Source organism: Xanthomonas sp. 3498 (assembly GCF_014199795.1).
GTDB lineage: Bacteria > Pseudomonadota > Gammaproteobacteria > Xanthomonadales > Xanthomonadaceae > Xanthomonas_A > Xanthomonas_A rydalmerensis.
The window spans coordinates 918,983-1,034,325 of record NZ_JACHOH010000001.1; the positions used below are offsets into that span (position 1 = coordinate 918,983).

Consider the following 115,343-nt stretch of genomic DNA (forward strand, 5'->3'; position numbering starts at 1 on the left):
GCGCTCCACTGCAGGTACTATCGCAAGCACGCCGCGATGCGCAAGCATCGCGGCGTTCGTGTGTCCGGGCGATTGGCTGTGCGCTCGGCGCCGTCCACCGTGGCATCGCGATCAATCGCCGGTCTGCCGGTGCGGCGCGTGCACCGGCTTGGATTGCGGGGAATCCTTCTGCCGCAGCCAGATGGTCAACACCACCAACGCGAACACGGCAAGGAACTCGCTTTGCCAGTTCTGCATCGATTCGAACCAGAACTGCGCGCCACTGACGTGTTCCCAGAACGACGGCGGCGGCTGGTGCTGCATCGCCTGCTCGGCCACTTCGTGACGCCAGCTGCCCAACGCATGCAGCACGAAGCTGAGCAAGAACAGGGTGCCGAAAGCCAGGGCCAGCGAACGCTCGTACAGCGCCAACCAGAGGCCGCCGGCGCGCACCGGCCAAGGCACCGGACCGGACGCGACGTTATCGTCTTCCTGCGCCGGCGACAGCGGTCGCGATTCGGCCGATCCCCACTGGCGCAGCTTCACCGTCAGTACCACGTACATGCCCATCTGCAGGAACTCGCTCTCCCAGTTCTCGAACAGTGCGCCGATGAAATGCCCGCTGTGCAGGTACTGCCACATCGGCAGCGCCGCCAGCCCCTGCTGCCGCAGTTCCTCGTTGTAGGCCTGGTGACCACTGAGTGCCTGGCCGACCATGAACAGCAGGCTCAGCGCCAACAACACGATCGACAGGCTATTGCGTTTCCAGAACATGGAATCGGTTCTCCTCCACGCGCCGCGATGCCGACGCGCCGTCGCTGCGACCATAGGCAGCGATGGGCAAAGAGCGGATGAAGAAGGTGTCGCACACGCCTCTGCTGCCAAGCGGCGCCGTTACTCGTAGGAGCGGCTTCAGCCGCGACGGGCGTTCCCGACCATGTGGGGTCGCGGCTGAAGCCGCTCCTACGAACATGCGTCCGCATCCGCCTGCGGTGGCATCTGCGGCATCGATCCATTCAACACCGTGCACTGCATCGGCGCGCCCCTTTTCAAGAGCTTGCCAGCCTCAGCGAAATGCGGGATGTCCTCGCGCCTTCGCCCGCACACTTGAATGCAAGGTGGGAGGGACGTCAGGGCAAATGTAACGACGGACGCCCACTGCAGGAGCGGCTTCAGCCGCGATGGGCGTTACCTGAAATGCCAGTCGCGGCTGAAGCCGCTCCTACAAGAACGAGGCGGCCACGGCATGGCGGCGGAGGCCAACCACGCCGCATTGGCTCAGAACTCTTCCCACTCCGCGCTGTCCGCCGGCACGCCCTGGATCGGGCGCGGCTTGGCCGCCGGTTGTCGCACGGGGGCCACGGGCTTGGGCCTGGTGGCGGCAACGACCGCACGCACCGCCGGCCTGGCCGGCTGCGGCCTTGCCGCGGGGGCCGGTGCCGCGCTGATGGCGGCGCCGCCGGCGAGGCGGAACACCGCGACCGCGCGTGCCAGTTCCGCCGCCTGGTCTTCCATGCTCTTGGCCGCTGCGCTGGCTTCTTCCACCAGTGCCGCGTTCTGCTGGGTGCCCTCGTCCAGCTGCATCACCGTCTTGCTGACCTGGTCGATGCCGGCGCTCTGTTCGGCGCTGGCCGCGGAGATCTCGGCCATGATGTCGGTGACCCGCTTCACCGAGGCGACCACCTCGGCCATGGTGGTGCCGGCGCGGTTGACCAGGGTCGAGCCCTGCTCCACTTCCTGCACGGAGTCGGAGATCAGGGTCTTGATCTCCTTGGCTGCGGCCGCCGAGCGCTGCGCCAGCGAGCGCACTTCCGAGGCCACCACGGCGAAGCCGCGGCCCTGTTCACCGGCGCGCGCCGCTTCCACTGCCGCGTTCAAGGCCAGAATGTTGGTCTGGAAGGCGATGCCGTCGATCACGCCGATGATGTCGGCGATGCGTGCCGACGCGGCGCTGATCGAGGCCATCGTCGTCACCACTTCCTCGACCGCGCGGCCGCCATTCTCGGCCACCTCGCCGGTGCTCATCACCAGTTGGTTGGCCTGGCGCGCACTGTCGGCGTTCTGCTTGACCGTGGAGGTCAGCTCCTCCATCGAGGCGGCGGTCTCTTCCAGGCTGGCCGCCTGCTGCTCGGTGCGCACCGACAGGTCGCTGTTGCCGCTCGCGATCTCGCTGGCGGCGGTGTTGATCGAGCCGACCGCGCGCTGGATGCCCTGCACGATGCCGGTCAGTTGCTCGGCGGTGCGATTGGCCGCGTCGGCAAGCTTGCCGAACGCGCCTTCGTAGCGCACGTCCACGCGCTGCGACAGGTCGCCATCGGCGATCGCGCCCATGATCCGGCCGACGTCGGCCAGACCGCTGTCGGCCTGGCGCATCAGCCGGTTCAGCGCCTCGACCATTTCCTTGAACGCGAACTCATAGCGCGCCTCGTCGCCGCGCGCGGTGAAGTCGCCGCGGGCCGCCGCATCGGCCAGGCGCGCGATGTCGCCGTTGACCGCCGACAGGTTGGTCTTGACCACGTCCAGCGCCTCGTGCAGCGCGGCGCGCTGTCCCGGCAACCGGCGCATGTCGCGGCGCAGGTCGCCGCGGCCGTACTCGTCCATGATCGCCATCGCCTCGACGATCGCGTCGAGGTGCTCGAACAGCGCCGTGTTCATGCCGTGCGCCAGCGTGCCGTAATCGCCAGGGAAGTCCTCCGGCATGCGGTGGCTGATGTTCTCGCCCTGCTGCAGCCTCACCAGGGTCTGCATCTCGCCATTGAAGCGCTGCAACTGGGTCTGCATCTGCTGCATGCTGGCCATCAACTGCCCGGTCTCGTCGCGCGACTCCACCTTGATCGAATTGTCGAAGCGGCCGGAAGCGATCGCTTCGGCGGTCCGCGTGGCCCCGCGCAGCGGCGTGACGATGGCACCGGCGATCAGCCAGCACAGGCCGACGACCAGCACCACCAGGCCGCCGCCAATCACGGTGAGCACCTTGGTGAAGCCCATCGCCTCGGCCTGGATGTCTTCGGCATAGACGCCCATCGCCAGTACCCAGTCCCACTGCGGGTACAGCGCGGCATAGCTGATCTTCGGCAACTGCACCGACTTGCCGGGCTTGGGCGCGGTGTAGTAGCTGAAGCCGTCGCCACTGCGCACCGTGCTCACGATGTCGCGGTAGACGTATTCCCCGGCATCGCTCTTGTAGCCGCTCATGTCGGCGCCGACCGGGCGCTTGGGATGCATGATGACGTGCATCTGCGGGTCGATGACGAAGAAGTAATCGACGCCGCCATTGGTTCTCATGTCGGCGAGCGCGCCCTTGGCCGCCGCCTGTGCCTGCGCCTCGGTCATCTCGCCGCGCTTGGCCAGGTTGGCGTAGTGCTGAATGACGCTCAGGCCCATGTCGACCTGGGTCTTGACGGTCTGCTTGCGCGCATCGACCAGGTTCAGATACTGCAGGCGTGCGGCAGCGACCGCGAGCAGGATCACGCCGAGCGCGATCAACGTGCACAGCAGGACGAACTTGCGTGCCATGGGCAGATTGGCGATACGGCGGCGCAGGAATTGGATCGGATTCATGGCGTCAAGAAAGCAGAAACGGGATTTTGTATCGGCCAGCCTGCGGTCGAACTTGAACCGCGCGGCGTTCGTATAGATGAACGCGCACCACAGTTCCGGGCTGGAGACGGTTTCAGTCAGGCCAACGCGGCGTCCAGCGGCGCACTGGCAGGCAACGCGCTTGCGGCCGGCGGCTCCCACACCAGGCGATGGAAGTCGAAGCCGTGCTGCAGCCGCGGCTTGACCACGTTGAAGTACGGCGACACGTCGAAATCGCGCGGCAGTGTCAGGCTGTGATGGCGCGGATACAGGATTTCCGCGTCCTCCCCGGCATCGGCGCCCACCGGCGGCGTCTGGTCGATCTCCGGCAGGATCGGGTAGCGGATCGCGCCGAAGGCCTGCGCCAGCAGGGTCGAACAGATCGCCCGGGTCGGCTCGCCGCTGCCCAGCTCGAGGAAGCGCCGCTTCACCGACGACGGCAACGGCGGCGTACGCACCAGGTAGCGCGCCAGATCGAAGATGTTCTTCAGGTCGTAGCTATTGCCGACCCGCGAGACCATGTACTCCACCACGGTCTCGATCTCCTGCGCGCTCAACCCGACCGGGCGGCAGATGCGCGTGTGCAGGCCGGCGAACTCGCTCATCCCGACCAGGCGCACGCCGACATTGATGTCGACATCGCAGAACAGCGGCGCTTCCTCGCCGGGAAGCGCGGCCACGTGGTCGCCGATGTACAGCGCCGCGTGCGACCAGGTGGACTGGCTCAGGTACTTGATGGCGGTGGAGAAGCGGCTGTTGCCCTCGACCAGCAGCACATCGCCCTTGCGCAGCGTGGCGCGCAGCAGGTGCGGCGGGCTGGTCGGCAGCTGCGAACCGTGGCGGCGCGGCTTGGACAAAAACTTGGCCAGGTGACGGCCCAGCAAACGTGGCAAGGACAGCATGCGCGTTCCCCCGAGGGACGGCCGCTTCGGCGAAACGGCTCCGCTGACAGGGATGGCGGCCTTGCGCCGGATTTCTTGAATGGCGCGCAAGCACCAGCGCACTGCTCACGGTTGCCGCAGGACCGACAGCTCCACGAACTGCGCGCTGCTGGAACGCAGGTAGATCGCATAGCGGCCACGGCCCGGCGCCTGCACCAGGAAGCGGTCTCCCGGTACCGGCTGGAGCTTGTCGACCGCGGCCGCGCCCAGCGGCGCGATACGCAGCCGTACCTTGGCATCGTCCTGCGCTGGCGTGAGATTGGCGACGGTCAGCGCGCCATCGAAGAGCGTGCGGCTCTCGCCCGGCAGCAGCGTCATGATCGCCGATGACGCGGCCGCTTCCGGCTTGCATGCCGCGGCCTGCGCCTCGGCCAGTTGCCGCTGCAGCGGCTTGACCTCCACGTACTGCACGAAACCGTAGGTCGCGCCGATCACCACCAACACCGCCGATACCTCGGCGGCCGTGCGCTTGAACGAAAGTCCTTGCCACCATTTCTGCGCCGGCGGTGGCGGCGTCTGTCGGGTCGTTTGGGCCATGCATCACGGTATCGGCGCCGCCCCTGCGGTGTCTGCCAGCACGGCTGACAGCGTCGCGCGCGGCGGCGTTCGTCTACCGGGCGATACAGACGCGACGTCGCCTCGTTCCCAGAGACGCCCTCGAGGCCCGGGCATGGCGCGACATTGCGCCGCACCTACGCAACTCCAGCAGGCAGTGCCTCGATTTTCGCGGGTGTTTGAACCATGGCCAGACGCCGGGCAGCACACACCGCCCACGCAGCATGTTGCGCCGCAACTTGACGCACCCGGCGTCCAGGCAGACTCTGGGCATGAAATTACGAAATAATTTTCGCAATCCGAAAATCACTTGTCAAGCGACAGGATCAGGTGGGTCGAGCAAGCTGGCGATTCCCCCGGGTCCTCCAGGAACTGCAGATGATCAAGACGATTTCCCAGCGCGCGGCCAGCGCCACGCCCGACGACGGCGACGAGACCGGGGACAAGAAGCTGCGCAGTACCGTGCAGTCGCTGGCCAAGGGCTTCCGGGTGCTCGAGGCGTTCTCGTCCGAACACGAGGAACTGTCGCTGAGCCAGATCGCGGCCCTGGCCAGGCTCGATCCCGGCACCACCTTCCGCATGCTCAACACCCTGGTCGAGCTGGGCTACGTGCATCGCGTGCCGGAGAGCCGCCGCTTCCGCCTGACCCTGAAGGTGCTCGACCTCGGCTTCCACGCGATCGCCCGCCGCGATCTGCGCAGCGTGGTGCGGCCGTTGCTGCGCACGCTGGTCAGCGACGTCAACGAAGCGGCCAGCTTCGCGGTCCTGCAAGGCCCCGACGTGCTCTACATCGAACGCGTCCGCGCCGGCATCACCCGCCTGGGCGTGGACATCCGCATCGGCACCACGGTACCCAGCACCCGCACCGCGATCGGCCTGGCGATGCTGGCGCACCTGGCACCGGCGGAGGTGACGCGCGTGACCGGCGTGGACGTGCAGGTGCAGACGCCTGAAATCGAGGCGATGCAGCGCACCTTCGACTGCGTCCGCCGCGACCGCTACGTGATCCTGGAGTCGATGCTGACCGAAGGCTTGCGCGTGCTGGCGGTACCGGTGCTGGATGCGGACGACTATCCGCTCGGCGCGATCAGCGTCGCCGCGCCGTCGGTCCGCACCAGCCATGCCGAACTGCTCGACACCGCCCTCCAACCCACGCTGCTGGCCGCCAAGGACATCGCCTTCGCGATCCAGGCCAGCGGGAGTGTTGCCGTGACCGCCCCCAGCACCTGATCCACCCGGGCCGCCGCCCGGCCCTCCCTGTCCGTCTCGCTGCGTGGACGCTTCGGCGCCCGCGCCGGGGTTCCCTTGTCCTGCGAAAGGCAGCCACGATGCTCATGCCCACCACAGCCCCTGCCACCACCGCCAACGCCACCGCCCGCGCGCCGTCCATCGCCGAGGCGCAGGCGGAGATCGGCGCACGCCTCGAACGCCTGCCGATCACCCGCAACGTGTGGTGGGCGCGCAACATCGTCGGCGCCGCCACGTTCTTCGACGGCTACACGGTGATCGCCATCGCCTACGCGATGCCGGTGCTGACCAAGGAATGGCAGCTGTCGCCGGCCCAGATCGGCATGATCCTGTCGGCCGGCTACCTGGGCCAACTGCTGGGCTCGGTGTTCTTCGGCTGGCTGGCCGAGCGCATCGGCCGCCTGCACGTGCTGCTGTTCACCATCCTGCTGTTCGTGTCGATGGACGTGGCCTGCCTGTTCGCCGGCAGCGCCGCGGCGATGATCGCGTTCCGCTTCATCCAGGGCATCGGCACCGGCGGCGAGGTGCCGGTGGCCAGCGCCTATATCAACGAACTGATCGGCTCGAAGAAGCGCGGGCGCTTCTTCCTGCTGTACGAAGTGATGTTCCTGCTCGGCCTGGTCGCGGCCGGCGGCATCGGCTACTTCCTGGTGCCGGCCTATGGCTGGAAGGCGATGTTCATGGTCGGGTTGATCCCGGCGGCGATCATGATTCCGCTGCGCTTCTTCATGTTCGAATCGCCGCGTTGGCTCGCCTCCAAGGGCCGCTACGACAAGGCCGACGCCATCGTGGCCGAGCTCGAGCGCAGCGCCGAGCGCCGCCATGGCCCGTTGCCGGCGCCGGTCTTCGACCGCACTGCGCTGCCCAAGGCGCAGCGCTCGGATTGGCGCGAACTGTTCGGCAGCGTCTATCGCAAGCGCACCTTGGTGATCTGGAGCCTGTGGTTCTGCTCGTATCTGGTGGCCAACGGCATCATCACCTGGCTGCCGACGCTGTACCGCACGCACTTCGGGTTGTCGTTGCAGCAGAGCATCGCCTATGGCTTCTTCACCTCGCTGGCGGGTGTCGCCGCCGCGGTGGTGTGCGCGCTGTCGATCGACAAGGTCGGACGCAAGCGCTGGTACGGCCTGGCCTTCGTTGCCGGCGGGGTGCCGCTGCTGGCGCTGGCGGCGCTCGGCGGCACCTCGGCGCCGCAGGTGCTGGTGTTCGCGGCGCTGGGCTATGCCGCGGTGCAGACCATCACCTTCTCGCTGTACCTGTACTCGGCCGAGCTCTACCCCACTCGCATCCGCGCCATCGGCACCGGACTGGGCAGCGCCTGGCTGCGCCTGGGCTCGGCCTGCGGGCCGTTGCTGGTCGGCGCGGTGATCGCCGGACTCGGCATCCGCTACGTGTTCGCGGCCTTCGCCGCCGTGCTGCTGGCCGGTGCCGCGGTGACCTGGCGTTTCGCCCTGGAAACCAAGGGCCAATCGCTGGAACAGCTGTCTCCCTGAGCGCATCGCCCGCGCCGCAGCCGGCGCATCGCGCGTCGCTTCCGTACCACCCCCGTCGGACCCCGCGTTCGATTCCATCCCCCGTTGATCCGAAGAAGAGGAAATGAGCATGAGCCACATCGACCTGAAAGGCCTGGTTCCCGCGCCGGTCACCCCGTTCACCCGCGACGGCGCCGTCGACTATCCCGCGATCAAGCGCATCGGCGCCTGGCTCTGCGGCATCGACGGCGTCAAGGGCCTGACCGTGCTCGGCCACGCCGGCGAAGGCACCTTCCTGGAGCGCGACGAACAGGCCAAGGTGATCACCGCGTTCCGCGACGCCGTCGACGGCCGCATCCCGATCATCGCCGGCATCACCCTGGAAGGCACCCGCGTGGCGGCCGACGAGGCCAAGCGCGCGGTCGCTGCCGGCGCGTCCGCGGGACTGATCTATCCGTCGCACGGATGGCTGCGCTTCGGCTACCAGAAGGGCGCGCCGCAGGATCGCTACAAGGCCATCCATGAGGCCAGCGGACTGCCGATGATCCTGTTCCAGTACCCGGACGTGACCAAGGCCACCTACGACCTGGAGACGTTGCTGGAGATCGCCGCGCTGCCGGGCGTGGTCGCGATGAAGAACGGCGTGCGCAACATGAAGCGCTGGGACACCGAGATCCCGGTGTTCCGCAAGGAGCGTCCGAACGTGCCGGTGCTGACCTGCCACGACGAGTATCTGCTGCACACCATGTTCGACGTGGATGGCGCACTGGTGGGCTACGGCTGCATTGCCCCGGAACCGCTGCTGGAGATGATCGCCGCCGGCAAGGCCAAGGATTACGCCAAGGCGCGCGAAGTGCACGACCGCCTGCTGCCGGTGACCAAGAGCGTCTATCACCGCGGCTCGCACATGGAAGGCTCGGTGGCGCTGAAGTGGGCGCTGGTCGCGCGCGGCCTGCTCGACCACGCCACGGTGCGTTCGCCGCTGCTGCCGCTGGCCGAGGGCGCCGACAAGGAGATCGCCGCGGCGATGGCCGCCGCCGGTCTCGGCAAGGTGGCCTGACCCGCTCGGGTCGAACAGAGGGCCGCGGACAAGCGCGGCCCTCGTCGCAGCGGCAGCCGGCGTGTCTGCACCGTGCCTGCCGCCTGCGTCGCATCGCGCTTGTCGTTGTTGCTCTCGCCGGCTCGCCCACAGGCGTTTCTGTCGACGGCACGGCGCACGCACCGAGCGGTCTTCGCGTCGCTGCGTGACTGCAAGCTCCCGCCCTCTCACGCCTTACCAGGTCCGGACCCGCGCCCCACCTGCGCGGGTCAGGTGCCTCCCTTCGTCCGTGGAATCCGCTCCCATGTCGCGCACCCTGTCGCTGCTCGCGTCGGCCGCACTGACGGCCGCCCTCCCCGTATCCGCCGTCGCCGCCGACACCGGGCAGTGGCTGGACGAGCACGGCATCGCGCCGCGCTTCGTCTGGTCCAACGATTATGCGCGCAACGTCGACGGTGGCCTGTCGCGCGGCGATCGCAATGCCGGCGGCGTGGTCGCCGGTGCGGATCTGGATCTGCAACGCCTGTTCGGCATTCCCGGCGCCACGCTGCACGCCACCGGCGCCTGGTACTACGGCGACAGCCTGTCGCAGCGGCAGATCGGCAATGGCGTCAAGGTGCAGGGCTACTGGTATCCGCAGCAGCAGGCGCAACTGGCGCAGCTGACCTGGGAACAGGTGTTCGCCGACGGCCGCTGGCAACTGGTCGCCGGACGCATGAACACCACCTGGCAGTTCGCGCGCAGCCGCTACGGCTGCCGCTTCGTCGGCGCCTCGGACTGCCCGTTTCAACTGAGCCAGGCAGATGGCGGTTTCGTCGGCTTTCCCTACGTGAACTGGGGCGCGAAGCTGCGCTACAAGCCCGATGCCAGCTATGTCTCGGTGGGCGCGTTCGAACTGAATCCGCAGCGCAAGAACACCCATGGCCTGGACTGGAGCACCGCCGACAGCAACGGCGTGCTGGGCACGCTCGAGGTCGGCTACGAACCCGATCCCGCGCGCGGCCAGGGCGCGCCGCGCTACCTCGCCGGCCTCTGGTACAACTCGGCCGACTACAGCGATCTGCGCTACAACCAGGCCGGCGGCTTGCGCGGGCTGGTCGGCGGCCCGGCGCGCCTGTACGACGGCGGTCGCTGGGGCGCGTATGCGATGGGCGAACGCGCGCTGTACCGGCCGCAGGGCATGGCGAGCAAGCGCATGCTGGTCGCCTTCGGCAACATCGCCGCACCGTTCGATGCGCACCAGGTCTACGACCTGCAGGTCACCGCCGGCTTGTACTACAGCGGCCCGTTCGCATCGCGGCCGGGCGACGGACTCGGCGTCATCGCGAATTACTACCGTTTCAGCGCCGACCAGCAAGGCTACATGAACGATCTGCTGCGCAAGCGCGGCGCGGCGCCGGACATCGCGCGCAACGAGGTCATGGTCGAACTCAACTACAGTTATCGCATCGCCCAGTCGCCGCTGTTCCTGGTGCCGAACGTGCAGTACATCGTCCACCCCGACATCCTTGGCAATCCCGCCGCGCGCCGCGCGCCGGACGATGCACTGGTGATCGGTTTGCGGGTCATGCTCAACATCGGCGGCCTGGGCACGCCGAAGTGACGCCGCACGTGCGGCCCACCGACGCTGGCGCCCGCGACACCCGATCGCCGCGCGACCGAGGCACCGGCACGGCGCCTCGCATTCACCGCATCCGCATCTCCGCGTGATCCAGCCCCGCGCGCCAGGCGCAACTACGCGCTGAACGAGGGCACGAAGCTCGCGCGCAAGTTCATAAATGTACAGCTGGACATTTTTATCGTCGTCACCATGACGACGCCCAAGCCCCACCGCCCTCGTCCTCGTCCTCGCGGCCGCCCGACCAAGGACCAGCCCGATGGCCGCCAGGCCTTGCTGTCAGCCGCATCCGGCGCCTTTGCCCGGTATGGGTTCGACGGCGCCAACATCCGCAGCATCGCGGCCGCCGCGGGGGTGAGTCCGAACCTGGTGCGCGTGCATTTCGGCAGCAAGGCCGCGCTGTGGGACGCGTGCGTGGACCAGTTCGCGCAGGCCCTGCAGCCGCGGCTGGCGGCGATGGCGCAGCTGACCGCGGACGACACGCGCGCGCTGCCGGAGCGGCTGGCGGATGCGATCCTGCTCATGGCCACCTTCTACGACACCCATCCGGCGGTGCGCGACTTCGTGGCGCGGGTGGTCTCCGAACGCCCCGAGCGCGCTGCCGTGGTCACCGAGCGGTTGCTGCGCCCGGCCTATGCCGCCGGCCAGGCGTTGATCCTTGCCGGAATCCAGGCCGGCATCGTCAAGGCGACGCACCCGGCGCTGTTCTTCGTGCTGCTCAACAGCATGCTGAGCCAGCCGCCGGAGTTCCCGCAGCTGCTGGCACGGCTGGCGCCGGAAATCGGGCCCGGCGAGGCGCGGACGCGGCTGGTCGAGACCGTGCTCGCCACCCTGCTGCATGCCCCGCATCCCGGCGTCGATCCCGCACCGATCGCCCCATCGCACTCTCCCCAGGAAGGCGCCCCATGACGCAGGCCATCCCACAACCGCGTTCGCTGCCGCTGCTCGGCAATTTCCACCATCTCGATGCGGATGCACCGGTGCAGAGCCTGATGCGGCTGGCCCAGGTGCATGGCCCGATCTTTCGCCTGCACAGCGGCCCGCTGTCGCTGACCGTGCTGAGCGGACAGGACCTGGTGGACGAGGTGTGCGACGAAACCCGCTTCGCGAAGAAGCTGCACCGTCCGCTGCAGGCCTTGCGCGACCTCGGCGGCGACGGGCTGTTCACCGCCTACAACGACGAGCCCAATTGGGCCAAGGCGCACCGGCTGCTGATGCCCGCGTTCGGTCCGATCGGCGTGCGCTCAATGTTCGGGCGCATGGAGGACATCGCCGAACAGATGCTGCAACGCTGGGAACGGTTCGGCCCGGACGCGGTGATCGACGTGGCCGACAACATGACCCGGCTGACCCTCGACACGATCGCGTTGTGCGCGTTCGACTACCGCTTCAACAGCTTCTACCAGAACGAGATGCATCCCTTCGTCGCAGCGATGGTGGGTGCCCTGGCCGAAGCCGGTGTGCGTGCGCGTCGGCCGGACCTGGCCAATCGCCTGCTGGCGCCGGGCCGGCGCCGCTACGAGGCCGACCTGGCGATGATCCGCGGCGTCGCCGACACCTTGATCGCCGAGCGCAGGGCCGACCCCGCCGCGGCCTCGCGCGACGACCTGCTGAACCTGATGCTGTACGGACGCGACCAGGCGACCGGGGACGGACTGTCGGACGAGAACATCCGCTATCAGTTGGTGACCTTCCTGATCGCCGGCCACGAAACGACCAGCGGCCTGCTGTCGTTCGCGCTGTACCTGCTGCTGCGCCATCCGACGGCGCTGGCGCAGGCGCGCCAGGCGGTGGACGCCGCGCTGGGCACGCAGCCGCCGCAGGTCGAGGACCTGGCCAGGCTGCGCTACATCGAACAGATCCTGCAGGAAACCCTGCGGCTGTGGCCGACCGCACCGGCGTTCGCGGTCGCCGCGCGCGAAGCGACAACCTTGGCCGGCCGCTATGCGGTGACGCCGCAGGACACGCTGCTGGTGCTGATTCCCACCCTGCATCGGGATCCGAAGGTATGGGAGGAACCGGAAGCCTTCCGCCCGGAGCGCTTCGCGCCCGAGGCGGCCGAACGGCTCCCGCCCAATGCCTGGAAACCGTTCGGCAACGGCGTGCGCGCCTGCATCGGGCGCGGCTTCGCGATGCAGGAAGCGCAGCTGGTGCTGACGATGATCCTGCAACGTTTCGACCTGGACATGGTCGATCCGAACTACCAACTCAAGGTCGCCGAAACCCTGACCCTGAAGCCGGACGGCTTCCGCATCCGCGCGCGCCGCCGCGCCGATGTCGCGGTGCGCGCGCGCAGCGCGCTGCCGACGGCGCCGCAGAAACCGCTGGCGCCTGCTGCGACGTCGGTCCCCGCCGGCACCGCATCGGGCACGCCGCTGCTGGTGCTGTACGGCGGCAATTCCGGTTCGTGCGAAGCCTTCGCGCAGCGCATCGGCGGCGATGCGGCCGCGCAAGGGTACGCACCGGTGGTCGCGCCGCTGGACGAGCATGTCGGGCGCCTGCCGCGCGACGGCGCGGTGGTGGTGGTCACCTCTTCCTACGAAGGCCAGCCGCCAGACAACGCGCGCCGCTTCGTGGACTGGATCGACACCCTGGCGGCCGGCGATCTGGCCGGCGTGCGCTACGCCGTGTTCGGATCGGGCAACCGGCAATGGGCGCGCACCTACCAGGCGATTCCGAAACGCGTCGATGCCGCACTGGAGGCGGCGGGCGCCACGCGCTTCAGGCCGCGCGGCGAAACCGACGCCGGCGGCGATTTCTTCGGCGGCTTCGATGCCTGGTACGCCGAGCTGTGGACGGATCTGGGGCAGGCACTGGGAAAGGCGGCGCTGGAGCAGACCGCGCACGCGCTGGAAGTGGACATCGTCCCCTCCGCCCGACTCGACGCGTTGCGCCTGACCGAGCTCGACCAGGGACGCATCGTCGACAATCGCGAACTGGTCGACATGTCCGCACCGTTCGCCCGCTCCAAGCGTCACATCGAGATCGCGCTGCCCGATGGCATGCGCTATCGCACCGGCGACTATCTGGCGGTGCTGCCGCGCAACCCCGCCGCGCAGGTCGAGCGCGTGCTGCGCCGCTTCGGCCTTGCCAGCGATACGCAGGTCGTCATCGGCCAGCGTCCTGGCGCCGCCTCCAGCCTGCCCAGCGGCTATCCGGTCGCGCTGGCGCAGGTCCTCACCGACTACGTGGAACTGGCGCAACCGGCCACGCGCGCGCAGGTCGTGCAGTTGGCGGCCGCCACGCGCTGCCCGCCCGATCGCGACGCGCTGGAAACGCTGGCCGTCGAGCCGGCCTACACCGACGAGGTGCTCGCCAAGAAAACCAGCCTGCTCGATCTGCTGGAGCGCTTCCCCGCCTGTGAGCTGGCGCTGGGTGCATTCCTCGGCGCGCTGCCGGCCATGCGCGCGCGGCAATACTCCATTTCCTCCTCGCCGCTGCGCGACCCGGCACAGTGCTCGCTGACCGTGGCCGTGCTCGACGCACCGGCGTTGTCGGGCATGGGGCGACGCCGCGGCGTGGCCTCCACCTACCTGGCCGGCCTGGATGCGGGCGCGCTGGTGTCGGTTGCGGTGCGGCCGTCGCAGGCGAGCTTCCACCCGCCGGAAGATCCGGCCACGCCGATCATCCTGGTCTGTGCCGGCAGCGGCATCGCGCCGTTCCATGGCTTCCTGCAGGAGCGCGCGATCCAGAAGGCCGGCGGCCGCGCCGTCGGCGAGGCGTTGCTGTTCTTCGGCATCGACCATCCCGACGTCGACTGGCTGTACAAGGACGAATTGCGACGCTGGCAGGACATGGGCGTGGTCGATGTGCGCCTGGCCTGCTCGCAAGCGCCGCAGGACGGCATCGCCTATGTCCAGCACCGCATGTGGCAGGACCGCGAGCGCGTGTCGGCACTGTTCCAGCAAGGCGCCACCGTGTTCGTCTGCGGCGACGGCGAGCACATGGCGCCGGCGGTGCGCGACACCTTCGTACGCATCTATCGCGACAGCATGGGCGTCAGCGCCGACGCGGCCAATGCCTGGGCCGACCGGATGGAACGCGAACACGGCCGCTACGTGGCGGATATCTTCTCGTGACGGTGCGGCGGTCTGAGGGACAGCAATGGCGGCGGCCGCCCGCGGCTGTGGTCGTCCCGGGCGGTCTGGCGTGCAGCCAGGCACTGGCGGCGTTCGTCCGTGCCATGCGCGCCCACGCAGGAGCGTCCAGATGATCAGCAAGACCATCGCGTGCCTCTGGTTCGACAGCACTGTGCTGGAGACCGCCACGTTGCACCTCGAGACCTGCGGCGGCAACTGAGGCAGGCGCACACGCACGCCTGCGCCGCGGACGCGTAACCTTCCCCTTCCCCATGCATCGCCTGGATCGCGCCTCAATGGCCAACCCCTACTACCGCGGCCCCGTCAGCGACCATTTCGACGGTGTGCGCTTCTTCAACCCGGGCCAGCCCACCATCGACAACGCACTGAGCAAGGTCCTGCGCTGGAAAGCCGCCATGGGCGCCGCGCGCTGGCCCGCGCAGGTCCCGGTGACACCCGCGGTGCCGGCGCAGCGGCACGACGGCCTGCGCATCACCATGGTCGGCCACGCCACGCTGCTGATCCAGGCCGCCGGCCTCAATCTGCTCACCGACCCGGTGTGGTCGCAGCGTGCGAGCCCCTCGCAGATCGCCGGGCCCAAGCGGGTGACGGCACCAGGCATCCGCTTCGCAGACCTGCCCCCCATCGATGCGGTCCTGCTGAGCCACAACCACTACGACCACTTCGACCTGACGACCTTGCGCAAGCTGCACGACGCGCACCATCCCCTGTTCGTGATGCCGCTGGGCAACGATGTGCTGTTGCGCAAGCGCGTTCCCGATGCGCGCATCGCCACCGGCGACTGGCATGAGCGGCTGCCGATCGGCGATACCGCGACGGCGACGCTGACCCGCGCCAACCATTGGTCCAGCCGTGGCATCGCCGACCGCAGGATGGCGCTGTGGTCCGGCTTCTTCATCGAGACGGCGCGGGGATCGGTGTGGTTCGCGGGGGACACCGGCTATGGCGATGGCGCCATCTTCCGCGAGATCCGCGACCGGCACGGCGCGCCCGACGTGGCGTTGATCCCGATCGGTGCCTACGCGCCGCGCTGGTTCATGGCGCCGCAGCACATCGACCCCACCGAAGCGGTGCGGATCTTCCAGGACACCGGCGCGCGGCACGCGCTCGGCATTCATTGGGGCACCTTCCAGCTCACCGACGAAGGCCGTGAGGCGCCGCGCGAGGCGCTGTCCGCGGCACTGCACCTGGCGGGCATCGCCGCCGCCGGCTTCGTCGCCGCCGAGCCCGGGCAGGCGTTCGACTTCGCCGATTCCGCGCCATAGGGTTCGCGCACCGCCATCGCCCGGCGAGCGGCGCGACGCGACGCGACGTTCGCCCGCCGCGCTACGCCAGTAGTCGCGCGTGGAGCCCGGCTACACTCCACGCCCCACTCTTCCGGAGACCCGCATGCGCGACCTCAGCCCCCTGCCTTCCATCGCCCTGGGCCGCTACCGCCACTTCAAGGGCGGCGAGTACGAGGTGCTGGGCGTGGTCCGCAGCAGCGAGACGCTGGAGCCGCTGGTGCTGTACCGGCCGCTCTACGGTGAAGGCGCGATGTGGGTGCGGCCGTACCCGATGTTCGTCGAGCAGGTGGAGGTCGACGGCGTGCGCCGCCCGCGCTTCGCGCCGATCGACGCGGAGGCCTGAGCGCGCGGCCGCCACGTCTGACGCGACGCGCTAGCGCTTGGACGCGCTGTCCACGTCGCTCTTGGTCGCGGCGTGATCCTGCGCCGGGCGGTTGCGGTTCTTCTTGGCGCGCGTCACCAGATACAGCATCGCGGCGATGAGCAGGACGAACAGTCCGGCGACCCAGGGCATCAGCGTGGTGTCCATTCGACACTCCAATTCGGTTGCACAGCGGTCACCAGACCACACACGCAGTGAAGGCCTTGGCTAGCGCGCGAGCGGAGTCGGCACCACGCGCGCATCGCGAGCGCACGACGACCGGATTCATCGGTCGGTCCTGACCGGTTCGATCAGCGCCCCTGCGACGGCCTTCGCGCCAAGCGGCATTACTCCGGTCGCAGCCCATCGCACTCCACACGCCGCGATCGCCGCGCTGTCGAGGCCCGGAACCTGAAAGAGGCACTCGCGGCACACGACGCACCATCCGAGCGGCACACGCCTTCGGGGCGCAATGGCGTGCCGGCTGGCGCGTCGCCATCCCTGTCGTGCGCGCATCGAACCCAATCGAGGCGCATTGACATACGTCCTGTACGCAAATAACGTACACCAAGTATGTGAATGAGATATCCCCGTGCACCAGCGCCGCAGCCGCCGCGAGATGATCGAAACCACCCGCGCCAGCCTGCTGGCCGCGGCGCGGCAGGCGTTCGCCACGCACGGCTTCGCGCATACCTCGATGGACGTGTTGACCGCCGAGGCCAGCCTCACCCGCGGCGCGCTGTACCACCACTTCGGCAGCAAGGACGGCCTGCTCATCGCGGTCATCGAGCAGATCGAGGCCGAGGTGGGCCTGCGCCTGCAGGCGGTGTCCGACGCGGCGCCCACGCCGTGGGACGGCTTCCGCCGCCGTTGCCGCACCTACCTGGAACTGGCGCTGGAGCCGGAGATCCGCCGGATCATCCTGCAGGACGCGCGCGCCGCCTTCGGCGACGTGCCGCCAGCCGCGCAGTCGGTGGGGATCGCCGCGCTGCAGGCGGCGCTGGAAGCCTTGATCGCCACCGGCACGGTGGCGCCGCTGCATGCCGGGGTGATGGCACGCATGCTCTACGGTGCGATCACCGAGGCGGCGTTCTGGATCGCCGAGCCCGACGCCGACCTGCATGTGCGGCTGGCCGATGCGCTGGACGCGCTGGACCGGCTGCTCGACAGCCTGCGCGCGCGCTGAGCGCGCCGCGTCTCTTCTTCGCCTCCCACCCAGGACCACGCACATGCACTGGCGCAACACGGCACAGCGCTTCGGCGCCCTCGCCAAGCTGTTCCACTGGACCACCGCCGCCGCCTTCATCGGTGCGTATGCGGTGGTGTACTACGTCATCTGGTTCATGGACGACACCTCGGACACGTCGCTGCCGGTACTCAACCTGCACTGGGTGCTGGGCCTGCTGGTCGGGTTCCTGGTGCTGCCGCGGCTGCTGTGGCGCTGGCTGGACGTGCAGCCGGACGATCCGCCGGGTACGGCGCTGGAACACCGGCTCGCGCACCTGGCGCACGTGGGTCTGTACGCGCTGCTGATCGTGATGCCGCTGACCGGCTACATCGGCACCGGCGCGCCGACCGACCTCGGCCTGTTCCGCATCCCCGGCTTCAACGAGACCGCGCTGTTCGCCTGGATCAGCCGCACCTGGCACCTCAGCTGGGAGGCGTTCGAAGCGCCGATCGACGTGGTGCACCACTTCATCGGCAAGTGGATCGCCTGGGTGGTGGTGCTGCTGCACGTCGCTGCGGCGCTGTTTCATCACTGGATGCGGCGCGACGATGTACTGACCCGCATGCTGCCGTGGCGCGTGGCGCGTGTGCGCGGCAACGTGTCGCCGCCTGAGGCAAAGCGCGCCTAGCGTCGCTCCGGCACCTGCGCCGCGCGGGCCACGGCCTCCCCCGACGCCAACGGCCAACGCACCTCGAACCGCGTCCCGCTGCCGGCGGGCAGGCACAGCGCATCGCCGCCGTGCGCTACCGCAATCGCCTTGACCACGGCCAGGCCCAGGCCGCTGCCGCCGCTCTTGCGCGAGCGCGACGGATCGCCGCGGCGGAACGCGTCGAACACGCGCGCGGCGATCTCCGGGGCGATGCCGGGGCCGGTGTCTTCCACGAACAGCACGCACTGGTCGGCCTGCGCCTGCACGCCGATCCGCAGCGGACCCGGCTCGGCGTAGTGCTGCGCGTTCTCCAGCAGCGCCATCAGCGCCTGGCGGATGCGCACCGCATCGCACAGCACCGGCGTGCGCAGCGCCAGCGTGGATTCCAACACTAGCCCGCGCGCGTCCAGGCTGGCGGCGAACGCATGCAGCACCGCCTCCACTTCCTGGACAAGATCGGCCGGTGCCGACTGCAATTCCAGATGCCCGCTGTCGGTGAGGCTGAGCACGCGCAGGTCCTCGATCAGCCGGTTCAGGCCTTCGACCTGCCGCAGCAGGCTCTCGAACGCCGCCACGTCCGGCGCGAACACGCCCTCGGCCAGGCCTTGCAGGCGCCCGCGCAAAATCGTCACCGGCGTGCGCAGTTCGTGGGCGACGGCGGCATTCCAGAATGCACGCTCGCGGGTCATCGCCTGCAGGCGATCGGCCATGGCGTTGAAGTCGCGCACCAGTTGCGCGGTCTCGCCCAGTGCATGCGCGTCCATGCTCGCGCGCGCATGCAGATTGCCCTGCGCGACTTCGCGCAGGCTGTGCGCCACCGAGTTCAACGGGGTGAGGATGCGCCGCGACAGCCGCACCGCCACCGCCACCGCGATCGCCACGGCCAGCGCCGCGGTGGCGCCCATCCACATCATCTCCACGCGCGACGGCACCCAGGTGTCGGAGATACTGTCCGGCTGGTAAGCCACCGCCACCGCGTAGAACACGTAGGAGCCGACCACCGACAGCAGGATGATCCACAGCGCCAGCGCGCCCAGCGACAGGATGACCTGGCGGCGCAGCCCGGTGGCGCGACTCATGCGCCGGTTCCGAACCGATAGCCGACGCCGCGCACGCTGGCCGGCGTGCCCTGCACGCCCAGCGCCTCCAGCTTCTTGCGCAGCTTGCTGATATGGCTGTCGATGGTGCGCTCCTGGGTGTCGCCTTCCGGCAGGCAGGCGTCGAGCAGTTCGGCGCGGCTGAACACCCGCTTCGGTGCACGCATCAGCCGCACCAGCAACTTGAACTCGGTGAGCGTGAGGTCCAGCGTGTGCCGGTCTTCGCCCACGCGCACGCTGGCCTCGTGCTGGTCCAGGTCAACATGGAAAGCGCCCACGCGCAGGCTGCGCGCCTCCTCGGCGCCGTTGCCGCGGATGCGTCGCAGCACTGCCTGCACCCGCGCCACCACCTCGGCCGGGTTGAACGGCTTGACCACGTAGTCGTCGGCGCCCAGGCGCAGGCCCATCAGCTTGTCGATGTCCTGGTCCAGCGCGGTGAGCATGATCACCGGCGTTTCGCCGCGGTGGCGCAGTTCGGCCAGCACCTTCCAGCCATCCACCGCCGGCAGTTGCACGTCCAGCAGGATCAGGTCCGGATCCAGTGCCAGGTGCAGTTCCAGCGCGGCGCGGCCGTCGGCGGCGTGGGCGGTGCGCAGCCCGCTGCGCGCCAGGTAGGCGATCAGGATCTCGGCGATCTCGCTCTCGTCTTCGGCGATCAGGACCAGCGGCGCGGACGCGGGCGCGGTGGCGCCCGGAGAGGAAACGGACATGGCGTGGCGGCGAAAAGCGCATCGGCCCGGACGGGCGCGGATCTCCATCATATCTCCACACAGCATCGAACGCCGCGCAACCCGCGGCCGCGACCATGCGCGGCTTTGGCGTCGCCGTATCCGCGGCGGCAGGGACGAGGCACGAGGCATGGGCATGCGGCAACAGGTACGGACTCTGGGAATCGGTGGCGCGCTGGCGTTGGCCCTGGCCGGCTGCGGCGGTGGCGCGCCGCCGCAGGCGGTGGCCGCGCCGGTGCAGGTCACTGCGATGACCCTGCGCCCGGCGCCGATGACGGTGAGCGTGGACCTGCCCGGCCGGGTGGCCGCGGTGCGCAGCGCGCAGATCCGTCCGCAGGTCGGCGGCATCGTGCAGCGCCGCTTCTTCGAGCAGGGCGCCGATGTGCGGCGCGGCGATGCGCTGTTCCAGATCAACCCGGCACCGTTCAAGGCCGAGATGGACACCGCCGCGGCCGCACTGCATCGCGCCCAGGCCGCGCAGGTGCTGGCCGACGTGCAGCATGCCCGGCTACAGCGACTGGTCGAATCCAGCATGGTCAGCCGGCAGATGTACGACGATGCTGTCTCGCAGCGTACCCAGGCCGCCGCCGCGGTCGCCGAGGCCAAGGCGACGCTGTCACGGCGGCGCCTGGACCTGGCCTTCGCCACCGTCGATGCGCCCATCGACGGCCGCATCGACCAGGCGCTGCTCACCGAGGGCGCGCTGGTCTCGCCCAGCGACAGCGCACCGATGGCGGTGATCCAGCAGATCGACCAGGTCTACGTCGACGTGCGCCAGTCCGCCGCCGACCTGGACCCGCTGGACCCGGCCGCCGCCGGCGACGGCCTGCCGGCGCAGATCCTCGACCGTAGCGGCGTGCCCTCGGGGCTGAGCGGGCGCGTGCTGTTCTCCGGCATCAACGTCGATGCCGGCACCGGCGACGTGCTGCTGCGCATCCTCGTCGACAATCCGCAGCGGCGCCTGCTGCCGGGCATGTACGTGCGGGCGCGGGTGCCGCGTGCCCACTACGCGCAAGCGCTGCGCGTGCCGCAGCAGGCGGTCACCCATGTCGGCAAGCATGCGCAGGTGTGGGTGCTGGACGCCGACGCGCGCGTGCGCAACGCGACGGTGCAGCTGGGCGAACTGGTGCAGGGGCATTACCGTGTCGTCGCCGGCCTGCAGGCCGGGCAGCAGGTGGTGGTCGAAGGCATCGACCGGCTCAGCACCGGTACCAAGGTGAAGGCACGCGCGTGGCAGCCGCCGGCCGTCGCCACCGCGGCCGTGGACTGAGCAGGGGACGCCGCCATGCCGCAGTTCTTCATCGAGCGCCCGGTCTTCGCCTGGGTGATCGCGCTGTTCATCGTGCTGTTCGGCACCCTGGCCATCGGCCAGTTGCCGGTGGCGCGCTATCCCTCGGTGGCGCCGCCGTCGGTGTCGCTGATCGCGTCCTACCCCGGCGCCACGCCGCAGACCCTCAACGACTCGGTGGTGAGCCTGGTCGAGCGCGAGCTGTCGGGGGTCAAGAACCTGCTGTATTTCGAGTCCACGGTGGACACCTCCGGCAGCGCGCAGATCACCGCCACCTTCAAGCCCGGTACCAATGCGGAGCTGGCGCAGGTGGACGTGCAGAACCGCATCAAGGCGGTGGAGCCGCGCCTGCCGCAGGCGGTGCGGCAGAACGGCCTGCAGGTGGAATCGGCCGCGTCCGGCTTCCTGATGCTGGTCGGCCTGACCTCGCCCGACGGCCGCTACGACGAAGTGGCGCTCAACGACTACCTGGCGCGCAACATCGTGCAGGAACTGCGGCGTATCGACGGCGTCGGTCGCGTGCAGCTGTTCGGCGCCGAGCAGGCCATGCGCGTGTGGGTGGACCCGGACAAGCTCGTCGCCTACGGCCTGACCATGACCGAGCTGGCGCAGGCGATCGAGCAGCAGAACGCGCAGATCGCGCCCGGCCGCCTCGGCGACGAGCCGGCCGTGCGCGGGCAACGCCTGACCGTGCCGCTGACCGTGGCCGGGCAACTGACCACGCCCGCGCAGTTCGCTGCCATCGTGCTGCGTGCCGACAGCGGCGGCGCGCGGGTGACCCTGGGCGACGTGGCGCGGGTGGAACTGGGCGCGCAGTCCTATGGCTTCTCCAACCGCGAGAACGGCGCCGCCGCCACCAGCGCGGCGATCCAGCTCTCGCCCGGCGCCAATGCGGTGCGCACCGCGCAGGCGGTGAAGGAACGCCTGGCGGAACTGGCCGCGAGCATGCCGACGGGCATGACCTATTCGATCCCGTTCGACACTGCGCCGTTCGTGAAGCTCTCGATCAAGCAGGTGCTCAAGACCCTGCTCGAGGCGATGGTGCTGGTGTTCCTGGTGATGTACCTGTTCCTGCAGAACGTGCGCTACACACTGATCCCGGCCATCGTCGCGCCGATCGCGCTGCTGGGCACCTTCGCGGTGATGCTGCTGGCCGGCTTCTCCATCAACGTGCTGACCATGTTCGGCATGGTGCTGGCGATCGGCATCATCGTCGACGATGCCATCGTGGTGGTGGAGAACGTAGAACGGATCATGGCCAGCGAAGGCTTGCCGCCGCGGGAGGCGACGACCAAGGCGATGCGCGAGATCACCGGCGCGGTGGTCGGCATCACCCTGGTGCTGACCGCGGTGTTCATCCCCATGGCCTTCGCCAGCGGTTCGGTGGGCGTGATCTACCAGCAGTTCACCCTGGCGATGGCGGTGTCGATCCTGTTCTCGGCGTTCCTGGCGCTGACCCTGACCCCGGCGCTGTGCGCCACCCTGCTGCGTCCGGTCGCACCCGGCCATCACGCCAAGCGCGGCTTCTTCGGCGCGTTCAATCGTGGCTTCGAGCGCCTGGCTGGCGGTTACGCCACGCGCGTGACCTGGTTGCTGCGACGCGGCGGGCGGGTGATGGCGGTGTTCGCGGCGCTGTGCGTGGCGCTGGTCCTGGCGATGCGCGTGCTGCCCTCGGCGTTCCTGCCCGAAGAGGACCAGGGCTATTTCATGACCTCGATCCAGTTGCCCACCGGCGCCACCAGCGAGCGCACCCTGGACGTGGTCAAGGCGTTCGAGCGGCACGTCGCCACGCGCCCGGCGCTGGCCTCCAACCTGGTGATCCTCGGCTTCAGCTTCTCCGGCTCGGGCACCAACGCGGCCATGGCCTTCACCATGCTCAAGGATTGGGACCAGCGCCACGGCGCCAGCGCGCGCGACGAAGCCGAGCGCGCGCAGCAGGCGATGGCGACCCTGCCCGAAGGCACGGTGATGAGCCTGCTGCCGCCGGCCATCGACGAGCTCGGCACCTCCTCCGGCTTCACCGTGTACCTGCAGGACCGCGGCAACCGCGGCGAGGCGGCGTTGATGGCCGCGCAAGCACAACTGCTGGACCTGGCCGCGCGCAGCGACGTCGTCAGCGATGTCTATGCCGACGGCCTGCCGCCGGGCAAGAGCATTCACCTGGAGATCGACCGCCAGCAGGCCGAGACCATGGGCCTGTCGTTCGCTACGGTGAGCACTACGTTGTCGGCGGCGATGGGCTCGCTGTACGTCAACGACTTCCCCAACGCCGGGCGCATGCAGCAGGTGATCCTGCAGGCCGACGCCGCGTCGCGCATGCAACTGGACGACGTGCTGGGCCTGCGCGTGCGCAGCGACAGCGGCGGCATGGTGCCACTGCGCGAAGTGGTGCGCGCCAGCTGGACCGACGCCCCACAGCAGTTGATGCGCTTCCAGGGCTTCCCGGCCGTGCGCATCGCCGGCGGCGCCGCGCCCGGCGTGTCCAGCGGCGCGGCCATGGCCGAGATGGAACGGCTGGCTGCGCAACTGCCGCCCGGCTTCGCCGTGGCCTGGACCGGGCAATCGCTGCAGGAACGGCAGTCAGCCGCGCAGGCGCCGCTGCTGATGCTGCTGTCGGCGTTGGTGGTGTTCCTGGTGCTGGCGGCGCTGTACGAGAGCTGGTCGATCCCGCTGTCGGTGCTGCTGGTGGTGCCGCTGGGCCTGCTCGGCGCGGTGGCCGCGGTGATGCTGCGCGGCCTGCCCAACGACGTGTTCTTCAAGGTCGGGCTGATCACCATCATCGGCCTGTCGGCGAAGAACGCCATCCTCATCGTCGAGTTCGCCCGGCAACTGCACCGCGACGGCCAGGGGCTGGTCGAGGCGGCGACCAATGCCGCACGGTTGCGCCTGCGCCCGATCCTGATGACCTCGCTCGCCTTCGCCCTGGGTGTGGTGCCGTTGATGCTGGCCAGTGGCGCCAGCGCCGAGACCCAGCATGCGATCGGCACCGGCGTGTTCGGCGGCATGGTCAGCGGCACCGTGCTGGCGATCTTCTTCGTGCCGGCGTTCTTCGTCTGCGTGGTGGGGCTGCAGGAGCGCGTGGCGCACTGGCGTGCGCGGCGCGGCGGCGACGCGTCAGCCGAGAATTAGACCGGCGCTGCCGCTGCCATTGCGGCAGTCAATTGTCGTGCAGCCGCGACAAGCGAAGCCGAAAGCCGACTGACACCCTCCGTCGTCGGGACTGAAGTCCCTCCCACAGTGCAGTCCTCCGACAAGGCTGGTGCCGCGCCTGTGGGAGCGGCTTCGGCCGCGACGCGACCAGGCATGACGAGAAGGTCGTCTCCCACCGTTGCGCAGCATCGTTCGCATCCACACCGCACCGTCGATCGCCGTCCTCACTCCACCCTGCACAACGGCACTTCGCCCGGCCGCAAGGTCAGCACCCGCACGCCGCTGGCGGTCACCGCCACGGTGTGCTCGAACTGCGCCGAGAGCTTGCCGTCGCGCGTATGCACCGGCCATTGCTCGGGCAATGCGCGGATCGCCGCGCGCCCCTGGTTGAGCATCGGCTCGATGGTGAACACCATGCCCTCGCGCAACTCCAGGCCGGTGCCGGCGTGCCCGTAGTGCAGGATCTGCGGTTCCTCGTGCATGGCGCGGCCGATGCCGTGGCCGCAGTATTCCTTGACCACGGTGTAGCCATGCGCACGCGCATGCCGCGCGATGGCGTGACCGATGTCGCCCAGCCGCGCGCCCGGACGCACCGCGGCAATGCCCTTCCACATCGCCTGGTACGCGGCCTGCACCAGCCGCCGCGCCGGATAGGCCACCTCGCCCACCAGGTAGGTGGTGCTGGAGTCGGCGATGTAGCCGTGCTTCTCCAGGGTGATGTCCAGATTGACGATCTGCCCGTGGCGCAGCACATCGTCGGCCGATGGCACGCCATGGCAGACCACGTCGTCGATGGAGGCATTGAGCACGAACGGGAAACCGTACTGGCCCTTGCTCGCGGGCCGTGCGCCCAGTTCGTCCACGATCATCCGTTCGACGAGGTCGTTGAGCTCCAGCGTGCTGCGACTCAGCAAGGACATCCCGTCCAGCCGTGCGAACACCTGCGCCAGCAGCCGCCCGGACTCGGCCAGCAGCGCCAGCTCGTCCGGCCGCTTGATCACGTGCGCCCCGGTGTCACCGCCTGCGGCCGCACCCCCGCCGCGCGCAGCTCGCGCGCCACGATGTCCTGGAACGACAACTCCGGGTTCATCTCGCACAGCATGCCGACCTTGATCCAGAAATTGGCCTGCGCGTTGATCGAGCGGCTGGTCACGGTGCAGGCGCGACGCAGTTGGTCGTGCAGGTCGTCGTCGATATTGACGATGCCCATGGTGGCTCCCGATGCGATTGATATATGTATCGTATACGTTTCATATATGACCGACAAGCCAGCACTCCGCTAACGGCGCAATGCACCGCGTCACGATCGAGCAGCGTTTGCCACCCGTAGGCCGCCTGCCAGATACCAGGGAACCTTCAAGCGAGAGAGGAAGCGCATCAATGGGCGCGGCTTCGGCCGCGACGAGGCATCCCCTGTAACGCCCGTCGCCGAAGCCGCTCCCAGGCAGCGGATCGTTGCCGTTGATCGGCGCCGTCGCATGTTTCCTGGCGTCGCCCGATCTCAGGAAGTGAGACGCCGCAGCCGCATGCTTGCGCGCTCCCCGCTGCTGCCCTGGCCGCCCTGGCCGCCCGGGCTGCAGGACAGCCAGAAGCGCACATGCGCTGACGTCAGCATCCGCCTCCTCGCCCCGCCTGCCCATGCGCTGACGTCAGCATCCGCCTCCTCGCCCCGCCTGCCTGGGCCAGGCCGTGAATGGCGCCATCCGCACACGCGGCGCGCCCTGCCCAGTGCGGACATGCGGTCGTCGTTGCCCACGGGATTTCTCCATCGATGGATCGCACCATGCTCAAGGCACGTATCGGCGACCTGTTCGCCAGCCACGCCCACGTCTACGCGAATGCGGTCAATTGCGCCGGCATCATGGGCAAGGGCATCGCGCAGGCGTTCAAGCGGCGCTACCCGGCCATGTTCGAGGACTATGCCGTGCGCTGCCGCGAGGGCCGCGTGCGCATCGGCGAACCTTATCTCTATGCGGAAGCCAGCGGCATCCGCATTCTCAACTTCCCGACCAAGCGCCATTGGCGCTCGCCATCGCGGCTCGAGGACATCGCCGCAGGGCTGGACTATCTCGCCGCGCATCTGCGTGCATGGGACGTGCGCAGTCTTGCCCTGCCGCCGCTCGGCTGCGGCAATGGTGGGCTGGCCTGGGACGATGTCGGTCCGCTGATCTACCGCACGCTGGCGCACCTGCCGGTCGACATCGAGGTCTACGCACCGTACGGCACGCCGCTGGCGCAGCTCGAGCCCGCCTTCCTGTCGCAGCCGGCAAACGCCTCGGCCGAGGGCACCGGCAAACGCACGGCGACCCAGCCGGGCTGGGTCGCGATCATGGAAGTGCTGCGACGGCTGCAAACCCGGCCGGAGGCGCGGCCGATCGGGCGCACGCTGTTCCAGAAGCTCTGCTGGGCCATGACCGAGCTGGGCGTGCCGACCGGGCTGACATTCGGCGATGCCGGTCGTGGACCGCGGCAGGGCGACGTCCGGCCGATCCTGACCGACCTGGCCAACCGCAACTGGCTGCACGATGGCGCTGCGCGCGTCGCCGCAATATGACACCGAGCATGCCCGGTTCGCTGCAGCGTATGCGCCCTACGAGGCCGAGATCGCCAAGGCCGTGGACCTGTTCGCGCGCATCAGGAACACCGACCAGGCCGAGGACATCATGACGGTGTTCCAGGCCGCGCGCCGCCTGCAGGCGGCGCATCCCGGGCAGGTGCTCCACGCGCAGCAACTGCTTGCACATCTGCTCGCCTCCAGAAATACGGCCGATTCCGAACAGACGTCACAGGCGCTGTCCGAAGCGATCCACATGCTGGTGGCGCTGGACTGGATACGCTCGAACTGAAGGCGTGCCAGGCGGGTGGGATCAGCGCGGTTCCGAGCCGAAAGTCAGGCAGATCGCTTTTTCGTTCCACATGGCCTCTGCATTCCGGCCGCCCAGGGTGCCGCGCCTGCCGCCCCACTTCGGCAGCGGCCGGCGCCAGCGCTGGGTACCGCATCACGCAGAATCACTCCACCCACCTGCCGATGGTCGGCACAGCATGCGATCGGTCAGAAGCTGACGCGCCAAACACTGTTACCGACATCGTCGGCGATCAGCAGCGCGCCATCCTTGTCCTGCGCCAGGCCGACCGGGGCACCGAACAACTGCGACTCGTCTTCCGAATGGAAGCCGCTGACCACGGTCTGCGGCGGACCGGCGGGACGGCCATGCTGGAACGGCACGTAGACCACCTGGTAGCCGCTGAGCGGCGAGCGGTTCCAACTGCCGTGCTCGGCGACGAACGCGCCTTCGCGGTACTTGGGTGGCAGCGTCTCGCCGCGGGTGAACCACAGGCCTAGCGCCGCCACATGCGAACCCAACGCATAGTCCGGCTTGATCGCCTTGGCGACCAGGTCGGGCCGCTGCTCTTTGACTCGCGTATCCACGTTCTGCCCGTAATAGCTGTATGGCCAGCCGTAGAAGCCACCTTCCTGGACCGAGGTCAGGTAATCGGGCACCAGGTCGGCGCCGATCTCGTCGCGCTCGTTGGCGATCGCCCACAACCTCCCGGTCCGCGGCTCCCACTGCAGCCCGGTGGGATTGCGGATGCCCGAGGCGAAGATGCGGCTGCTGGCCGAGGCGACATCCACCTCCAGCACGGCCGCGCGGCGGTACTCCACGTCCAGCCCGTTCTCGCCGATGTTGCTGTTGGATCCGACGCCCACGTACAGCTTGCGTCCGTCCTGGCTCGCCAACAGCGCCTTGGTCCAGTGGTGCTCGATGGTGCCGGGAAGATCGGTGAACAACGTGCCGGCCGCACTGATCTGCGTCTGGCCGGCCACATAGGGGAACTTCATGATGGCGTCGGTGTTGGCGACGTACAGGCTATCGCCGATCAACTGGACACCGAACGGCGAGTGCAGGCCCTGCAGGAACACGTGCCGCTCCCATGTGCCGTCAGCGGCTCTGCGCAGCAGCGTGATGCGGTTGCCGCCCTTGGCGCTCTTGCCGGAGCGGCCCTGGATCAGGCCGGCGATCAGTTGCTTGGGCGTGGTAACCGGCTCCATGCCCGGCGAGTTGGATTCCACCACCAGCACATCCTCGTTGGGCAGCACGTACAGCTGGCGCGGATGCATCAGGCCGCCCGCGATCTTCTCGATCTTCAGCCCGGCCGCCACCTTGGGCGTTTGTCCCTCTTTCCAGCCCACGCCCTCGGGAACCTGCATCGGCGGCAACAGGAAATTCCTGGCTTCCGGCAGCGGTGGCGCGTTGCCCGACTGCTGCGTCGGTTCGAGCGCGGCCTTGCCACCGCAAGCGGCCAGGGCGATCGCGCAGGCCAGGGCCACGGCGGACATACATAGGCGCTTAGCCATGGACATACTCCTCATGCAAGGGACGGCGAATGGCGATGAGGACATGCCCGATGGCAAGCAGCACCACCGTGACGACCGAGAGCCAGAGCCCCGCAGGCACCACGGCATATGCATCGCGGCTATGCACGAAGGAATTGAAGATGGCGACGACGATCGCCAGCAGGTTCAACCAGAAGTCGAGCCGCTCCACCGGCAGTGCAGAGCGTCGCGCGGTGATCCAGACCTGCACCAGATTGATCAGCCGCGGCACGATGGCGATGACCAGGCCGATCGCGATCAGCCAGGCGGCCGCCTTGGTCCACAGGATCACGCCCGTGCGGGCGTAGACGACGTCGAAGATCAGCGCGGCGACGAAGCAGCCGAATGGAATGGGATTGAGTAGGCCATAAAGGGCATTGGCCACGACGGAACGGCGTGGTGCGGGTGCGGTCTGCGGATGCATGAGACAGCTCTCGACGAAAGGAGGGAGGAGGCGAATCGCCCAGTCACCGTGGGACCGCGGAACACTCCGCTCCGGTGACGCGACCCACTATCTGCCCCTCCACGTCTAGAGGGTGTCGCGATCGGCTAGCGCCTCTTCGGCGCGATCCGCACGCCGCTGCTCTCGCGTACGCACAACGTCACTGGCGCGATGGTGCTGCGTGGTGCGGCGCCTGCCTCCCGTTGTGCGAGCACCAGCTGCGCCGCCTGGCGGCCGCGGGCGCGTGGTTGCGCAGCGAGTGTGGTCAGCGCGGGCGTGCTCACCGCGGCCTCGGGGATGTCGTCGAAACCGGTGATCGCGAAGTCCAGGCCCGGACGGATGCCGCGCGCGAGCAGGCCCAGCATCAGGCCCAGCCCGACCGTGTCGTTGTAGCAGACCGCCGCGGTGGGCGGCGCGTCGTGAGCGAACAGTTCACCGTGGCGTGCGGCCGCTTCAAGGCGATTGGGTGCCGACTCGATCAGCCACGCCGGGTCGACCGGCAGCTTGGCCTGCCGCATCGCCTGCGCGTGGCCGGCGCGGCGCTGCCGGCAGGAACTGGAATCGGCATGGCCGCCGTAGAACGCGATACGACGGTGGCCGAGCGCGATCAGATGCTCGGTGGCCAGTTGCGCACCGCGCTGGTTGTCCAGGCCGAGGAAGCCCCAGTCGTCGGCACCGGCCAGTTCGCGATTGAACAGCAGCACGTTCGCGCGCGCATCGAGCACGGTGTGCAGTTCGGCGGCGTCGCTGCCCTCGGCCGGCGACAGGATCACCCCGGCCGGGGTGTGTTCCATCAGCGAGCCCAGCACCGCCTGCTGCCGCGCAGGCGATTCGCCGGTGCTGCCGAGCAGGGTCACGTAGCCCTGCTCGCCCAGTGCCTCGTCCACGCCAGCGGCGAATTCGGCGAAGAACGGATTGGCCAGGTCGTTGATGACCAGGGCCACGCAGGTCGAGGTGCGGCGGCGCAGGTTGGCGGCGCCGCGGTTGTAGACGTAGCGCTGCCGTTTCAGTTCCGCTTCCACCCGCGCGCGGGTGTCGGCATGCACCAGCGGGCTGCCGCGCAGCACCAGCGAGACGGTGGCGCGCGAGACGCCGACCGCCTCGGCGATGTCGGTGACGGTCACTACCCGCTGACGGTCGCGCGCGGCGGCGACCGGTGCGGTCTTTGCGGCCTTTTTCGCCTTGTCCGCATGCTCCGCCGCAACCGGCGCCGCCTTGCGCGCGGCGACCTTGGCAGCGTTGGAGCCTGCGGATCCGGTTCCGGGTGGACGCTTCTGGCGCATCGGATCGATTCCCTTCGGGCGAGGCGCCCAGCCTAAACCATCGGCTGCGCGCGCCTGCCGCGAGACGGCACGGACTCAGCGCCAGCCCAGGCTGGCAGCGGATGGCGGCGCCGCGCATGGCGACACCGGCAGATCCTGCGGCTGGGTCCCCCAACCCTGCGGCTGCGGCGCATCGCGCAGGTCGAAACGCAGGCGGCCGCCTTGACGCAACTGCGACCAGTCCAGCCACACCGGCGCGTGCGCGCGGCCATCCAGCGACACGCCACCGACGTAGCGCAGCTTGCCATCGCCGGCCTGCGGCGCGTCGATGCGCAGCGTGCGGCCCGGCCCCACGTCCAGTTCGACGCGCGAGAAGCGCGGCGCGTGCAGCAGGAACTGCCCGGTGCCCGACACCGCCGGATACAGGCCCATGGCGCTGAACAGATACCACGCCGACATCGTGCCCAGGTCGTCGTTGCCGGTGACGCCGTTCGGCGCATTGGTGAACAACGTCTGCGCCGCATGCAGCACGGTGCTGGTCTTCCACGGCTGGCCGATCAGCGTGTACATCCATGGCGCGTGCAGGTCGGGCTCGTTGTTCGGGTTGTAGCGGAACTGGCTGTAGTAGCTGTATGGCCCCACCACCCATTCCTTGCGCGCAGCGCCGGCCGGGTCGGCCAGCAGCGCGTCGTAGGCGAAGAACGCGTCCAGGCGGCGCGCCGCCTGCTCGGGCCCGTGCATCGCCTGCACCAGGCCCGGCACGTCCTGCTGCGCCAGCCACTGGTACTGCCAGGCCGTGCCTTCGTGGAAGCCATGCTGCGAGCGCGGATCGTAATGGCCATCCGACGGCGTGTACCACGCGCCATCTTCGGTGCGCGGCCGCGGGAAGCCGGTGAAGCCGGTGTCCGTGTCACGCACCGACGGATCCCACACCGTCCGCCAGTTGCGCCCGCGTCGGTTCAGCACCGCCGCGTCCTCGGCGTGGCCCAGTGCGCCGGCCATCGTCGACAGCGCGCAGTCGGCCAGCGCGTACTCCAGCGTTGCCGAGCCGCCATGGTGCGGGTCGACGTCCATGCCCTTGGACGGGAACGCGCGGTCGTACTGCACGAAACCCTGCGCCAGGTAGTTGGCGTTGCCGGACCGCCCGGCGTGCCGCGAATTCAACGGCGGCATCTCGAAGGCGTTGCGGCGCAGCGCCGCGTAGGCCTCGGCCTCGCGGCCCTGCAGCGCGCCGAAGCGCCACAGGTCGACCAGGAACGGCGTGACCGGATCGCCGGTCATCACGTTGCTCTCGAAGTTGGCATAGCCCCAGCGCGGCAGCCAACCGCCTTGCGCGTTGATCGCCAGGATCGAACGGCCGATGTCCGCGGCGCGCTGCGGCTTGAGCAGGGCCAGCAACTGGTTCTGCGCGCGGTAGGTGTCCCACAGCGAGAAGAACTCGTGGTACGTCCAGCCGTCGGCGTGGTGGATGCCGTCGTCATAGCCGCGGTAACGGCCATCGGCGTCGCTGCCGGTCAGCGGCTGCAACAGAGAGTGGTACAGCGCGGTGTAGAACACCACGCGGTCGTCGCCGCTGCCGCCGCGCACGCGCACGCTGGCCAGTTCCTTGTCCCAGGCCTGCTGCGCGCGGGCGCGCATGGCGTCGAAGCCGAGCAGGCGGCCATTGGCCATGCCCTCGCTGCGTAGGTTGTTGCGCGCGCCCTCGGCATCCACGTGCGAGATCGCCGAGATGGCGGTGACCGCACGGCCCTTGCTCAAGTCGAAGCTGAGCCACGCGCCGCTGGGCTTGCCCTCGCCCTCCATGCCATGGCGCGATCCCGGCACGCCGCCGGCCTCGCCCCAGGTGCCGAAAGCCTTGAACGGGCGGTCGAACTCCAGGCGGAACCAGGTGGTGTACTGGTGGCCGCCGCAGAAGCTCTGGGTGACCAGCTTGCCTTCCACCACACGGTCGCCGACCACGCTCAGGGTGCTGCCGGTGACCGTGTGGCGGGCGTTGGCCTGGCCGATGTTGACCAGCACGTGGCCGTCGCCCGAGGTGGAAAAGGTATAGCGCTCGGCCGCGGCGCGGGTCAGCGCAGTGGCTTCGGCGTCGATGCCGCCGTAATCGGTCAGCCGCACCTTGTAGTAGCCGGCCTGGCCGCGCTCGCCGTCGTGCTGGTAGCGCGCGCCGTAGCGGGTATGGTCGAACGCCTTGGGATCGCCTGTATCGAAATCGCCGCCGGGACCGATGCGCCCGGTCACCGGCAGCACCGAGACCTGCCCGCCCTGCTCCCAGCAGCCGGCGCCGGACAGGAAGGAATGGCCGAAGCCGCGGATCTGCGGGTCGTCGTAGCGCCAGCCGGCGTAGTGCGCACCGATCGGGCTGACCTGGATCATCCCGAACGGGGCGGACGCACCGGGAAAGGTGTTGCCGTCGTCCTTGCTGCCGATGAAGGTGTTGACCTCGGCACTGGGCCGCGGCGCGGCGGCAAGCGCCGGCGTGGCCAGCAGCAAAGAAAGGGCGAACGTGCGCAGCACGCAAGGCAGCAGGGACGACGTCATGCGATGGGATCCTGTGGTGAATGGCTGCGTAAACGCGACGGCGCAGTCGTGGACGGCGAAAACGGTAGCCCGGCCGTCGCCGGACCGTCGCGCCCATGCTGTTCGCCGCGCGGCAGGCATGGGCACGACACACTGCAGCCTAGAACTTGTAGGTCAACCCAAGGTACGCCAACCGGCCTGCGTAGCCACCTGTGTAGAAGCGTGCCCGGGTATCGTCGCCCAGGTGCTGGCGCGACTCCTGCTTGGTCAGATTCAGCACCGAGGCGGTGAGGCTGAGCGCCGGGGTGATGTTGTATGCCGCGTTCACATCGATCTGGTAGTACGGCTCCTCGTAGACGTTCAGCCCGTTGACCAGGCCCTGCACCAGCTCGCCGCGACGGTTGTACGAGGCGCGCAGCAGCAGGCGGTCGGTCTCGTAGAACACGGTGAGGTTGGTCTGGTTCTTGGCGCTGCCGGGCATGGAGGTCTTGCCGACCTCGGTGCCATCCTCCAGCCGCACCGCCGCCTTGCTGGCATCGTTGTAGGTGTAGTTGAACTGCACGCCGAGGCCGGACGGCAGCGTGTGCTGCGCGTACAGCTCCACGCCCTGCGAGACCGCATCCTGGCCCCCTGCCTGGGTGCTGTAGTTCTGCACCGTGACCGCCTGCCCATTGATCATCATGTTCACGTCGCTGACCACGTCGACAGCGAAGTTCTCCACGTTCTTGCGGAACAGCCCCACGCCCGCCACCGAGCCCGGCTGGAAGTACCACTCCAGCCCCAGGTCGAACTGGGTGGCCTTGTATGGCTGCAGGTTCTTGTTGCTGCCCGAGCCGTACCAGCCCTGCTCGCTGGCGCCGCCGGTCAGGCGCCGGTCGGCCACGTACTCGGGGCTGTAGTACTCCAGGCTGCCCGGCGCGGCGATGTCGTTGTAGCTGGGCCGTGCGATCACCTTCGATGCAGCAGCGCGCAGCAGCAGGTTCTCGGTCAAGTCATAGGCCAGGTTGAAGCTCGGCAGCACGTCGGTGTAGTTGCGGTCCAGGCCGCTGACCACGAACGACTCGTTACGCTGCTGCGTGTCCGACAAGCGCCAGTAGCCCTCGGTGCCGCAGTAGGTATCGGCCGGCGCGCCGGTGGGCATGGCAGCGCCCTGCTGGCAGGCCAGCGGGTTGCCGTCGGCGCCGTCGAAGAAGTAGTCGTTGTACGCGGTCACCTTGTCGGTGGAATCGGCATGCTGGCCGGTGCGCGCCACGCGCACGCCGACGTTGCCGCGCAGGCGCTCGGTGTGGAAGTTGAGCTGCAGGTAGGTGGAGTAGATCTTCTCGTCGACGTTGTAGACGAAGTTGTCTTCGCTACGGGTCTGCATCGCGCCGTAGGTGTTGTTCAAGTAGCCGATGTAGCCGGGGAAGTTGATCGCCGGGAACGCGCTGGATCTCACCCCGCCGGCGAGGTTGTTCATGGAAAACAACAGATCCGGCGAGAACTGCGTGGCCAGCGCGTTGCAGCGCCCGTTCCAGTAACGGTTGTTGTAGTCGCTGGGGTCGGTGCCCGGGCACACCCAATAATTGTTGCCGGTGTTGCGATGGACGCCGCCGTCGCGGCGCTTGAGGCCGAACTGTAGCGAGTCGAAGAAATCGCCGTCGATGTGCCAGGTGGTATCGATCTGCGCGTACTGCTGCTGGTTGGTGTTGCGGGTCCAGGACGAACTGGTCGAACCCAGGTCGACCTGCAGGAGGCCGTCGCGCAGGTTCTGCATCAGCTCCGGCGAGAACGTCATGGACGGCGTGCCGGTCAGGTCCCAGGCGCTGGCGAAGTTGCCGTTGCTCCAGCTGCCGTCGGCGTTCTGGCGGCGCGGCTTGATCGGCAGGGAGAACTGCAGCTCCGGCCCACCCTTGGCCCAGGTGCGGCCGGCCTTGAACGACACGTCCACCTTCTCGCCACGCCATTCGCCGCCCAGGTCCACCGTCTGCGACAGCGACTTCTCGATGTTGTAGCTGCCGGTAATCTGCGGCGTCGGCACCGTGCAGTCGTCCGAGCCCCAGCCGCCGGGCGGCAGGCCAGCCGCAGCGGCCTGCGCCTCGCTGCAGTAATACGCCTTGCCCGGATGCAGGCTGTAGTCGGCACCGGTGACGATGGTGCCGCTGGGATCGAAGCGCAGCCCGTCGAGCAGGCGGCCGCCGCGCCAGTTGCCGTCACCGTAATAGCGCGCGATGTTCCACTCGGGAATCTTGATGGTGTTGGTCTGCGAGTTCTGCGACAGGTCGAAGCGGAAGTAGTTCGCGGTCAGGGTCAGGTCGTCGGTGGGCTTGAACTGGAAGGTCAGTTGGCCGCCCTTGCGTTCGCGCTCCTCCTGCTTGACGTCCAGGCTGACCGCCGTTGGCATCATGAAGCGGGTGTAGTACTTGCCGTTCTGGTCCCAGAAGCCGGTGCCGCCCCACCAGTTCGAATTGAAGTCCGACGGATTGCCATTCACGTCGACCGCCGGGCCGCCTTCGTCGCGGCCGTACCACTGCCAACTCTCGGTGCTGGCATTCAGCGTGCGCGCAGTGCGCTTCTGCTGCGTGTAGCCGACGAACACGCCGAAGCGGTTGTCCTTGTCGTGCCACGAGTACGAGCCGGAGAACTGGCCGTCGGTCTTCTTGCTGGTATCCGACCACACGCCCTCGGCGGAGACGAAGCCGGAATTGGGCTCCAGCTCCAAAGGACGCCGCGTCTGCAGGATCACCGTGCCACCGATGCCGCCTTCGTCGATACGCGCTTCCGGCGTCTTGTACAGTTCCGCGCTGCCCAGCAGGTTCGAGGGCAGCAGCGTGTAGTTGAACGAGCGCGTCGGGTCGCCGTTGGACTCGGCGGTGGCGATGTAGTTGCCGTTCAATTCGGTGAGCACCAGCTCCGAGGACAGGCCGCGCACGCTGACGTTCTTGCCCTCGCCGCCGTCGCGGCTGATGACCACACCGGGCACGCGCTGCAGCGCGTCGGCCACGTTCTTGTCGGGGAACTTGCCCACGTCCTCGGCGGTGATCACATCGACCACGGCATTGGCGTTGCGCTTCTGCTCCAGGCTCTTCTCGATCGCGTAGCGGTAGCCGGTCACCGTCACCGCATCCAGATTCTTGGCCTCCAGTTCGGCCTGACCGGAGGGCGCCGGCGCGGTGTCGGCCTGCTGGGCGAACGCGGTGGTGGAGGCAGCGGTCGCGCACAGCGCGATGGCGATACCGGCGGACAGCGTGCTGCGCTTGCGCGCGGATGGCATGCACTTCATTTCAATCATCCTCTCCCAAAGATTGATCGGCTGCGCGAGTACGGCCACCGCGCAATCCATGGATCGAGCAGCCTCCGCGTCGCTGTAGAAAACATCCGGCGCCATTGCGGCGAGCCGGCCTTGCGGTTGTTCCCCCCTCTGTCCTGCACCAACTGAATTGGATCGTTCTAATGCAGCGGAAAACTTAAGTACCACAGCGTTCCTCGCAACGCATGCTGCCGCGCAACAGGTCTAGGGCAGGACGTGTCCACCGCAACGTGCGCGCAACAGCACGCGTACGCTGCGTCGCCGCTGCCTCACGGCGCGGCCTGCCGCGTCACCGGCTTCAGCAGCTCGATCTCGGCCAGCGAAACGCCTTCGCCCGCATCCAGGCGCAGGCGGTACGCGCTGTAGGCGCCAGGCTTGGCAATGCGGAACGGCCGCAGTTGCCGCGCCCAGGCGAAGGCCTGCGCGCGTCGATGATCCAGCGTGGTCCATGCGCCGTCGGCGCCGCGGCCCTCCAGCGTCCATGCCAGGCCGGACAACGCGGCGTCGCCGCTGGTCAGCGTGTAGTGCGTGGCGCGCTGCGGCGTCGCGAAGCGCAGATCGACGCTGGCACCTACCGGCAGCGGCAGCGCCGTCGTCGCATCGTCGTCGATCAAGACCGTGGCCTTGGGCTGTCCCTCCAGCGACACCGCAACGGCCTGCGACGCCACATCCTCCAGTCCCTGCGGCGCGCTGCCCGACGGGGTCAACGATGGCGGCAACGTGTCCGCGCCGCTGCCCCAGCGCGACGGCGTCGCGCCCATCACGAACTCCAGCGTGGCGCCGCCGGCGATGTCCTGTTGGCGCAGCCAGGCCTTGTTCCACGGCTTGCCGTTGAGCGTGAGCGACTGCACGTACACGTTGCGCGCATTGTTGTTGCGCGCGATCACCACCAGCTTGCGGCCCTTGCCGAGATCGACCTCGGCCCGCGGGAACGCCGGCGAGCCGATCACGTACTCCGGCGCGCCCATCCGCAGCGGATACAGCCCGAGCATGGCGAACAGGTACCACGCCGACATCTCGCCGTTGTCCTCGTCGCCCGGATAGCCCTGGCCGATCTCGCTGCCCAGGTACAGCCGGCGCAGCACCTCGCGGGTGAGGCGCTGGGTCTTCCACGGCTGTCCCGCCGCCACGTACATCCACGGCAGATGGTGCGAGGGCTGGTTGCTGTGCGCGTACATGCCCATGCGCACGTCGCGCGCCTCGGTCATCTCGTGGATGACGCCGCTGTAGCTGCCGGCGAAGCGCTTCTCCGCGGTCTCCGGCGTGGCGAACAGCTCGTCCAGCCGCGCGGCCATGGCGTCCTCGCCGCCCAACAGCGTGGCCAGGCCCGCAGCGTCGTGCGGCGTGGTGAAGGCGAAGGTCCAGGCATTGGCCTCGGTGTAGTCGCCGCCCCACACGCGCGGATCAAACTTCGACGCAGGCGTGCTCCACTGGCCAGCCGGCGTGCGCCCGCGGAAGAAGCGGGTGGCGGGGTCGAACAGGAACACATAATCGGTGGCCCGCGCCCGGAAGTACTCGGATTCCTCGCGGTAACGCTGCGCCTGCTGCGGATCATTTTCCTGTTGCGCCAGCGCCTGCCCCATCTGCGCCAGGCCGAAATCGTTGAGCGCGCCCTCCAGCGTCCACGACAGCCCTTCGTGCACGTCGTTGGCCGCGTAGCCGCGGTACATCGAGTGGGCCAGGCCCTTGCGGCCGACATTCGACACCGGCGGCACCACCGTGGCATTGCGCAGCGCCGCCGCATAGGCCTCGTGGGCGTCGAACCCGTGCACGCCCTTCAGCCAGGCATCGGCGAAGGCCACATCGGAACTGGTGCCGACCATCAGGTCCGCATAGCCCGGCGAGGACCAGCGCGCCACCCAACCGCCGTCGCGGTACTGCTGAAGGAAGCCATCGATCATCGCTCCGGCCTGCTCCGGCGCGAACAACGCATACGCCGGCCAACTGGTGCGGAAGGTGTCCCAGAAGCCGTTGTTGACGTAGACCTTGCCCGGCACGATCGGCGCAGAGGTACGCTCGGCATCGCCGCCCATGTTGTCCTTGGACCAGCTGTTCTGGTCGGCATGCCGCCAATCCGGATGCGCTGCGTCGCCGACGTTTTCGTGGGCGATGTTGGGATACAGGAACAGCCGGTACAGATTGGAGTACAGCGCGACCCGCTGGTCGTGGCTGGCGCCTTGCACCTGCACGCGCCCCAGCACCGCGTCCCACGCGTCCTGCGCACGCGCCCGCACCAGTTCGAACCCGGCGTCGCCGATCTCCTGCTGCAGGTTGCGCTGCGCCTGCTCCACCGAGATCAACGAGGTGGCGATGCGCATCACCACGGTGCGATCGGCGCCCGGCGCGAACTTCACGTAGCCGGTCGGACGCCCAGTGGGGATCTTGCCACTGGCGGTCCAGGGACGGTCGAAGCGCGCATACACGAACAGCCGCGTGGCGCCGTTGGACAGCCCGCTGCGCGTGTCGGAGTAGCCACGCAACGTCTGCGTCGCCGCATCCAGTGTCAGCCCGCCGCGCGCGTCGACATTGTCGAACAGCAGATTGGCATCGCCGCCCTCGGGAAAGCGGAAGCGGAAGATCGCGGCACGCTCGCTCGGCGCCAGCTCCGCACAGATACCGTTGTCGAAGTCCACCCGGTACAGATGCGGGCGCGCCTCCTCGCGGTCGTGGCCGAACGACAACGCACGCTTCGCGCGGTCCGCCTCCGGCACGCCGCGCGTGGACGACGGCATCACCTGGAAGGTCTGGCGATCGCCCATCCACGGGCTGGGCTCATGGCTGATCGACAGCGCCTGCAGCCGCGGCCGGTTGTCGTCGCCGTTCTGCTCGTTCCAGCGGTACAGCCAACTCAGCGTCCCCGCATCGGTCGCCGGCACCCAGAAATTGAAGCCATGCGGCATCGCCGTGGCCGGAATGTTGTTGCCGCGCGAGAACGTGCCATTGGACTGCGTCCCGCGCGTAGTCACCACCTCGTCGCTGGGCCGCCGCGCCGCCTGCGGTGCTGCCTTGCGGCGCACCGCGACATCGTCGATCCAGCCCGACGCCACCTTGCCGGCGCCAGGCTGTACCTGCAGCTCGATCGCGCGAACGCGCTTGCCGCGCAGCGCTGCAACCTCGCCCAGCCGTACCTGCTTGAACGCCCACTGCTGCGGATACAGCGTCTTCGACGCCAACTGCCCGGCCGCACTGACCAGCGCACCGTGCTGATCTTCCACGCCCAACTCGGACAATCGGCGCCCATCGTCGAACAGCAGATCCACCGCCACGCCGGTCGAGGCCACCGTATCGCCATCCACGATCTCCGGCAGCACCATCCACGACAGCACCGTGTCCGGCTCCACCGGCAGATCCACCGCAAACAGCTGCGCGTGCCCGGCCGCAGTGGCGCGATAGTGCAGCGCATGCAGCCCGGTGTAGCCCATGCCGGCCTTGGCCGCGTAAGGCTGTTCGGGTCCGTTGCCGATAGCGACCTGGACGCCTGTCTTGTCTGACTGTGTGGCCGATGCAGGCGCAGGTTCGCCCTGCTCGAACGAGGACGCGAATCCAGCATCGGCCGCGCATGCCGCGCCGGTGCCGGCGCACAACAGCGCCGACGCAGCGACGGACGCCAACCACCGGCGCGAAGACTCGGGCAGGTGCGCGAAGCGCGGGCGAAGTGGCATGGCGGCTCCCCAAACAGATCGGTCGGTTGTGCTCGCGACGCGCATGGCGCCACGCACCCCCGTTGGCAACGGCGCGCAATGAAAGCGCGCAACGTGGACCGGATCGATCCGAGGGATCGCCGCTCAAGTCGGCATCCAACACCGCTTCACGACCGCAGATGCTTGCGGACCAGAGAGCAGGCGTCAACAAACTCGTAGCACGCGATCCCTACCTGCCGTTCCCCCAAGGATGCGCTGCATCAACGGCTTTGGATCGATCCAACGCCGTTAGATGTAACACGCCTCTTGTGAGGTTGCATGCTGCTTCGCAACAGTTCGTACGCGTATCGATACGCGATCCAGCATCGATCGCGTTACGTTGAATACGAAGAAGGATGACGCTGGGCCGTCTCGCGACGAGGAGCGATTGAAGGCGATGGAGCGCCCTGGCTGACCGACGATCAACGGCTACACTGGCAAGCGCTGGATCGCTCCACACACACAGGGGTTTCAAATGAAAATGGCCACACTCGCACTTTTGACTGGACTGCTGGCAACGTCGAGCGCACTTGCCGACACAACACGCTGCTCGACGGACTCGTACGGCAACACAACGTGCCGCGGCGACGACGGAAGCGTGACGCGCACCAGCAAAGACTCCTACGGCAATACCACAACCCGTGACGACCAGGGCAACGTGATTCGCTGCTCCTCGGACTCGTACGGCAACAAAACCTGCCGTGGTGACGACGGAAGCGTGACGCGCAGCAGCACGGACTCCTACGGCAATACCACGACCCGTGACGACCGGGGCAACACAGTTCGCTGCTCCTCAGACTCGTACGGCAATAAGACCTGCCGTGGCGACGACGGAAGCGTGACGCGCAGCAGCACAGACTCCTACGGCAATACCACGACCCGTAGCGATTAGGGCAACGTGGTTCGCGGCTCGGCAGTCGACGCATCGCCGAGCCGCTGAGCCATTCGATGCCGGCGGCAACGCCGCGATCCAGGTCTCACTCAACCGTCATTACGATCTTGCCTTGGACGTGCCCACGCTCCGCACGCTCGTGCGCCTGACGCGCCTGCGACAGCGCGAAGGTGCTGTCGATGGCCACGCGCACCGTGCCGGCGTCCAGCAGTGCCGCGAGTTCGCCGAGTTGCGCGCCGCTGGAACGCACCTGCGTGGTGGACACCGTCACGCCCGGTGCCGCCGCCGCATCGTGCCCATCGAAGCCGAGCGGGAAAATAGGGAACAGCGCACCACCACGCTTGAGCGTGGGCAGGAACTTTCCGGCGCCGGCGCCGCCGACCGCGTCCACCACCAGGTCCACGTCGTGCAGCACGTCCTCCGGCGCCGTCTTGGTGTAGTCGATGAAGGTCTCGGCGCCCAACCCGCGCACGAACGCCTCGTGCTTGCCGGAAGCGACCGCGATCACGCGCGCACCTTGCCACCTGGCCAGTTGCAGCGCGAAGTGGCCGACGCCGCCGGCCGCCCCGTTGACCACCACGGTCTTGCCCTGCAATGGCACCGGCGCATGCGGCATGGGCTGCAGCGGATTGGCCACGTCGTGGCCCTGCGCGATCAGGAACTGCCACGCCGTCAGCAACGACATCGGCGCGCCCGCGGCGTGCACGTGGTCGATCCCCGTTGGCTTCAGCGCGACTTCGGACGCAGGCGCGGCGACGTATTGCGCATACGTCTGGCTGCCACCGGCCAAGCCGCTCGGAAAACGCACCATCGCGTACACGGCGTCGCCTGGCGAAAACCCGTCAACATCCTCCGCCACCGCCGCGATCGCGCCCGAGACATCCGTGCCCAGGACCAACGGGAACGCCACCGGCGGGCGCCATTCCGGCGGCAGGCGGCTGTAGCCCTCGCGCAGATACAGGTCGGGCGGGTTCAGCCCGGCCGCATGCACCCGGATCAGCACCTCGCCCGGCTGCAGCACGGGCGTGGGCGCGTCCTCGTAATGGAGCACCTCGGGGCCGCCGAACGCCCGCTGGCGGACCGCTTTCATGGTGCGCGGCGTTTCTTCGGAACTGTGCATGGCGTATCCTGATCGGAACAGTGCTCCGAATATACGGAGCACCGCTCCACTTGTAAAGGACAGCATGCGCGCTGACGCCCAGAAAAACTACCAACGCCTGCTGGACGTGGCCCGCGAAGCCCTGGCCGAGACCGGCGCGGACGCTTCGCTACGCGACATCGCGCGCCGCGCCGAAGTCGGCCTGGGTACCCTGTACCGCCACTTCCCCACCCGCGAAGCCCTGCTCGAGGCGCTGCTGCGCACCGACTTCGAGGACCTGGCGGCGAAGGCCGACACCCTGCGCACGGCAGCAGCCTCGGACCAGGCCCTGCTGGCCTGGCTGGAGGAAATCATCGCCTTCACCCATCGCCAGCGCGGCATCCTCGCCCCGATGATGTCCGCCATCGAAGACGAGTCCTCCGCGCTGCACGCCTCCTGCGTGCAGCTGCGCGCCGCGGGTGCCGCGCTGCTGGCGCGGGCACAGGCGGATGGCAAAGCCCGCGCCGACATGGACGGCGATGAACTGTTCGACCTGATCGCGGCGCTGGCCTGGCTGCGGGAACAGCCCTCGCATGCGCAGCGGTCGGAGCGGCTGTTCGAGCTGGTGACTGGCGCGATCCTTGCGCAGCCCACATCGTCTGCGGCAAAGCCAACGGCTCGGAAGCGGTAAGCCACGCCGAGCGCCGACTCCACGCCCTCGACTTCTTCGCATTTATCGCCGCAGCGAGAACCGATGCCGCGCGGCAGAGACGATCAGGCTTTCGGCGCGGCGAACAGCGCGGTGTAGCGCTGCTGCATTTCCTCCGGCGTCACCGTCTCGATCGCATGGCCGATCAGCCAGCGGTGGCCGAACGGATCACGCACCGTCCCCGAGCGTTCGCCGTAGAAGTGGTCCTGCATGCCGCGCTCGAGCGTGGCACCCGCGGCCACCGCGTGCGCCACCAGCGCGTCGGCATCGTCTACATGCAGGTGCAGCGTGACCGGGGTGGCGCCTAGATGTTCCGGGCTGCGCACCCCCATCCCTGGATACTCTTCCGACAGCATCAGCGTGTGCCCGTCGAGATCCACCTCGGCATGGCCGATGCGGCCATCGGGCTCGGTGAGGCGGAACAGTTCGCGCGCGCCGAACGCGCGGGCGTAGAACGCCATCGCCGCGGCGGCATCGCGGACGCACAGATAGGCATAGAGCTCGTGGATGGCCATGGCGACTCCTGAGGTGGACGATGCGCTCCATTCTGGGTGCCGGCGCGCGCGGCGTCTTGTAGCCATTTGACCCGCGCCGCGGTCAGCGCGGCACGTGGCGCGGCGCGGCGGGGTCAGCCCGCAGTCGCCAGGCGGACGGCGTCACCCCGGCCACGGCGCGAAAGGTGTTCGCCAGGTGCGCCTGGTCCGCGAAATCACTGGCGGCCGCGATCTCGGCCCAGCCCAGCGCCCCGTCGCAGGCCAGTGCGAGCGCATGCGAGAAGCGCTGCAGCCGCAACCACTCGTTCGGCGCCAGCCCCGTCGCCTGGCGAAATAACGCAATGCAATGCCGATGGCTCAACCCGCTGGCGCGCACCATCGCCTCCACGCGCATGCCTGGATGCCAGGGACGCAGCACAACGCCCGCCAGCGCCGGGTGCAGCGCCGCAGGCCGGCCACCGGCACGCCCGGCCAGCCAGCGCTCGAAGACCGCGAGCCGCGCCGGGCCGTCATGGCAGGCATGCAGCGCCGCCAGCAGCGCATCGACCTCGCCGGCAGGCACCAGACACTCCAGCGGCGTGTGGTGCCCCGCCAGCGCGGATTCGGGTACGCCGAGCAGAACCGCGGCCGCCCCGGGCCGCAGCATGGCGCCGACCGAGACCGACGGTTGCGAGACATCGCGCACGTGGTACTCCGTGCGCACGCCACCGGCCACCGCATGGCCCAGGCGATGGCCGCACAAGTCGGCCGCATGGTCGAAGACCTGCAGCGGCGCGCCGCCAACGCGCACCGCGATATGCGTGGCCCCGGTCGGCAGCACGTGCTCGCGCGCAAGCGCCCGCACCACCGACGGGCCGGTCGCAGGGTCGTGCGCCCAGACCGAGGCGACTAGGCCGCGCAACGCCGGAATGGGAAGCCGATGAACCGAAGCCATGCGGCGATGCTACGCCTGGTTCGGCGTGGGTCGATAGCCCCTGCCGAACCGCGCACCGCTGGTTGCGAACGCGCCGCGACACAGCCCATCCGTTCGCGCGCATTGCATCGGCGAACCGATCTCACACCGGGTCTCGTACAGCATCGCCATTGCAGTCGGCGCGCGCACCACTGGCCAGAAATGAATGCGGGCGCTGACGGCCCGACGCGCCTCTCTATTCGGCCGTCATCACGATCTGCCCTGGATATGTCCTTGCTCCGCGCGCTCGTACGCCTGTGCGCCTGCGGCAACGCGAAGGTGCTGTCGATGGCCACGCGCACCGTGCTCGCATCCAGCAGTGCCGCGAGCGCGCCGAGTTGCGCGCCGCTGGAGCGCACCTAGGTGGTGGCACCGTCACGCCCGGCGCCACCGCGGGGGCGTCCATCGAAGCCGAGCGGAAAGATGGGTAACGGCGCGCCGCCGCGTGTATGCGTACGCAGGAACCTGCCGGCGCCGGAGCCGCCGACGGCATCCAGCGGCGCATCGACCTCGCCGGCAGCGTGTCGTGCCCTGCCAGCGTACCGTCACCGCCCCGTGGCGACCGGCCTTCGTCCGCCGCTGTCGTGGCTAGTGGGCGGCTCTGCTTGCCTGGTTGCGCAGCGATCGCGGCCTGATAGCACTGATTGCTGCGCCGCTGATCGGCAGCCAGCGGCCGATCCGACAGCCCGGTGCCGACAACGGGCGCCTGAAGACGCGCCTGCAGCGCCGCGCGCAAGACGCCCTCAGCGCAGCGCACCCGCGAGCAAGGCTTGCTGGGACACGAGATGCCGCTGGAATCGGTCGGCGTAATCGTCCGGCACCGCGGAGACCACGCTCGGCCTGTCCGCGAGCGCTGCCCGCCAGGAGGACACCCGCGGCAGGCCTTCGAAGACCGACCGCGAAACCGGCGCGCGCAGCGCGTCGAAATAGCGAAAGACTGGCGCGAACGCCGCATCGACCATGCAAAACGCCGGTCCCATAAAATACGGCCCGTCGTGCAGTTGGCGTTCCAGCCGCAGCAGCTTGTCGCGGAATGCGACGCGCGCGGCGTCGGCGGTCGCGGCATCCTTGGCATTGAGGAACTGCCACGCATCGCCGAGCGCCGCTGTCCCGAACTCCACCCAGGCGCGCTGCTGGGCGCGCGCCAGCGGGTCTCCCGAGAACATCGGAGCGCCCGGCTGCGTCTCTTCCAGGTATTCGCAGATCGCCATGCTTTCGAACAAGACTACTTCCGGGCCGCCCGGCAGCCGGACCTGCAGCAGCGGCACCTTGCCGGTCGGCGACAGCGTCAGGAACCACTCCGGCTTGGCGGCCAGATCCACCTGCACGCGCTCGAACGCCACGCCCTTTTCGAGCAGAACGATCGCCGCGCGCTGCACGAACGGACACAGCGGATGACTGACGAGTTTCAAGGAAGGAAGCGACATAACGATCTCTGCAGGCAACGCGAAGAGGGCGACCCGGCCGGGCGCAGCGCGCCCGGCCAGGCCTGCCGGCGATCGGTGACCACCGCGGTCACAGCGTGCGGCCGCCATCGACGATGAGTTCCGTGCCCACCGTCCAGCGCGACTCGTCGGAGGCCAGGTACACCACCGCCTTGGCGATTTCCTCCGGCGTCCCGAAGCGGCCCATCGGGATGCTCGCGGCAATGTCCTTGTTGACCTGCTCGCGGTACGCCTCGGGAATGCCCAACTTGTCGTACAGCGGCGTCTCGACCGGGCCGGGGCTGACCGCATTGAAGCGGATGCCGCGCCCGAGCAACTCGCTCGAGAGGGTCTTCGTCATGTTCAACAACGCCGCCTTGGTCGCGCCGTACACCGACGAGTTCGGCATGCCCACGTGGACGTTGACCGAGGCGTTGAACACCACCGATGCCGGCGCGGCGAACACCGGCAGCAGCGCCTGGACGAGGAAGTACGGGCCCTTGACGTTGACGGCGAAGGACGCATCGAACGCCTCCTCGGTCCAGCTTTCGGCCGGCGCCCAGACCGACACGCCCGCGTTGAGGAACGCGATGTCGAGCTGTCCGAAGTGCGCGCCGATCGTCTGCGCCAGCTCCTTCTGCGCCGCGACGCTGGCCGAGTCGGCGCGCAGCACCAACACCTCGTCGCCGAGCGTGGCCTTGGCCCTGGCGATGGAGTCGGGGTTCACCCCGGTGACGATGACGCGCGCGCCCTCGGCGAGAAACTGCCGGGCCGTTTCCAGGCCGATGCCGCTGGTGCCGCCGGTGATGAGAGTGCGCTTGCCTGCTAGACGGGACATGGTGTGTTCCTGTGGTTGCGGTGGGCCGGCCACGCTGGCCGGCCCTCGATGGAGACGCAGCATGCGCCTATGCCGTCGTTGCCATAAGCCGACGCATGCGCATAGCATTCATGCCGATTGCGCATGATTGAGGCAGACCGTGGACCGCTTCCTGCTGATGACCTGCTTTGCCCGCGCCGTGGAGACCGGGAGCTTTTCCGCCGCCGGCCGCGACCTGGGCATCGGCCAACCCAATGTCAGCCGCCACGTCGCCGCGCTGGAGGACCACCTGCGCACGCGCCTGTTGCACCGCTCCACACGCAAGCTCGCCCTGACCCCGGAGGGCGAGCGCTACTATGCCGAGGTCCGCCGGATCCTGGACGCGGTGGACGAGTCCGAGACCTCCCTGCGCGCGGACGTCAAGCCGACCGGGCTGCTGCGCGTGGCATGCCCCACGGCGTTGTCGCACACCTACGTCATGCCCCTCGTTCCCGGCTTCCTGCAGCGCTTTCCGGACATGCAACTGGACCTGCAGATCAACGACCGCTTCGTCAACCTGCTCGACGAAGGCGCCGAGCTGGCCATCCGCATCGGCCACCTGGAGAGCAGCGCGCTGCGCGCACGGCGCATCGGCGCATTCAAGCGCGTGTGCGTCGCCAGCACCGACTATCTGGCCAGACGCGGCGTCCCCCAGGTACCGCAGGACCTGGTCCATCACGAGTGCGTGCTCTACACCCTGCTCGCCTCCGGCGCCACCTGGCGCTTCAGGGACGTGGAGATTCCCGTCACCGGCCGCATCCGCGTCAATTCCCCCGAGGCCTCGCGCGCATCCGTCAGCGCCGGCCTCGGCATCGGCATCGGCCCGGAGTGGCTGTTCGAGGACGGCCTGAAGTCCGGACGGCTCCAGACCGTGCTCGGCGCCTACGCCGCCCCCTCCGTGCCCATGCACATCGTCTACGCGGCCAATCGCCTGCTCCCGAAGCGCGCCGCCGTTTTCATGGACTTCATCGCCGAGGCCTTCTCGCAGATTCCGCAGCTCAACACATAGCGCGATTCTGCGGGCGCGGCTCTAGCTTCAACGTCTCGCGATGGATGGCTCAGAGAGCCACGCTAATGGCACGCCCGATCCCTCACTCGCCCGTCATCTGCTGGACGTGGTCAGCGAGGTCCAGGCCGAAACCGGCCACCGGGGCGATCCTTGCGCAGCCCGCACCGCCTCCGACGAGAACGTCGGCGCGGAAACGGTAAGCCGCGCCGAGTGCTTACTCCCTGCCCTCGACTTGTTCGGAGACCAACGGCTCGCCGCGCGCAGCGCCACGGCCGCTTGCGCGCGCGTACTGCGTCGGCGGCTGTCCGACGTGGCGGGCGAACGCGACGCTGAAGGTGCTCGCGGAGCTGTAGCCGACGCGCTCGGCGATCGCGGCGATACCGAACTCGTTGCGGCGCAGCAGGTCCTTGGCCAAGGCCATGCGCCAGGCGAGCAGGTATTCCATCGGCGCCATGCCTACCGTGCGGCCGAAGCGCTCGAAGAACGCCGAGCGCGACAACGCGGCTTCCTTCGCCAACGCCACCACCGTCCATGCGCGCGTGGGCTGCGCGTGCATCGCGCGGATCGCCGTGGCCAGGCGCGCATCGGCCAGCCCGCGCGCCAGGCCCGGCGACGCAGCCGTGCCGGCGGCCGAACGCAACGCCTCGATGAGCAGCACTTCCAGCAGGCGCGCGAGCACGACCTCGCGTGCGGGCCGCGACTCGCGCGACTCCTCGCTCACCAACTGCACCAGCGTGGCGAGCCGTTGCTCGCCATGCACATAGACCATCTGCGGCAGCAGGGAGACCAGCAGCGCCGCGTCCGGCGAACCGAAACTGCAGTGGCCGGCCAGGATGCGCAAGTCGGTCGGGCCTTCCTGCGTGCCGATCCGGAACACGCCGTTGCCCAGTGCGGTCGGCATCGTCTCGGCCACGTCCGCGTGCGGCGCCAGGCTGGACATCGTGATGCGGTAAGCCGCGGGCACCAGGACGAAATCGCCCGGCTGCAGCAGGATCGGCGCACCGCCATCGAGCGCCATGTGGCAGCCGCCCTCCAGCACCGCGCAGTAGAAAGGCTGCCCGGCGTCGGAACGCCGGATGCGCCAGGCACCGGCACCGACCACGTACTTGGAGAACCGGGCCGCCGGCTGCAGCAGCGTGACCACCTCGGCCAGGGGATCCACCATCGCTGGACGCTCGCAAACGAATCAAGGACGCTGGATCGTAGCGAGTACGGGGACCGCAATCTATCGTGGCTCCTCGTCCACGAGCAAAGGAATTCCCTTGAAGACCGTCCTGATCACCGGCTGCTCCTCCGGCTTTGGCCTGGAAACCGCACGCTACTTCCTCGCCCGCGACTGGCGGGTAATCGCCACCATGCGCACCCCGCGCGAGGACCTGTTGCCGCCGTCGGCACAGCTGCGCGTGCTGCCGCTGGACGTCACCGACGCGCAGAGCATCCGCGCGGCCGTCGCGGCGGCCGGCCCGATCGACGTGCTGGTCAACAACGCCGGCTTCGGCGCGCCCGCCCCGTTCGAGTTGACGGACATGGACACCGTACGCGCCCTGTTCGACACCAACACCTTCGGCACGATGGCGCTCACCCAGGCGGTGTTGCCGCAGATGCGCGCACGCGGCGCCGGCGTCGTGGTGAACGTCACCTCCAGCGTGACCTACAAGCCGCTGCCGCTGGTCGGCGTCTACCGCGCGGCCAAGGCCGCGGTGAACGCCTTCACCGAATCGCTGGCAAGCGAAGTCGAACCGTTCGGCGTGCGCGTGCGCCTCGTGCTGCCGGGGTCCTCGGGCGAGACACGCTTTCGCGACACCGCGCGCACCCGCCTGCACGGCATGGACGATGCGGTCTATGGCGACTTCATGCGCAAGACCATCGCGCGGATGGCGGAATCCACCGGCCCGGGGACGCGCATGCAGGATGTCGCCGAAGCCGTCTGGCGCGCGGCGACCGATGCGTCGGCGCCGCTGTATCTGCCGGCTGGGGCGGATGCGGTGCAGTGGGCGGCAGAGGCGGGTTGAGCCGGCGAACGCCTGAGGCACGTCCGCTTGACGCGCCTGGCGATTGTGGAATTTGCTGGAAGTCAATAAGCGATGTCCTCGGCCAACTGCATCGGTACTAATGCCAGGGCTCATTGGCCTCCTTGGCACAATCACCGCACTTTCTGCGGTGATTGGGGCGGCGAATCGCCGCAGATCGTCCGCATTGCCTACCGGGACGGCCGACGCCCCCACCGTATTCCGACCCTGGAACAGCTACTGGATCGTCCAAGTCTCCGATTTCATTTCCTGCTCCGATTGCCTCCTGACATCCGAATTATGCGCAGGAGTAGCCGTCAACGATGAGACTGAAGCGGGTCGCAGGCCTTGAGATGGCACCAGCACAAAGTCCGCAGAAAGGGCATAGCCCAAACACCCCCCTTCCCGGTATCCTCATCCTGTTCACCGCTCCATGGCCACCTCCCCTACACACATAGCCGGCTTGTCCGGGCCAGGACGGCGAACTACCACTTGGGGAGCGTTCTACGGTATGGCCGACAACCAATCCATGGATATCAAGATCGAGGCCAAGCCAGACTTTTTGAAGTCGCTTGCATCCAACGTCAGCCCGATCACAGCAGTCTCAGAGCTGATCTGGAATGGATTTGACGCGGGCGCGCAGCACGTCAAGGTCATTCTGGAACCGAACGAACTCAATGGCCTCCACGCCATTCGTGTGGCAGACGACGGCGACGGCATAGACCGAAGCAAGGTCGATGCGTTGTTCGGTGGTTTGGGTGACTCATGGAAGGCCAAATCGCACCGCCACAAGGGTCGGACACTCCACGGCAAGAACGGTAAGGGTCGTTTCCGAGCCTTTGCCCTGGGGGAGAGTGTCGAGTGGCGGACCACTTACCTCGATGGAAGAGAATTCAAGACCTACACAATTACTGGCCGCGCGAGCCACCTGACAGGGTTCAACGCCTCACAACCAACAGAAGCTGAGACTACGATCCTCGGTACCGAAGTCGTCATCGAGAACCTTGACTCCAACTTCCCGTCCCTGACGAGCGACAAAGCAGCATTGGAAATCACCAAGCAGTTCGCTGCCTACCTGACTGAAAGCCCTGGTCTGACGCTGTACTACAACGGGGACAAGATAGATCCGGCTTCGGTCCAGAACTACAAGGAAGACTTCCATCTGGGAGAAGTCGAACTCCAAAGCGGAAAGCGCGTTCCAGTGTCAATCACGATCGTCGAATGGTCGGTCCAGACAGACCGCGTGTTCGAGCTTTGCGATAAGGCCGGCGTTTCCCTCCATGAAGTCACGATCGGGCCCCAGATCAAGGCGCCCGGATACAACTTCACGGTATACGTGAAATCGGACCACTTCCGCGACCTGGACAAGGACGGAGCCCTTGTCCTGTCCGACCTCAACCAGGACGTGACCGACATCCTTGGCGCAGTCAAGGTCAAGGTGCGCGAGCATTTCCGGCAACGCATCCTCCAGCACCGCAGCGAAACGATCCAGCGCTGGAAAGACGAGAAGATTTATCCCTACGAGGACAAGGCCGAGGTCAACGCCTCCGAGCAGATTGAGCGTCAGGTCTTTGATATCCTCGCAGTGAATGTCGAGGACCACCTACCCTCTTTCGATGAGGCTCCCTCCAAGTCCAAGAAGTTCACGTTCCGGCTACTGGCCCAGGCCATTCGCGAGAACCCGGATTCGGTTCGCACGATCATGGACGAAGTTCTGAACCTCAAGAAGGAGGAACAAGACGACCTGGCAACCCTTCTGCAAAAGACGACCCTATCCAAGATCATCACGTCGGCCAGGATCGTCGCGGATCGCTTGAACTTTGTGGCAGCACTTAGCGATCTACTTTTCAACAAGGAAAGCAAGAAGCAGCTTCTAGAGCGCGATCAGCTCCACAAGGCGCTGGAGGTGGAGTCATGGATCTTCAAGGAGGACTTCAACCTAGCAGGATCTGAGAAAACGCTGGAAGACGCTCTTTCCATCCATATCGGCAAGCTCGGCAAGCGCGAGGAAGACGTCGACGAATCGGACGCCCCAGTCCTGCGCGAAGAGGACAAGGGTGGGCGAATCGACTTGATGCTGGCACGTTCCATCCAGCCAACTCAGGGCAGCCACGAGTACCTGGTAGTTGAACTGAAGCGCCCGAAACAGAAGATCAACTCGGAAGTCATTACCCAGATCGAGAGCTACGCATTTGCCGTAGCCAAGGACTCACGTTTCGACCAAAAGCGGACCAAATGGACGTTTATGGTGGTCTCCAATGAGATGGATGAGTACGCCAAGCTCAAGAGCCGGCAAAAGGATAGACCCGAGGGTGTCGTCTTCCAGAGCGACGATTCGAGCATCACAGTCTGGGCGAAGACGTGGTCTGAGATACTTAACGACGCGCGGGCGCGGCTAAACTTTTTCAGCCAGCAACTCGACTATCAGGCGGACTCCGATAGTGAGCTTGCTTACCTGAAACGAGCACACTCGAAGTACATTCCGAACGACATGGCTGAACTCGCAACGGGTTCAGTAGGCGCAGCAGATGAAGGCGACGCTCCCTAACGATTGCTGCCTGTTGCTCGACAACCTTCCCGGAACGGGCGCAGCCCAAGGTCTAACCGGACACCCTGGACTGCTTTTTGATAGGTCACCAGGATTCGAACCTGAAACAACGGGGTCAGGTTGACTTCTCAAGAACTGGGTCAGATTCACTTCCAACGTCCGCTCATTTTCAAGAGAAGACAACATCCAGTGCATTTGGATGCTTATGGTGGGCCCACCAGGATTCGAACCTGGAACCAAAGGATTATGAGTCCTCTGCTCTAACCGTTGAGCTATAGGCCCGGACGCGTCCGGAGCAGGCGGGCGATGCGTCGGCCGCCGGCTTGGCGCCTCTGGCGTGCATGCAGAGGAAGGCGCCGAGGCGGGCGTGAGTTTAGCGTCCAGGGTGGTGCCGTGTCTTCTTAGGCTGTCGGTGCGTGTGCAACCGCCGGCTCGCATGCGTGCTGGTACCCAACCCAGGGCAAGGCAGGGCTGCGCCTGATTGGGACACCCCCCCGGCAATCCGCAATGGAAGAGCGTCAGCTCTGATGGTGAGCCGGGAAAGCCCGTCGGGACTGAAGTCCCTCCCACAACAGCCTGCTTTTTCCACAACAGCGCAGCATCGGTGGCCGATGCGACGCCGCTAGCCACGCAAGCGCCCTCCCCTCAATCCTCCGAGCCCAACACCAGCACGCCCAGCGGCGGGATGGTCAGCGCCAGCGAGGCCGGATGCCCATGCGCGCCGATGGTCTCGGCACGCACGCTGCCGCCGTTGCCGGTGTTGCTGCCGCCGTAGATCTCCGCGTCGGAGTTCAGCAGTTCGCGCCAGCGGCCGCCGCGGGGCACGCCGATGCGGTAGCCGTGATGGACCTGCGGGGTGAGGTTGGCCACCACCAGCAGTGGGGCGTCGCTGCCCTGGGCGGTGCGCAGGTAGGCGAACAGGCTGTTGCCGGCGTCGTCGCCGATGACCCAGGCGAAGCCGTCGGGGGTGTCGTCGCGGGCGTGCAGCGCGGGGTGTTCGGCGTAGAGGCGGTTGAGGTCGCGCACCAGGCGCTGGATGCCGCGGTGATTCGGCTGGTCGAGCAGGTGCCAGGGCAGCGCGGCGTCGTGGTTCCACTCGGTGGGCTGGGCGATTTCGCAGCCCATGAACAGCAACTTGCGCCCGGGGTGGGTGTACATGTAGCCGAGGTAGGCGCGCAGGTTGGCGAAGCGTTGCCAGTCGTCGCCAGGCATGCGCCCGAGCAGGGAGCGCTTGCCGTGCACCACTTCGTCGTGGGAGATGGGCAGCATGAAGCGCTCGGAATACGCGTAGACCATGCTGAAGGTCATCTCGCCGTGGTGGTAGCGGCGGTAGATCGGGTCCAGTTCGATGTAGTGCAGGCTGTCGTGCATCCAGCCCATGTTCCACTTGTAGTTGAAACCCAGGCCGCCATGGGCGAGGTCGGCGGTGACGCCGGGCCAGGCGGTGGATTCTTCGGCGATGGTCATGGCGCCGGGGGCCTGGTCGGCCACCACTTGGTTGAGCCGGCGCAGGAAGGCGATGGTCTCGTAGTTCTCGCGGCCGCCGTGGATGTTGGGCACCCACTCGCCGGCGTTGCGGCTGTAGTCGCGGTAGAGCATGGAGGCGACGGCGTCCACGCGCAGGCCGTCGACGTGGTAGCGCTGCAGGAATTCCAGCGCGCTGGCGATCAGGAAGCCGGACACTTCGCGACGGCCGTGGTTGTAGATGAGGGTATTCCAGTCGCGGTGGAAGCCTTCGCGCGGGTCGGCGTGTTCGTACAACGCGGTGCCGTCGAAGTGGGCCAGGCCATGCGCGTCGGTGGGGAAGTGCGCCGGCACCCAGTCGACGATGACGCCGATGTCCTCGCGGTGGCAGCGATCGACGAAGCGGGCGAAGCCTTCCGGGCTGCCGAAGCGCGCGGTGGGCGCGAACAGGCCCAGCGGCTGGTAGCCCCAGGAGCCGCCGAATGGGTGCTCGGTGACCGGCAGCAGTTCGATGTGGGTGAAGCCCATGTCGGCCACGTAGGGAATCAGCCGTTCGGCCAGCGCGTCCCAGTCGAGCAGGCTGCCGTCGTCGGCGTGCATCCACGAGCCGGCATGCACTTCGTACACGCTGATCGGGGCCTGCGGGGCGTGACGGCGCGCGCGCGTGGCCATCCAGGCGTCGTCGCGCCACTGGAACGGTGCCGGGTCGGCGACGATGGAGGCGGTGCCGGGCGCCAGTTCCGCCTGGCGCGCGACCGGGTCGGCCTTGGCCGGCAGGTCTTCGCCGCGCGGGCCGCGCAGGGCGAACTTGTAGCGCGCGCCGGGCTCGACGCCAGGCACGAACAGTTCCCACACGCCGGCCTGGTGGCGCAGGCGCATCGGGTGGCGGCGCGCGTCCCAGCTGTTGAAGTCGCCGATCACCGCCACGCGCGAGGCATTGGGTGCCCACACCGCGAAGCGGGTGCCCTGCTCGCCGTCGATCTCGACCACATTGGCGCCCAGCGCATCGGCCAGGTGCAGGTGATGGCCTTCGCCGATCAGGTGCAGGTCGAAATCGCTGAGCTGCGGGCCGAACGCATACGCGTCGGCGGTGTCCTGCTCGCCGCCGGGCCAACGGATGCGCAGGCGGTAGCGGCCCTCGTGCGGCAGCTCGGCATGGAAGAAGCCCTCCGGTCCTTGCTGCAGCGGCACTTCGCTGCCGTCCTCCAGCACCGCGACCACCGCATCGGCACCCGGCTGGTAACTGCGCAGCACCCGCGCGTTGCCGAGGCGATGCACGCCCAGCACGGCGAACGGGTCACCATGGCGCGCGGTGGCGAAGGCGCGTTGCGTCGCGTCGTCCCAGACGTGGACGGCATCACTCATCGAATCGACTCCTGGGGCGCGGGAAAGCGGTCGAGTATGCGCAACAGTCCCTGTATGGGCACCATGATCCATGCCGGGCGGTTGGCGGCCTCGTAGCGAATTTCATAGCAGGCCTTCTCGATCAGGAACAGCAAGGTGGTGACCTCGAACGCGGCCGGCGCCACCCACGGATGCGGGCTGGCGTCGAGCACGCCGCAGTAGGCGGCCAGGAACGCGGCGCTGGCGCGACTGCGGAAGGCGGCCAGGAATGCTTCCTGCGCGGTGTCCAGGCCGGCACCCACGCGTGCGGCGGTGCCTTCCTCGCCGCGGGCGGAGACTTCGCTGGCGTAGTCGAGCGAGCGCAGGAAACCGGCGACGTCGTGCAGCGGGCTGGCCTTGGCGCGGCGTTCGTCCAGCGACTTGGCCGGCTCGCCTTCGAAGTCGATCAGCACCACGTCGTCGAACGCGACCAGGATCTGGCCGAGATGGAAGTCGCCGTGCACGCGGGTCAGCAGCGCGCCGGACAACAGCGACGGCGCCTGCTGCAGCCAGGCGTCCAGGCGCGCGCGCTCGGCCAGCAGGCTGTCGACTGCGGCGTGTTCGGCCGGATCGTCGTTGGCCTCGCGATGCGCCAGCAGCGTGTCCCACATTGCCTGCACCTCATGCACCACGCCGTCCACCACCTGCTGCGCGGCGGCCGCGTCCACGGCCTGCGGCACGAACGCGGGCGCGTCGGTGGGCTGCGCCAGCAAGGCATGCAGTTCCGCAAGGCGCCGCCCGACGATCGCCGCAAAGGCGTCGTAGCTGGCCACGATTTCCAGGCGCGCGGCATCGTCCTGCGCGGCGTCGTACTCCTCGGCGCTGCGCGACAGGTGATCCAGGGTCCAGCGCCAGGCATCGCCCTGGTTGCGCACGAATCCCTGCAGCAGCGCGAGCGTGGTCTCGCTGCCGTCGGTCTCGACACGGGCCACATGGCCCAGCAGCGGCGCGGCGTTGGCGTAGCCGAGCGCGGTGAGGCGTTCGCCGATCTCGATCTCCGGGTTGATGCCGGCCGACACGCGCCGCAGCAACTTGAACACCGCCGTGTCGCCGACGATCAGCGAGCTGTTGCTCTGCTCGGCCGATAGCCAGCGGATCTCCGGATCGTTCGGAATGTCCACGCGCTGCAGCGCCGGCGTCGGACAGAAGCGGATGCGCTCGGCGTCCGAGGCATTGCCGGCCTCGCCGTCCACGCGCAGCTCCGCGCGGTCGCGCAGCGCGGCAAGCATGCTCAGGGTGAAGGGTTTCAGCGCGAAGGCGTCGGTGAGGTAGCCGACCTCACGGCCATGGCGCACGCGCGCCAGCGCCAGTTGCTCGGCCAGCACGCTCGGCTGCTCGCGCTCCCACACGATGCCCAGCGGCAAGATGTAGTGCTCGTACGCGCCGTCGTCCAGTTCCGCCTCGATTTCCAGCAGGGTCAGGCCGTCGCCGCCGGACAGGGGCGTGCGCCGCGCAATGCGTACGCTGCGCAGGGCGCGATCCTTGGCCGCGAACCAGCGCCGGGTGGACAGCCACGCCGGCAGGATGTCGCGCTCCAGCGTCGGCAGATGCGGCTGCAGGCCGGCACTGTCGACCGTGCTGCGCAGCACCAGGGTCTGGTAGTCGGGCAGCGGTACCGGCGCCGGCACGTGCCAGTCCGGCAGGGTGGCATTGCCGACCAGCTGGAAGGCGTAGAAGCCGAACGCCGGCACAGTGAGCAGATAGGTCAGGCGCCCGATCGGCGGGAAGCTGCCGCCGCCGAGGATGTCCACCGGCACCCGGCCCTCGAATTCGGACAGGTCCAGTTCCACCGCCTGCAGCGTGTGCGAGAGGTTGGCCACGCACAGCACGGTCTCGTCCTCGTGGCAGCGCAGGTAAGCGAGCATGCGGCGGTTGCCGGGATACAGGAAGCGCAGCGCGCCGCGGCCGAAGGCGCGGTAGCGCTTGCGCACCGACAGGATGCGCCGGGTCCAGGTCAGCAGCGAATACTGGTCGCGTTGCTGCGCCTCCACGTTCACCGCCTGGAAGCCGTACAGCGGGTCCATGATCGGCGGCAGCACCAGCGCGGCGGGATCGGCGCGCGAGAAACCGCCGTTACGGTCGATCGACCATTGCATCGGCGTACGCACGCCGTCGCGGTCGCCGAGATGGATGTTGTCGCCCATGCCGATCTCGTCGCCGTAGTACAGCACCGGCGTGCCGGGCATGGTCAGCAGCAGCGAGGTCATCAGCTCGATGCGGCGGCGGTCGCGCTCCAGCAGCGGCGCCAGGCGCCGGCGGATGCCGAGGTTGATGCGCGCGCGGCGGTCGGCGGCGTAGGTCTGCCACAGGTAGTCGCGCTCGGAGTCGGTGACCATCTCCAGGGTCAACTCGTCGTGGTTGCGCAGGAAGATCGCCCACTGGCAACTCTCCGGGATCTCCGGGGTCTGGCGCATGATGTCGGTGATCGGGAAGCGGTCCTCGCGCGCGATCGCCATGTACATGCGCGGCATCAGCGGGAAGTGGAACGCCATATGGCATTCGTCGGCGTTCTCGCCGAAGTACTGCTGGGTGTCTTCCGGCCACATGTTGGCCTCGGCCAGCAGCATGCGGTCCGGGTATTCGGCATCGAGCGTGGCGCGGATGCGGCGCAGGATGGCGTGGGTCTCGGGCAGGTTCTCGTTGGAGGTGCCGTCGCGCTCGATCAGGTACGGCACCGCGTCCAGACGCAGCCCGTCCACGCCCAGGTCCAGCCAGAAGCGCATCACTTCCAGCACAGCCTCCAGCACCGCCGGGTTGTCGAAGTTCAGGTCCGGCTGATGCGAGTAGAAGCGGTGCCAGAAGTATTGGCCGGCCTCCGGGTCCCAGGTCCAGTTGGACTTCTCGGTATCGCAGAAGATGATGCGGGTGCCGGCGTAGTCCTGATCGCTGTCGGACCACACGTAGAAGGCGCGCTCCGGCGAGCCGGCCGGCGCCATGCGCGCACGCTGGAACCAGGGGTGCTGGTCGGAGGTGTGGTTGATCACCAGTTCGGTGACGATGCGGATGCCGCGCGCGTGCGCCTGCTCCACGAAGCGCTGGAAGTCGGCGATGCTGCCGTAGTCCGGATGCACCGCCATGTACTCGGCGATGTCGTAGCCATCGTCGCGGCGCGGGCTGGGATAGAACGGCAGCAGCCAGATCGTGTCCACGCCCAGGTCGGCGATGTAGTCGAGCTTGGAGATCAGCCCGGGGAAGTCGCCGATGCCGTCGTCGTTGGAGTCGAAGAACGACTTGACGTGCACCTGGTAGATGATCGCGTCCTTGTACCAGCGCGCATCGCCGGCGGGTGCGCGCGGCTCGAGTTGGGGGGACGACGGCGCGGCGACATTCATGCAGTGGCTCCGGCGCGGATGCGCCACAAGGCGAACGGCCGCGACGGATCGAGGCGGATGTGTTGGGTCTTGCCGTGCCAGGCGAAGTCGTGGCCGTCCCACAGGTCGCGCACGGCGACGCTGGCGTGATCGGGCAGGCCCAGTTCCCACAGCGGCACTTCGATCTGCGCGTTCTGCGGCGCGTACGGGTCCAGGCTCACCGCCACCAGCACCAGGCTGCGGCCACGGGCCAGGTGTGCGGCGTCGAGGAACTTGCCGAAGTACAGCACCTGGTCGTTGTGGGCGGTGTAGAAACGCGTGCCCAGGTGCGACTGCAGTTCCGGATGCTGGCGGCGCAGCAGGTTGAGGCGGGTGATCTCGTCGACGATGTCGCCCGGCGCGCGCTCGGGCCACACGCGCAACTGGTACTTCTCCGAGTCGAGGTATTCCTCCTTGCCCGGCAGCGGCGTGGCCTCGCACAGCTCGAAGCCTTGGTACATGCCCCACAGCCCGGACAGCGTGGTCGCCAGCGCGGCGCGGATCAGATGCCCGCTGCGCCCGCTATGCTGCAGGAACAACGGATTGATGTCCGGGGTGTTGACGAAGAAGTGCGGGCGGAAGCATTCGCTGGGCACGCCGCTGTTGAGTTCCTCGATGTAGGCCTGCAGCTCGGCCTTGTGCTGACGCCAGGTGAAGTAGGTGTAGGACTGCGAGAAGCCGACCTTGGCCAGCCGGTACATCGGCTTGGGCCGGGTAAAGGCCTCGGACAGGAACACCACCTCCGGATGACGCCCACGCACCTCGGCGATCAGCCATTCCCAGAACGGGAACGGCTTGGTGTGCGGGTTGTCGACGCGGAACAAGGTGACGCCCTCGTTGACCCAGAACAGCACCGCATCGCGCAGCGCGTTCCACAGCGCGGGGACCGCGCCGCTGGCGTAGAAGTCGACGTTGACGATGTCCTGGTACTTCTTCGGCGGGTTTTCCGCGTACGGGATGGAGCCATCCGCGCGCCAGGTGAACCAGTCTGGGTGGTCGCGCAACCAGGGATGGTCCGGCGCGCACTGGATGGCGAAGTCCAGCGCCAGTTCCAGGCCGTGCTCGGCCGCGGCCGCGCGCAGGCGGCGAAACCCTTCCAGCCCGCCCAGCTCGGGATGCACCTCGGTATGCCCGCCCTCGGCCGAGCCGATCGCGTACGGGCTGCCAGGCTCGCCCGGCTCGGCGCTCACCGCGTTGTTGCGGCCCTTGCGGTTCTTCTCGCCGATGGGATGGATCGGCGGCATGTACAGCACGTCGAAACCCATCGCCTGGATGTGCGGCAGCCGCGCGATCACGTCGTCGAAAGTGCCGTGACGCTGCGGATCGCCGCTCTGCGAGCGCGGAAACAGTTCGTACCAGCTGGCGAAATGCGCGGCGCGGCGTTCGGCCTCGACCCGGAAGGTCATCGGGTACTCGGTGCGGAACGGCTTGGCATCGGCGCGCGCCATCGCCTCGGCGGTGTCGGGTTCGAGCAGCAGTTGCGCTTTCTCGGCCAGGTCGCTGGTGCGGGCGATACGCGTGGTGATGGCCTTCAGCCGGGTGGCCAGCGCGCCGCGGCTGCGGCCGCGCGCGGCCTCGACCTGGGCCAGCGCTTCCTGCACGTCCACCGGCAGCAGCGTACCGGCGGCGCGCTTCTTTTCCAGGTCGGCATGGGTGGTGGCGTAGACGTCGCGCCAGGCCTCGATGCGGAACTCGTAGCGGCCCAAGCGCTGCAGCGGGAACTCGCCACGCCAGCGGTCGTTGCCGAGCGCGCGCATCGGCGTGCTGGACCAAGTGCGTGCATCGGCGGCGCGCCACAGCAGCGCCACGGCGATGCGATCGTGGCCGTCGCAGAACGCATCGGCCTCCACACAGATCCGGTCGCCGACCGTGCGCTTGACCGGGAACCGGCCGTCGTCCACCGAGGGCGTCACCGACTCGATGCACACCCGCGCCTCGCCGGCGGCAACCTCGGCCGGGGTGCGGGCGCGCGCCGCGGTCAGCACCGGGCGCGCCGGCAGGCTGCGATAGATACGGACTTCGCCCGCTTCCAGGGTGCCGCCCTGCTCGCCCTGGATCGGTTCGCCGTGGTCGCTGAGCAGGCCCTCGCTGTCGCCGAGCAGGCGCAGCAGCGCCGGACCGGGCACCGGCAGCAGGTGATCGCGATCGCTGTTGAGCAGCACCAGCCACGGCGCGGCATCCAGCGGCTCCACCGCCACCGCGGTCAGGGCGCCGTCGCGCAGCAGCGGGCGCAAGCGCAGCGTCGTGTTGGCATCGGGCAGCGGCGCTGCCGGCGTGGACCCGTCGCTCTCGGACAGCGTGTGCTGCGCGTGCCCGGGCTGCGCGTGCTCCGTCAGGATGTCCTGCGCAGCGATCGCCCAGGCGCCGCCGAACGCGGCCGCTAGACGCTGCCGCTGCGCGCGCGGCAGGGGCAGCGCGGAGGCGACAGGCGCGTCGGCATCGACGGTGGCGACCACGCGGCGCGCCAGCGCGCGCAGCGCGCTGTCCTCGTCGAAGAACCAGTCGCCGCGGCCGTCCCACCAGGCCAGCGAGGAGAACGCGGCATCGAAGCCGGCACCGGCCAGGCTGCGCAAGGCGTCCAGGCCCAGCCCAGGCGTCCATGCCAGCAGCCGCGCGTGCGGTGCCTGCGCATGGACCTCGCCGATCAGCGTGCGCCACAGCGCAGCCGGTACGCGCTGCGGCTGCAGCACACGGAAACCGGCCACGCCGCCATGCAGCCAGTCGAGCAGGCGCGTACTCCACCACTTTGCCAAGCCCGCACCCTCCTCGGCGGAGGCGAAGCGGCCCTGGGCGATGTCCGGCGCGGCGCGTTCGGCGCGTGGGTCCGGCAGGGTCGAGCTGCGGGCGCGGAACCAGTGCGGATGTTCCTGCAGCAGACCGCTGCCGCCGCCGATCTCGTCGATGCGCAGATCCAGCAGCACGCGCAACCCATGCTGTTCTGCGCGTTGCAGCCATTGCCGCAGCTGTGCCAGCCCGGCCGCGTCGTGGGCGGCGGGGTCGTGCAGGCGCCCCTGCGCATCCTGCGCGAACGGACTGGGAAGGACGATGTGATCGCAGCCCTGCGCCTGCGCTGCCGCCATGGCCGCGTCCAGCGCGGCCGCTTCGTGAGAGGGAAAGGGGGACAGCAGGCAGACATGCATTCGGAAGATCCCGTTCGACGAATGAGAAAGGACACGTCGCCTCTGCGCGCCGTTGCCGGCAACGCGGATCGCGCCGTCGCATGGCAACGGCACCGGAACGGGATGGGCCTGCACGCTGTCGCGCTCCAGAGATCGCAACGGTGCCGGCGCACCCGGTCCGCGCGATGCGATGCAGCTGCGCCACAAGACCACGAACGCCGCAAATGGAATGTGTGGATGACATTAAATGCGCGTGCATGTGATGCGACGCGCTGTGCCGGGATGTGGCGGCGCACGCTCCGCGCCGCCACGCACCCCGCTAGATGCAGCAAAAAATTCACGCGAGGCTGACGCTCCCGCGTGAGTCGCGCACCGAATCTGCAGCAACGGACGCAGAGGGCTGGGCCATCATCCAAACGCAGATGCGCGCCGGCGCGGCTTCGAAGCACCTTTGAACGTGCTTCCACCACACTCAGGCCGGATGCCGCTGGCCCTGTAGGAGCGGCTTCAGCCGCGACCGAGCTTGACCGGGAACGCCTCGTCGCGGCTGAAGCCGCTCCTACAGGACATCTCCAGGAATAGGTGGAGTACCCTTCACTCGCTCATCGAATAGGGGCGCTCGGCGCCAGCTGTCGCCCAGGCGGTGTTGGGTGTGGCCTGGAGTGTGAAGCGCAGTTCGCCGCCGGCCATGAGTTCCTCGTGGCGCAGGAACGTGCGGTTCAGCGGGCGCCCGTTGAGGGTGACGCCGCCCACATAGGGATGCGCATCGTCCAGGCCGTCGGCGATCACCGTGAAGCGCTTGCCGTTGGGCAGCGCCAGCGTGGCGCGCGGCAGGAACGGGCGGCCGAGGATGTACTGGTTGCTGGCCGGCGCCACCGGGTAGAAGCCCAGCGCGGTGAACACGTACCAGGCCGACATCTGCCCCATGTCGTCGTTGCCGGCCAGGCCGTCCGGACGCGCCGCGTACTGGCTGCGCATGATCTGCTGCAGGCGCGCCTGGGTACGCCACGGCTGCCCGGCGTAGGCATACAGATAGGCGACGTGGTGGCTGGGTTCGTTGCCGTGCGCATACCAGCCGATCAGCCCGGTGATGTCCTCCATGTGCGCGAACACCTTGGGATCGACCTTGGCGTCGAACACCTGGTCCAGCCGCGCCAGCAACTTGTCGTCGCCGCCATGCGCACGCGCCAGGCCTGCCACGTCCTGTGGCACGTACCAGGAGTACTGCCAGGCGTTGCCTTCGGTGTAGTCGGTGCCGTAGCCGCTGGCGTCCGGATCGAACGGGGTGCGGAAGCTGCCGTCGCGCTTGCGCGCGCGCATGAAGCCGGTGTCCGGATCGAAGGCGTTGCGCCAGTTGGCGGCGCGCTTGGCGAAGGTGGCGGCGACCTCGGTGCGACCCATGTCCTGCGCCATCTGCGCGATGGTCCAGTCGTCGAAGGCGTACTCCAGGGTCTTGGAGGCAGCCTCGCCTTCTTCGTCGATCGGCACGTAGCCGAGCTCACGATACTGGGCGATGCCGTCGTAGGGCCCGTAGTCGGCGCTGGCCACCATGGCCTTGAGCGCGGCGTCGGTGTCGTAGCCGCGAATGCCCTTCATGTACGCGTCGGCGATCACCGGCACCGCGTGGTAGCCGATCATGCACCAGGTCTCCAGGCCGTGGAACGCCCACACCGGCAGCACGCCGTAAGGGCTTTCGCGTTGGTGCGCGAGCAGCGAGTTGACGATGTCGTTGGTGCGCTGCGGCGGCTGCACGATGGTCAGCAGCGGGTGCAGCGCACGATAGGTGTCCCACAGCGAGAACGTCGAATAGTGGGTGTAGCCCTGCGCCTGGTGCACGGCGTTGTCCGGCCCGCGGTAGCGGCCGTCGCTGTCCATGAACAGGGTCGGGCCGAGCAGGCTGTGGTACAGCGCGGTGTAGAACTGGGTGCGCTGGGTGGGCGGCGCGTCGACGTCCACCGCGCCCAGCGCCTGCGCCCATTGCGCACGCGCGGCACGGCGCACGCCGTCGAAATCCCAGCCCGGCACTTCGGCGTCGAGGTTGGCGATGGCGCTGTCCTCGCTGACCGGCGAGATCGCCACCTTGACCAGCAGCGGCCCGCGCAATGCGTTGCCGAAGTCGAACGACCCCACCAGCTGCCGGCCTTCGATCTGCGCGCGCTGGGTGGGGTCGTTGTCGCCCGGCGGCGGGAAGCCCTTGTAGGGAATGTCCTGTTCGGTGTTGTGGAAGGCGTGGCCGCGCAGCGGCTGCGAGAAGCGCAGGGCGAAGTACAGCTGCCGCCCCGGCGCCCAGCCGCGGGTCTCGCGGAAGCCGGTGACGGTGCCGTCGGCGCGCAGGCGCAGCCGCGACCAGCTGATCTTGCCCGGGTAGTCGTACAGGCTGGTGCGCAGGTCCAGCAGCACGTGCGCCGGCTGGCCGGCCGGATAGGTGTAGCGATGCACGCCGACGCGGGCGCTGGCGGTGAGTTCGGCGCGGACCTTGTAGTCGTCCAGGGTCACTGCGTAATAGCCCGGCTCGGCGCGCTCGTCGTCGTGGCGGAAGCGCGCGCTGTAGCCGCTGCCGGGTTTGTCCGGGTCGCCGCGCTCCAGCCGCACCGTGCCGCTGATCGGCATCAGCAGCACGTCGCCCAGGTCGGAGTGGCCGGTGCCGGAGAAATGCGTATGCGAGAAGCCGACCAGGCTGCGGTCGTCGTAGCGGTAGCCTGCCGCCCAGCCGTAGGCGTCCTTGCGCGGCTGGATGCGCGTGTCCGGGCTCAGCTGGACCATGCCGAACGGCACCGTGGCGCCGGGATAGGTGTGGCCCTCGCCGCCGGTGCCGATGAAGGGATCCACCGCCGCCACCGCACGCTCGCCCACCTTGGCGTCAGGTGCCGCGACGGCGGGCGCGGTCGGCCACAGCGCGGCCAGCAGCAGTGCGGCGGCGGCGCCCAGCATCCTCGAGCTGCGCATGGCAGGCTCCCCAGATCGAATCGATCCAAACCGATAGCACAAACCCGCTGCGATGCCTTGCTGCACTGCAAAATGCGGATCGAATCACGACGGCGCAGGATGAGCGACCTTTTGAACCGGTCTAATGCGCCGTGGCGCCGTCTCCTGCCGACAAACGCGTCACCGTGTCCGACATCGCCGCCGCCTGTGGCGTGTCGCGGGCGACCGTGTCGCTGGTGTTGCGCAACAGCCCGCTGGTGCACGCGGACACGCGCGCGCGGGTGGCGGCGGAGATCGCCCGCCAGGGCTACGTCTACCACCGCGGCGCGGCCAGCCTGCGCGGCCGCGCGTCCAATGCGGTGGCGCTGGTGGTCAACGACCTGGCCAATCCGTTCTTCGCCGAGTTCGCCGGCGGCGTGGACGCGGCGCTGGCCGAGGCCGGCTACGTGATGCTGATGGGCAGCACCGGCGAGTCGCCGGAGCGCCAGCAGACCGTGCTGGCCTCGCTGATCGAGCACCACCCTGCGGCGATGATCCTCTCGCCCACCGAGAACACCGACGCGGCGCGGCTGCGCCAGCTGCTGGGACCGCGCCTGCCGGTACTGCTGTTCAACCGCGCGCTGGACGGCGACTGGCCGCTGCTGGCGCTGGACAACCGCCGCGGCGCGCGCCTGGCCACCGAACACCTGCTGGCGCAGGGCCACCGCGCCATCGCCTTCTTCGGCGGCCACCGCCAGTCCAGTTCCTGCGCCGAGCGCCGCGCCGGCTACCGCGAGGCGCTGGCCGCCGCCGGCATCGCGGTCGACCCGGCGTGGCTGATCGAATGCGCGCCGACCCGGCTGGAAGCCGCGCGCCAGGCCGGCGCGCTGTGCGCGCGCGACCCGCTGCCGACCGCGCTGGTCTGCTACAACGACGTCGTCGCGCTGGGCCTGGCCAGCGGCCTGGCCGAACGCGGCCGCGTGGCCGGCCGCGACTACGCGCTGATCGGCTTCGACGACATTCCCGAAGCCGCCGTCGCCACCCCGCCGCTGTCCACCGTCGCCGTCGCCCCGCGCGAGCGCGGCATGCAGGCCGCGCGCCTGGTGCTGGACGCGCTGCGCCACCGGCAAGCGCTGCCTGCGCTTACCATCGCCCCCGCCCGGCTGTGCCTGCGTGCCAGCAGCCAGGTCGCCCTCTCGCCCGTTCCCGGAGTCGCTGCATGAGCCGTCGCCCGCTGTCCAACACCGCCGCCATCGCGGTGGTCAGCATGATCTTCTTCACCTGGGGCGGCCTGACCAGCCTCAACGACGTGTTGATCCCGCATCTGAAAGCCGTGTTCCAGATGAACTACGCGCAGTCGATGCTGATCCAGTTCACCTTCTTCGGCGCGTACTTCCTGATGTCGGTACCGGCCGGTGCGGTGGTGTCGCGGGTCGGCTACAAGGCCAGCATCGTCATCGGCCTGGTGGTGGCGGCGATCGGCGCGGCGATGTTCTACCCGGCCGCGCGCCTGCCCTCCTACCCACTGTTCCTGACCGCGCTGTTCGTGCTGGCCAGCGGCATCACCTTGCTGCAGGTCGCGGCCAACCCGTACATCAGCCTGATCGGCGCGCCGGAGAAGGCGCCGAGCCGGCTCAACTTCGCGCAGGCGCTGAACTCGCTGGGCACCACCGTGTTCCCGTGGCTGATCGGCCCGCTGATCCTGGCGGGCGCGGTACTCGGCGCCGACCAGCTGGCGGCGATGAATCCCGCGCAGTTGTCCGCCTACCGCGTCGAGCAGGCGCGCTCGGTGGAAATCCCCTACCTGATGCTGGCCGGCGGCCTGCTGTTGCTGGCGGTGTTCGTGCTGGTGATGCGGGTGCCGTCGCTGCGCGAGGACAGCGATTCCAGTGCCGAGTCGCATCACAGCTTCGCCGACGCGCTGCGCCACCCGCACCTGCTGTGGGGCGTGGTGGCGATCTTCATGTACGTGGGCGCGGAAGTGTCGATCGGCAGCTTCCTGATCAACTACATCTCCGGCCCCACCACCGGCGGCCTGACCGAGGCCGACGCCAGCGGCTACCTGCCGTTCTACTGGGGCGGCGCGATGGTCGGCCGCTTCGCCGGCGCGGCGCTGCTGCAGTTCGTCCCGGCACGCAAGCTGCTGGCGACCTTCGCCGGCATCGCCTCGCTGCTGCTGATCGCCACCATGCTCAGCACCGGCCATGTGGCGATGTGGAGCGTGATCGCCATCGGCCTGTTCAACTCGATCATGTTCCCGACCATCTTCACCGTGGCCATCGAGCGCCTGGGCGTGCTCACCAGCAAGGCCTCCAGCCTGCTGATCATGGGCATCGTCGGCGGCGCCATCGTGCCGCTGGCGCAGGGCGCGCTGGCCGACGCCATCGGCATCCAGCATGCCTTCGTGATCCCGCTGCTGTGCTACGCCTACATCGTCTGGTACGGCCTGCGCGGCTCGCGCCTGTCGCCCGAGCTGGCGGCGGCCGCGCCCACCACCGCGCCGACCGCGCGCGTGATGCATTGATCCGCCGATCCGTTCCCGGCACGGCGGCGGCCCACGCCGCCGCCGCGCGCCGCCGTCTTCTCCTCCCTCACACAGTTCGCCAGCCAACCGCATGAATCTGCCCGCCACGCCCCTGCCCGACTTCGCCGACGCCGCCGTCCTGCGCGCGCACATCGCCGACACCATGGCCTTCTACCATCCGCGCGCGATCGACCCGGCGGGCGGCTTCTTCCACTACTTCCGCGACGACGGCAGCGTGTACGACGCCGGCCATCGCCACCTGGTCAGCAGCACCCGCTTCGTCTTCAACTACGCGATGGCGGCGATCGAGTTCGCCGATTCGGCGCTGGCCGCCGAGTACCTGGACGCCGCGCGCCACGGCCTGCGCTACCTGCGCGAGGTGCACCGCGATACCGCCAGCGGCGGCTACGTGTGGACCCTGCGCGACGGCGTGGCCGAGGACCGCACCCAGCACGCCTACGGCGCCGCCTTCGTGCTGCTGGCCTACGCCACCGCGAAGAAGGCCGGCCTGGACACCGATGCGTGGATGGACGAGACCTGGCAACTGCTGGAAACCCGCTACTGGGATGCCGCCGCCGGCCTGTACCGCGACGAGGCCACCCCGGAGTGGACGTTCTCCAGCTACCGCGGCCAGAACGCCAACATGCACCTGTGCGAAGCGCTGATCGCCGCCTACGAGGCCAGCGCCGAGCCGCGCTACCTGCAGCGCGCGCTGCTGCTGGGCGACCACATCACCCGCCGCCAGGCGGCGCTGGCCGGCGGCCTGGTGTGGGAGCACTACGACGCGAACTGGCAGGTGGACTGGGACTACAACCGCGACAACCCCAAGCATCTGTTCCGGCCGTGGGGCTTCCAGCCCGGCCACCAGGTCGAGTGGTCCAAGCTGCTGGTGCTGCTGCACGGGCACTTGCAGGCGGCCACCGGCACCGCGCCGGCGTGGCTGCTGCCGACCGCGCGCCACCTGTTCGACACCGCCCTTGCGCACGGCTGGGACGCGCAGCATGGCGGCATCGTCTACGGCTTCGCCTCCGGTACCGAGGAAGCGCCGGTGGTCGGCGTACCCGATGTGTCCGCAGCGCCGACCTACTTCTGCGACGACGACAAGTACTTCTGGGTGCAGGCCGAAGCCATCGCCGCCGCGTCGCGACTGCTGGCCGCCACGGGCGACGCCACGTATCGCGACGCCTACGACAAGTTGTGGGCGTATTCCTGGGAGCACCTGGTCGACCACCGCTACGGCGCCTGGTTCCGCATCCTCAGCCGCGACAACCGCAGCTACAGCGACGAGAAGAGCCCGGCCGGCAAGACCGATTACCACACCATGGGCGCTTGCCACGACGTGCTGGCGGTGATGCGCGGTAGCAAGGCGTTCGCGTAAGCGGATGCCGTTGTAGGAGCGGCTTCAGCCGCGACTCGGCGTTCCCGGTAAAGCCCGGTCGCGGCGGAAGCCGCTCCTACAAGGGATGCAGCGCACCGTTCGATCCGGCATCTGCGCCCACAAAAAAGCCCCGCACATGGCGGGGCTTTTTCGTTGTCGCGAACCGCGCTCGATCAGTCGATGTCGAGGAAGCTGCGCAGCTGCTCGGAGCGGCTCGGGTGACGCAGCTTGCGCAGCGCCTTGGCCTCTATCTGGCGGATGCGCTCGCGGGTCACGTCGAACTGCTTGCCGACTTCCTCGAGGGTGTGGTCGGTGTTCATGTCGATGCCGAAGCGCATGCGCAGCACCTTGGCTTCCCGCGGGGTCAACCCGGCCAGCACGTCGCGCACGGTCTCGGACAGGTTGATGTTGGTGGTGTTCTCGATCGGGGACTCCACGTTGGTGTCCTCGATGAAGTCGCCCAGATGCGAATCCTCGTCGTCGCCGATCGGGGTTTCCATCGAGATCGGCTCCTTGGCGATCTTCATCACCTTGCGGATCTTGTCCTCGGGCATGTCCATTTCCTTGGCCAGCTCCTCCGGCGTGGCCTCGCGGCCGTACTGCTGGAGCATCTGCCGGGAAATGCGGTTCAACTTGTTGATCGTCTCGATCATGTGCACAGGGATGCGGATGGTGCGCGCCTGGTCGGCGATCGAGCGGGTGATCGCCTGGCGGATCCACCAGGTGGCATAGGTCGAGAACTTGTAGCCGCGGCGGTACTCGAACTTGTCCACCGCCTTCATCAGGCCGATGTTGCCCTCCTGGATCAGGTCGAGGAACTGCAGGCCGCGGTTGGTGTACTTCTTGGCGATCGAGATCACCAGGCGCAGGTTGGCCTCGACCATTTCCTTCTTGGCCTTGCGCGCCTTGGCTTCGCCATAGGCCATGGCGCGGCTGATTTCCTTCAGCTCGGCCAGACTCAGATAGGTGGCCTGCTCCACCGCGACAGTGGCTTCCTGCTCGGCGATGATCTGGTCCTTGACGTCGCGCAGCGCCGACGACCACTTCTGCTTGCGCTTGAGCGCATCGTCGACCCAGGCCACGTTGGTCTGGTTGCCTTCCCAGGAACGGATGAAGTCCTTGCGCGGCATGCGTGCCACGTGGGTGGCCAGATGCAGCACGCGGCGCTCGTGATCCTTGACCTGGGCCATGGTGTCGCGCAGCTTGCGCACCAGCACGTCGGTCAGCGGCAGCGGCAGCTTCAGGGTGACGAACACCTCGGCGATGTCGTTGCGCAGCTTGGTGACCAGCTTGTGCTCGGCGCCGTTCTTGGCGTGAGCCTTCTTGAACTTGGCGTATTCGGTGGCCAGCACTTCCATGCGCCGCGCGACTTCGGCCGGGTCCGGGCCGGTCGGGCCGGCATCCTCTTCGGCGGTATCGACGTCGTCGTCGTCGTCATCGTCGGCATCGGCATCGGCGGCGCTGTCGTCGTCGGACACCGCGACCGGCGGCGCCGGCTCTTCCTCGATCAGGTCGTTGAAGCCGACCACGATCTCGGCCAGCCGCTTCTTGCCTTCCTTGTGCTGTTCGTAGTCCTCGAGCAGGGTCTCCACCGCCAGCGGGAACGCGCCCAGCGCGGCCTGCACCTGGCCGAGGCCTTCCTCGATGCGCTTGGCGATGGCGATCTCGCCTTCACGGGTCAGCAGTTCTACTGTGCCCATCTCGCGCATGTACATGCGCACCGGATCGGTGGTACGGCCACCCTCGGTGTCGAGCGCGGTCAGCGCCGCGGCGGCTTCTTCGGCCGCGGTGTCGTCGACTTCGCGGTTGCCGGTGTTGCCGTCGTTGAGCAACAGGGTTTCGGCATCGGGCGCAACTTCATGGACATCGATGCCCATGCCGTTGATCATGCCGATGATGTCTTCGATCTGTTCGGGATCGACCAGATCGTCGGGAAGGTGGTCGTTGACTTCCGCGTAGGTCAGATAGCCCTGTTCCAGGCCCTTGCTGATCAGTTGCTTGATGTCGGATTGCTGGGCAGGACGTTCGTTGGCCATGAGTGCTCGCGCCACCGGCAGGTAGGTGAATGAGTGAACCTAGCATTATAACAGCCCGGACCGCCGCTTGCCGGACGAGGAGCCTGAATGGCTCCGCCAGGAACGCGCCGGCGTCTACGGCCGGAGCAGGAAAGTGACCGGGCCGTCGTTGACCAGGCTGACGATCATATGGGCACCGAAGCGGCCGCTTTCCACCCCTGGCGGGTGTTGCGCGCGGCACAGCTCCAGCAATCGGTTGAAGCCGCGTTCAGCCTCGGCCGGCGGCGCCGCCGTGGTGAAACTGGGCCGCATCCCCGAGCGCGTATCGGCGGCCAGGGTGAACTGACTGACCAGCAGCAAGCCGCCACCGGTGTCGCGCAACGACTGGTTCATGCGCCCACTCGCATCTGAAAACACCCGGTAGCCGAGCAGGCGCTCGGCCATGCGCCGCAGCTTGGCCTCGTCGTCGCCCGGCTCCACCGCCACCAGCGCCAACAGGCCGGGCCCGATCTGGCCCACGACCTCGCCATCGACGCTGACCGAGGCCTGGGTGACGCGCTGGATCAGCGAGAGCATGGCGGTGGGGCCGGGATTGGGGATTGGGGATTGGGGATTTCGCATTGGTCGCGCCCGACGAACGGTTGCGATCGTGCGGCATCATCGCCGAACCGACGGGATTGAGAAAGCGACGAAGCCGCAGCCGGCGCGATCCTCGATGCCGTTCGGGCGGGTCCGACGCGCCGAGCGGATAAACTGGGTCGATGAAACCTGCGACGCTCGCTTCCCTGCTGTACCGCTGCGCCGCCGCCGTGGCGCGCCTGCCGTGGCCGTGGCTGCGCCGCCTGGCCGATGGCCTGGCCGGGCTGTGGCTGCGCCTGGACGCACGCGAGAGCCGGGTGGTCCGGCGCAACCTGGAACTGGCCTATCCGGACCTGCTGCCCAGCGAGCGCGTGGCCCTGCAGCGCGACGTGCTGCGCTCGACCGCGCGGCAGGCGGTCGAGACCCTGCTGCTGTGGACCCGGCCGCCGGAACAGAATCTGGCGCGGCTGCGCCTGCGCCATGGCCAGGAGCTGTACGACGCGGCACTGGCCGCTGGCCGCGGGGTGATCGTGGCCGCGCCGCATTTCGGCAACTGGGAGCTGCTCAACCAGTGGCTGGCCTCGCGCGGCGACATCGCCATCGTCTACCGCGCGCCGGAGTCGGCGGTCGGCGACGCCTTCCTGCAGTTGGTGCGCAGCGGCGAGCGGGTGCGCCAGGTGCGCGCCGAGGGCCCAGCGGTGCGGCAGTTGTTCAAGACGCTCAAGGACGGCGGCGCGGTCGGCATCCTGCCCGACCAGCAGCCCAAGGCCGGCGACGGCGTGTTCGCCCCGTTCTTCGGCGTGCCGGCGCTGACCATGACCCTGGTCAACCGCCTGGCCGAGCGCACTGGCGCGACCGTGCTGTTCGCCTGGTGCGAGCGGGTCGGCAACGACCTTGAGTTCGCCCTGCACGTGCAGCCCGCGCCAGCGGACATCGCCGATGCCGACCCGCTGCGCGCGGCCACCGCGCTCAACGAGGGCGTGGAGCGGGTGGCGCGGCGCGATCCGGCGCAGTACCAGTGGACCTACAAGCGCTACACGCTGCGCCCGGACCCGGCCGAACCCAATCCCTACGCCACCGAGCGCCATCCGCACTAGGGCGTAAGCCCCCCCGAGCATGCGCGGCGTGGGCGCGTTCCGGGAACCAAGACGCACGAGCGCGTGGCTACCTCCTGCCACGGATCGGCCGGACCGCGGTCGCGCTAATCGTCGTGCGGCTGCGCCGGGCCGGCGAGGATGCGCTGGTAGAACGCCAGGTCCAGCCAGCGCCCGAACTTGAAGCCGGCCTCGCGCACGGTGCCGGCGTGCACGAAGCCGAGTTGCTCGTGCAGGGCGATGCTGCCGGTATTGCTGGCGTCGATGCCGCCGACCAGCACATGCACGCCGCGCGCCTGCGCGGTGTCGATCAGCGCCTGCAGCAGTTGCCGGCCCGCGCCGCGGCCGCGATGGTCGCGGTGCACGTAGACCGAGTGCTCGACGCTGTACTTGAACGCCGGCCAGGCGCGGAAGGTGCCGTAGCTGGCGAAGCCGAGCAGGGTGCCGTCGGCGTCCTCCAGGCCCAGCACCGGGAAGTTGCCGGCGCGTTTGGTCGCGAACCAGGCCGCCATGCTTTCCGGCGGGCGCGGCCGGTAGTCATACAGGGCGGTGGAGTGGACGATGGCGTCGTTGAAGATCTCCAGGATCGCCATGGCGTGGCGCGGTTCGGTGCAATCGACGAGCTGCATGCGGGGGCCGGAGCGGACGCGATGGCGCACAGTAGCAAGCAACCGGCGGCGCGTGCACACCCCACCCGCACCGGCGTGTTGCCGCAGACGGCGCATTCGGTTGCATCGGCGGCGCGCACACGCGGGCACAGTGCGTTCCATCGCCTGCGGGCTGGCGCGTCAGGCAAAGCGCGCGACAATGGCGCCCGGGCGCCATCAGCGCCCACCGGCACCGCGCCGGCGCCGCCGCGACCGGACGCGGCAGCCTTGAAGCGGCGCCGCCGATCCCCATCTGGAGTCGTGCATGACCAGCCCCACCGCCCCTTCCGCGCACGCCTTCGGCGATCCTGCCGCGATCCGCAGCGAACGCGCGGCATCGGAGTTGCGCGCCGGGCGCCCGGTGCTGCTCGAGGACCGTGCCGGCCACGTCCGTGCGGTCATGGCGCTGGACAGCAGCACCGAACCCTCCTATCGCAGCTTCGCCCAGGCCACCGGGCAGCGGCACTACCTGTTCGTGACCCCGGCGCGCGCGCAGGTGCTGGGCCTGGACGCGCCGCAGGGCGCGCGCATCGCCCTGGCCGGGCAGTCCTACGACGCGCTGGCGGCGTTGGCCTACCTGCGCGACGGCCCGCTGCCGGCGCACTGGCTGCCCGGCGACGCGCTCGACGCCGGGGCCGCCGAGATCGCACGCCTGGGCCTGCTGCTGCCGGCGATGGTCGCCGCGGAACTGGGGGCCGACAGCAGCGCCTTCCAGGGCTGCCAGGCGCTGCAGTTGGAGGATCTGGAGCACGGCTGCGCCCTCGCCGCCTCCGACAGCTACACCCTGGTCACCCGCACCCAGGTGCCGCTGCGCGACCTGGGACCCGGCGAATTCGTGGTGTTCCGCGGCGGCGTGGCGCAGCGCGACCAGGTCGCGATCGTGATCGGCCAGCCCGACCTCGGCGCGCCGGTGCCGGTGCGCGTGCATTCCTCCTGCCTCACCGGCGACCTGTTCGGCTCGCTCAAGTGCGACTGCGGCGACCAGTTGCGGCATGGCCTGGCCAAGCTCAAGGCGCTGGGCGGCGGCGTGCTGCTGTACCTGGACCAGGAAGGCCGCGGCACCGGCATCGCCACCAAGATGCGCGCCTACGGCTACCAGCACGACGGCCTGGATACCATCGACGCCGACGCGCAACTGGGCTTCGGCGCCGACGAACGCCGCTACGGCAGCGCCGTGGCGATGCTGCGCGGGCTCGGCATCGGCCGCGTGCGCCTGCTCACCAACAACCCGTCCAAGGCCGAGCGCCTGCGCGCGGCTGGCATCGAGGTGACCGAGCGCATCCCGGTCACCGGCACGATCACCGCCGAGAACGAAGGCTACCTGCGCACCAAGGCGGCCCGCGCCGGCCACGCGCTGGACGTGGACGCGCTGCTGCGCGCGGCGCGCTGACCCCACGGCGCGGAACGGCGCGCCACACCACACCCCTGGATCGCGCCGGGAACCGCGCGGCGGGCAGCGCACGCCCGCCAGCGGCGCGTTAGGATCGCAGGCCACGCCGCGCGCCCGCGCCCGCTCGCCCCGAGACCCCGACGTGACTGCACCGCCACCCATGGACGACTCCCCCACCGTGCCTGCGCCGAGCGCGCCCGCCACCATGCCGGCGCCCGCGGAGTGGCCGCCGGCGGACTGGCAACCGCTGCCCTTGCGCGGCGCCTGGCTGGCCGCGCTCGGCGGTGGCTGCATGCTCGGGCTCAGCCTGGTGGTCGCAGCCGCCATCGTCGGCCTCAGCCTGCATAGCCTGCATGCACTGGCCCTGGGCGCCGTGGCGGCGGCAGTGGGCAGCCTGTGCGGTGCCTGGATCGGCTTCGTCCGCCACCGGCGCATCCGCTGGCGGCTGACTGTCCAGGGCCTGGACGTGTTCCGCGGGCGCCTGTGGCAGAGCGAGACGCACGTGCCGATCTCGCGCGTGCAGCACCTGGACCTGCGCCGCGGGCCGCTGGAACGCGCGCTGCGCCTGGCCACCCTGGTCGTGCACACCGCCGGCACCCGCCATACCGCGGTCGCCGTGCCCGGCCTGGACCAGGCCGACGCCGAACGCCTGCGCGAGCGCCTGGCGCACCAGCTCGACCACGACGACGACGCGCTGTGAGCGGCGGCGCCGACTCCGAACACACGGCACCGGTGCGGCGCCTGCATCCGTGGTCGTGGCTGTTCGTGTTGCTGCAGCACCTCAGGCATTTCCTGCTGCCGTTGCTGGCGCTGCTGGTGTTCGGCAGCCGCGACGGCCACCGCGATCATGCCGATCACTTGGTGATGCTGGCGGTGTGCAGCGGGCTGGTGGCGGTGTCGCTGCTGCGCTATCTCACCTACCAGTACCGCATCGGCCGCGACAGCCTGAGCATCCGCAGTGGCTGGCTGGAACGCAGCCTGCGCGAGATCCCGTTCGCGCGCATCCACAACGTGGTGGTGCACCAGTCGCTGCTGCACCGCCTGTTCGGCGTGGCCGAGGTGCGCCTGGAGTCGGCCGGCGGCACCAAGCCCGAGGCGCAGATGCGGGTGCTGCGGCTGGACCAGGCACTGGCGCTGGAACAGCAGATCCGCCACCGCGCGCCCGCCGCCGACACGACCGCCGCCACCGATACCGACGCTGCGCCCGCCGCCGCGCCGGACAGCGAACTGCTGCTGGCGCTGCCCACCGCCGAGGTGCTGCGCCAGGGGCTGATCTCCAACCGCGGCATGGTGGTGCTGCTCACCGCGTTCGGCGCCACCTACCACCTGTTCCCCGAGCGCATGATCTCCAACGCGATCGAGCACTACGGGCGGCAACTGTTCGGCTACGCCACGCACCTGCAACTGGGCTGGATGGCCGGCACGGTCACCTTCGCGCTGATGCTGGCGACGCTGTTGCTGCTGATGCGCGCGTTGTCGATGGGACTGGCGCTGGTGCAGTACCACGGCTTCCGGCTGAGCGAGAGCGAGCGCCGGCTGACCGTGGAACGCGGCCTGCTGACGCGACTGCGCAGCAGCGTGGCGCGGCGCCGGATCCAGGCCTGGACCCTGCACGAGAGCGTGCTGCAACGGCTGCTGCGGCGGCGCAGCCTGCATATCGAGACGGCGGTGATCCAGGCGCACCACGGGCACGACCACGCTCTGACGGAACTGGCGCCACTGGCCACCCCGGCCGCCTGCGATGCGCTGCTGCAGCGGCTGCTGCCGCAGATCGCCTGGCCGCCGGCGCACTGGCACGGCATCGCCACGCGCTGCTGGTGGCGGCTGTCGCTGCCGGCGCTGCTGCTGGTGCCGCTGCTGTGCGCGGGGCTGTGGCCCACGCTCGGCGTCTGGGCCGCGCTGCTCCTGCTGTGGCTGCCGTGGTCGGCGTTCAAGTCCTGGCGCCAGGCGCAACGCATGGGCTACGCACTGGATGCGCGCTACGTGGCGGTGCGCGGCGGTTGGTGGCGGCGCTGGTGGCGGCTGGCCGAACTGGACAAGTTGCAGGCGCTGCACCTGAGCCGTTCGCCGCTGGACCGCTGGTGCGGCACCGCGACGCTGTGGCTGGACACCGCCGGCGCCCGCCACGGCGAACCGCCACTGCGCATGCGGCTGCTGCCGGACGCGCAGGCACGGGCGCTGTACCGGCAACTGGGCGACGCGCTGGCGCAGCGGCGGCCGCGCTGGTGAACGCGCGCGGCGCTGCGGCGCGTCAGCGCGCGCCGCGGCCCCAGTAGCCGATGCGGCGACGGATCTTCAGCTTGCGCCACAGGTTCAACGGTTTGCGCCGCGGGTTGCGCGCGCCCTCGGCGACGAACTCGTCGATCGCGCGCAGCACGCGCTCGCTGGACTGGCCGTCGCGGTAGGGATGCAGGCCATCGGCGAACTCGCGGATCGCCGCCATCAGTTCCGGCGGCCGCTGCAGCGCGCGGCGGATCGCCGGCTCGAACTGCGCCGGATCGTCGATGTCGATCAGCTGCGGCCCCGGGCGACGGTTCTTGAACGTCACCACCGGCTTGTAGGTGAGCAGGAACTCGTTGAGCGCGGACGAGGTGTCCGAGCACATCATGTCCACCTGCGGGAACAGCTCCAGGATGTTGTCGTTGTCGGCGAAGTGCAGGTACTCGCTCTCCAGCGCGCGGTAGCGCGCGACCATCGCCGGGTCCATCTTCGGATGGAAGGTGACGATCCAGCGCCATTCGCCGCTGCGCGAGAGCCGCGCGACTTCGTCGTAGAGGATGCCGGCCGCGCTCCACGACGGCGAGAACGTGGAGTGGTACAGGATCACCGGCGGCTGCCGCACCGGCGCCAGCTCCGCGCCGATCTCGCGCATGAACGGATCGATCTTGGGGAAGCCGGTCTCCTTGACCGCGAAGTGGCCGAGCTTGCGCGCCAGCGCACCGAACGCCGCGGTGTCGCGCGGGCCGGTGGTGCAGTACAGGTCGAAGAAACCACGCACGTAGATGTGCCGCGGCTTGCCGGCGTCGAAGCCGTGGAAGGTCTCGACCTTCACGCCCGGGAAGAAATGCGGCACTGCGTTGCTGGAGGTGATCACCGCATACGGATTCCACGCCAGCACCTCTTCCACCGTCGCCAGGTGGCGCTCGTCGGCGCTCAGATCCTCGGCGCCGGGGCCGTCGAAGAACCACGCCGCCTCGTCACCGCGCGCGCGGATCGCCTCCTGCAGCGGGCGCAGGATCGCCAGCGCGTAGCGCTCGGATCCGTACAGCAGATAGTGCTTGCTCATCAGTGCTCCAGATCGTGCCGTTGCAGTTGCACCCGCGCCTGCTCCACCGAGGCCGGGTTGATCTGCATTTCGTAGTAGCGCATGCGCTTGTACAGCGCGTAGCTGGCCGCGGTCTGCGCCACCACGAAGCCGCGCCAGCCGTCGAGGAAGGCCAGCCGCAGCAGATAGTCCTTGAGGAAGGCGCCGGCGAACACGAACGGGCTCTGCCACATTCTCACCGGCTTGCGCTTGTCGCGCCAGCCGAGCGCCTTGAGTTCGGCGTAGCGCAGCACCTTGAGTTGCTTGTGCACCAGGGTCGGGTTGTGCAGATGGTTGAACGGCGGCGCGAACTCGGCGCTGGCGCCGTCGAAGCGCAGCGATTCGTGCACCCGCGCATCGCTCCAGCGCGCGCGGCCGCGGTGGTACAACCGCGCCAGGCGCTCGCCGACCATGGGTTTGTACCAGCGCATCGGCGCGCCCATGTACCAGGTGCTGCGGCGCAGCCACACCGCATCCACGCGGTCCTCGGCGAGCAGCTGCGGCAGCCGCGCCAGGCATTCGGCGCGCAGCGCGTCGGACAGGAATTCGTCCGCGTCCAGCACCAGGATCCAGTCGTGCGCGGCCTGGGTGGAGGCGAAGTTGCGCTGCGGGCCGAAACCCAACCAGGCCTGCTCGACCACGCGCGCGCCGTGCGCGCGGGCGATCGCCACGGTGTCGTCGGTGCTGCCGCAGTCCACCACCAGCTTGTCGGCGGCGAACGGCACGCTGTCCAGACAGCGCGCGATGTTGGCGGCCTCGTTGTAGGTCATCACCACCAGGCTCAGCGGCAGGGTGGTCGCGGCGGCGTCGGCCATGGCGCGCGGTATCCGGAAGTCAGGCGCGGTGCCGGCGGCCGGCGCCAGGCGCCGCGCCGCCCGGCGATGCGGGACCGGCAGTCTACCGGCTTCGCGCGGCGCCTTCAGCGCCCTGGGCCGGCTCCGCCTCGCGCGCGGCCAGCCCGATCAGCACGCCGACCAGCGACACATAGAAACCGGTACTCACCTGGTGCGCGAACATCGACTGGGTCATGCCGCACAGGACGTAGGCCACCACCACCATGATCCCGGCCGCCGCGGCGCCATGGAAGTGCGGCTGCGGCCGGCGCCGGTACAGGCGCAGCAGCAGCCACAGCGGCACGCCGTACACCAGCAGGATCAGCACGGTGCCGGGCAGGCCCTGGGTCGCGCTCCACTCGGCCAGGTCGTTGTGCGCATGTCCCAGGTGGCAGCGCTCGACGAACGCCTTCCGGCAGTCCGGCAGGCGCAGCATGGCGTTGTCGAAACGGCCCACGCCGACCCCGACCACGGGGTGCTCGACGAAGGTCGCCGCCGCCACCTGCAGGCGTTCGATGCGCGCGCCGGCCGAGGAATCGCTGTCGCCGCGCTCGTAGCGCTGCACGTCGTGATGCAGCTCGGCCAGGCGGGTCTGCTTGGTCAGCGCCGGCACGCTCAGCACCAGCACCGCCGCCAGCGCGGTGCACGCGCCCAGGATCATCAGCCGCGTCGCGCTGTCGCGCCAGCGCAGGCACAGGGCACTGGCCACCAGCAGCAGCAGCACGCCCAGCCACACGCCGCGGCTGCCGCTGAGCAGGATGACGATGCCGCCCGCCACCACCGCGGCCACGGCCCACGGCCACTGTCCACGCGGCCGGCAGAACACCGCCAGCACCATCAGCATCAGCACTACGTCGGCCAGCACGATGGCGTTGGTCCAGCCCTCGGCACGCGGTTGGCCCTGCAACACCTGCACGCTGGCCAGCACCAGGGCAGCGAGGATGCCGAACAGCGCGCCCCACCACAGCAGGCGCTGCGGCGGCCGCAGCGCATAGGTCCACAGCGCCGCCCACGGCAGCACCAGGAAGCGGGTGCGGTTGTCGATGTCCTTCAGCGGCTGGCCGAAGTACAGCACCGAGCACAGCGACAGCCCGATCACCAGCAGCGCCAGGATCCACAACCAGCGCACCGACGGCTGCATCGGCGCCACCGCCTGGCGCAGTTGCGGCAGTGCCAGCAGGCTGGTCACCAGCAGCAGCAGGCCGAACGGCAACAACCCGCTGGGCATGCTGATCACCAGCGCCGGCAGGCACAGCAGCGCAAGCGCCGCGCCACGCTCGGCCAGGGCCTGGCGGGAGGACGCGGAAACGGCGTGGCGTGGCGCGATGGGCTGGGACATCAAGGAGGGAAGGCCGTGGGGATGGGGTGGTCGGCGATGATCCGGGGCGCTTCCCTAACCCGGCCTGACCTGTTCGCGATCGGCGCCGCGGCTGGCTGGCAAGGCCGGCGGCGGGGTCTCCCCGAGCAAGTCGGCCACGGCCGCGCGCAGGCGCTCGCCGAACTCGCGTCGGCGCGCCTCGAAGAAGCCGCGCGCGGCGGTGCCCAGCGCATCGCACTGCATCGGCGACAGCGCCAGCGCCTGCGCCATTGCCCGCTCGAGGCCGGCGGCCTCGATCCGGTAGCGCACGCCGAAATTGTCCGGGCCCTCGCCGACCGGATCGATCAGCACGCCGCGCTCGGCGCTCACCAGCTCGTTCATCGGCGCGCCGTCGGTGGTCACCACCACCGCGCCGACGCTCAGCGCTTCCATGATGTAGTGGCCGAAGCCCTCCACCTCGGACGGGCACAGGTGGAAGCGGTGCGCGTTCTGCAGCCGCCGCAGTTCCTGCTGGTCCAGGTAACCGGTCAGGTAGTCGATGTTCTCGGCCTCGATCGGGTGGGACTTTTTCGCGCTCTGCACCACGGTCAGCCGCGGCCACTCGGGGTGCCGCGCCCAGGTCTGCAGCAGCAGCGCGGTGCCCTTGGCCGAACTGCGCCCGGCCACGTGCAGGCAGGCGCGTTCGCGCGGTACCTCAGGACGGTAGCAATCGTCGCTGCAAAAGCCGATGAAGGCGGTCGGCGCCATCGTGGAAAAACGCTGCTCGGCCTGGCGGGTCTTGCACAGCACCTGCGCGAAGCGCGGCAGGCAGCGCAGCCACTTGTGCCGGAACCATTCCGGGTTGGGGATCAAGGCATTGCGCAGGCCACTGCCCAGGCAGCGCGGATACACCCGTTCCAGGAAGATCTGCAGGTCGGCGCGCCCGAACAGCAGGCTGCGCAGGAACAGGCGCAGTTCGCGCAGGCGGTTGGCGATGCGCACGGTGCCGAAACCCAACACCTCGACGCGGTAGCGGCCGGTTTCCCGCAGCAGGTCGGCGACCACCTGCAGGTCGCGGCTGAGGCCGCCGCCGTTGTCGCGGCTGATGACCCGGATCAGGCGTGGCGGCACGCGTGCCCCCCGGCCCGCGCGGCACGCTGGCCTTCAGCGGCACCCGCGCCACGCAGCCGCAACGCGCGGGCGCGGCTCATTCGAGGCGATCCTTGTCCTGCTCGCGCAGGCGATCGAAGTCTTCCTGAGTGGCCACGCAACGGCCATGCACGGCATTGGCCGGGACCAGCCACCAGTTGCGTCGGTTGGATACGCCGGCCAGGACACTGGCGTGACGGTCGACGCAGCCCAGCATCGCCGCCTCCTGCACCAGCAGCCAGCGCCGCTGCGGCGCTTGCGCCTGCCAGGCGATGCCACGGCGCAGTTGCTCTTCCCACGGCACCACGAAACCGAAGGTCGTCGCGGGGCGGTCGGCCATCAGCAGGTTCTGCTCCTTCCAGGCGACCAGGCCGAGTTCGGCATCCGGGCCGATGCGGCGCCCGACCGACTCCATCACCCCGCGCGCGGAACTGGACATGTTGATCAATGGGTACACCAGCAAGCCGGCCATCGCCCAGACCATGGTCAGGGTCGAGACCGTCGCCAGTTCCGGGCGGCGCCGCGCGAACATGGCCAGGCTGGCCACGCCCCACAGGCCGATCGCCAGCAGGACCCAGGCCAGCACCTGCACCGTGGCCAGGTCGATGCCGCGATCTTCCATCATCCGCGCGCGGAAACCATGCCCCAGCAGGATCGCCGCACCGACGCCGCCCAGCGCCAGCGTCAGCAGCGCGGTGAACGCCAGCAGCAGGCGCTTGACCCCGGTCTTGCGCAACAGCCCGGGGATCAGCGGCCCCATCGCCAGGCACAGCATCGGCAGCGCCGGCAGCACGTAGACGTCGCGCTTGCCGGTCGGGATCGAGAAGAACAGCACCACCAGCGCCCACCAGGCCAGCGGCAGCAGATAGCGCGCATCGCGCCGGCGCAGGCGCCGCGCCCAGGCGGGGATCGCCCACGGCAGCGCCAGCAGCACCGGCAGCCACATGCTCGGCATCACCCCGAAGAAGTACAGCGGCCCGTGCGCGTGGTCCCAGGACTTGGCGTAGCGCCCGGCGGTCTGCCGGAACAGGATGTCGTTGAGGTAGGCGTGGTACTCGGGCGCGTTGCTCGACAGCGCGGTGACCACCATCGGCACCAGCCAGATCGATACCGCCGCCAGGAACGCCAGCGGCCCCAGCCAGAAGCGCGCATCGCGCAGGCCGACCCGCACACCGCGCCAGTGCGCCAGCGACGCCGCCGCGGCCGGCAGCAGCATCAGCAGCGCCAGCACGCCCACGCCCTTGGTGATGGTGCCCAGCCCGGCGGCGAACCAGCCCAGCGCCCACAGCCGCCAGTCCGGCCCGCGCAACAAGTGGCGTAGCAGCGCGTAGTTGGCCAGGGTGATGAAGAACACCACCAGCGGGTCGATCTGCGCCTTCTTCGCCTGGTAGGTGAAGTGGAAGGCGAACAGCAGCGCGTAGGCCGCGTACATGCCGACGCGGCGCGTCCACAGGCGCCGGCCGAGGTCGTAGACGCAGGCCAGCGTGCCCAGCCCGGCCAGCAGCGACGGCAGCAGGAACGCCACCCGCCAGTTGCCGAACAGCGTGTAGAAGCTGGCCTGCAGCCACATCAGCATCGGCGGCTTGTCCGAGTACAGCTCGGTGCCGCGGTGCGGGAACAGCCAGTTGCCGCTCTCCACCATCTGCTTGGCGACCAGCGCGAAGCGCGGTTCGTCGGCCGGGTGCGGATCGCGCAGGCCGAGGCCGGCGCCGAGCACCAGCACGGCCAGGATGGCCAACAACCAGAACTCTCGGGAGGCGCGGGTCTTCAGCATGGGAAGCGATGATACCGGGGCCGGTTCACGCCGTCTTGCGGAACCGCGCGTAGTAGAAGCCATCGCAGTCCTGCTCGCCGGGGAAGCGCTGGCGGCCACCGCCGGAGGCATGCCCGCAGGCCGCGCCCGGGTCCTCCAGCGCCGCGCCGGGTTGCCGCGCCAGCAATGCCTGCACCTGCCGCGCATTCTCGTCCTGCAGCAGCGAACAGGTGGCGTAGACCAGCACCCCGCCCGGCCGCAGCACCTGCCAGGCGGCGTCGAGCAGGCGCGCCTGCAGCGCCTGCAGCGCGATCACGTCCTCGCGTCGGCGATGCAGCAGCACGTCCGGCTGGCGGCGCACGATGCCGGTGGCCGAACACGGCGCGTCGAGCAGCACCGCGTCGAACGGCTCGCCATCCCACCAGTCCTGCGGCTGCGCCGCGTCGGCGACCTGCAGGTGCGCCTGCGCACCGGCACCGGTGCGCGCGAAGGTCTCGCCGACCCGCGCCAGACGGCGCGCATCCACGTCCAGTGCAGTCAGGCGCAGACCGGGATCGCGTTCGAGCAGGTGCGCGGACTTGCCGCCGGGCGCCGCGCAGGCGTCGAGCACGCGCGCGCCCGGCGTCGGCGCCAGCACGTCGGCGACCTGCTGCGCCGCGCCGTCCTGTACCGAGACGCGCCCGTCGGCAAAGCCCGGCAGGGCGCTCACCGCCATCGGCGTGTCCAGGCGGATGGCATCGGCCAGCAGCGGCGACGCCTGTGCGGCGATGCCGGCCGCGGCCAGTTCCTGCAGATAGGCGTCGCGGGTGCCGCGTTGGCGGTTGACCCGCAGCCACAGCGGCGCCGGCTGCTGGCTGGCGGCGAAGATCGCCTCGGCCTGCTGCGGCCAGTCGGCGTGCAACGCGTCGCGCAGCCACAGCGGCCAGCCCGCGTCGGCGGCCACCGCCGGCAGCCCGTCGCGCAGCGCGCGCCGCAGCAGCGCGTTGACTAAGCCGGCCTGGCGTGGCCGATCCAGCGCGCGCGTCGCCTCCACCGTCGCCGACAGCGCCGCGTGCGGCGCCAGGCCCAGCGCATCGAGCTGGGCGAAGCCGGCCAGCAGCAGCCCGCGCAGTTCGGCGTCGCGCTGCGGCAACTGCTTCTGCAGCCACATCCGCAGCGCCGCCTCGTAGGCCGGGCGGCGGCGCAGCACGGCAAAGCAGATCGCCTCCACCAGCGCGCGGTCGCGCGAATCCGGCAGGGTCGGCAATGCAGCGGCCAGCTCGGCCTTGAGCGATCGACCGCGGTCGATCACCGCCGTCAGCACGCGGGCGGCGACCACCCGCGGGGCCACGCCCGGCGGCCACGCAGCGGCGGGCGTCATGGTCATCGGCAGACGCTCCAGGACGCGTCATCCGCTCGCGCGCGTGCCGCTTCGTGGTTACGCGCGGGGAAGGCGGAGATGCGCGAAGCGGTGCCCCGCCCACACCTCAGCGAGGACGCGGCCAAGGCGGCGCCCGCCTGGCCCAACGCGGCGTACGCAGGCATGGCCGACGCCTCAGGCCAGGACCGGCAGGTCGCGGCGTGCGTTGAGGTAGTCGGCGGCGGTGATCGCCTTGCCGCCGTCGCGCTGCAGCACGCGCAGGCGCAGCGCGCCCTGGCCGCAGGCGATATCGATGCCCTGCTTGGACGCGGTCAGCACCGTGCCCGGCGGCTGCCCGTGCGCCAGGTCCAGCGCGATCGCGCCGCGCACCCGCACCCGCTCGCCGGCCAGCACCGCCTCGGCGACCGGCCACGGATCGAAGGCGCGCACCTGCCGCGCCAACTGCGCCGCCGGCTGCTGCCAGTCCAGTCGCGCCTGCGCCTTGTCCAGCTTGTGCGCATAGGTGACGCCGTCCTGCGGCTGCGGCTGCGCCACCGGGCGCAGGCCGGCGCGCAGCAGGCCCAGGCCATCGGCCAACACCTGCGCGCCGAGCGCGGCCAGGCGGTCGTGCAATTGGCCGCCGGTCTCGTCGGCACCGATCGGGGTGCGCTGCGACAGCAGCACCGGGCCGGTGTCCAGCCCCGCTTCCATCTGCATCAGGCATACCCCGGTCTCGGTGTCGCCGGCTTCGATCGCGCGCTGGATCGGCGCGGCGCCGCGCCAGCGCGGCAGCAGCGAGGCATGCACGTTCCAGCAGCCATGGGTCGGGATCGCCAGCACCGCCTTGGGCAGAATCAGCCCGTAGGCCACCACCACGATCAGGTCCGGCTGCAGCGCGCGCAGCGCCTGCAGCGTCTCCGGCGCGCGCAGCGTCTGCGGCTGCAGCACCGGGATGCCGCGCGCCACCGCTTCCAGCTTGACCGGCGACGGGGTCAGTCCGCGGCCGCGCCCGGCGGGCCGGTCCGGCTGGGTGTAGACCGCGACCACTTCATGGCGCTGCGCAGCCGCGCGCAACGACGGCACGGCGAAGTCCGGCGTACCGGCGAAGACGAGTTTCATTGGGCAGGGATTCGGGATTGGGGAGTGGGGATTCGCAACGACGGGGCTCGGCGACCGGAAGGGATCCGATCGCTCTGACGAATCCCCAATTCCGAATGCCGAATCCCGGCCGTCAGGCCACGTGCTTGCGCGCCTTGGCCAGCTTCTTGCGCACCATTTCGCGCTTGAGCGGAGACAGGTAGTCGACGAACAGCTTGCCGTCGAGGTGGTCCATCTCGTGCTGCACGCACACCGCCAGCAGGCCGTCGGTGCTCAGTTCCTGCGGCTGGCCCTGGCGGTCCAGGTAGCGCACGGTGATGGCGTCGGCGCGGGTCACGTCGGCGTAGATGCCGGGGACCGACAGGCAGCCTTCCTGGTACACCTGTTCGCCATCGTGCTGCACGATCTGCGGATTGATGAACACCTGCGGGGCGTTCTTCTCCTCGCTGACGTCGATGACCATGAAGCGCTTGTGCACGTCCACCTGGCTGGCCGCCAGGCCGATGCCCGGCGCGTCGTACATGGTCTCGAACATGTCGTCGAGCAGGCGTTGGAAGGCTGCGGAGGTGACCTCGGCGGCGTCGACCGGCACCGCCTTGGTACGCAGGCGCGGATCGGGGAATTCGAGAATGGGGAGCAGGGCCATAGCGGTACCCAAGATGGGGGCGCCGGACGATTCGGCAAGACCTGCGGATTCTACCCGTTTCTGCGCCCGGCGCTTGCGCCCGCACCAGGGTTCTGCACTATAGTGCGCGAACCTGTTGGGGAATCAGGCTCCGCGCTCATGTTCAATCGACTCCGTACGGTCGTCGCCGTGGCGATGCTCACCGTGGCGACCTACGCTGCTTCCGCCAGCATGGCTGCCGAACACCCCGACACCTACGTGGTGCGCAAGGGCGATACGCTGTGGGACATCGCCGGGCGCTTCCTCGGCAAGCCCTGGCTGTGGCCGGAGATCTGGCAGGCCAATCCGCAGGTGCACAACCCGCACCTGATCTACCCCGGCGACGTGCTCAGCCTGGCCTACCTGGACCGGGTGGCGCACGCCGAGGTCAAGCCGGGCCCGCGCCAGGACGCGCCGATCGACGCGATCCCGCTGGCGCAGGTGGAGCCGTTCCTGAAGAACCTGCGTGTGGTCGACCGCATCGACAACCTGCCGTACGTGGTCGGCACCGAAGACAACCGGCTGCGCGCCACCGACGGGCAACTGGTCTACGCGGTCGGCCTCGGCCAGGCCCAGGCCGGGCAACGCTACGCCGTGGTCCGCCCGACCGTGCGCTACCTGCTGCCCAAGCTCAGCGACGACCTCGACGCCGAAGGCCGCAGCATCCCCGGCAGCGGCAACCTGTGGCAGACCTTCGTGCCGCCGGACAAGCGCCGCGAGTCTCTCGGCTACGAACTGGCCCAGGTCAACATCGGCACCGTCGCCCGCGTGTCCGCCGACGGCCGCCAGGCCACCGGCCTGCTGCTGCAGGACAACGCCCGCGAAGTGCGTGCCGGCGACCGCCTGATCCCGGTCGAGGCGCAGCCCTACGACCTGCAGTTCGTGCCGCATCCGCCGTCCGAGCAGGCGATGGCAGCCGGCCTGCGGGTGCTGGCGGTGGCCGACGCCTTCAGTGCGGCCGGCCCGCGCGACGTGATCGCCATCTCCGGCGGCCGCCGCGAAGGCATCGACAACGGCACCGTGGTGTCGCTGTGGCGCCATGGCACCCGGGTCAACGACCGCGTGCGCCACCCCAACACCTCGCGCGCGGACGACGGCTTCACCGGCGGTAGCGGTTCCACCGTGGCGCTGCCGGACGAGTACGCCGCACACGCGATGGTGTTCCGCACCTTCGACAAGGTCAGCTACGCGCTGGTGATGGACGGCATCAAGCCGACCCGGATCGGCTACGACGTCAAGCACCCGGACGCACGCTGACCCATCGCCGAGGCATCCCCCTACAGCGATTGCAGACGGCGCCCGAGGGCGCCGTCTGCGTGTGCGGCCTAGGCTGGGCGCATGTCCAGTCCGGCCACCGCCCCCGCCCACACACCCACCGATCCGGCGCTGCTGCGCCTGTCGCTGGCCGGCGGCGCCAGCGCCCCACGCCGGCGGCTGCTGGAACAGCACGGCAGCCCGGCCGCGGCGCTGGCCGCCGGTCCTGCCGGCTGGCATGCCGCCGGCCTGGATACAGCGCAGATCGCCGCCCTGCAGCAGCCCGACCGCACCGCGCTGGAAACCGCCGAGCGCTGGCTGGCGCAGCCAGGTCGGCACCTGCTCGGCTGCCACGATGCCGACTACCCAGCCCTGCTGCGGCGTACGCCCAACCCGCCGCTGGCGCTGTACGTGGACGGCGACCCCTCGGTGCTGTGGCACCCGGCCGTGGCCGTGGTCGGCAGCCGCGCGCCCAGCGCCGGCGGCCGCGACAACGCCTATGGCTTCGCCCTGGCCCTGGCCGCGGCCGGCTTCGCGGTGACCAGCGGCATGGCCAGCGGCGTGGATGCCGCCGCGCACCGGGCAGCGCTGTCGCGCGCGGACGGACTGACCGTGGCGGTGGTCGGCACCGGCCCTGACCTGGCCTACCCGCGCCAGCACGCCGCCCTGCGCAGCCAGATCGCCGAACGCGGCGCGGTGGTCAGCGAGCATCCGCCCGGCACGCCGGCGCGGGCGGGCCATTTCCCGGCACGCAACCGGATCATCGCCGGGCTGAGCCTGGCGACCCTGGTGATCGAGGCCGCCACCCGCTCCGGCGCGCTGATCACCGCGCGGCTGGCCGCCGAGGCCGGGCGCGAGGTGTTCGCCCTGCCCGGCTCGATCCACAACCCGCTGGCGCGCGGCTGCCATCGGCTGATCCGCGACGGCGCCGGGCTGGTGGAAAGCGCCGACGAAATACTGGCAGGCGTTGCGCCCCTGGCCGCCGAACTCGCCGACGCCTTGCGCGGGCGCCTGAACGCTCCCACACAGGGAACCAGCATCGCGCGCGCCGCCGCACCGGCCTTTCCCCATCCCGACTACCAGCGCTTGTGGCAGGCGCTGGGCCACGACCCCATCTGTATGGATTCAGTGATCGCACGCAGCGGATTGACGGCCGCAGCGGCGTCCTCCATGCTGCTGGCCATGGAACTGGATGGCTACGTGGCGGTCGAACGCGGTCGTTACACCCGCAAACCCTAGTTTCTTCACCTCCACAGCGTCTCGCGACGCAGGCCGAGGGGCAATGAAAGAGAGCATTCTGGATGTCCTGCTGTACCTGTTCGAACACTATTTCAGCGAAGACGCGGATCCGGTCCGCGACCGCGACTCCCTCCAGAATGGCCTGATCCAGGCCGGTTTCAGCCCCACCGAGATCAGCAAGGCGTTCGACTGGCTCGACGCCCTGGCCGACCAGCGCCCGGCCGTGGCGCAGCCGCGCATCGATGGCCCGATCCGCATCTACCACGGTCCGGAGCTGGACAAGCTCGACGTGGAATGCCGCGGCTTCCTGCTGTTCCTGGAGCAACACGGCATCCTCGACAGCGACCAGCGCGAACTGGTGCTGGACCGGGCCATGGCCCTGGACCAGGACGAGCTGGACCTGGACGACCTGAAGTGGGTCGTGCTGATGGTGCTGTTCAACCAGCCCGGTGCCGAGGCGGCGTACGCGTGGATGGAAACGCAGATGTTCGTCGACGAGCCGGAGCCGGTTCACTGAGTCGCTGACGGTCGCGCACGGATGCACGAAGACACTCCCTCCCCGACGCTCTGGTACTACGTCGATGCCGCACGCGAGCGGCACGGCCCGTTGTCGGCGCCCGCCCTGCTGGAACGCCTGCACGACGGTCGCCTGCAGCGCGAGACCCTGGTCTGGCACGAAGGCCTGCCGGAGTGGCGGCCACTGCACGCGGTCGCCGCCGAGTTGGGCCTGCCCGACGCGCCCGCTCCGCCCCCCTTGCCGCCGCCGCTCCAGGCAGCCGCTCCCGCGGGCCCGGCTGCCGTCGCTGCGCCACGCAGCGGCCTGTCCGGCTGCGCGATCATGGCCATCGTCGGCGCGGTCGGCGGCGTGCTGCTGGTCGCGTTCCTGGGCATCGCCGCCGCGATCGCCCTGCCCGCCTACCAGGACTATCTGGCCCGCGCGAAGGTCGCGCAGGCGCTTGGCGACCTGGCGCCGCTGAAGGACCAGATCGCCGCGTTCGCCGCGCAGGAGCACCGCTGTGCGGTGAACGGGGACACCGGCTTCGGCACCCCGCAGAGCTATGCCGGTACGTCCATCGCGCAGGTGCGGATCGGCCGCTTCGACAACGGCCACTGCGGTCTGGAAGCCACGCTGCGCCTGCCCGAGCACAAGCGCCTGGATGGCAAAGCGCTGTGGCTGGACTACGATGAGCGCACGTCCGCCTGGAACTGCAGTTCCGATCTGGACGACCGCGACCTGCCGGTCCACTGCCGCGGCGGCTGACCGGCGCACCGTTTTCGACTGCAATTCCCGGGGAAAAGAATGACTGAGTGGTACTACGCCGATGCGGCGCAGCAGCGCCATGGGCCGCTCGCGGCCGCCGACCTGCAACAGCGCTTCCAACGCGGCGAGATCGGGCTGTCCACCCTGGTCTGGCGCGAAGGCCTGAGCGAATGGCGCACCCTGGCCGAGTTCGTCGACGAACTCGGCCTGACCCAGGCGCCAGCCCCGGCCCCTGCGCCGGTCCTCTCGGAGGCCGGCGCAGAAGTGCCGCCGCCCGCCCCGACCCCGGCCGTGCCCGACGCCTGGACCGCCCCCGCCGCGGCGACATCGCCCTACGCAGCGCCCAGCGCCGTGCTCGACGGCGGTGTGCGGGTGGTCGGCGGCGGCGAGGTGGTGCAGGCCGGTTTCTGGAAGCGCGTGGCCGCCTACCTGATCGACGCGTTCCTGGTCGGCATCGTCGCCAACGTGATCCAGTTCGTGGTGATGCTGGGCTTCTTCGGGATCAGCGGCTTCGGCAAGCAGCCCGACTTCGCCACCGCCGCCGGCATCGTCATGCTGCTCCTGCTGTACCTGCTGCCGATGGCGATCTCGGCGCTGTACTACGGCCTGTTCCACGCCTCCACCAAACAGGCCACGCTGGGCAAGATGGCGGTCGGCATCAAGGTGGTGCGCACCGACGGCAGCCGCATCACCGTGGCTCGCGGCGTCGGCCGCTATTTCGGCTTCATGCTGAGCAGCCTGACCCTGGGCATCGGCCTGCTGATGGCGGCCTTCACCGAGCGCAAGCAGGCCCTGCACGACATGCTCTGCGACACCCTCGTGGTGGACAAGTGGGCCTACACCGACCACCCGGAATGGCAGCAGCGCAAGCTGGGCACGGTCACCGTGGTGATCCTGTCGCTGTTCGGCCTGCTGATGGCGGGCGTGGTGCTGCTGGTGGCGCTGGCGATCGGCATGGCCGCCAAGGGCGGCTGGCACTGAGTCCGGCAGGCTCCGGGAGCCGCACTGCCACCTGCACGGCGACCCGGCCGGCCGGCACCGGCTTGACAGTGGGCGCCGGACATGCCCACTAATAAATAAGCGCCGTAGCTGAACGCCCGGGGGTTGCGCCCCGGGCGTCGGCTTCTCTGCAAGACCGCAACGCTTCACTAACCGGAGCAATTGCGCCACCCTACCGCCCCCAGGGCGTCCGCCCACGCCCATCGAAGCCCAACCCGCCATGTCCAAGCACCTGCTCATCGTCGAATCGCCCGCCAAGGCCAAGACGATCAACAAATACCTCGGCAAGGATTTCCACGTCCTGGCCTCGTATGGGCACGTGCGCGACCTGATCCCGAAGGAAGGCGCGGTGGATCCGGACGACGGCTTCGCGATGCGCTACGCGCTGATCGACAAGAACGAGAAGCACGTGGAGGCCATCGCCAAGGCGGCCAAGGCGGCCGAAGACATCTACCTGGCGACCGACCCGGACCGCGAGGGCGAGGCGATCAGCTGGCACATCGCCGAGATCCTGCAGGAGCGCGGGCTGCTCAAGGGCAAGCCGCTGCACCGGGTGGTGTTCACCGAGATCACCCCGCGCGCGATCAAGGAAGCGATGGCGCAGCCGCGGCAGATCGCCGGCGATCTGGTCGATGCGCAGCAGGCGCGCCGCGCGCTGGACTACCTGGTCGGCTTCAACCTGTCGCCGGTGCTGTGGCGCAAGGTGCAGCGTGGCCTGTCCGCCGGCCGCGTGCAGTCGCCGGCGCTGCGCATGATCGTCGAGCGCGAGGAGGAGATCGAAGCCTTCATCGCCCGCGAGTACTGGTCCATCGCCGCCGACTGCGCACATCCCTCGCAGCACTTCAACGCCAAGCTGATCAAGCTCGACGGGCAGAAGTTCGAGCAGTTCACGATCACCGACGGCGACACCGCCGAGTCCGCGCGCCTGCGCATCCAGCAGGCCGCGCAGGGCGCGCTGCATGTCACCGACGTGGCCAGCAAGGAGCGCAAGCGCCGCCCGGCGCCGCCGTTCACCACCTCCACCCTGCAGCAGGAAGCCTCGCGCAAGCTCGGCTTCACCACCCGCAAGACCATGCAGGTCGCGCAGAAGCTGTACGAAGGCGTGGCGATCGGCGACGAAGGCACGGTCGGCCTGATCTCGTACATGCGTACCGACTCGGTCAATCTGTCGCAGGACGCGCTGGCCGAGATCCGCGACGTGATCGCCCGCGACTACGGCATCGCCTCGCTGCCGGACCAGCCCAACGCCTACCAGACCAAGTCCAAGAACGCGCAGGAAGCGCACGAAGCGGTGCGCCCGACCTCGGCGCTGCGCACCCCGTCGCAGGTGGCGCGCTTCCTGACCGACGACGAGCGCAAGCTGTACGAGCTGATCTGGAAGCGTGCGGTGGCCTGCCAGATGATCCCGGCCACGCTCAACACCGTCAGCGTCGACCTGTCGGCCGGCAGCGAACACGTGTTCCGCGCCAGCGGCACCACCGTGGTCGTCGCCGGTTTCCTGGCCGTGTACGAGGAAGGCAAGGACAACAAGAGCGCCGAGGACGAGGACGAGGGCCGCAAGCTGCCGGCGATGAAGCCCGGCGACCGCGTGCCGCTGGAACGCATCCTGGCCGAGCAGCACTTCACCCAGCCGCCGCCGCGCTTCACCGAAGCGGCGCTGGTGAAGGCGCTGGAAGAGTACGGCATCGGCCGTCCCTCGACCTACGCCTCGATCATCCAGACCCTGCTGTTCCGCAAGTACGTGGAGATGGAAGGCCGCAGCTTCCGCCCGTCCGACGTCGGCCGCGCGGTATCCAAGTTCCTGTCCAGCCACTTCACCCAGTACGTGGACTACGACTTCACCGCCAAGCTCGAGGACGAGCTCGACGCGGTCTCGCGCGGCGAGGAGGAATGGATCCCGCTGATGTCGCGCTTCTGGGAACCGTTCAAGGAGCTGGTCGAGGACAAGAAGGAGTCGGTCGATCGCGCCGAAGCCAGTGGCGCGCGCGAGCTCGGCACCGACCCCAAGACCGGCAAGCCGGTGAGCGTGCGCCTGGGCCGCTTCGGGCCGTACGCGGCGATCGGCAGCACCGCCGAGGACGCCGAGGACAAGCCCAAGTTCGCCTCGCTGCGTCCGGGCCAGAGCATGCACACCATCACCCTGGAGGAGGCGCTGGAGCTGTTCCTGATGCCGCGCAGCCTCGGCCAGGACAAGGGCGAGGAGGTCAGCGTCGGCATCGGCCGCTTCGGCCCGTTCGCCAAGCGCGGCAGCGTCTACGCCTCGCTGAAGAAGGAAGACGATCCCTACACCATCGATCTGGCCCGTGCGGTGTTCCTGATCGAGGAGAAGGAAGAGATCGCGCGCAACCGCATCATCAAGGAGTTCCCCGGCAGCGACATCCAGGTGCTCAACGGCCGCTTCGGCCCGTACATCAGCGACGGCAAGCTCAACGGCAAGATTCCCAAGGATCGCGAGCCGGCCTCGCTGAGCCTGGACGAAGTGCAGAAGCTGCTGGAGGAAACCGGCAAGCCGGTGCGCAAGGGCTTCGGCGCCAAGAAGGCCGCCGCCAAGAAGGAAGCTGCGCCGAAGAAGAGCGCAGCGAAAAAGGCCGCCGCCGACACCGCGGCCAAGCCGGCGGCGAAGAAGGCAGTCAAGAAAGCCGCGAAGAAAACCGCCAAGAAAGCGGTGAAGAAGGCCGCGAAGAAGACCGTGGTCAAGGGCGGCTGAGCCGCTCTGCGGATGGCCCAGGGTGGCCCGATGCGCCCCCTCGGATAGGACGAGCGCGGCCTCCGAGCCGGCTTCTCGCGGTGCCCACGGCGTCTCTCAGCGCCTGAAGATCGCGACACCGCGGTTTTTCCGTAGGGGGGCTTCAGCCCCGACGCGTTATCGGTAAGGCGTCGGGGCTGAAGCCCCTCCCACAGAAAAGCGGCGGGCCGGAGACTTGCGAAAATCCCGAGTCCCGCCCAACCGACCCTCATTGTCCTTAGACGAGGACGTGCCGCATGATGCGCGCATGACCGACCTGTCCCTGAGCCATGCCGTCGCCGTCCTGCGCAAGGGCGGCGTGATCGCCTATCCCACCGAAGCTGTGTGGGGCCTGGGCTGCGATCCGCACGACGAGACCGCCGTGACCCGCCTGCTGCGGATCAAGCAGCGGCCCGTGGACAAGGGCCTGATCGTGGTCGCTGCCGAACTGGATCCGCTGCGCCCGCTGCTCGACCTGTCGGCCTTGCCGGCGGACCGGCTGGCCGCGGTGCTGGCCAGCTGGCCGGGACCGCACACCTGGATCCTGCCCGCCGCCGCGCACGCACCGCCCTGGATCACCGGCGCGCACCAGGGCATCGCCGTGCGGATCAGCGCGCATCCGCTGGTGGCCGCCCTGTGCCGGGCCTGGGGCGGCGCCCTGGTGTCGACCAGCGCCAACCGCGGCGGCGAGCCGCCGGCGCGGCAGCGCAGCGAGCTGGATCCGCTGGTGCTGCGCGACCTGGATGGCCTGATCGACGGCGAGACCGGCGGCCTGGCCCAGCCCACCCCGATCCGCGACGCCGCCAGCGGCGAGATCCTGCGCGCCTGAGGCGCTGGCCTCCGGCGCGGGACGCCGCCGTCCCCTGCATTGGCGCCTTGCGGCAATGGCGCGTTCGATCGACCTGAGCGCTTCGCGCACCCGGACCCTCACCCCAACCCCTCTCCCGGTGGGAGAGGGGCTTCGGCTTCTCCCTTCTCCCCTCGGGACCATGGCCCCCCTTCTCGGGGGAAGGTGCCCCGCAGGGGCGGATGAGGGTACGGGCGCAGCCTCGGATAGACAGCTCGGCGTGGCGCTTCGCGCCCGCACCCTCACCCCAACCCCTCTCCCGGCGGGAGAGGGGCTTTGGCTTCTCCCCTCGGGACCGTGGCCCCCTTCTCGGGGGAAGGCGCCCCACGGAGCGGATGAGGGTACGGGCGCAGCCTCGGATAGACAGATCAACGCGTCGGCACTTCGGGACGCCATGACGTCCCGAATCCCAACACCCACCGCCCTTTCCCTGGCCGCCCAAGGCGCGCAAGATGCGCGCATGCGCCTCCTTCTCCGCCCGTTGCTGCTGCTGAGCCTGTCGCCCTGGATCGGCGCCGGCTGGGCGCAACAGACGCAGACGATCAGCAGCGATGGCAGCAACACGTCGGTGCGTATCTACCGCTGCATCGCCGCCTCCGGCGCGGTCAGCCTGCAAAACGCCCCCTGCGAGAACGCGCGCCAGCAGCAGGTGCTGGACATGCAGCGGCCGCGCGACCCGCCGCCGCGGCCGACCACCACCATCAGCACCGATCCGGCACGCGCGGAGGCCTCCCCGGCGCCGCTGCCGCAGCGCGAACTCCGCATCGTCACCGTGCAGCCGCCGCAGCCGATGTACGAGTGCGTGACCCCGGAAGGCGCGCGCTACACCAGCGACGACAACGCCGGCAATCCGCGCTGGGTGCCACTGTGGGCCTATGGCTACGCCGAGGGCCCGTACGCGCGGCCGTCCGGGCGTGGCCCCGATGGCCGTCTGCCGGGACCGCCGGGACCGCCTCCGCACGGTGGCCCGCGCCCGCCGGGACCACCGCCGCCGGGGGTGGCCGCCGGCGCCGGCGTGATCGTGCCGGCCGGCAGCACGATGATTCGCGACACCTGCACGGCACTGCCCGAGCAGGAAGTCTGCGCACGCCTGAGCGACCGCCGCTGGGAACTGATCCGTCGCTACAACAGCGCGCTGCAGAGCGAGCGCCGTGCGATGGAAACCGAACAGCGCGGCATCGATGCGCGCCTGGCGCGCGACTGCGGCGGCAGCTGATGCGCCGCGCCCTCTGCCTCGCCGTGGCGCTGAGCTGCGCCGGCGCCGCGTACGCCGAACCGGTGGTGTTCTATCGCTGCACCGACGCGCAGGACAACCTGACCATCCAGAACGCACCCTGCCCCAAGGGCATGCGCCAGCAGAAGAAGGTCATGCAAGGCGTCAGCAGCGCCGCACTGCCGAGCACGCTCGCCGCCAAGCCCGCTTCATCGTCGCCTCCAAGCACCAAGAGTGCCGCCATGCCTGCGGACGCATCGGCCCCGGCCGACACCACGGCTGCTGTACCGCCACCGCCACCGCCACCGCCACCGCCACCAATGCTGCCACCGCCGCCGCTGTACACCTGCACCACGCGCGAGCAGCAATCCTACATCGGCGAGGTCGCCGAACCGCCGCCGCGTTGCGTCCCGCTGAGCACGACAGACCTGGACGGCGGCCCCAACCAAGCCGGTGGCAGCGCCTGCGAAGTGCTGCGCGACCAGTGCCAGCCACTGCCCACCGAACAGCTATGCGAGGCTTGGAAAAGTTACGTGGCCGAAGCCGAAACGCACTGGCGCTTCGCCGTGCCCGATCATGCCGAGGCGCTGCACACGGAGTTCGAACGTCGCCAGCACCTGCTCAAGGGCAGCAACTGCGGTGCGCCGGATCAGCCTGCGCCGGAGCGGACGACCTCGCCCTGACGCGGTTCAGTCGCATCCGCCGCGGATGGGCGCGGCGCTCGCCGCCATGGCCAGTCCACCACCATGAGCGCGCACATCTTTGTGGGAAGGACTTCAGTCCCGACGACGTATCGCGGGACGTACCGCGCAGCGCCTTTCGCCTGGTGCCCCGCGCGCGCAACCGCCATGCAGCGACTGAACCGCTAGAACGCGTGGCGCAAGAAGCCACCGTCCACCGCAATGCATTCACCGGTGCTGTAGCTGGCCGCCGGCAGGCATGAGAACCGTTCCACCACGGAGAGCGTGCACGCTTGTGGGAGGGACTTCAGTCCCGACAACGTATCGCCCGGACAAACTGCGCAGTGCTTTTCGCCTGGCACACCGCGCACGCCGCCGCCATGCAGCGACTGAACCGCTAGAACCCGTAGCGCAAGAAGCCGCCGTCCACCGCGATGCATTCACCGGTGATGTAGCTGGCCGCCGGCAGGCACAGGAAGCCGACCGCCGCCGCCACTTCCTCCGGTTCGCCGATGCGGCGCATCGGCGTGCGCTCGATCACCTGGTCGTAGTAGTCCGGGTCCGACAGCGGGCCGGAGGTACGGCGGGTGCGGATGTACCACGGCGCCACCGCATTGACCCGGATACCGTCCTCGGCCCATTCGGCGGCGAGGTTGCGGGTGAGCTGGTGCAGCGCCGCCTTGGTCATGCCGTAGGGCGCGCCGCTGCGCACATGGGTCAGCCCGGACACGCTGCCGACGTTGACGATCGCCGAGGCCGCATGCTGCGCCAGCAGCGGGTGCGCGTAACGCGACAGTTCGAACGCGGAGAACAGGTTGGTCTCGAAGATGCCGCGCCACTCGTCCTCGGTGTAGTCCACCGCGGCCTTGCTGACGTTGCCGCCGGCGTTGTTGATCAGCAGGTGCAGGCCGTCGGCATGGTCCTCGACCCAGTCCAGGATCTCGCGGCGGTCCTCGTCGTCGGCGACGTCGGCGGCCAGTGCCAGGATCTCGCGCTCGGGAAAGGCCTCGCGCAACTCGTCGCGCGCCGCTTCCAGCGCATCGAGGTCGCGCGCCACCAGCAGCAGGTCGGCGCCGAACCCGAGCAGTTCGCGTGCGATCGCCAGGCCGATGCCGGCGCTGGCGCCGGTGATCAGCGCGGTCTGTCCGTCCAGCCGCCAACGGTGCTGCATGTGCGTGCCTGTGTGCTCACATGGGAGGCGTAGGATGATACCTCCACCCTCGAGGAGGTCGCCGCCATGTCCGCACCACTGCGCAGGATGACGTTGACATTGCCGCTGCTCGCACTGCTGGCCGCATGCAAGCCGGCGCCGCCGCAACCGCCCGATGCGCCGCCACCGCCGAAGGCCAGCGCGTTGCGCACCGCCATGGCCCAGCCGCTGGACCGCGCCAAGCAGACCCAGGCCACGCTCGACCGCGCCGCGGCGGCGCAGAACGCCGCGCTCGACGCCGCCACGGCGCAATGAAAAACGCCGGCCACTGGGGCCGGCGTTGCAGGGATCAGGCGACGCGCCCGCGAGGGCGCGCCGCCATCGGCTCAGTGCCAGCTCACAGACCGCAGAAGCAGTAGGCCAGCGCCTTCACCGGCGCGCCCGGACGGGTGTCGGCCGCGTCCTTGACGAAGCGCAGCTGGGTGTCCAGCTCCGGCATGCTGCGCGCCAGCAGGGCATGGCCCAGCGCCGAGTCGCTCAGCATCCACACACCCAGGCGGCTGCCGGCGAACCCGCCGACGAACTGCGCGAACGGCGTGGCCGGCTTCTCCACATAGCGCACCCGGTACTTGTCCGGGCCGCCCAGCTTGGCGCGCGCAGCGGCATCGGCCACCGCGTCCTTGAAGCCGCCGAACGCGTCCACCAGCCCGCGCTCCTTGGCCTGCGCACCGCTCCACACGCGGCCGCGCGCCACCTGGTCGATGGCCTCCACCGACTTGCCGCGCGCCTGCGCGACCTTGCCGGTGAAGTCGGCATAGCCCTTGTTGATCACCGACTGGATCAGTTGGCCCACTGCCGGATCCATCGGCCGGGTCACGTCGAACGCGCCGGCGAAGCGGGTGGTGCCCACGCCGTCGGTATGCACGCCGATCTTGTCCAGGGTGCGGGTGATGTTGGGGATCATGCCAAAGATGCCGATCGAGCCGGTGATCGTCGACGGGTCGGCGTAGATGCGATCGGCGTTCATGCTGATCCAGTAGCCGCCGGACGCGGCCAGGTCGCCCATCGACACCACCACCGGCTTGCCGGCGGCCTTCAGCGCCACCACCTCGCGGCGGATCTGCTCGGAGGCGAACACTTCGCCGCCGGGCGAATCCACCCGCAGCACCACCGCCTTGACCTCGTCGTCGTCGCGCGCCTGGCGCAGCAGCGCCGCGGTCGACTCGCCGCCGATGCGGCCGGCCGGCTGTTCGCCGCCGCTGATCTCACCCGCGGCGACCACCACCGCCACCTGCGGCCGCGAATCCACCGGCGAGCGGCGCAAGTCCAACTGCTGCAGGTAGCCGTCCAGGTCAACGTTGCGGTAGCCGGTGTCGGCATCGTCGTCGGCCACGCCGCGCTTGGTCAGCAATTGCTCGACGTCCTCGCGGGTCTTCAGGCCGTCCACCAGCTTCTGCTGCAGGGCGAACTTGGCCAGGTCGCCACCGGCGGCGGCCACGCCCTCGGGCATGGTGTCGATGCCGGCGGTGATCTGCTCGGCGCTGAGCTTGCGCGCCTTGGCGATGTCGGCCACGTAGCGCTGCCACACGTCGTTCATCCAGAACAGGTCGGCTTCCTTGGACGCCGGCGAGGCCGCGTCGAGCACATAGGGCTCGGCGGCGGACTTGTACTCGCCGACCTTGAACAGGTGCACGTCCACGCCGAGCTTGTCCTGCAGGCCCTCGCGGAAGTACTGGCGGTAGCGGCCCAGGCCTTCCAGGGTCATCGAGCCCATCGGGTCCAGGTAGACCTCGTTGGCCTGCGCGGCCAGCAGGTACTGCCACTGGTTCAGATTGTCGCTGTAGGCGACGATCTGCTTGCCGGAGCTGCGCAGGTCCTGCAGCGCGCGCTCCACCTCGCGCATCGAGGCGAAGCCACTGGGCTGCAGCTTGTCCAGACGCAGCGCCACGCGCTCGATCTTCGGATCGGTCTTGGCGGCCTCGATCGCGCGCACCAGGTCGCGCAACTGGATCTCCTGCGCGCCCTTGTCGTTCATCGCCTTGGCCAGCGCGCGGCTGACCGGGTCGGCGCTGAACTGCTCGACCAGCTTGCCTTCCGGCGCGATCAGCAGCGTGGTGCGGTCGCGCAGCGTCTTGGCGCCGTCGCCGCGCGCCATGGCGAACACCATCACCAGCAGGATCAGCAACAGGAAGCCGAAGAACACCAGGTTGAGGATCAACCGGCGGGTGAAGTTCATCACATCCCACAGGCCGACGAAGAAGTTGGCGACGGGGCTGCGACGCACGGGTTGGTTCATGGAAAACTCCGAAGGGAAGGCGTCTTGCGCCTGCGCAGCATACCGGCTGCGTCAGGCGCCGCACATGCGTCTGAAGTCAGGGGGTCGCCGACGCGGCCAGCAGCCGCGCGCTGCTCCAGCGGAAGCGCGCGCCCATCATCACCGCGGCCGCGGTCAGGCCCAGGATCAGGCCGATCCACATGCCCTGCGGTCCCCAGCCCAGCCACAGGCCGAGGCCGGCGCCCAGCGGCATGCCCAGGCCCCAGTAGGAGCACAGGGCCAACAGCATCGGCACGCGGGTGTCCTTGAGGCCGCGCAGCGCGCCGGCCGACAGCACCTGCAGGCCATCGGGGAACTGGAACGTGGCCGCATACAGCAGCAGCGTGGAGGCCAGCGCGGCGACCGCGAGGTCGCTGGTGTACACGCCGACGATGGCGTCGTGGCCGAACAGCAGCACCAGCGCCGACAGCGCCTGGGTGCCGAGCACGATCGCATAGCCGGCCCAGGCCGCACCGCGCACGCCGACCGCATCGCCGGCACCGGCGGCGCGGCCGACCCGCACCGTGGTCGCCTCGGCCACGCCCATCGGCACCATGAAGCACAGCTGCGCGACGTTGATCGCGATCTGATGCGCGGCCGCCGGCACCTCGCCGAGCCGCGCGATCAGCAGCGCGGTGACGATGAACAGGCCGCCCTCCATCAGGATGGTCACGCCGATCGGCAAGCCGGTCTTCAGCAGCCCGACGATCGCGTGCAGGTCCGGCGCCTCGAACTGCGCGAACAGGCGCAACGGCGCAAAGCGCTTGGAACGCGCCAGGTAGATCGCGAAGCACAGCGCCTGCGCCCACATCATGATCGCCGAGGCCATGCCCAGGCCGCCGGCGCCGTGCTCGCGCAGGCCCCACAGGCCGAAGGTCAGCGCATAGCCGAGCGGCGCCAGCAGCAGCAGGCCGCCGAAGCCGAGCAGCATGGTCGGCAGGGTCCAGTGCATGCCTTCGCTGAGGTAGCGCATGCAGAAGTACAGCACCAGCGCCGGCACGCCCCAGCGGATCGCAAGCAGGAAGTCGCGCGCGCCGGGCACGATCTCCGGGGCGATGCCCAGTTGCGGCAGCGCCATCGGCATCACGCTCAGGAACGCGAACATCAGCAGGCCCAGGCCCAGCGACAGCCACAGCGCCTGGCGGAACAGCGGGCCGATCTGCGCGTGGCGCCTGGCGCCGTCGAGCTGCGACACCGAGGCGGTCAGGGCGATCAGGGTGCCGATCGGGATCATCATCGGCAGCCACAGCAGGGCCGTGCCGACCGTCACCGAGGCCAGTGTGCGGGTGCCGTGGTGGCCGGCGATCACATTGTCGACGAAGCTGATCAGGCCGGTGGAGACGTGCCCCAGGACCAGCGGCAGGGCGAGCTGCGCGGTGCTGCGCAGTTCGCGGCCCCGGACCGTGGCCGGGGTGGAAGACGAAAACATTGCAAGACTCTGGCGATCTCGCCACTGCGGCCGCGCAGACAGCGCCGGACACCGGGTGGCGGAGGCCGCGCATTCTACCCGCTGCGGCGGATCACTGCAGAAGAGCCGGGACCCGGGGCCCGGGACCGGGGACCCGGAAAGCCCAAGCGCCGAACCCGCGGCTCAGCGCGCGGCGCGCTGCTTCAACCAGGCCCCGCGGCTGTCGGTGCCCTGCGCCAGCAGGTCGCGGCGCAAGGCCGCGCGGTCCTGCGGCGGGGTGCGTTGCGACAGCAGCGCCAGATGCTCGCGCTGGTCCGCCGGCAGGCTGCGCAGCAGCCCCAGCAGCGCCTGCCGCTGCGCCGCGGGCACGTAGCCCAGCAGCGGCTGCAGCGCCCAGAACTCGGCGCCCAGTTCCGGCCCTAGCAACCAGCCGTGGCGCTCCAGCGCGTCCATCTCGGCAAACTGCGCGTGCAAGCTGTGCTGCTGCTCGATCGGCAGGCCGGCGAAGGCCGTGGCGACCTGACGCAGGCGCGCCTGCGCCGCCGCCGGCAGCGCGTCCCAGGCAGCCTGGCGCGCGCGTAACTGCGCCGGGCTCAGCGCCGGTGGCGTGTTCGCCGCTGCGGCGGGCGCGATGGCCGGGGCCATGGCAGCGGCCGGCGGGTTTTCGGCGGCCTCGGCCAGCTCGGCGGCGCTGGGGGCGCTGCGCTCGATCCGCGGCGGTGGCGCGCCGGCCGCGTACCACGCGTAGAAATCCAGGTCGTAGATCGCCGGCTCCGGCAGCGGCGCCGGCGGTTCGGCCGGCAGCGGCGGCGCGCTGGCGGTGTCCGATTCCGGCGGCAGCACTTCCACCTGCACCGGGCCGGTATCGCCCAGCGCCAGGCTCGCGTCGCTGCCACCGGCCGCGGTGGCGGCACGGGAACGGTGCCACGGCAGGCGGTCCCAGAACACGGTACCGACCAGGGCCAGGACCACGACGGCGATCACCGCTCCGGCCAGGCGCGTGCGCAGGGCCGAGCGCGCCCCGCGGCGGCGCGGACGTGCGGCGGCAGCAGCAGGGGCAGCGGCCTTGGCCGGAGTCGGTGCCGGCGAAGCGATGCTGCCGGCGATCGCCGCATCGCGCAGTTGCGCCAGGGCCTGCAGCCGTGTCGGCGGCAGGTCGCGCAGGCACTGTTGCGCCGCATCGGCCAGCGCACGCCAGCCCGCCGCATCCGGACGCCCACCGGCGTCGCGCGGGCAGGCCCGCGCCAGCGCCTGCTGGTAGTCCTCGGTGGACAACTGCAGCACCTGCGCGGCGAGCGGCTCGTCCAGCCCGGCAACGATGCGCAGCAGCAGCGCCAGGCGGTCGGCCGGCTGCAGGGTACGCAGATGCGCCAACGGCGCCGGCCAGGCGCCCTCGGCGGCATCGGCCTGGCGCAGGGTCGGCACCGCGCCGAGCAGCTTCCAGAATCGCAGCGGCCAGTCGGCCATCGGTAGCGCCGCGGCGTGGCTGCGGAACGCCCGCATCGCCGCCGCCAGGGCCGGCGTGCCGCGTTCGGGCCGGCCGCTCTGCAGGTCGGCCAGGACCGCGGCGCGGCGTTCGATCCCGCGCAGGAACGCGGCCAGGGCGGGCGGTGCGGCCACGCCGTCGGAAGGGGACGTGGCGGTCATCGGAACTCCATCATCGGCGCGATGATAGCGAGACAGCCGCCACACCGCGCGCTTGACAGCTGCGCCCCGATCGGCTCATCCACGGCCACGGCGGCGGCAGGTTGTGCACAGCGCCAGGATTGGCCTGGGACAGGTCTTGTCAAGCCCCCCGGCAAACCATGTTGCATTCGTGTTTCACGGCCAACTTGCTGTTTTATAAAGAACAAATGCGATTGGCGCTTTTTTGTCCAACTCGTTGCAGAGGCTTGTGAGTCCGTCTTCACGGCGTGGAGCATGCCGGTCATGCACAGCTTTATCCACAGCACGTGTGGATAAATTCGATTCTCCAAGCGGGGCAGCTATTTACGACCGGTTTATCAGTTTGCGGGCAGCAATCGCACGCAACTCCTGGCGCCCGGGACGCGCTTGCGGCGACCGCTAGACTAGGTGGATGCCCTCCCCCGCCGCCACGCTCCGCGTCGCCCTGCCCGTGCCGCTGCCGCAGCTGTTCGACTACCTGCCACCGCCCGGCGGCACGGTCGCCGACGGCGATGTCGGCCGCCGCGTGCAGGTGCCGTTCGGCAACCGCGAACTGAGCGGCGTGGTAGCGGCGATCGGCCAGGTCGAGGACACGGAGGGCCTGCGCGCGGCACTGGCCTGGCTGGACCCGGCGCCGCTGCTGCACGGCGAACTGGCCGAGTCGCTGCGCTGGCTGGCGCGCTACAGCCACGCGCCACTGGGCGAGGTGCTGGCCATGGCGCTGCCGGTACCGCTGCGCCGCGGCGAACCGCTGCCCGACACCCACGCCTGGGCCTGGCGCCTGACCGAGGCCGGCGCCAGCCACCGTGCCCGCCCCGGCACCCGCCCGCACCGCTTCGCCGCGCTGCTGGCGGACGGCGCCATGGACGAGGACCGGCTGGACCAGGCGATGGACGACTGGCGCAGCGCCGCGCGGGCGCTGGCCAGGCGCGGCCACGCCGAACGCATCGCCGTGCCGGCCAGCATGGCGGCGCCGCAACCGCAGCCCGGGCCGGTGCCCAACGCCGAACAGCAGGACGCCATCGACGCGGTGGTCGCCGCCGCCGGGTTCGCCCCGTTCCTGCTCGACGGCGTCACCGGCAGCGGCAAGACTGAGGTCTACCTGCAGGCCATCGCCGCCTGCCTGGCGCGCGGCCGCCAGGCGCTGGTGCTGGTGCCGGAGATCGGCCTGACCCCGCAGACCCTGGCCCGCTTCCGCGCCCGCCTGGGGGTGCCGGTGCATGCGCTGCATTCCGGCCTCAACGACAACGAACGCGCCCGCGTCTGGGCCGCCGCGTGGCGCGGCGAGGCGCAGGTGGTGGTCGGCACCCGCTCGGCGGTGTTCGTGCCGCTGCCGCAGGCCGGGCTGATCGTGGTCGACGAGGAACACGACGGCAGCTACAAGCAGCAGGACGGCATCCGCTACCACGCCCGCGATTTCGCCCTGGTCCGCGGCAAGGCGCTGGACGTGCCGGTGCTGCTGGGCAGCGCCACGCCGTCGCTGGAGAGCCTGCACAACGCCGCCGGCGGCCGCTACGCGCACCTGCGCCTGACCCGCCGCGCCGGCGACGCCAAACCGCCGACGGTGCGCGTGCTCGACGTGCGCAAGCGCCCGCTGCAGGACGGGCTGTCGCCGGAGGTGCTGGCCGGGATCGGCACGGCACTGGCCGAGGGCGGCCAGGTGCTGGTGTTCAAGAACCGCCGCGGCTATGCGCCGGTGCTGCTGTGCCACGACTGCGGCTGGACCGCACCGTGCCAGCGCTGCAGCACCCCGCTGCACGCCACGCCGATGACCGTGCACGCCGGCGGCCGGCGCCTGCAATGCCACCACTGCGGCGCGCGCCAGCCAGCGCCGCTGGCCTGCCCGGACTGCGGCAGCCTGGCCCTGCAGCCGCAGGGCATCGGCACCGAACGCCTCGAAGAGCGCCTGGTGCAGGCGTTCCCGGACGTCCCGGTGCTGCGCATCGACCGCGGCACCACCCAGCGCCGCGATGCGCTGGAGACGCAGCTGGCCACGCTCGGCAGCGCCCCCGGCATCCTGGTCGGCACGCAGATCCTGGCCAAGGGCCACGACCTGCCGCAGCTGAGCCGGGTGGTGGTGGTGGGCATCGACGAAGGCCTGTTCTCGGCCGATTTCCGCGCCAGCGAGAAGCTGGCGCAGCAGTTGATCCAGGTCGCCGGCCGCGCCGGCCGCGCCGCGCGCCCGGGCGAGGTCTGGCTGCAGACCCACCACCCCGCGCATCCGTTGCTGCAGACCCTGGTGCACGGCGGCTACCACGCCTTCGCCGCCGCGGAGCTGGAGCAACGCGAGGCCGCGGGTTTCCCGCCATTCGCGCACCTGGCGCTGCTGCGCGCCGAGGCCAAGCAGGTCGAACACGCCAACGCCTTCCTCGCCGCGGTGCGCGCGCTGCTGCCGGTGCAGGACGAGGTGCAGCGCTTCGGCCCGATGCCGGCGCCGATGCCGCGCCGCGCCGGTTTCCAGCGCACCCAGTTGCTGCTCTCGGCGAGCACGCGGCGCGCGCTGCACGCATTGCTGGACGCGGCGGTGCCGGCGATCCACGCACTGCCGCAGGCACGGCGCGTGCGCTGGTCGCTGGATGTGGATCCGCAGGATCTGTACTGAGGCGGCGACGCGTCCTGCAAGACACCGCTAGAGCAACGACGCGTCGCCGAGCAATTGATGTGACCGTCGTGCATGGCAGACCCTGGCCTGCAGGCGCCCGCAACGCCCTCGGGTTTCGCTCAACCCGCCAGGCCCAAGGCGTCGACCACCTGCGCACGCAGCGCGGCGCTGTCGCCTGCTTCCACGCAACGCCACGCGCCGTCGTCTGCGGAAAGGCCGCAGGCGGCGGTGGCGATCACCGGCTTGCCCAGCGCCATGGCCAGCAACAGGCCGCGCGGCTGCTGTTCGATCCAGGCCGGCAGCAACACCAGCGTGGCCGCGCGTACGCCCTCGGCCATCGAAGCAACCCGCTGCACCGTAATGCCGTTCCAGAAATCCGGCGTCTCCTGCGCGCCGGGCGGCAGCAGCAACAGCACCGGCAGGCCACGCACCGCCTCGCGCAGTTCGTAGGCGCCCTTGCGCGCCAGCGCCGAGGCCGCCAGCAGCACCCGCGGTACGGTGTCCGCGTTGACGGCCGCGTGCTCCGCCGCGGCCGCCGTTAGCGCCGGCCGTCGCCATTCCAGCGCGAGACCGCGGCTACCGGCCAGCGCCAGCAGTGCGCGGTGCGGCGTGATCCAGTGCCGCGCCTGTGCCAGTGCCGCACGCTCGGCCTCGACCAGCGCCGGATCGGCGCGGAAATCGCGCAGGGTGGGACTGTGCGGATGCCGCTGCGCGGCCACGTCCAGGCGCGCCTGCAGCAGGTGCATCGGCAAGGCGGTCATGCACACGTCCCAGCGCCGCCCCTGCAACTCGCCGGCCAGCCACAGCTCCGGCAACAGACTCTGCGGGACCACCAGATCGACGTCGCGCGCTCCCAACCGGCGCCGCAGCGCCTGCAGACGGATGCGCTGCGCACGCAGGCGCGCCTGCGGCAACGGCATGCCGCGCCACAGCCACCAGCGACGCACCAGCGCCGCGTGCAAGGTCGCGACGCTGGTGCGCGGCAGCGCCAGCACACGGTCGCCGGGCTGCTGCCGGCGTCGGCGGTCCTCGGCGAACTCCGGCCAGTCTTCGTCGACCAGCCAGGTGCGGTGCAGGCCGTCGGGGACCGCCGGCGAGTGGCGATGGCAGGCGCTGCGGCCGCAGCGGGTGCAGTCGTTGGCGGCGTCGATGCCGGCCGGCGCGGTACGTCGCTGCAGCGGCGGCAACGGCAACGCTGCCGGCATCGCGGCACCGCCGCGGATGCGCACGTGCAACGCCTCGCCGTCCAGCCATACCTCCAGCCGCCACGGCGCGGCGGCGCGCAGGCGCAGGTCCACGTAGTTCCAGAACACCACCGCGTCACGGTCGCGCTCGGCCAAGGATCCGGCAATCACCTGGGTGTGGCGGTGCCGCTCGACGATCTCCAGGCCCTGCCGCAGCGCCGCGTCGTAGATCGCATTGGACAACTGGCACAGGCCGCCGCCGATCGACGGCACCAGGCAGCCCTCGCGCAGTTCGCGGCCGGCGACGAAGCCGCGGCGGCGGGTGGCGCGGCCGAGCTGGCGCCAGAAGCTGAAGGTCGCACCGGCCGGCACCTCCACGCCATGCAGCGCACGCGCGGCCAGCCGCAGGTTGTGGATCTTGCCGGCCACCAGTTGCGGCGCGGTTTCCTCGCTGGCGGGCCACAGCGCAGTGACCGATTCGGCGGAGGTGCCATCGGCGATCGCCAGGCCACCATCGCGGCGATGCTTGCGTGGTCCGTCGCGCAGATCGCGCAGCGCGCGGCGTCCTTGCAGCGCGCGGGTCTTGGCCCAGAACAACAGGCTGCGCCAGCGCGACGGCAACGGCGCCTGCGGCGACACCGACACACGCGATTTCACTGTCGCTGACATGACCGTGCGTCCTCCGTGTCGCTGACCGCGCTTTGCATCGCGCTACTATACGAGCATGCAGGTCCGGCCCTCGACGATCGCGCAGCGCCCCACTGGCCGCGCGCGTTTCCGCGGATCGGTGCGCCACGCGCGCTTACGACCGCCACGCCGACATCGGACACCTCCGCTCCCCTCCCCCTCCTGGAGTCCTGCATGGACGACACACGCGTGCCGCACCTGATCGTGGTCGGCGGTGGCTTCGCCGGCTTGTGGGCCACCCGCGCCCTGGCCAAGACGCCGCTGCGCATCACCCTGATCGACCGCCGCAACCATCACCTGTTCCAGCCGCTGTTGTACCAGGTCGCCACCGCCGGCCTGTCGGCGCCGGACATCGCCGCGCCGCTGCGGCAGATCCTGCGCCACCAGGACAATGTCGAAGTACGACTGGGCGAAGTCGTCCACATCGACAAGCTGGCGCGGCAGGTGCGCCTGGCCGACGGCCAGGCGCTGGACTACGACTACGTGCTGGTCGCCACCGGCGCCACCCACGCCTATTTCGGCCACGACGACTGGGCGGCGCATGCGCCGGGCCTGAAGACCCTGGACGACGCGCTGCAGCTGCGCCGGCACCTGCTGCTGGCGTTCGAGCGTGCCGAAGCGGAAACCGACCCCGCCGCGCGCGCGGCCTGGCTCAGCTTCGCCATCGTCGGCGGCGGCCCCACCGGCGTCGAGCTGGCCGGCACCCTGGCCGAGATCGCCCGGCACACGCTGAAGCACGAGTTCCGCCGCATCGACCCGGCCGAAGCGCGGGTGCGGCTGATCGAGGCCGGGCCGCGGGTGCTGTCCTCGTTCCCCGAACACCTATCTGCCAAGGCGCAGAAGCAGTTGGAAAAGCTCGGCGTGGAAGTGCTGACCGGGGTGCCGGTCGCCGAGATCGACGCCCATGGCTATCGTCTCGGCAGCACCTTCGTGCCGGCGCGCACCGTGGTCTGGGCCGCCGGCGTGGCCGCTTCGCCGCTGGCGAAGACGCTGCAGACGCCGCTGGATCGCAGCGGCCGCGTGCAGGTGCAGCCGGACCTGAGCGTGCCCGGCCATCCGGAGCTGTTCGTCGCCGGCGACCTGGCCGCGGTGCAGCAGGCCGACGGCCGTCCGGTTCCCGGCGTGGCACCGGCGGCCAAGCAGATGGGCCGCCACGTCGCCGACACCCTGCGCCGACGGCTGCGCGGCGACACCGCCAGCGTGCCGTTCCGCTATGCCGACTACGGCAACCTGGCCACCATCGGGCGCATGGCCGCGATCGTGCACCTGGGCCGGCTGCAGCTCTCCGGCGTGCTGGCCTGGTGGTTCTGGCTGGCCGCGCACGTGTTCTTCCTGATCGGCTTCCGCAACCGCGTGGTGGTGCTGCTCAACTGGGCCTGGGCCTATTGGAGCTACCAGCGCGCCGCGCGGATCATCCTCGGCGATCCGCCGGCAGCGGAGGAAACGCAGGCGCAGGCCGCGCCGCCCGCGGACAGGTGACACTGCACGGTCGGGCTGCGATCCTAGCCGGCCTTTTTGCTGCGGCGCAGTGCCCGTCTTGGCGACCTTCCTGTTCCTGCTCGACCTGCTGGGCACCTTCGTGTTCGCGATCAGCGGCGCCACCGTCGGCGTGCGCCATCGCCTGGACCTGTTCGGCGTGCTGGTGCTGTCGTGCGCGGCGGCGGTCTCCGGCGGCATCGCCCGCGACGTGCTGATCGGCGCCACCCCGCCGGCAGCGCTGGCCGACGTGCGCTACCTCGGCGTCGCCTGCCTGGCCGGGTTGCTGGCCTTCTACCGTCACCACACGGTCGAGCGCCTGCGCAATCCGGTGCAGATCTTCGACGCGATGGGCCTGGCGCTGTTCGCGGTGTACGGCACCAGCAAGGCGCTGGCGTTCGGCCTGGGCCCGCTCAGCGCGCCGCTGCTGGGCATGCTCAGCGGCATCGGCGGCGGCATCGTCCGCGACCTCCTGGTGGCGCGCACGCCGGTGGTGCTGCAGGCCGAGCTGTACGCGGTGGCGGCGCTGCTCGGCGGCGGCGTGGTCGCCGCCGCGCAGGTGCTGCACCTGCCGCAGCCCTGGGGCCTGGCGGTGGGCGCGGTGCTGTGCTTCGGCCTGCGCTTCATGGCGATCCGCTACGGCTGGCACCTACCGGTGGCGCGTCCGCCGGAGTCCTAGCCCAGCGTCACGCGCGCGCGGTTGCGCTTGCGCACTCGGCAGTCGCCGCTCCACGGTGCCGCCCAGAGACAAAAGAAAAGGCCCGGCAGTGCCGGGCCTTTCGTGCGTTGCTACTGACCGCCGCAGGCGACTCAGGCGACGAACAGCGCCTTCATCTTCTTCAGCGCATTCGCCTCGATCTGGCGGATGCGCTCGGCCGACACGCCGTACTCGTCGGCCAGCTCCTGCAGGGTGATCTTGCTGTCGGCATCCAGCCAGCGGCGCTTGATGATGTCGCGCGAGCGCGCATCCAGTTCCGCCAGGCCTTCGCGCAGCAACTGCAGCTGGTTGTCCTCGCTGTCGGCGCGTTCGTAGGCCTGCGAGGGATCTTCCTCGTTGGCCATCAGATACGCGGCCGGCGACGGCGGCGCGTGATCGTCGTCCTCGTCGGACGGCGCATCGAAACCGATATCGCGACCGGACAGGCGCGATTCCATCTCCATCACCTCGCGCTCGGACACGTTGAGGTCCTTGGCCACGGCGGTGACCTCGGCCGCGTTCATCCAGCCCAGGCGGGTCTTGGACTTGCGCAGGTTGAAGAACAGCTTGCGCTGCGCCTTGGTCGTGGCGACCTTGACGATGCGCCAGTTCTTCAGGATGTACTCGTGCATCTCGGCACGGATCCAGTGCACCGCGAAGCTGACCAGGCGCACGCCCATCTCCGGGTCGAAACGCTTGACCGCCTTCATCAGGCCGATGTTGCCTTCCTGGATCAGGTCGCCCAGCGGCAGGCCGTAGCCGTTGTAGCCACGGGCCACGTGCACCACGAAGCGCAGATGGGAATGGACCAGTTCGCGGGCCGCGTCCAGGTCTTCCTGGTCGCGATAGCGCACCGCCAGTGCGTGTTCCTCGTCGGACGTCAGCACCGGGATCTGGTGCACGGCGCCGATATAGGCATCCAGCGAACCGAGCGGACTGGGGATCGGGAGGTTGTTGGCAACCAATGCGTTGGAAGTAAGAGTCTGGCTCATAGGGCTCATCTTAGCAGTCTACTAATTGGACTGCTGGGTACAGTAAAAAGTTCCTGTGTTCTGTTTATGCAACATATGAATCAGGAATGACACTGCATCACAAGCCGTTGAAACAATCGGGACGCATCGTCATCCCGTTCTCTGACCGCCAAAGTAGCAGCCGGTTCGCGAAAATGGCGTCCACGCCAGGCGACAGCGGCGTGCCGTCCAACCGGGGTTCAGGCGCCGCGCAGCGCCGCCTCCAGCTCCGCGCGCGGCGGCAGGCTCCAGTCGATCGGGGTCGCGCCGCGCCGCCGCAGGTACTCGTTGGCAGCGGAGAAATGCTTGCAGCCGAGGAAGCCGCGGTGCGCCGACAGCGGCGAGGGGTGCGGGGCCTTGAGCACACGGTGGCGGCGGGTGTCGATGACCTTGCCCTTGGCCTGGGCGTAGCTGCCCCAGAGCAGGAACACCAGGCCCTCGCGCTCGCGGTTGAGGGTTTCCACGACGTGGTCGGTGAAGCCCTCCCAGCCCTTGCCCTGGTGCGCGCCGGCACGGCCTTCCTCCACCGTCAGCACCGCGTTGAGCAGCAGTACGCCGCGCTGCGCCCACGGCAGCAGACAGCCGTGGTCGGGCCGGCGGATGCCGAGGTCGTCCTCGATCTCCTTGTAGATGTTCAGCAGCGACGGCGGCACCGGCACCCCCGGCAGCACCGAGAAGCACAGCCCGTGCGCCTGGCCGTAGCCGTGGTACGGGTCCTGGCCGAGGATCACCACTTCCACCCGCTCGAACGGGGTCGCATCGAAGGCGGCGAAGATCTGCCGCCCCGGCGGGAACACCCGCGCGCCGGCGGCCTTGCGCTGGCGCAGGAACGCGGCCAGTTCGCGCATCTCCGGGCGCAGCAGCCAGTCGCCGACCTGCGCCTTCCAGGACGGTTCCAGCTGGATCCGGCTTTCGTCTTCGTTGTTGCTCATCGCTTCCAGGCTCGGGACATCACATCGGTCAGAAGGTCACGGCGATCTCGTCGAGCCGCGCCAGGCGCAACTGGAACAGCACCTTGGTGACCAGCAGGCGCTCTTCGATCGGTTTCTGCACCAGGTCGTTGGCGCCGGCGCGCAGCAGCTCGGACTGGGTGTGCGGATTGCTGTCGCCGGTCATCACCAGCACCGGCATGCGCCGCTTGCCGTAGGCGAAGTCGACGCGGATGCGCTGGACCACGTCGCGGCCGTTGAGCTCGCCCTTGAGGGTGACGTCGGTCAGCACCAGGTCGATGCGGCGGGTGGTGCGGCCCAGCGACTCGGCGGTGAGCAGGGCGAACGCGTCCTCGGCGCTGAGCACGTGCACCACGTGCAGGTGCTGGCGTTCGAGCATGCGCTTGGTCGCCTCGGCCACCACCCGGCTGTCCTCGACGTAGAGGACGGTGGCGCCGGCCACCGGCTGCGGCTGCACGTAGCCGCGGATGAAGGTGGCCAGCGCCTCGTGGCCGAGCGCCTTGTCGAAGTAGTCGGTGACGTACTCGGTGAAGCGGCGTTCGACCAGGTGCTGCTGGGCGTCGCCGGAGACCACGATCACCGGCACGTAGGCCTGCCCGGCGGCTTCGCGCACGCTGCGCGCCAGGGTCAGGCCGTCGCCGTCGGGCAGCCCCAGCGAGGTGGTGACCAGATCGACCGGGCCGGCCTCCAGCGCGGCGCGCGCCTCGGCGATGCTGGCGCAGCCGACCACGGTCACGTCGGGCAGTTCGCGGTGCAGCACGTCGGCGATCAGCTTGCGCACCAGCTTGGAGCCATCGACCACCATCACCCGGGGGGCGGCGCTGATCAGATGCTTGAGCTCGTGCCCGGCCATGTGCGCCTCAGGTGTCGGTGGGCCGCGTCTGGCGCAGGAAGTGGCCGGTCACCAGCCAGGCGCCGAGCCAGCCCAGCAGCAGGGTGCCGAGCAGGACGAAGCCGGCATGCAGCGCGTCCAGCCCATGCAGCACGAAATGGCTGCCGTAGCTGTCGGCCAGCGCCGCCAGCGGCTGGCCCAGCGCCATCCCCGAGGCGGCGAGCAGGCCCAGCGCCAGCACCCCGGCGCCGAACCCGTACCAGGCGCCCAGGTACAGGAACGGGCGGCGGATGAAGCCGTCGCTGGCGCCGAGCAGCTGCAGCACGCCGATCTCCTCGCGCCGCGACTGGATGTCCAGGCGCACGGTGTTGCCGACCACCAGCACCGCACCGGCGCCGAGCAGCAGCGACAGCACCTGCACCAGGCGTTCGCCGAAATGCAGCCAGCCGTCCAGGCGCTTGCGCCACAGGGCGTCGTGCTGGACCAGGTCGGCCTGCGGTAGCGCGGTCAGCGCGGTCGCCAGCGGCGTGTCGTCGGCCGCGGCCGGGGTGACGATCAGCAGCGTCGGCAGCGGATTGTCCTGCAGCGCGTCCAGCGCCTCGCCGAGGCCAGCGCTGTCGCGCAGCTCGGCCATGCCCTCGGCGGGCGTGCGCAGCGTTACCGCCGCCACGTCGGCGCGGCCGCGCAAGGTCTGCGCCAGCGTCTGCGCCGCGGCGGCGTCGACGTCGGTCTTCAGGAACACGTTGATGTCGCGCGACTGCTGCACGCTGCCGGCGAACTGCTTGAGGTTGTCCAGGGCGATCGACAGGCCCAGCGGCAGGGTCAGCGCCAGCGCCATCACCGCCATGGTCAGCAGCGTCGCCCACGGCTTGCGCATGGCGCGGCCAAGGCTGTAGACGATGCTGTGCAGGTGGTGGTCCCACCACACACCCAGCCGCGAGGGCGCCGCGGCGCCGGCGTTGCGTGCGCTCATTCGGCCAGGTCCTGCGGGGAGATGTCGTCGATCAGGCGGCCGTGGTCCAGGATCAGCACGCGCTTGCGCATCTGCTTGAGCAGCGCCAGGTCGTGGCTGACCACCAGCACGCTGGTGCCGCGCGCCGGCAGTTCGGCGAACAGTTGCATGATTTCCGCGGCCAGGGTCGGGTCGAGGTTGCCGGTGGGCTCGTCGGCGACCAGCAGCCGCGGTTCGCCGACCATCGCCCGGGCAATGCCGACGCGCTGCTGCTCGCCGGCCGACAGCTGCGACGGCAGCGCCTTCTCGCGGTGGCCCAGGCCCATGCGCTCGAGCACCGAGCGCACGCGCTTGCCGATCTCGGCACGGCGGGTGCCGCGCAGGATCAGCGGCAGCGCCACGTTCTCGGCGATGCTGCGGTCGGTGAGCAGGCGGTGGTCCTGGTAGACCACGCCGACCTCGCGCCGGTGCAGCGGCACGCGGCGGCCGCGCACCTTCAGCAGGTTGCGCTCGCCGAACAGGACGGCGCCGCGCGAGGGCCGCTCGCTCAGGTGGATCAGCTTGAGCAGGGTGCTCTTGCCCGCACCGGAATGGCCGGTGACGAACAGCATCTCGCCCTCCTCGACCTCGAAGCTGACGTCCACCAGCGCCGCGTGGCCGCCGGCGTACTGTTTGCTGACATTGTCGAACCGCAGAACGCTCATCCGGCGATTATGCCGGAGCGGCCCGGGTGTTCGTCCACCGCGCGCGTCGCACGCGGCGGACGGCCGGTCCGGATCAGGAGCTGGAGACCAGCGAGCGCAGCTTGCGGCCCAGGCGGGTCAGGAACGAATCGTTCTTCGCCGCCGCACTGCGATCGGCCTGGCGCGCGGCCTTGACCGGGGTGGCCACGACCTGCACCGGCTTGGCCGGGGCGGCGGGCGCCGGCGTGGCGCTGCCGTTGCCGGCCGGTGCGCCCTCGGCGCCTTCCAGCGGACGTCCGCCGCGACGGCGGCGGCGCTTGCGCGGCGCACGCTCGCCTTCGACCGCCGGCGCAGCACCCTCGGCCGGCGCAGCACGCGGCGGCTTGGGAGCGGGCGCCGGCGCGGCAGCGGCCGGCGCGCTGCCGTCCGCGGCGGCGGTGCCGGCGTCGGCCGGACGCGGCGTGCGCGGACGCCGCGGCTTGCCGTCGGCGCTGCGCGAGGACTCGCCACGGCCGCCCGGGCCGCCGCGGCTGCCGCCGGGCTTGCCGCGACCGCCGCCACGACGCTGTTCGTCGGCCTCGCGCTGGGCGCGGGCCTCGCGGAAGATCTCGCCGATGCTCTGGTCGTCGTCATCGGCCTCGGCGGCCTCGCCCTCCACCACCGCACGCGGGGTGCGCGGCAGCGCCACCAGCAGTTCGGCGGTGACCGGCTCGACCGGGATCTTCTGCTCGATGTAGGCCTCGATGTCCGGCAGGCTCATCGCGTAGCGCTCGCAGGCGAAGCTGATCGCGTCGCCCTCCTCGCCCAGCCGCGCGGTGCGGCCGATGCGGTGCACGTAGTCCTCGGCGTCGAACGGCAGGTCGTAGTTGTAGACATACTTGACCCCGTCGATGTGCAGGCCGCGCGCGGCCACGTCGGTGGCCACCAGGATCTCCAACTGGCCCTTCTGGAAGCGGTTGAGCAGGGTCTCGCGCTTCTTCTGCGGCACGTCGCCGGACAGCACGCCGACCCGGTAGCCGTTGCGCTCCAGCGAACGCGCCACCCGCTCGACGAACGCCTTGGTGTTGACGAACACCATGGTGCGCGCACCCTCGCTGCGCGACAGCAAGCCCAGCAGCAGGGTCAGCTTCTCCTCGTCGGAGGGGAAGTAGATGCGCTGGCGCACCCGCGCGGCGGTGATGCTCTCGGTCTCGACCACGAGCTTTTCCGGCTCGTTCATGTGTTCGTAGGCCAGCTCCAGCACGCGGTGGCTGAGGGTGGCCGAGAACAGCAGGGTCTGCCGGGTGCCGCGCTCGGGCATGCGCCGCAGCAGGAAGCGGATGTCCTTGATGAAGCCCAGGTCGAACATGCGGTCGGCTTCGTCGAGCACGCAGATCTCGCAGGCGTGCAGCGACACCACCTTGTGCTGCTTGACGTAGTCGATCAAGCGGCCGGGGGTGGCGATGATCACGTCCACGCCCTGCTGCAGCAGTTCGCGCTGCTTGTCGTAGTCCACGCCGCCGTAGACCAGGGCGAAGCGCAGGCCCAGCTCGGAGCCGAACTTCACCGCATCCTTGTGGATCTGGATGGCCAGTTCGCGGGTCGGGGCCAGGATCAGCGCGCGCGGATCCTCCGGTTTGCGGTCGGCCAGCGCCGGGCGGCTGAGCAGGCGGTTCATCACCGCCACCAGGAACGCCAGGGTCTTGCCGGTGCCGGTCTGGGCCTGGCCGGCCACGTCGCGGCCGGGAAGGGCCACCGGCAGGGTCAGCGCCTGGATCGGGGTACAGCGGGTGAAGCCGGCGCTTTCGAGGCCTGCGAGCAGCGCGGGCTGCAGTTCGAACGCGGAAAAAGTCACATCGGTCAGCGGTTTGTCGCTCATCATTCCATCTTCGTGAGGCCACCCCGCCCGAAGCGTAAGGTCGCGGCTTGCATCGGTCCCGGCAGCGTCGCACACTGGCGTCTTCCATGCCGGGTCGCGCGACAGGGGGAATCCCTTGAGTTCGCCGCGCAATGCCCCAGTTTACCGCAATGCGGCGGCCACCCGGTCCGGCCAGTCGCATTGGCCCAGGAGATACCCCAAGTGAGCGACAAGGTCCTTTACGTCGGCGACGCCGATTTCGATGCCACGGTGCTGCAGTCCGACGAGCCGGTCCTGGTGGACTTCTGGGCCGAGTGGTGCGGCCCGTGCAAGATGATCGCGCCGGTGCTGGACGACCTCGCCGACGCCTACGACGGCCGTCTCAAGGTCGCCAAGGTCAACGTGGACGAGAACCGCGCCACCGCGATCAAGTACCACGTGCGCTCGATCCCGATGCTGCTGCTGTTCAAGAACGGCCAGATCCAGGCCACCCAGATCGGCGCCGTCGGCAAGGGCCAGCTGACCCAGATGATCGAC

87 protein-coding genes, 1 tRNA gene and 1 pseudogene (2 of these 89 running past the window's edge) are annotated in these 115,343 nt (G+C 69.5%); 40 read left to right on the forward strand and 49 right to left on the reverse strand.

Annotated elements, in window-relative coordinates; genetic code table 11:
• Position 1 carries a 1-nt sliver of a manganese catalase family protein gene (locus GGR66_RS03695; RefSeq protein ID WP_184447245.1) on the forward strand. Its footprint begins 902 nt before the window's first position, so only 1 of the gene's 903 nt is visible here; the start codon falls outside the window, past its left edge; the stop codon is cut by the window's left edge — 1 of its three bases falls inside, at position 1.
• 110 nt (positions 2-111) lie between these two features.
• Here the strand turns inward: GGR66_RS03695 and GGR66_RS03700 are convergent, their stop codons facing one another.
• From GGR66_RS03700 to GGR66_RS03715, 4 genes are all read right to left on the reverse strand, one after another.
• Positions 112-753, reverse strand: coding sequence for a DUF6766 family protein (locus GGR66_RS03700; RefSeq protein ID WP_184447246.1), 642 nt, complete (start codon positions 751-753; stop codon positions 112-114).
• 504 nt (positions 754-1,257) lie between these two features.
• Positions 1,258-3,522 carry a methyl-accepting chemotaxis protein gene (locus tag GGR66_RS03705; protein ID WP_255421590.1) on the reverse strand — a complete coding sequence of 755 codons (2,265 nt, stop codon included), beginning with the start codon at positions 3,520-3,522 and terminating at the stop codon, positions 1,258-1,260.
• A 134-nt stretch (positions 3,523-3,656) separates the two neighbouring features.
• Positions 3,657-4,460, reverse strand: coding sequence for a YiiX/YebB-like N1pC/P60 family cysteine hydrolase (locus GGR66_RS03710; protein WP_184447248.1), 804 nt, complete (start codon positions 4,458-4,460; stop codon positions 3,657-3,659).
• A gap of 105 nt (positions 4,461-4,565) precedes the next feature.
• The gene (locus tag GGR66_RS03715; protein WP_221236319.1) at positions 4,566-5,036 is read right to left on the reverse strand and encodes a hypothetical protein; all 471 of its coding nucleotides are present in this window, start codon (positions 5,034-5,036) and stop codon (positions 4,566-4,568) included.
• 396 nt (positions 5,037-5,432) lie between these two features.
• Between GGR66_RS03715 and GGR66_RS03720 the strand changes: the two genes are divergently transcribed.
• From GGR66_RS03720 to GGR66_RS03755, 8 genes are all read left to right on the forward strand, one after another.
• Complete coding sequence (locus GGR66_RS03720; protein ID WP_184447249.1) at positions 5,433-6,284, forward strand: IclR family transcriptional regulator; 852 nt, start codon at positions 5,433-5,435, stop codon at positions 6,282-6,284.
• Positions 6,285-6,388: 104 nt separating this feature from the next.
• Positions 6,389-7,795, forward strand: a complete 1,407-nt coding sequence (locus tag GGR66_RS03725) for an MFS transporter (RefSeq protein WP_184447250.1) — start codon at positions 6,389-6,391, stop codon at positions 7,793-7,795.
• A gap of 109 nt (positions 7,796-7,904) precedes the next feature.
• Complete coding sequence (locus tag GGR66_RS03730) at positions 7,905-8,834, forward strand: dihydrodipicolinate synthase family protein (protein WP_184447251.1); 930 nt, start codon at positions 7,905-7,907, stop codon at positions 8,832-8,834.
• Positions 8,835-9,117: 283 nt separating this feature from the next.
• Positions 9,118-10,416 carry a carbohydrate porin gene (locus GGR66_RS03735; protein ID WP_184447252.1) on the forward strand — a complete coding sequence of 433 codons (1,299 nt, stop codon included), beginning with the start codon at positions 9,118-9,120 and terminating at the stop codon, positions 10,414-10,416.
• Positions 10,417-10,704: 288 nt separating this feature from the next.
• A complete protein-coding gene (locus GGR66_RS03740; RefSeq protein ID WP_221236192.1) occupies positions 10,705-11,340 on the forward strand; it encodes a TetR/AcrR family transcriptional regulator in 636 nt (211 codons plus the stop codon).
• On the forward strand, positions 11,337-14,510 hold the full coding sequence (locus GGR66_RS03745) for a cytochrome P450 (RefSeq protein WP_184447254.1): 3,174 nt from the start codon (positions 11,337-11,339) through the stop codon (positions 14,508-14,510). Before GGR66_RS03740 ends, GGR66_RS03745 begins: the two co-directional genes overlap by 4 nt.
• A 296-nt stretch (positions 14,511-14,806) precedes the next feature.
• The gene (locus GGR66_RS03750) at positions 14,807-15,796 is read left to right on the forward strand and encodes an MBL fold metallo-hydrolase (RefSeq protein WP_184447255.1); all 990 of its coding nucleotides are present in this window, start codon (positions 14,807-14,809) and stop codon (positions 15,794-15,796) included.
• A gap of 124 nt (positions 15,797-15,920) precedes the next feature.
• On the forward strand, positions 15,921-16,160 hold the full coding sequence (locus tag GGR66_RS03755) for a DUF1653 domain-containing protein (RefSeq protein ID WP_184447256.1): 240 nt from the start codon (positions 15,921-15,923) through the stop codon (positions 16,158-16,160).
• A gap of 30 nt (positions 16,161-16,190) precedes the next feature.
• Here the strand turns inward: GGR66_RS03755 and GGR66_RS03760 are convergent, their stop codons facing one another.
• Positions 16,191-16,346: a hypothetical protein gene (locus tag GGR66_RS03760; protein WP_019796750.1), complete on the reverse strand. Its 156-nt coding sequence runs from the start codon at positions 16,344-16,346 to the stop codon at positions 16,191-16,193.
• A gap of 424 nt (positions 16,347-16,770) precedes the next feature.
• Between GGR66_RS03760 and GGR66_RS03765 the strand changes: the two genes are divergently transcribed.
• Both GGR66_RS03765 and GGR66_RS03770 read left to right on the forward strand, forming a co-directional pair.
• Complete coding sequence (locus GGR66_RS03765) at positions 16,771-17,364, forward strand: helix-turn-helix domain-containing protein (protein ID WP_326520918.1); 594 nt, start codon at positions 16,771-16,773, stop codon at positions 17,362-17,364.
• 43 nt (positions 17,365-17,407) lie between these two features.
• Positions 17,408-18,034 (forward strand): cytochrome b, encoded by a 627-nt coding sequence (locus GGR66_RS03770; protein WP_184447257.1) that lies wholly within the window; start codon positions 17,408-17,410, stop codon positions 18,032-18,034.
• On the opposite strand, the gene GGR66_RS03775 is transcribed toward GGR66_RS03770, so the two are convergent.
• A complete protein-coding gene (locus GGR66_RS03775) occupies positions 18,031-19,134 on the reverse strand; it encodes an ATP-binding protein (RefSeq protein WP_184447258.1) in 1,104 nt (367 codons plus the stop codon). The genes GGR66_RS03770 and GGR66_RS03775 overlap by 4 nt on opposite strands.
• Complete coding sequence (locus tag GGR66_RS03780) at positions 19,131-19,862, reverse strand: response regulator (protein ID WP_160966036.1); 732 nt, start codon at positions 19,860-19,862, stop codon at positions 19,131-19,133. The genes GGR66_RS03775 and GGR66_RS03780 overlap by 4 nt, the downstream gene beginning before the upstream one ends.
• 148 nt (positions 19,863-20,010) lie before the next feature.
• Here GGR66_RS03780 and GGR66_RS03785 point away from each other — a divergent pair, with 148 nt between their 5' ends.
• Together GGR66_RS03785 and GGR66_RS03790 are read left to right on the forward strand one after the other, a co-directional pair.
• Positions 20,011-21,150, forward strand: coding sequence for an efflux RND transporter periplasmic adaptor subunit (locus GGR66_RS03785; protein ID WP_184447259.1), 1,140 nt, complete (start codon positions 20,011-20,013; stop codon positions 21,148-21,150).
• A 15-nt stretch (positions 21,151-21,165) separates the two neighbouring features.
• Positions 21,166-24,297 carry a multidrug efflux RND transporter permease subunit gene (locus GGR66_RS03790; protein ID WP_184447260.1) on the forward strand — a complete coding sequence of 1,044 codons (3,132 nt, stop codon included), beginning with the start codon at positions 21,166-21,168 and terminating at the stop codon, positions 24,295-24,297.
• Between the two features lie 245 nt (positions 24,298-24,542).
• Here GGR66_RS03790 and map read toward each other — a convergent pair whose 3' ends face one another.
• On the reverse strand, positions 24,543-25,319 hold the full coding sequence (map, locus tag GGR66_RS03795) for a type I methionyl aminopeptidase (protein WP_184447261.1): 777 nt from the start codon (positions 25,317-25,319) through the stop codon (positions 24,543-24,545).
• Positions 25,316-25,528, reverse strand: coding sequence for a ParD-like family protein (locus GGR66_RS03800; protein ID WP_010340731.1), 213 nt, complete (start codon positions 25,526-25,528; stop codon positions 25,316-25,318). Before GGR66_RS03800 ends, map begins: the two co-directional genes overlap by 4 nt.
• A 573-nt stretch (positions 25,529-26,101) precedes the next feature.
• Between GGR66_RS03800 and GGR66_RS03805 the strand changes: the two genes are divergently transcribed.
• Both GGR66_RS03805 and GGR66_RS21105 read left to right on the forward strand, forming a co-directional pair.
• A complete protein-coding gene (locus tag GGR66_RS03805) occupies positions 26,102-26,872 on the forward strand; it encodes a macro domain-containing protein (protein WP_255421559.1) in 771 nt (256 codons plus the stop codon).
• Positions 26,844-27,164 carry a hypothetical protein gene (locus GGR66_RS21105; protein WP_255421560.1) on the forward strand — a complete coding sequence of 107 codons (321 nt, stop codon included), beginning with the start codon at positions 26,844-26,846 and terminating at the stop codon, positions 27,162-27,164. Before GGR66_RS03805 ends, GGR66_RS21105 begins: the two co-directional genes overlap by 29 nt.
• 206 nt (positions 27,165-27,370) lie before the next feature.
• On the opposite strand, the gene GGR66_RS03810 is transcribed toward GGR66_RS21105, so the two are convergent.
• From GGR66_RS03810 to GGR66_RS03840, 7 genes are all read right to left on the reverse strand, one after another.
• A complete protein-coding gene (locus GGR66_RS03810; RefSeq protein WP_184447262.1) occupies positions 27,371-28,675 on the reverse strand; it encodes a sorbosone dehydrogenase family protein in 1,305 nt (434 codons plus the stop codon).
• A complete protein-coding gene (locus tag GGR66_RS03815) occupies positions 28,668-29,117 on the reverse strand; it encodes a DUF2231 domain-containing protein (RefSeq protein WP_184447263.1) in 450 nt (149 codons plus the stop codon). Before GGR66_RS03815 ends, GGR66_RS03810 begins: the two co-directional genes overlap by 8 nt.
• A 125-nt stretch (positions 29,118-29,242) precedes the next feature.
• Positions 29,243-30,418 (reverse strand): LacI family DNA-binding transcriptional regulator, encoded by a 1,176-nt coding sequence (locus GGR66_RS03820; protein WP_221236322.1) that lies wholly within the window; start codon positions 30,416-30,418, stop codon positions 29,243-29,245.
• A 75-nt stretch (positions 30,419-30,493) separates the two neighbouring features.
• Entirely contained in the window at positions 30,494-32,938 is a 2,445-nt protein-coding gene (locus GGR66_RS03825; protein ID WP_184447264.1) for a GH92 family glycosyl hydrolase, read from the reverse strand.
• Positions 32,939-33,077: 139 nt separating this feature from the next.
• Positions 33,078-36,239, reverse strand: a complete 3,162-nt coding sequence (locus GGR66_RS03830) for a TonB-dependent receptor (RefSeq protein WP_184447265.1) — start codon at positions 36,237-36,239, stop codon at positions 33,078-33,080.
• A gap of 236 nt (positions 36,240-36,475) precedes the next feature.
• Positions 36,476-39,868, reverse strand: a complete 3,393-nt coding sequence (locus GGR66_RS03835; RefSeq protein WP_255421561.1) for a GH92 family glycosyl hydrolase — start codon at positions 39,866-39,868, stop codon at positions 36,476-36,478.
• Between the two features lie 995 nt (positions 39,869-40,863).
• The gene (locus tag GGR66_RS03840; RefSeq protein ID WP_184447266.1) at positions 40,864-41,898 is read right to left on the reverse strand and encodes an NADP-dependent oxidoreductase; all 1,035 of its coding nucleotides are present in this window, start codon (positions 41,896-41,898) and stop codon (positions 40,864-40,866) included.
• A 64-nt stretch (positions 41,899-41,962) separates the two neighbouring features.
• On the opposite strand from GGR66_RS03840, the gene GGR66_RS03845 reads away from it, so the two are divergent.
• Positions 41,963-42,547, forward strand: a complete 585-nt coding sequence (locus GGR66_RS03845; protein ID WP_184447267.1) for a TetR/AcrR family transcriptional regulator — start codon at positions 41,963-41,965, stop codon at positions 42,545-42,547.
• A gap of 83 nt (positions 42,548-42,630) precedes the next feature.
• Here the strand turns inward: GGR66_RS03845 and GGR66_RS03850 are convergent, their stop codons facing one another.
• The 4 genes from GGR66_RS03850 to GGR66_RS03865 form a co-directional block, all read right to left on the reverse strand.
• Positions 42,631-43,080 carry a VOC family protein gene (locus GGR66_RS03850; RefSeq protein WP_184447268.1) on the reverse strand — a complete coding sequence of 150 codons (450 nt, stop codon included), beginning with the start codon at positions 43,078-43,080 and terminating at the stop codon, positions 42,631-42,633.
• An 82-nt stretch (positions 43,081-43,162) separates the two neighbouring features.
• Positions 43,163-43,993, reverse strand: a complete 831-nt coding sequence (locus tag GGR66_RS03855) for an AraC family transcriptional regulator (protein WP_184447269.1) — start codon at positions 43,991-43,993, stop codon at positions 43,163-43,165.
• A gap of 761 nt (positions 43,994-44,754) precedes the next feature.
• Positions 44,755-45,438, reverse strand: a complete 684-nt coding sequence (locus GGR66_RS03860; protein WP_184447270.1) for a glutathione S-transferase family protein — start codon at positions 45,436-45,438, stop codon at positions 44,755-44,757.
• 88 nt (positions 45,439-45,526) lie between these two features.
• Positions 45,527-46,273 (reverse strand): SDR family oxidoreductase, encoded by a 747-nt coding sequence (locus GGR66_RS03865; RefSeq protein ID WP_160966010.1) that lies wholly within the window; start codon positions 46,271-46,273, stop codon positions 45,527-45,529.
• Positions 46,274-46,412: 139 nt separating this feature from the next.
• Here GGR66_RS03865 and GGR66_RS03870 point away from each other — a divergent pair, with 139 nt between their 5' ends.
• Positions 46,413-47,300: a LysR family transcriptional regulator gene (locus tag GGR66_RS03870; RefSeq protein ID WP_326520921.1), complete on the forward strand. Its 888-nt coding sequence runs from the start codon at positions 46,413-46,415 to the stop codon at positions 47,298-47,300.
• Positions 47,301-47,514: 214 nt separating this feature from the next.
• Here the strand turns inward: GGR66_RS03870 and GGR66_RS03875 are convergent, their stop codons facing one another.
• Positions 47,515-48,465: an AraC family transcriptional regulator gene (locus GGR66_RS03875; protein ID WP_184447271.1), complete on the reverse strand. Its 951-nt coding sequence runs from the start codon at positions 48,463-48,465 to the stop codon at positions 47,515-47,517.
• A gap of 97 nt (positions 48,466-48,562) precedes the next feature.
• Here GGR66_RS03875 and GGR66_RS03880 point away from each other — a divergent pair, with 97 nt between their 5' ends.
• Entirely contained in the window at positions 48,563-49,312 is a 750-nt protein-coding gene (locus tag GGR66_RS03880; RefSeq protein ID WP_184447272.1) for an SDR family oxidoreductase, read from the forward strand.
• A 526-nt stretch (positions 49,313-49,838) separates the two neighbouring features.
• Positions 49,839-51,857 (forward strand): ATP-binding protein, encoded by a 2,019-nt coding sequence (locus GGR66_RS03885; protein WP_184447273.1) that lies wholly within the window; start codon positions 49,839-49,841, stop codon positions 51,855-51,857.
• A gap of 206 nt (positions 51,858-52,063) precedes the next feature.
• Here the strand turns inward: GGR66_RS03885 and GGR66_RS03890 are convergent.
• The 5 genes from GGR66_RS03890 to GGR66_RS03910 form a co-directional block, all read right to left on the reverse strand.
• Positions 52,064-52,139, reverse strand: a tRNA-Ile gene (locus GGR66_RS03890).
• Between the two features lie 363 nt (positions 52,140-52,502).
• Positions 52,503-54,686 (reverse strand): 1,4-alpha-glucan branching protein GlgB, encoded by a 2,184-nt coding sequence (gene glgB / locus GGR66_RS03895; RefSeq protein ID WP_184447274.1) that lies wholly within the window; start codon positions 54,684-54,686, stop codon positions 52,503-52,505.
• A complete protein-coding gene (gene treS, locus GGR66_RS03900) occupies positions 54,683-58,036 on the reverse strand; it encodes a maltose alpha-D-glucosyltransferase (protein ID WP_184447275.1) in 3,354 nt (1,117 codons plus the stop codon). The genes glgB and treS overlap by 4 nt, the downstream gene beginning before the upstream one ends.
• The gene (locus tag GGR66_RS03905) at positions 58,033-61,134 is read right to left on the reverse strand and encodes a maltotransferase domain-containing protein (RefSeq protein ID WP_255421591.1); all 3,102 of its coding nucleotides are present in this window, start codon (positions 61,132-61,134) and stop codon (positions 58,033-58,035) included. The genes treS and GGR66_RS03905 overlap by 4 nt, the downstream gene beginning before the upstream one ends.
• Before the next feature lie 633 nt (positions 61,135-61,767).
• Complete coding sequence (locus GGR66_RS03910; RefSeq protein ID WP_184447277.1) at positions 61,768-64,119, reverse strand: GH92 family glycosyl hydrolase; 2,352 nt, start codon at positions 64,117-64,119, stop codon at positions 61,768-61,770.
• A gap of 131 nt (positions 64,120-64,250) precedes the next feature.
• Here GGR66_RS03910 and GGR66_RS03915 point away from each other — a divergent pair, with 131 nt between their 5' ends.
• From GGR66_RS03915 to GGR66_RS03925, 3 genes are all read left to right on the forward strand, one after another.
• On the forward strand, positions 64,251-65,300 hold the full coding sequence (locus tag GGR66_RS03915) for a LacI family DNA-binding transcriptional regulator (RefSeq protein WP_184447278.1): 1,050 nt from the start codon (positions 64,251-64,253) through the stop codon (positions 65,298-65,300).
• Positions 65,297-66,601: a sugar MFS transporter gene (locus GGR66_RS03920; protein WP_160965980.1), complete on the forward strand. Its 1,305-nt coding sequence runs from the start codon at positions 65,297-65,299 to the stop codon at positions 66,599-66,601. Before GGR66_RS03915 ends, GGR66_RS03920 begins: the two co-directional genes overlap by 4 nt.
• A gap of 91 nt (positions 66,602-66,692) precedes the next feature.
• On the forward strand, positions 66,693-67,979 hold the full coding sequence (locus GGR66_RS03925) for an AGE family epimerase/isomerase (protein ID WP_184447279.1): 1,287 nt from the start codon (positions 66,693-66,695) through the stop codon (positions 67,977-67,979).
• Between the two features lie 173 nt (positions 67,980-68,152).
• Here the strand turns inward: GGR66_RS03925 and rpoD are convergent, their stop codons facing one another.
• Complete coding sequence (gene rpoD, locus GGR66_RS03930; RefSeq protein ID WP_184447280.1) at positions 68,153-70,015, reverse strand: RNA polymerase sigma factor RpoD; 1,863 nt, start codon at positions 70,013-70,015, stop codon at positions 68,153-68,155.
• 114 nt (positions 70,016-70,129) lie between these two features.
• Positions 70,130-70,570, reverse strand: coding sequence for a D-aminoacyl-tRNA deacylase (dtd, locus tag GGR66_RS03935; RefSeq protein WP_160966102.1), 441 nt, complete (start codon positions 70,568-70,570; stop codon positions 70,130-70,132).
• Between the two features lie 185 nt (positions 70,571-70,755).
• Between dtd and GGR66_RS03940 the strand changes: the two genes are divergently transcribed.
• On the forward strand, positions 70,756-71,670 hold the full coding sequence (locus tag GGR66_RS03940; RefSeq protein ID WP_160965974.1) for a lauroyl acyltransferase: 915 nt from the start codon (positions 70,756-70,758) through the stop codon (positions 71,668-71,670).
• Positions 71,671-71,774: 104 nt separating this feature from the next.
• Here GGR66_RS03940 and GGR66_RS03945 read toward each other — a convergent pair whose 3' ends face one another.
• The gene (locus GGR66_RS03945; RefSeq protein ID WP_184447281.1) at positions 71,775-72,296 is read right to left on the reverse strand and encodes a GNAT family N-acetyltransferase; all 522 of its coding nucleotides are present in this window, start codon (positions 72,294-72,296) and stop codon (positions 71,775-71,777) included.
• Positions 72,297-72,579: 283 nt separating this feature from the next.
• Here GGR66_RS03945 and ribA point away from each other — a divergent pair, with 283 nt between their 5' ends.
• The 3 genes from ribA to GGR66_RS03960 all read left to right on the forward strand — a co-directional run bounded on the left by ribA (position 72,580) and on the right by GGR66_RS03960 (position 75,933).
• Positions 72,580-73,704 carry a GTP cyclohydrolase II RibA gene (gene ribA / locus GGR66_RS03950; RefSeq protein WP_184447282.1) on the forward strand — a complete coding sequence of 375 codons (1,125 nt, stop codon included), beginning with the start codon at positions 72,580-72,582 and terminating at the stop codon, positions 73,702-73,704.
• Positions 73,705-73,864: 160 nt separating this feature from the next.
• Positions 73,865-74,404, forward strand: coding sequence for a PH domain-containing protein (locus tag GGR66_RS03955; RefSeq protein ID WP_184447283.1), 540 nt, complete (start codon positions 73,865-73,867; stop codon positions 74,402-74,404).
• On the forward strand, positions 74,401-75,933 hold the full coding sequence (locus tag GGR66_RS03960) for a PH domain-containing protein (protein ID WP_184447284.1): 1,533 nt from the start codon (positions 74,401-74,403) through the stop codon (positions 75,931-75,933). The genes GGR66_RS03955 and GGR66_RS03960 overlap by 4 nt, the downstream gene beginning before the upstream one ends.
• Before the next feature lie 22 nt (positions 75,934-75,955).
• Here GGR66_RS03960 and GGR66_RS03965 read toward each other — a convergent pair whose 3' ends face one another.
• The 8 genes from GGR66_RS03965 to def form a co-directional block, all read right to left on the reverse strand.
• Positions 75,956-76,990 (reverse strand): CDP-glycerol glycerophosphotransferase family protein, encoded by a 1,035-nt coding sequence (locus tag GGR66_RS03965; protein ID WP_184447285.1) that lies wholly within the window; start codon positions 76,988-76,990, stop codon positions 75,956-75,958.
• Complete coding sequence (locus GGR66_RS03970; protein ID WP_184447286.1) at positions 76,990-77,823, reverse strand: glycosyltransferase family 2 protein; 834 nt, start codon at positions 77,821-77,823, stop codon at positions 76,990-76,992. The genes GGR66_RS03965 and GGR66_RS03970 overlap by 1 nt, the downstream gene beginning before the upstream one ends.
• 82 nt (positions 77,824-77,905) lie before the next feature.
• The gene (locus tag GGR66_RS03975; protein ID WP_184447287.1) at positions 77,906-79,180 is read right to left on the reverse strand and encodes an O-antigen ligase; all 1,275 of its coding nucleotides are present in this window, start codon (positions 79,178-79,180) and stop codon (positions 77,906-77,908) included.
• A gap of 54 nt (positions 79,181-79,234) precedes the next feature.
• Positions 79,235-80,269 carry a glycosyltransferase gene (locus GGR66_RS03980; RefSeq protein WP_184447288.1) on the reverse strand — a complete coding sequence of 345 codons (1,035 nt, stop codon included), beginning with the start codon at positions 80,267-80,269 and terminating at the stop codon, positions 79,235-79,237.
• A gap of 76 nt (positions 80,270-80,345) precedes the next feature.
• Positions 80,346-82,061 carry a glycosyltransferase family 39 protein gene (locus GGR66_RS03985; protein ID WP_184447289.1) on the reverse strand — a complete coding sequence of 572 codons (1,716 nt, stop codon included), beginning with the start codon at positions 82,059-82,061 and terminating at the stop codon, positions 80,346-80,348.
• A 25-nt stretch (positions 82,062-82,086) separates the two neighbouring features.
• Positions 82,087-83,406: a 16S rRNA (cytosine(967)-C(5))-methyltransferase RsmB gene (gene rsmB, locus GGR66_RS03990; RefSeq protein WP_184447290.1), complete on the reverse strand. Its 1,320-nt coding sequence runs from the start codon at positions 83,404-83,406 to the stop codon at positions 82,087-82,089.
• A gap of 168 nt (positions 83,407-83,574) precedes the next feature.
• A complete protein-coding gene (fmt, locus tag GGR66_RS03995) occupies positions 83,575-84,498 on the reverse strand; it encodes a methionyl-tRNA formyltransferase (RefSeq protein WP_184447291.1) in 924 nt (307 codons plus the stop codon).
• Positions 84,499-84,610: 112 nt separating this feature from the next.
• A complete protein-coding gene (gene def, locus GGR66_RS04000) occupies positions 84,611-85,123 on the reverse strand; it encodes a peptide deformylase (RefSeq protein WP_184447292.1) in 513 nt (170 codons plus the stop codon).
• A 138-nt stretch (positions 85,124-85,261) separates the two neighbouring features.
• On the opposite strand from def, the gene GGR66_RS04005 reads away from it, so the two are divergent.
• The 9 genes from GGR66_RS04005 to GGR66_RS04045 all read left to right on the forward strand — a co-directional run bounded on the left by GGR66_RS04005 (position 85,262) and on the right by GGR66_RS04045 (position 95,362).
• Positions 85,262-86,398 carry a LysM peptidoglycan-binding domain-containing protein gene (locus GGR66_RS04005; protein ID WP_184447293.1) on the forward strand — a complete coding sequence of 379 codons (1,137 nt, stop codon included), beginning with the start codon at positions 85,262-85,264 and terminating at the stop codon, positions 86,396-86,398.
• A gap of 81 nt (positions 86,399-86,479) precedes the next feature.
• Positions 86,480-87,634: a DNA-processing protein DprA gene (dprA, locus tag GGR66_RS04010; RefSeq protein WP_184447294.1), complete on the forward strand. Its 1,155-nt coding sequence runs from the start codon at positions 86,480-86,482 to the stop codon at positions 87,632-87,634.
• 43 nt (positions 87,635-87,677) lie between these two features.
• A complete protein-coding gene (locus GGR66_RS04015) occupies positions 87,678-88,151 on the forward strand; it encodes a DUF494 family protein (RefSeq protein ID WP_010340686.1) in 474 nt (157 codons plus the stop codon).
• A 21-nt stretch (positions 88,152-88,172) separates the two neighbouring features.
• The gene (locus tag GGR66_RS04020; protein WP_184447295.1) at positions 88,173-88,895 is read left to right on the forward strand and encodes a pilin; all 723 of its coding nucleotides are present in this window, start codon (positions 88,173-88,175) and stop codon (positions 88,893-88,895) included.
• 39 nt (positions 88,896-88,934) lie between these two features.
• On the forward strand, positions 88,935-89,876 hold the full coding sequence (locus tag GGR66_RS04025) for an RDD family protein (RefSeq protein WP_167087856.1): 942 nt from the start codon (positions 88,935-88,937) through the stop codon (positions 89,874-89,876).
• Positions 89,877-90,114: 238 nt separating this feature from the next.
• On the forward strand, positions 90,115-92,601 hold the full coding sequence (locus GGR66_RS04030) for a DNA topoisomerase I (RefSeq protein WP_184447296.1): 2,487 nt from the start codon (positions 90,115-90,117) through the stop codon (positions 92,599-92,601).
• 286 nt (positions 92,602-92,887) lie between these two features.
• A complete protein-coding gene (locus GGR66_RS04035) occupies positions 92,888-93,448 on the forward strand; it encodes a Sua5/YciO/YrdC/YwlC family protein (RefSeq protein WP_184447297.1) in 561 nt (186 codons plus the stop codon).
• Between the two features lie 478 nt (positions 93,449-93,926).
• Complete coding sequence (locus GGR66_RS04040) at positions 93,927-94,682, forward strand: DUF4124 domain-containing protein (protein ID WP_184447298.1); 756 nt, start codon at positions 93,927-93,929, stop codon at positions 94,680-94,682.
• On the forward strand, positions 94,682-95,362 hold the full coding sequence (locus GGR66_RS04045) for a DUF4124 domain-containing protein (RefSeq protein ID WP_184447299.1): 681 nt from the start codon (positions 94,682-94,684) through the stop codon (positions 95,360-95,362). Before GGR66_RS04040 ends, GGR66_RS04045 begins: the two co-directional genes overlap by 1 nt.
• A 182-nt stretch (positions 95,363-95,544) precedes the next feature.
• Here the strand turns inward: GGR66_RS04045 and GGR66_RS04050 are convergent.
• A pseudogene (locus GGR66_RS04050) lies at positions 95,545-95,625 on the reverse strand (tropinone reductase); the annotation flags it as partial.
• Between the two features lie 131 nt (positions 95,626-95,756).
• Positions 95,757-96,530: an SDR family oxidoreductase gene (locus GGR66_RS04055; RefSeq protein ID WP_160965935.1), complete on the reverse strand. Its 774-nt coding sequence runs from the start codon at positions 96,528-96,530 to the stop codon at positions 95,757-95,759.
• Positions 96,531-96,617: 87 nt separating this feature from the next.
• On the opposite strand from GGR66_RS04055, the gene GGR66_RS04060 reads away from it, so the two are divergent.
• Entirely contained in the window at positions 96,618-96,824 is a 207-nt protein-coding gene (locus GGR66_RS04060) for a hypothetical protein (RefSeq protein WP_184447463.1), read from the forward strand.
• An 82-nt stretch (positions 96,825-96,906) separates the two neighbouring features.
• On the opposite strand, the gene sppA is transcribed toward GGR66_RS04060, so the two are convergent.
• From sppA to GGR66_RS21110, 3 genes are all read right to left on the reverse strand, one after another.
• Entirely contained in the window at positions 96,907-98,805 is a 1,899-nt protein-coding gene (sppA, locus tag GGR66_RS04065) for a signal peptide peptidase SppA (RefSeq protein WP_160965934.1), read from the reverse strand.
• 76 nt (positions 98,806-98,881) lie between these two features.
• Positions 98,882-100,252, reverse strand: coding sequence for an MATE family efflux transporter (locus tag GGR66_RS04070; protein ID WP_184447300.1), 1,371 nt, complete (start codon positions 100,250-100,252; stop codon positions 98,882-98,884).
• A 162-nt stretch (positions 100,253-100,414) separates the two neighbouring features.
• Positions 100,415-101,878 carry a hypothetical protein gene (locus GGR66_RS21110; RefSeq protein ID WP_255421563.1) on the reverse strand — a complete coding sequence of 488 codons (1,464 nt, stop codon included), beginning with the start codon at positions 101,876-101,878 and terminating at the stop codon, positions 100,415-100,417.
• Positions 101,879-102,308: 430 nt separating this feature from the next.
• Between GGR66_RS21110 and GGR66_RS04080 the strand changes: the two genes are divergently transcribed.
• Positions 102,309-104,498 carry a primosomal protein N' gene (locus GGR66_RS04080; RefSeq protein ID WP_184447301.1) on the forward strand — a complete coding sequence of 730 codons (2,190 nt, stop codon included), beginning with the start codon at positions 102,309-102,311 and terminating at the stop codon, positions 104,496-104,498.
• A gap of 119 nt (positions 104,499-104,617) precedes the next feature.
• Here the strand turns inward: GGR66_RS04080 and GGR66_RS04085 are convergent, their stop codons facing one another.
• The gene (locus GGR66_RS04085) at positions 104,618-106,351 is read right to left on the reverse strand and encodes a VanW family protein (RefSeq protein WP_221236323.1); all 1,734 of its coding nucleotides are present in this window, start codon (positions 106,349-106,351) and stop codon (positions 104,618-104,620) included.
• Positions 106,352-106,543: 192 nt separating this feature from the next.
• Between GGR66_RS04085 and GGR66_RS04090 the strand changes: the two genes are divergently transcribed.
• Both GGR66_RS04090 and GGR66_RS04095 read left to right on the forward strand, forming a co-directional pair.
• Positions 106,544-107,848 (forward strand): NAD(P)/FAD-dependent oxidoreductase, encoded by a 1,305-nt coding sequence (locus tag GGR66_RS04090; RefSeq protein WP_160965931.1) that lies wholly within the window; start codon positions 106,544-106,546, stop codon positions 107,846-107,848.
• 58 nt (positions 107,849-107,906) lie between these two features.
• Entirely contained in the window at positions 107,907-108,524 is a 618-nt protein-coding gene (locus GGR66_RS04095; protein WP_160957604.1) for a trimeric intracellular cation channel family protein, read from the forward strand.
• Between the two features lie 131 nt (positions 108,525-108,655).
• Here the strand turns inward: GGR66_RS04095 and rpoH are convergent, their stop codons facing one another.
• The 6 genes from rpoH to rhlB all read right to left on the reverse strand — a co-directional run bounded on the left by rpoH (position 108,656) and on the right by rhlB (position 114,827).
• Positions 108,656-109,534: an RNA polymerase sigma factor RpoH gene (rpoH, locus tag GGR66_RS04100; protein ID WP_160965929.1), complete on the reverse strand. Its 879-nt coding sequence runs from the start codon at positions 109,532-109,534 to the stop codon at positions 108,656-108,658.
• Between the two features lie 218 nt (positions 109,535-109,752).
• On the reverse strand, positions 109,753-110,484 hold the full coding sequence (ung, locus tag GGR66_RS04105; protein WP_160965927.1) for a uracil-DNA glycosylase: 732 nt from the start codon (positions 110,482-110,484) through the stop codon (positions 109,753-109,755).
• Positions 110,485-110,512: 28 nt separating this feature from the next.
• On the reverse strand, positions 110,513-111,355 hold the full coding sequence (locus tag GGR66_RS04110) for a response regulator (RefSeq protein ID WP_160965925.1): 843 nt from the start codon (positions 111,353-111,355) through the stop codon (positions 110,513-110,515).
• A 7-nt stretch (positions 111,356-111,362) separates the two neighbouring features.
• Positions 111,363-112,307 carry a permease-like cell division protein FtsX gene (gene ftsX, locus GGR66_RS04115; RefSeq protein WP_160965923.1) on the reverse strand — a complete coding sequence of 315 codons (945 nt, stop codon included), beginning with the start codon at positions 112,305-112,307 and terminating at the stop codon, positions 111,363-111,365.
• Positions 112,304-112,990, reverse strand: coding sequence for a cell division ATP-binding protein FtsE (gene ftsE / locus GGR66_RS04120; protein WP_160945586.1), 687 nt, complete (start codon positions 112,988-112,990; stop codon positions 112,304-112,306). The genes ftsX and ftsE overlap by 4 nt, the downstream gene beginning before the upstream one ends.
• 73 nt (positions 112,991-113,063) lie before the next feature.
• Positions 113,064-114,827, reverse strand: coding sequence for an ATP-dependent RNA helicase RhlB (gene rhlB / locus GGR66_RS04125; RefSeq protein WP_184447302.1), 1,764 nt, complete (start codon positions 114,825-114,827; stop codon positions 113,064-113,066).
• Positions 114,828-115,028: 201 nt separating this feature from the next.
• Here rhlB and trxA point away from each other — a divergent pair, with 201 nt between their 5' ends.
• Positions 115,029-115,343 carry the 5' portion of a thioredoxin TrxA gene (trxA, locus tag GGR66_RS04130; RefSeq protein WP_010341563.1) on the forward strand. 27 nt of this gene lie beyond the right edge of the window, so 315 of the gene's 342 nt are visible here — the first part of the coding sequence; its start codon is at positions 115,029-115,031; its stop codon lies beyond the right edge, outside the window.

What these genes read in the sequence shown, in the direction of transcription:
- GGR66_RS03700 (WP_184447246.1), bottom strand. Translation starts at nt 753, where the DNA reads ATGTTCTGGAAACGCAATAGCCTGTCGATCGTGTTGTTGGCGCTGAGC.
- GGR66_RS03710 (WP_184447248.1), bottom strand. Translation starts at nt 4,460, where the DNA reads ATGCTGTCCTTGCCACGTTTGCTGGGCCGTCACCTGGCCAAGTTTTTG.
- GGR66_RS03715 (WP_221236319.1), bottom strand. Translation starts at nt 5,036, where the DNA reads ATGGCCCAAACGACCCGACAGACGCCGCCACCGCCGGCGCAGAAATGG.
- GGR66_RS03720 (WP_184447249.1), top strand. Translation starts at nt 5,433, where the DNA reads ATGATCAAGACGATTTCCCAGCGCGCGGCCAGCGCCACGCCCGACGAC.
- GGR66_RS03725 (WP_184447250.1), top strand. Translation starts at nt 6,389, where the DNA reads ATGCCCACCACAGCCCCTGCCACCACCGCCAACGCCACCGCCCGCGCG.
- GGR66_RS03730 (WP_184447251.1), top strand. Translation starts at nt 7,905, where the DNA reads ATGAGCCACATCGACCTGAAAGGCCTGGTTCCCGCGCCGGTCACCCCG.
- GGR66_RS03735 (WP_184447252.1), top strand. Translation starts at nt 9,118, where the DNA reads ATGTCGCGCACCCTGTCGCTGCTCGCGTCGGCCGCACTGACGGCCGCC.
- GGR66_RS03745 (WP_184447254.1), top strand. Translation starts at nt 11,337, where the DNA reads ATGACGCAGGCCATCCCACAACCGCGTTCGCTGCCGCTGCTCGGCAAT.
- GGR66_RS03750 (WP_184447255.1), top strand. Translation starts at nt 14,807, where the DNA reads ATGGCCAACCCCTACTACCGCGGCCCCGTCAGCGACCATTTCGACGGT.
- GGR66_RS03755 (WP_184447256.1), top strand. Translation starts at nt 15,921, where the DNA reads ATGCGCGACCTCAGCCCCCTGCCTTCCATCGCCCTGGGCCGCTACCGC.
- GGR66_RS03760 (WP_019796750.1), bottom strand. Translation starts at nt 16,346, where the DNA reads ATGGACACCACGCTGATGCCCTGGGTCGCCGGACTGTTCGTCCTGCTC.
- GGR66_RS03770 (WP_184447257.1), top strand. Translation starts at nt 17,408, where the DNA reads ATGCACTGGCGCAACACGGCACAGCGCTTCGGCGCCCTCGCCAAGCTG.
- GGR66_RS03775 (WP_184447258.1), bottom strand. Translation starts at nt 19,134, where the DNA reads ATGAGTCGCGCCACCGGGCTGCGCCGCCAGGTCATCCTGTCGCTGGGC.
- GGR66_RS03780 (WP_160966036.1), bottom strand. Translation starts at nt 19,862, where the DNA reads ATGTCCGTTTCCTCTCCGGGCGCCACCGCGCCCGCGTCCGCGCCGCTG.
- GGR66_RS03785 (WP_184447259.1), top strand. Translation starts at nt 20,011, where the DNA reads ATGGGCATGCGGCAACAGGTACGGACTCTGGGAATCGGTGGCGCGCTG.
- GGR66_RS03790 (WP_184447260.1), top strand. Translation starts at nt 21,166, where the DNA reads ATGCCGCAGTTCTTCATCGAGCGCCCGGTCTTCGCCTGGGTGATCGCG.
- GGR66_RS03800 (WP_010340731.1), bottom strand. Translation starts at nt 25,528, where the DNA reads ATGGGCATCGTCAATATCGACGACGACCTGCACGACCAACTGCGTCGC.
- GGR66_RS03805 (WP_255421559.1), top strand. Translation starts at nt 26,102, where the DNA reads ATGCTCAAGGCACGTATCGGCGACCTGTTCGCCAGCCACGCCCACGTC.
- GGR66_RS21105 (WP_255421560.1), top strand. Translation starts at nt 26,844, where the DNA reads ATGGCGCTGCGCGCGTCGCCGCAATATGACACCGAGCATGCCCGGTTC.
- GGR66_RS03810 (WP_184447262.1), bottom strand. Translation starts at nt 28,675, where the DNA reads ATGGCTAAGCGCCTATGTATGTCCGCCGTGGCCCTGGCCTGCGCGATC.
- GGR66_RS03815 (WP_184447263.1), bottom strand. Translation starts at nt 29,117, where the DNA reads ATGCATCCGCAGACCGCACCCGCACCACGCCGTTCCGTCGTGGCCAAT.
- GGR66_RS03820 (WP_221236322.1), bottom strand. Translation starts at nt 30,418, where the DNA reads ATGCGCCAGAAGCGTCCACCCGGAACCGGATCCGCAGGCTCCAACGCT.
- GGR66_RS03825 (WP_184447264.1), bottom strand. Translation starts at nt 32,938, where the DNA reads ATGACGTCGTCCCTGCTGCCTTGCGTGCTGCGCACGTTCGCCCTTTCT.
- GGR66_RS03830 (WP_184447265.1), bottom strand. Translation starts at nt 36,239, where the DNA reads ATGGATTGCGCGGTGGCCGTACTCGCGCAGCCGATCAATCTTTGGGAG.
- GGR66_RS03835 (WP_255421561.1), bottom strand. Translation starts at nt 39,868, where the DNA reads ATGCCACTTCGCCCGCGCTTCGCGCACCTGCCCGAGTCTTCGCGCCGG.
- GGR66_RS03840 (WP_184447266.1), bottom strand. Translation starts at nt 41,898, where the DNA reads ATGCACAGTTCCGAAGAAACGCCGCGCACCATGAAAGCGGTCCGCCAG.
- GGR66_RS03845 (WP_184447267.1), top strand. Translation starts at nt 41,963, where the DNA reads ATGCGCGCTGACGCCCAGAAAAACTACCAACGCCTGCTGGACGTGGCC.
- GGR66_RS03850 (WP_184447268.1), bottom strand. Translation starts at nt 43,080, where the DNA reads ATGGCCATCCACGAGCTCTATGCCTATCTGTGCGTCCGCGATGCCGCC.
- GGR66_RS03855 (WP_184447269.1), bottom strand. Translation starts at nt 43,993, where the DNA reads ATGGCTTCGGTTCATCGGCTTCCCATTCCGGCGTTGCGCGGCCTAGTC.
- GGR66_RS03860 (WP_184447270.1), bottom strand. Translation starts at nt 45,438, where the DNA reads ATGTCGCTTCCTTCCTTGAAACTCGTCAGTCATCCGCTGTGTCCGTTC.
- GGR66_RS03865 (WP_160966010.1), bottom strand. Translation starts at nt 46,273, where the DNA reads ATGTCCCGTCTAGCAGGCAAGCGCACTCTCATCACCGGCGGCACCAGC.
- GGR66_RS03875 (WP_184447271.1), bottom strand. Translation starts at nt 48,465, where the DNA reads ATGGTGGATCCCCTGGCCGAGGTGGTCACGCTGCTGCAGCCGGCGGCC.
- GGR66_RS03885 (WP_184447273.1), top strand. Translation starts at nt 49,839, where the DNA reads ATGGATATCAAGATCGAGGCCAAGCCAGACTTTTTGAAGTCGCTTGCA.
- glgB (WP_184447274.1), bottom strand. Translation starts at nt 54,686, where the DNA reads ATGAGTGATGCCGTCCACGTCTGGGACGACGCGACGCAACGCGCCTTC.
- treS (WP_184447275.1), bottom strand. Translation starts at nt 58,036, where the DNA reads ATGAATGTCGCCGCGCCGTCGTCCCCCCAACTCGAGCCGCGCGCACCC.
- GGR66_RS03905 (WP_255421591.1), bottom strand. Translation starts at nt 61,134, where the DNA reads ATGGCGGCAGCGCAGGCGCAGGGCTGCGATCACATCGTCCTTCCCAGT.
- GGR66_RS03910 (WP_184447277.1), bottom strand. Translation starts at nt 64,119, where the DNA reads ATGCGCAGCTCGAGGATGCTGGGCGCCGCCGCCGCACTGCTGCTGGCC.
- GGR66_RS03920 (WP_160965980.1), top strand. Translation starts at nt 65,297, where the DNA reads ATGAGCCGTCGCCCGCTGTCCAACACCGCCGCCATCGCGGTGGTCAGC.
- GGR66_RS03925 (WP_184447279.1), top strand. Translation starts at nt 66,693, where the DNA reads ATGAATCTGCCCGCCACGCCCCTGCCCGACTTCGCCGACGCCGCCGTC.
- rpoD (WP_184447280.1), bottom strand. Translation starts at nt 70,015, where the DNA reads ATGGCCAACGAACGTCCTGCCCAGCAATCCGACATCAAGCAACTGATC.
- dtd (WP_160966102.1), bottom strand. Translation starts at nt 70,570, where the DNA reads ATGCTCTCGCTGATCCAGCGCGTCACCCAGGCCTCGGTCAGCGTCGAT.
- GGR66_RS03940 (WP_160965974.1), top strand. Translation starts at nt 70,756, where the DNA reads ATGAAACCTGCGACGCTCGCTTCCCTGCTGTACCGCTGCGCCGCCGCC.
- GGR66_RS03945 (WP_184447281.1), bottom strand. Translation starts at nt 72,296, where the DNA reads ATGCAGCTCGTCGATTGCACCGAACCGCGCCACGCCATGGCGATCCTG.
- ribA (WP_184447282.1), top strand. Translation starts at nt 72,580, where the DNA reads ATGACCAGCCCCACCGCCCCTTCCGCGCACGCCTTCGGCGATCCTGCC.
- GGR66_RS03955 (WP_184447283.1), top strand. Translation starts at nt 73,865, where the DNA reads ATGGACGACTCCCCCACCGTGCCTGCGCCGAGCGCGCCCGCCACCATG.
- GGR66_RS03965 (WP_184447285.1), bottom strand. Translation starts at nt 76,990, where the DNA reads ATGAGCAAGCACTATCTGCTGTACGGATCCGAGCGCTACGCGCTGGCG.
- GGR66_RS03970 (WP_184447286.1), bottom strand. Translation starts at nt 77,823, where the DNA reads ATGGCCGACGCCGCCGCGACCACCCTGCCGCTGAGCCTGGTGGTGATG.
- GGR66_RS03975 (WP_184447287.1), bottom strand. Translation starts at nt 79,180, where the DNA reads ATGTCCCAGCCCATCGCGCCACGCCACGCCGTTTCCGCGTCCTCCCGC.
- GGR66_RS03985 (WP_184447289.1), bottom strand. Translation starts at nt 82,061, where the DNA reads ATGCTGAAGACCCGCGCCTCCCGAGAGTTCTGGTTGTTGGCCATCCTG.
- rsmB (WP_184447290.1), bottom strand. Translation starts at nt 83,406, where the DNA reads ATGACCATGACGCCCGCCGCTGCGTGGCCGCCGGGCGTGGCCCCGCGG.
- fmt (WP_184447291.1), bottom strand. Translation starts at nt 84,498, where the DNA reads ATGAAACTCGTCTTCGCCGGTACGCCGGACTTCGCCGTGCCGTCGTTG.
- def (WP_184447292.1), bottom strand. Translation starts at nt 85,123, where the DNA reads ATGGCCCTGCTCCCCATTCTCGAATTCCCCGATCCGCGCCTGCGTACC.
- GGR66_RS04005 (WP_184447293.1), top strand. Translation starts at nt 85,262, where the DNA reads ATGTTCAATCGACTCCGTACGGTCGTCGCCGTGGCGATGCTCACCGTG.
- dprA (WP_184447294.1), top strand. Translation starts at nt 86,480, where the DNA reads ATGTCCAGTCCGGCCACCGCCCCCGCCCACACACCCACCGATCCGGCG.
- GGR66_RS04015 (WP_010340686.1), top strand. Translation starts at nt 87,678, where the DNA reads ATGAAAGAGAGCATTCTGGATGTCCTGCTGTACCTGTTCGAACACTAT.
- GGR66_RS04020 (WP_184447295.1), top strand. Translation starts at nt 88,173, where the DNA reads ATGCACGAAGACACTCCCTCCCCGACGCTCTGGTACTACGTCGATGCC.
- GGR66_RS04025 (WP_167087856.1), top strand. Translation starts at nt 88,935, where the DNA reads ATGACTGAGTGGTACTACGCCGATGCGGCGCAGCAGCGCCATGGGCCG.
- GGR66_RS04030 (WP_184447296.1), top strand. Translation starts at nt 90,115, where the DNA reads ATGTCCAAGCACCTGCTCATCGTCGAATCGCCCGCCAAGGCCAAGACG.
- GGR66_RS04035 (WP_184447297.1), top strand. Translation starts at nt 92,888, where the DNA reads ATGACCGACCTGTCCCTGAGCCATGCCGTCGCCGTCCTGCGCAAGGGC.
- GGR66_RS04040 (WP_184447298.1), top strand. Translation starts at nt 93,927, where the DNA reads ATGCGCCTCCTTCTCCGCCCGTTGCTGCTGCTGAGCCTGTCGCCCTGG.
- GGR66_RS04045 (WP_184447299.1), top strand. Translation starts at nt 94,682, where the DNA reads ATGCGCCGCGCCCTCTGCCTCGCCGTGGCGCTGAGCTGCGCCGGCGCC.
- GGR66_RS04055 (WP_160965935.1), bottom strand. Translation starts at nt 96,530, where the DNA reads ATGCAGCACCGTTGGCGGCTGGACGGACAGACCGCGCTGATCACCGGC.
- GGR66_RS04060 (WP_184447463.1), top strand. Translation starts at nt 96,618, where the DNA reads ATGACGTTGACATTGCCGCTGCTCGCACTGCTGGCCGCATGCAAGCCG.
- sppA (WP_160965934.1), bottom strand. Translation starts at nt 98,805, where the DNA reads ATGAACCAACCCGTGCGTCGCAGCCCCGTCGCCAACTTCTTCGTCGGC.
- GGR66_RS04070 (WP_184447300.1), bottom strand. Translation starts at nt 100,252, where the DNA reads ATGTTTTCGTCTTCCACCCCGGCCACGGTCCGGGGCCGCGAACTGCGC.
- GGR66_RS21110 (WP_255421563.1), bottom strand. Translation starts at nt 101,878, where the DNA reads ATGACCGCCACGTCCCCTTCCGACGGCGTGGCCGCACCGCCCGCCCTG.
- GGR66_RS04080 (WP_184447301.1), top strand. Translation starts at nt 102,309, where the DNA reads ATGCCCTCCCCCGCCGCCACGCTCCGCGTCGCCCTGCCCGTGCCGCTG.
- GGR66_RS04085 (WP_221236323.1), bottom strand. Translation starts at nt 106,351, where the DNA reads ATGTCAGCGACAGTGAAATCGCGTGTGTCGGTGTCGCCGCAGGCGCCG.
- GGR66_RS04090 (WP_160965931.1), top strand. Translation starts at nt 106,544, where the DNA reads ATGGACGACACACGCGTGCCGCACCTGATCGTGGTCGGCGGTGGCTTC.
- rpoH (WP_160965929.1), bottom strand. Translation starts at nt 109,534, where the DNA reads ATGAGCCAGACTCTTACTTCCAACGCATTGGTTGCCAACAACCTCCCG.
- ung (WP_160965927.1), bottom strand. Translation starts at nt 110,484, where the DNA reads ATGAGCAACAACGAAGACGAAAGCCGGATCCAGCTGGAACCGTCCTGG.
- GGR66_RS04110 (WP_160965925.1), bottom strand. Translation starts at nt 111,355, where the DNA reads ATGGCCGGGCACGAGCTCAAGCATCTGATCAGCGCCGCCCCCCGGGTG.
- ftsX (WP_160965923.1), bottom strand. Translation starts at nt 112,307, where the DNA reads ATGAGCGCACGCAACGCCGGCGCCGCGGCGCCCTCGCGGCTGGGTGTG.
- ftsE (WP_160945586.1), bottom strand. Translation starts at nt 112,990, where the DNA reads ATGAGCGTTCTGCGGTTCGACAATGTCAGCAAACAGTACGCCGGCGGC.
- rhlB (WP_184447302.1), bottom strand. Translation starts at nt 114,827, where the DNA reads ATGAGCGACAAACCGCTGACCGATGTGACTTTTTCCGCGTTCGAACTG.